Raw genomic sequence first — 104941 nt, 5'->3', positions numbered from 1 at the left:
TTTCGAATAGCAAGGTGGGGTTGCTCTCGAGGATCCAGTCCTCCTCGCTCGAAGCAGAGAGTGCGGTCTGCTTCATGACGCGAATAACCTCGCTATCTTTGAGGATGTCCGTCTCATCCACCATTCCGACGAGGTTGCCCTCGTCGTCTATAACTGGAATGGCCATGGCGTTGCACAGGAGGAGAGCCTTGAGCGCGGCCTTGAGCGGTGTTCCCTGCCACACGACGCTGACGTTTCTCTGGTAGTAAGGTTCAATCGTTATGTCCTTGAGCTTCTCGTTTTTGGCCAGATACCTTCGCACGATGTCCCCAACGGTAAGTATACCCACAACTTTGCCGTCATCGTCAACCACAACAACGCGGCGATAGTCCATCTCAAGCATCTTCCTGACGGCCTTCTTCAGATCGTCATTGGGCTTAACAATCGGTACTTCCCTCCTTATGAGCATGGCAAGCTGATCCTCATCCGGATGGAGAAGAACGCGTTTTATGCTTATTATCCCGGCCAGCTGGCCGGTTTTCTTGCTCACGACGGGAAAAGACCTTACCTTGTACTTTTTAAACAGTTCAAGTGCATAACCCCGCGTCGCCGGAAGCTCGATAACCACAGGGTCCTTGGTCATTATTGTCTTTACCCTCATGTTCTACCACCGCTTAACCTAAGACGGTGTTCCCCTATTTAAGGTTTTAGAAAAGAAAACAGAAAAAACGTCAGCCGAGAAGGGCAAGAAAGACTCCGGCGACGACAGCCGTTCCAATAACTCCAGCGACGTTCGGCCCCATCGCGTGCATGAGGATAAAGTTGCCCGGATCTTCTTCGCTGGCTATCCTCTGAACAACCCTGGCACTCATTGGAACCGCTGAAACTCCAGCCGCTCCAATCATTGGGTTTATCTTTCCTCCTGAGATTTTCATCATGAGCTTTCCGAAGAGCACTCCTCCAGCGGTAGCGCTGGCGAAGGCAACGACGCCAAGGCCAAGAATCATGAGGGTCTGCGCCGTGAGGAAGCTCTCCGCTCTCATGGTTGAGCCGACGCCGAGGCCGAGGAATATCGTGACGATGTTCATGAGCTCCTCCTGCGCTGCCTTGGTGAGCCTTGGAACCACGCCGCTCTCGCGGAAGAGGTTACCTATCATGAGCATTCCGATAAGCGGAGCCGCACTGGGGACGAGGAGACCGATGACGATCATGCTGATTATCGGGAAGAGGATCTTCTCCCTCTTGGATACGGGCCTGAGCTGTTCCATCCTTATGCGTCTCTCCTCTGGCGTTGTGAGGGCCTTTATGATGGGTGGCTGGATCAGCGGGACGAGGCTCATGTAGCTGTAAGCGGCGACGGCGGTGGCGGCGAGGATTTCAGGGGCCAGCTTGGTGGTCAGATATATCGTCGTCGGTCCGTCCGCACCGCCTATGATTCCTATCGAAGCCGCTTGGTGGAGGTTGAAGCCCAGGGCCAAGGCAGTTAGCATCGCCACGAAGACACCTATCTGTGCCGCGGCGCCCATAAGGGCGGTCTTAGGATCTGCAATCATCGGCCCGAAGTCCGTCATTGCTCCAAGGCCGAAGAAGATGAGCAGGGGCACTATCTCGGTCTTGATGAGGTAGTGGTAGACTATGTCGAGCAGGCCCGGGTGACTGCAGAGGGGCCCAACGGTCGGGCAGTTGGCTATGCCGTTGAGGGGGAGGTTAACGAGAACCGCCGTGATGCCTATGGGCAAAAGCAACAGCGGTTCCATCTCGTAGCGTATCGCAAGGTAAACCAGCGTCAGGCCCACTGCAATCATGATGATGTTCCCTACCGTGAGGTGGAGCAGACCCATTGTGCTCAGGAAGTCCACGAAGCTCGTCATGCCCCATCACCCGAGTTCTACTAGTGGGTCGCCGGTGTTTACGGCGTCGCCTTCTTTCACGTAGATTTTCTTAACAACACCGTCTTTCGGAGCGGGAATTTCGTTCTCCATCTTCATGGCCTCAAGCACAAGCAAACCCTGACCAGCCTTAACCTCCTGCCCCTCACTAACAAGAACCCTGAGAATCTTACCCGGCATTGGAGCCGTAACAGTATTCGGCGAAGCACTCGCAGGAGCGGGCGAGGGCGCAGGAGCACTCACAGGGGCGGGAGCAGGAACCGACACAGAAGCTGGAGCAGAAACCGGAGCGCTGGTAGTTTCGGGAACGCTCGGAAGCGCTATTCCCAGTCCTTCAGCCTTGACCTCGTAGCTCTTGCCCTCGAAGCTGACCCTGAACTTTCCACCACCGAGCTCCTCAACCTCGACCTCGTACTCCCTTCCATCGATGATGACCTTAACCTTCATCTTCACCACTTCCTCATCTCGTAGTTGAAGTTCTCAACCTCATCCATACCGCTCTGCAAACCGTAGAGGCGCCAGGCGTCGGAAACCTTCCTCCTGAAGGGTAAAGGACGAACCACCTCGGCCTTCTTCGCGAGGTAGGCGAGGATTGAGGCGGTTATGACCGCCAAATCCCTTGGGGGAATTTCCTCCTCCGGGGTCTCAACCTCCTCCTTCGTCTCCTCGACGGCTTTCTCTTCCTTCTCGACCTTCTTCGTCATCCCGCGCTCGAAGGCGCCTATGGCGTACATCACTATCGCGAGTATCGCGAGTATGGCGAAGACGACGGTGATTCCTATGATTGTAATCCATCCGCCCTCGGCAAACTGGCTCATGCTTTCACCTCACAGGGGTATGTTGCCGTGCTTCTTCGGCGGGAGTTTGACGCGCTTGCTCTCGAGGGCCTCAAGCGCCATTATGACCTTGCCCCTCGTCTCTGCCGGGTCGATGACGTCGTCGATGTAGCCGCGCGAGGCGGCGACGTACGGGTTGGCGAACTTCTCGCGGTACTCGGCTATCTTCTGCTGCCTCACTTCCTCCGGGTTCTCAGCCGCTGCGATTTCCTTCCTGAATATGATGTTCGCCGCTCCCTCCGGACCCATGACTGCTATTTCCGCGGTGGGCCAGGCGAAGACGAAGTCCGCTCCAAGGTGCTTGCTTCCCATCGCGAGGTAGGCTCCACCGTAGGCCTTCCTCAGAATCACTGTTACCATCGGGACGGTTGCTTCGGCGTAGGCGTAGAGAACCTTCGCGCCGTGCCTGATTATTCCCCGGCTTTCTTGGTCAACGCCAGGTAAATAGCCGGGAACGTCCACGAGCGTGACTATCGGAATGTTAAAGGCGTCGCAGGTTCTAACAAACCTAGCAATCTTATCTGAGCTGTCTATGTCGAGAACGCCTGCGAAATACTTGGGGTTGTTGGCGACTATACCGACGGTCTGGCCGTTCATCCTTCCGAAGCCCACAACCGCGTTCGGAGCGAAGTAGGGGAGGATTTCCAGAAAGTCCGGGTTGCCGTTCTCGTCTCTGTCCACTATCTCGTAGATGACGTCCCTGACGTCGTAGGGCTTGTTTGGGTCGTCCGGGACAATCTCATAGAGCCTCTCGCTCTTCCTGAAGGGCAAGTCGCTCGTCTTAACCCTCGGAGGCTTCTCCATGTTGTTGGACGGCAGGTAGCTCACGAGGCGCCTTATCAAAGTCAAAACTTCCTCGTCGCTCTTGCCTATGAGGTGCGCCTGACCGGCCTTCTGGGCGTGGACCATCGCTCCGCCGAGCTGAACCGGAGTTACTTCAACGCCTGTAACGGCCTTGACGACCTGCGGGCCCGTGATGAACATGAAGCTCGCGGGGTTGTCCACCATGAGAATGAAGTCACCTATTGCCGGGCTGTAAACGGCTCCACCGGCACACGGCCCCATTATCGCGGTAATCTGCGGAACAACACCGCTGAGAATCGTGTTCATCTTGAAGATTTCACCGTAACCCTTGAGCGAGTCAACACCCTCCTGAATCCTCGCTCCACCGGAGTCGTTGAGGCCTATGACCGGGGCGCCCGCCTCCAAAGCCAGCTCCATGACGCGTTTAATCTTCGCCGCGTGCATCTCGCCGAGAGAACCGCCCATAACGGTGAAGTCCTGCGCGTAGACGAAGACGAGGCGACCATCAATGGTTCCGTAGCCAGTGATAACGCCATCCGCCGGAAGTTCCCTCTTGTCCATTCCGAACTCGGTTCCGCGGTGCCTGACGAACATGCCGATTTCCACGAAGCTTCCGGGGTCGAGGAGCTTCTCAATCCTCTCTCGGGCGGTGAGCTTGCCCTTGGCGTGCTGTTTCTCGACGGCCTTCTCGCCGCCCATTGCGAGAATTTTTTTCCTCCTTTCGTAAAGCTCGTTGAGCTTCTCCTCCATGCTCATAAGAGTAACCCCCTCGGTTTCTTGGGGGTTGTAGTTTGTAAAGTTTAAAAGGGTTTTTGAGGAGCGGAATTTCATCCAATAGTGGATAATTTGTCCACAAAGGAGCAAAAAAGAAAGGAGGCCTCAGAGGTGCTGGATTGGTGTCTCGGCACCACAGGCCTCACACTTGAGGAAGTAGAACCTGTCCCTCTTGATTATCTTTGTGTCCGGGCTTCCACAGACCGGACAGATGACGTACTCCTTGAGGTACTTCTTCAACTTGTTGGCTATTAAGTAGGGAGTGAAGCGTCCCTGCAGGATTACGCGCCTGCCCTCGAGCGTTCCTGCCGTTGCCACCTCGCGCAGTATAAACTTGAGCAGGTGGCTTGGGTCGCGGTTCATGGCCTCAGCTATGTCAACGAAGTTCTCGATGATCGTCCTGTTACCGGCTATCGTAACGACCGCCGGCGGAACCTCGAAACGGGACTTGTGGGACTTCACGTTCTCGGGCAACTCCTCGTAAGCCTTATCTAGGAGCCTCTCGAAGTCGTAAAAGTCAATGCTCTCGCTCATCTTCTCACCCCCCTCATAGGTTTCCCCTTCGCTTTATAACCTTTGGCGTTATCAGAGCACCCTGTAAAATCCTGCCCTCGGCTCGTAGATTCTGCCGTCTGCTTTTAACTCCTCGATGAGCTTCTCGACTTCGCGTTTGCTTCCAACTCCAGCCTGTTTCGCTGCTTCTATCACCCTGTCGGCCGGCGCTCCGTATTCACCCTCCGGCTCGAGGTTCTTGATTATATCAACCAGCTTCTCTATCTTGTTGAGCTTCTTCGAGCTCTTTCCTATTTCCAGTATCGAGACGTCTATGTTGCCCTCCTCGTCAACGGCTATGGTTTTCATCATGGCTTCAATGAGCTCTATCGCCGCTCTGGCGTCTTCGCGCGTTACCGTCTCGCTCAGCCTCATTCTCGCGTGGGCCTCGCTGAGACGTATTAGGGCTTCAAGCTGTCTAGCGGTTATTGGAATTGGCTGGACACCGTCATCACTGCTCCTTCTCAGCCCCTTCCTCATCTTAACGTAGTAACGCTTGATCTCCTCCATAGCTTCTCTGCTCAGGACGGGATGGACGTTTTTCCTCGCGTAGGCTATGTACTTCTTGAGCAGGTCGTAGGGAATCTTTGGAGTGACCACTTCGGCCTCACCGCGCCTGACGCGCAGTATGTGCTCCGCTATGCTCGCGTCAATTTTTTCGTCTGGTTCATCGAGCAGGAGGAATATCAGGTCAAACCTGCTGAGGAGCGTTGGTGGGAGGTCGAGCTGTTCTGGAAGGGACTTCATGCGGTTGAAGCGGCCGAACTTCGGATTGGCGGCGGCTATAACGGTAGTTCTCGCGTTCAGAGTTGCGGTTATGCCCGCTTTGGAGATGCTTATTGTGTTGTGGAGAACCAGCCCGTGAGAGACGAAGAGGTGATACGGCTCGACGGTTACGTCGTAGACCCACTCCCAGCGGTCGTTAGGAAGTTTTTCGACTTTTGTGACCCTCAGGAAATTAACGTTGCCGTTTAGGAGCTCCTCGACCTCCTCTATTACGCGCTCTATTCTCTCGGCTTCCCTCTCGACCTCTGTTCTGAGTATGGACAGGGCGGTTGGATCGCCTCTCTCTATCCTGTTCCGAAGGGTTATTGCATTAAGGCCATATTTGAAGGATATCCTCGACTTGTTGAGGTACTTGAGTGCCTTCGGGGGCTCTTTGCTGGCCAGTTCTCTCACCCTTTCAAGGTGCTCTATCAGCCGCCTTATTTCCTTCCTCAGAATAGATTTGGAAACTAGGGGCCTCTTGGCATAGTACCTGCTTGAGAGCTTGAAGTGGATGTTTTTACCTGCCTCACCGAGCTTTTTCAAAAGCTCCCCCGGGAAGGTTCTCTCGGTGGGCTTCACCTCGTAGCGGCCTGGGGCATTCTTTATTTTTGACACTATTCCCAGGGAGTAGAGGTAGTCCTGCCTGTTCCAGGCCGCCCTCTCGTCCCTGAGCGGTTCGTCGAACTGCTCGATCTCAATGGGGTACCTTGCAACTCCGAGCACGACATCGTCCACAGTAACATTCTCGGCAGGTTTCTCCCTTATCTCGCCGTCTTCCCACACCATAATCGGGTGCTCGGGCGTGACAACTATCTCCCTGCCGTTTGAAAACCTCAGCCGTATGAACTTATCCGGCGCTTTGTGCCTGCTCACGCGGTCTGCCTTAACCTTCACGATTTCCTTCCGTTCGAGATCGTAGGCCAAAAGCTCAATATCATCAACAGGAAGTATTTCGGTGTCCTTGCCGATTATCACTTTATCCCGGTTGGCCTCTATGAGAGAATCCACCAGCTCGCCTATCTTCACCTTCCTGCCGTCCGCTAAGAGAAGCTCGAAGTCGTAGTGGTAGCTCTGCTGCTCCAACGCTTCGTGTATCGCGCTCCTGTCGCGGTCGCTCATCTTGTCGAACTCATCTATGCAGTTGTGAACTATGATTCCCTCGGCCAGGAAGTTGTGCTCACCCGGCACGTAGAGGTCGTAAACGTAGCCCTCGTATGGAACGCGCTCAATGGAGACGATTTCATCTGGGCGGGGGTTGAAGTTTTCATCAAGTCCGATGACACTCTCTCCAACCTTAAACCTCTCCGCCTCCTTCCACTCAAGGGTCTTACCATCTATGAGAAGGTGGTCGGGAGTTAGGGTTACCTCGTTGCCCGAGCGGAACTTGAGCTTTAACAGCTCTCCCTTCCAGGGCTTCCTGCGGATTATTGTGGCCTTAGAAGTCTTTGTCCTTATGCTTCCGAGGTCGAGGGCCGTAACTTCCATCTCCTTCTCCTGAATGTCCACGATTTGGCCGTCGGAGAGCGCCTTGTATGACTTCTCAAGCTCGAAGAGGTCTTCAATTCTCTGGTATTTCCCATCTACAAGAACCCGTGAATCCGGGTGCAGGCAGGCGAACCCACCATCCGCTAAGACGAGAACACCAGCCTCCAACACCCACGAGCCCGTGAACTCGTCCCTGACTGCTGCAGCGGTCAAACCGGCGGCGCTTGAACTCTTACCGCTCGTGTAAATCGCCCTCGGCGCCAGATTGGCCACGTAGCGGAGGAGCTGACTCTTCGCTACTCCAGGATCTCCAACCAACAAAACGTGGCTTTCTCCCCTCAGCTTCGTCCCGTCTGGCAAAACCCTCTGCACACCGCCGAAGAGCGCCAAAGCGATTCCCTTCTTGACTATCCTGTGCCCCCAGATGGCCGGAGCTATCGAGTCCACTATCGCGTCAACGATGTCCTTCCTCTTAGCCAGCTCGCGGATCTTCTGCTCGTCCTCCGGCGAAATCTCGAGCTCCTCTATCTCCTTGCTGAGCTGCTCTATGTGGTTCACCTCAAGAACCTTCTTGAAAATCGGCCTCTTGTCCCTCTGCTCGAGGATGACGCGCAGGATTCCGGTCACGAGAACCCTATCGCCCGGCAGAGCGGTATCGACGAGATCATCCAAAAGTATTGCGTCCACAAAGCGGGGCATCTGACCGCCTTTAAGGCTCTCCGGCCTGTCCTGGAGGCGGAAGCTCTGGAAGTTTATGAAGCGGCTCTTCTCGACGTCGAGCTCGACGTTTCTTGAGCCGCAGGCGTCGCACTTGGCCGGCTTGACAAGGTTCTCGTAGGGCCTCTGAAGCCTTACCATCTCGTTCCCGCAGTCCTTGCATACGAAAACCGCCCTCTGGACGAAGGGTTTGACCTCGCTGATGCGCGTGATGATCCCCTCGACCTGAATCAGCCTGTTTATGTGCTCGCTCCCCAGTTCCTTAACGAGTAGCGTGTGGGGGAGGTTGTAAAAGCGCGCGTGTATCTTGAGCTCTTCCGAGTACATGAGGTCCTCGCGGAGGACTATTTGTATGGCGTCTTCTCCGGCCATCAGAACCTCTTCGGGGTTCTCAAGAAGCTCCTGTGCTAGTTCGGGATCGAATGAGTTCAGATGGGCCCAGTCTATGGTCAGCGATCTCTTCGGGACGACCGTGAGCAGATCCTTCAACCTGTTTAAGTAGATGGGGTTTCCATCGTCGTCCTTGTACTCACGGAGGAACGTTGCGAAGCGGGATATCATGTCCTCCCTATCCATCATCCCTCACCCAGCCATTCGTTTCTGATTTTAGAAAGCTCCAGGTAGATCCTCCTCTCCTCCGGGGAAAGCCTGCCTAGAACTTCAAGGCTGTTGGGTCTCAGCCTTACCGCTTCAAGTATTTTCTTAAAGCGCATTTCCTTGAGATAGCGGTACTTCTTCTTTAGGTTGGCGAGTTTGGTCATTTTCACACTCAACACTTCAATGCTCTCGCCCGGGTTCTGTCTCACGTAGTTCTCGAGGTAATATATGTAAAACTCGGCCCTCTCATATAGCCCTGCCGGAATCGGAACGAGGGGTTGGCTCTCCCTCTCCTCTGCTATCATCTTGTCTATCTCACCGATTATCTTGTCCGTCTCGTCCACTATCTCCCCTATGCCCGTCTCCCAGAGTACCTTGGCCTTCCAGTCCTCAAGGAGCGCTATGTCACCGGTTTTCCAGTCCTCGAAGGGCTTGATGATCTTGACTGGTATGAGGGCCCTTCCGCTGAACATCCCACCACCTTTCACCAAGTACCCCCTCCCCCTAATAAACCTTGGCAGTACGACGGCTGTGTCCATTTGATCATTCTCCGGGATAATCCTAATAAACCGGCCCGACTATTTTCATCAAGGTGGTATCATGCTGATTGGAATAATGAGCGATACCCACGATAACCTCCCTGCTATAAGGAAGGCTGTGGAGTTCCTCAACGAGAGGAACGTTGATCTCGTGATCCACGCCGGCGACTACGTTGCCCCGTTCGTCGCGGGAGAGCTGAGGAAACTAAAGGCTCCCCTCAAGGGTGTTTTCGGTAACAACGACGGCGAGAGGAAAGGCCTCTACGAAGCCCTGGGTATATGCGATGAGATCTTAGAAATTGAGGCCGATGGAATGAAGATAGCCGTGACACACGGCACCGATGAGAGGATCGTTCGTGCCCTGGCCCGCAGCAGGCTCTACGACGTGGTTATCGTTGGTCACACCCACCACTACGAGATAAGGGAAGAGGGGAGGACGATACTCGTCAACCCCGGCGAGGTCTGCGGTTACCTTACCGGCGTTAAGAGCGTCGCCTTGCTCGACACGAGGAAGAGGGAAGTCACGATAATCAACATAGAGACTGGTGAGCTCCTTGGAGCAATGAGCCTCTGAGGTGGGGCGATGGACGAAGTACTCCTCCCGAGGGAGCGCCGTGACGCAGTCGTTTTCATAGGTGTGGACGCTGCCGACAATGTCGAGTTCGTTAAGGTATACGCGGTTAGCGAGGAGAAGGCGAAGGAAGCGCTCGAAAAGTTCTTCAACGCCAGGGGTCTCTTTCCAGCCGACTACCGACTTGTGAGCAGGGGGGTCGAGAACGTTAAGGGTAAGGGAGCAATAACGACCCGAACCGAGACCTCACTGAGCTCGGCTCTCGCGAGGCTCGGCCTCAAACTCCTCTCCAACGGTGTCCTTCATCTTGAGGGTGCAGAGACCGTTTACCAGCTCACCCTCGTCAGCGAGGAACTCTACTCAAAGCTGATGGAGGAGAGGGCCGGGCGTGCAAAACGCAGGGGTTTGGCCATCAGCATTGCGGCCGCATTCTCTCTGGGCTTCTCTGTTCTCGTGGTAAACCTGAGGGCAGTTAATCTGAGGCCCCTCATTCCACCCGGTGCAGTTTTGCTGACGGAACCGGAGCCTGATGAAGTCTTGAGGCTCATGATGGAGGGCAAACAGGTAATTGTAGAAACTGTGTGGCCCTCCAAATACATGGGACTTCCCTTTGGGGTGCGGGTAAAGATACCCCCAATGTCAAAAGAGGAATTCGCGGAAGAGCTCAAGCGAAGAACCGGAGTGTCTGTGGAGAGGGGCCTTCTGGAGGATTACCCCGAATGGCTCTTCAATTACCGGAACCTTGAGTTCATACTTCAAATCTTTGAAAAACTCGTGGAGAAAGGAGTTGAGAAGGAAGAGGCCCTTGAAATAGCCGTGATGGTGAACCTTGGCTTCATACCTTCAGAATTCGAGGGCCTGAGCTTGAAGTCTAAGAGATGAGTTTCATTTTGACGGCATTAACGTTTTTAGGCTATTGTGAAACTGCATTAGGGTGGGAGAATGGAGTGGGTTGAGATAGACGGCTCGTACGGCGAGGGAGGGGGACAGATACTCAGAACGGCCGTAGCCCTGTCTGTAATCACAGGGAAGCCGGTGAGGATTCACAGGATAAGGGCAAACCGCCCGAACCCCGGGCTAAGGCCCCAGCACCTGCACGGGATTTTAGCACTCAAAGAGCTGAGCAACGCGAGGGTTAAGGGGGCAAAAGTTGGCTCTACGGTCCTCGAGTTCGTTCCCGGAAGGGCCGAGCCGAAGCACGTCAAAGTCCCTATAAAGACGGCAGGTAGTATAACGCTCGTCCTCCAGGCGCTGCTTCCTGCGATGGCTTTCATCGGCGGAAGTTTCGAGATAACAGGCGGAACCGACGTGCCCTGGAGCCCGCCGGTTGACTACCTGAGGAACGTTACGCTCTTCGCGCTCGAAAAGATGGGCCTGAGGGCAGAGATTGAGCTCAAGAGGAGGGGGCACTACCCTAAGGGTGGTGGCCTTGTCACGGGAAGTGTTGAACCCTGGGAGAGTAAAAAGCCCCTCGTTGCCCTTGAGTGGAATAAAGTAGATAGCTTCGCCGGGATAAGCCACGCGACAAATTTACCGGCCCACGTCGCGGAGAGGCAGGCGAAATCGGCGGAGGAGAGATTGAGAGAGTTTTTCAATGCCCCTGTTGAGATAGAGACTGAAGTATCACGTTCTCTTGGGCCCGGAAGCGGAATAGTGGTTTGGGCCGAGACGGACTCGCTTAGGTTAGCTGGAGACGCCCTCGGAAAGCGCGGAAAGCCGGCAGAGGTAGTCGGCAGGGAAGCCGCTGAAGAGCTGATTGAGCAACTGACGCCGAGGAAGGCCGTTGACAGGTTCCTCGGCGACCAGCTGATACCGTTCCTGGCCTTCGCGGGCGGAGAGATAGGCGTTGCAGAAATCACGAACCACCTCGTCACCAATGTCTGGGTCGTGGAGCGGTTTTTGGGTAGAACTTTCGAAGTCGAGGGAGAAATCGGAGAGCCCGGGGTTGTGAGGGTGGTAAGGAAGGCGGAGGTCTGACGAAGGGGTTAAATATGCCACAGTTCTTAGTAATGATGGTGAGAGAATGGAAGGTGTTGAGTATATATACGATGAGCATGGACGAATTAAGGGTGTGATAATACCGCCAGAACTTTGGGAGAAAGTTAAGGGCGAGCTCTTTGATCCGTCAAGATATAGGGGTATTTATAAGGGCAAGAAGGACCTTGAGAAGAGCCTCAGGGAGCTGAGGGAGGAATGGGAGAGAGATTTTTGATTGACACCAACATTCTCATCTACTACCTTGCGGACGCCATTCCTAAAGAGGAACTTCCAACGATTGAGGAAATCCTTAGAGGAAGCTTCAACGTCTCCATAATCACAAAAATAGAGTTCCTTGGCTGGAAAGGACACACTCAAGAGGGTTTTGAAAAGTCAAAGGAGTTCATAAGCTTCGCAAACGTCATACCACTCACTGATGAGATAGGAGACGTTGCCATTGAACTCAGGCGAAGGGTTAGTATAAAGCTCCCGGATGCAGTTATAGCGGCGACGGCACTCGTTCACAATTTAACTCTCGTCACGAGGAACGTTAAAGACTTTAAGAGGATTGAAGGACTGAGAATATACAACCCCTTTGAAAAGGTAGATAAAAAGCAGTGACCTCCTGCCCTGCAGACATCTCCTAAGCTTTACTCCTCCATCTCCACCCCGTAGACCTTCCTCGGGTTCTCGACGTGGATTTTGTAGACGTCCTCCTCGGTGAACAGGCCGTTCTGGAGGAAGGCCTTCGTTCTTCTCGGAACTGTCTTCGGGCCGAGAACCGCTCCCGGCCGTCTTTTGTCGTCTATGTAGTCCGTCTCCATCATGAAGCGGTTGCCCTGCTTTATCGCCTCCTCAATGTTCTTCCTGCTCGCTATTATGCTCGGAAAGACGCCGACTTCTTCGGCCACTTTCACGAGCGGTGGGGAAAAATGCTTGACGACCTTGTAAGGCTTTATCTCTACTTCCCTTACATACCTTCCAAGCTCCCTGAACTTCTCCTCGTCGAAGCTCTCGGTGTGGAGCTGAACCGCGCAGTCGGCATCTTTGGCGAGGCTCATCCCGTACTTCATGAGCTCTATGCTGGCGTTCCATATCTCAGGCGGAACCTCGTAGTGTGGCCTGCCTATCTCTCCTATTGCAACGGCCTTGCCTTCGAGGCAGAGCTTCTGGGCATATTCGAGGGCCCTCATGACCTCGTTTTTGGCATATTCAAGGCCCTTCTGCTCTGCCAGATAGACGAACTCCGCTGGGTGGACGCCGACCACCGCGAAGGCCTTAACGGGCGTCTCACGATTTATCCTCTCGACGAGCTCGATGTGAAAGTCCATCGCCTTCATGAAGTCCTCTGCCTTCAGACCAGGAAAGCCGTAGTCGTGGGCCGTCTTGTAGACGACCATCAGGTGCGTTCCTCCAGCCCTGTGAAACTGCTTCACCGCCTCGAGGAAGAGGCCCTTGAAGGGGTCAACGTGGAAGTGGTCGTCGAGGATTATCATGCTCCCACCTCACGACTGGTAGACCGCGAGGACGTCGCCTTTTTTAGCGTTTGTCTTCCCCTCAAGAATTAGCGCGACCCTGTCGCCGTCAACCGCGAAGTCAACCTTTTTCCGCTCCTTCTGGATTTCTCGGATTAGGGCGATGCTCCGCCCTTTGACCTTGTAGCCGGGGTATATTATCCCCTCAACGGTTCCAATCAGCGTCTCCCTGCCGAGGACGTTAAGGATCTGTTCCACCCTGAACTTCGCGACCGGTTTCCTCGACGCTATGAACTCTCTGGATTCACCTTTCCTCGGCCTTCTCAGAAAATCGAACAACCCCATGTTCCCACCGAGAGAATTTGAGAAAACCACAATAAAAAGGATTCGAGAATCAGATGACCGCCGGAACACCCGGAATCCTCGGGAAGGGCTGGACTTCGGCTATGTGTTTCGCTCCGACGATGTAGCGGATTAGCCTCTCGACGCCGATTCCGGCTCCCGCGCTGGGCCTAAGGAGACCGGCCTTGGCCACCTCAAGGTACGGCCTGAAGGCCTCCTCGCTCAGACCGGCCGAGCGTATCTTGGCCAGTATCTTCTCGTACTCCCACTCCCGCTCGCCACCGCTCGAAACCTCGCCGTAGCCTTCAGGCAAATAGAGGTCGTAGTTTCTCCAGATTCCGTCAACTTCCCTGTCGTAGAACTCCCTCGGGATCCCCGTTATCCAGAAGGGCTCTCCCATTTCTCTGCTCGCCTCTTCCTCGCTCCCGAACTCTTCGAGGATTTCCTCAAGGGTGAAGCGTTTGAAGGGCCTCCTCGGCTTTGGAAGCTCCCTCTCGAAGGACTCCCAGACGAACGGTCTCAACTCGCGGAACAGGCCGACGATGAGCTCTTCTATCAGGCCCATAACGTCGTCCATGCTCGCGCGGGCAATTTCGAAGTCGAGCTGGGTGAACTCGTAGGCGTGCCTTCCGTCGTCAGCCAAACGGCTCTCAAGCCTCACGTTTGGAGAGAGGACGAAGAGCTTATCTATCCCCATCGCGACGGCCATCTGCTTGTGGAGTATCATACTATGCATCAGCCTGAGCTTTTCCCCGTAGACCTCGACCTCCGGCGGTCTCAGGGCCTCCTCGGAGGAAGGCTCGGGCCAGAGCGGGTCGGTTATCGAGCTGAGCATCACCGGTAGCAACCAGCGGAAGCCTTTCCTCGACAGCTCGCCGGTGAGATAAGTTATAGCCCTCGTCTGAACCTCGGCGATCGGGTCAATTTTCCTGCTTACAATTTGGAGAGCGTTCATATCAATCACCCAATTTTCGTCAGAGTGCCTTCGGGTTTATTGCCTTTGTGCAGAAAATTTTGAATTTTCGCCAAAAATGATGAAATTTCCAGGAAATTCACGAGAAGATGACAAGAAAATACAAAATATGATGTCATAACATCAAAGAAGAATTTCAAAGGCACAACCACTCGAACGGCAGAATTATAACCCCCGGCGAGAACTACCTACGGTGAAGCGAATGGGCGTCTACATCTTCAAGCCCGAGGATTTGATACGCTACGGCTCGGCAAGGCCCGAGCAGATGGAGCTCCTGAGGGAAGAGGTTCTCGGAAGGAAGGACATACTAATCGTCGGAACGAGCAGGAGCGGAAAGACGAAGCTCGTGGAAGCGCTACTCCACTACGTGCCCGACGACTGGAAGGTAGCGGTAGTAACTGCCTACGGCGAATTCAAGCCCTTCAAGCCGAACATCGAGGTCATTGATACTGCCTTCGACCGGCGCTCGACGGATGAAAGGACGGAAGAAGTCATTGAGAAGCTCAGAAAGCTCGGCCCTGACTACGTGGTAATAGACACCCTCCACACGGTCAGCGTCCCGAGGATTCTGGACGAGCTGATAGACGACTACGCCTTCATCGTCACCTCGCTGGCCATGACCGACGACCTCAAGGCCGAGGTTATGCACTGGCTCGGTATAGACGAGAAGACCTTCGACCGCTTCGACGTCCTCGTCGAGCTGAAGAGGGACTGGAGAACGGGAATGAAGAAGATAAACAGGATTTACAAAATAGAGAACGGGGAGCTCAAACCTCTCGTCTAAATAGCAAGCGGCTTCTCAGGTTTTTTCTTCCTCTTCTTAAGAGGAGCCACCGCCTCAAGAGGACAAAGAGAATAATGTTCAGGAGAACCGTGACTACAAGAGATGCTGTTAGCGAGTTGAAGGCTATACCCGCGATGCTGTACTTCGTTCGCTTGACCATGCCAAGCGCTACATAGTCCTCGGGAGTCATGTGTCTCATCTCTGGGAAAACCTGCACGGTGTCGTTCTCGGGAAGAAGTGAGAGCATATGATTCCACGTGACCACGTAGAGCTTCACATGGGTTCCGTTAACGGTGCAGTTGGGAATCGTCAGCCCGCGTTCAGACCACAGGCACGAGCCGTCTGGAAGTATCTTCCCGTGAACGGAGGAGTGGCCGTAGGTCTGAAAGTAAAACGAACTGTTCTCAGGAACCACCCCAAATACCTCGACGTCCTCGCTGGTGCCGTAGATTAGGCCCCTCATGAGGCGGTAAAGCTTGTCTATTAGGGAGTTGCTGAAGTACTCGTCGCGCCAGACGATGTAATAGTACAGCTCGCCGTTCCGCCCGACCATGTAGAGGATTTCAGTCGGCTTGTCGCCGGGCTTGGAGTGGAGAACCGGGGAGTAAGTAAAAACCTTGGAGCTCTCCCAGGGAAGGTACCCCTCTAAGGAGTAACCGCTCGCTGTTAAGGCAACTGCCCAGAAGACGAGGACGTTTCCGATAAGCCACAGGACTACCAGAACCGTTCTCCTCCGCATAGTTGAAAAGAAAGAGAAATCAGGCCTTAAGCTTTTCTATGACTTCCCTGAGGTTGTCGAGCATCTCGCGGATGTCATCGAAGGTCATGTAACCCATGTTTCCAATCCTGAAGGTCTTCTCAGCGACGCTTCCGTAGCCTTTAGCCAACTCGAAACCGCGCTCGCGCATGGCGTTGTAAACATCTATTCCCTTCATTCCCTCAGGGACGACAACGGCAGTTATCGTCGGGCTTTCGTAGCCCGGTTCAGCTAAAATTCCGAGACCCATCTCCTTGACTCCCTCGCGTATAATCTCGCTCCTCTTCCTGTACATGTCGAGCCAGGCCTCTTTGCCGCCCATCTTCTCGATTATCCTGAGAACGACGTTGAGGCCGAATATCTGCGGGAGCGGTGGCGTTGAAGGTGTTCCCTTCTTCTTCTCGTTGAACTTCCTGTAGAGCGGTAGGTCGAAGTACCAGCCGCGCTCGGGCATCTTCTCGGCTATCTCGAAGACGCGCTCGCTGACCGCCGCAACCGCGAGTCCCGGCGGGACGCCGAAGGCCTTCTGACTGCTCGCGAAGACGAGGTCGATGCCCCACTCGTCGAACTTTATGTCCGCTCCGCCCATTGCCGAGACGGCGTCAACGAAGAGTAGCTTGTCGTGCTCGTGAACCACTTTGGCCAGCTCGGGGAGCGGGTTGAGGACACCGGTCGAGGTCTCGTTGTAGGTTATCGTGACCGCGTGGACGTCGGGGTTCTTTCTCAAAGCCTCGTCGAGCTCCTCGGGCTTAACGGCCTGTCCTGGCTCCTTCTCAAATATTACCGCCTTCCTCCCGTTGGCCTCGACGACGTCTGCGAAGCGCTTTCCGAAGGCGCCGATGATTGTGACGAGGACCTTTCCACCGCGCGGGACGGCGTTCCTGACGGCCGACTCCATAAAGCCCGTTCCCGAGCTCGGGAAGAGAATTATTTCGCCACTGTCAGCCTCAAGGAACTTCTTGAGTCTCTCGAGGGTGTCAACGTGAACGGCCTTCGCCTCGGCCGAGCGGTGGCTGAACATCTGCACGCTCATTATCGCGAGAACCTCGGGGAAGCAGGCAACCGGGCCAGCGGTGAAGAGCTTGTACCTCGGCTTCACCATCTCGTAGACTTCCCTGTAAGCGTCCTCATACTGCATGTCGAAGCGGAGCTCCATTACAATCACCTCAAGCCGTGTTAACCTATCCCTGTAAAAAGCCTTCGTTCGGGTAGGACATCGTAAACCTGAAACTAAACGCACCAATCGGTTAGGTTTTCGAAAAACTTTCGGGGGCCAAATCTTTTAAGTCAAGCACATAACGCTCAGAAGGTGGTCTAATGGAACGGAGACGGCTCGCGGGAATACTGCTCCTCATATTCTCAGCCTTCACCGGAACGATAGCCTTCCGTCTGGCTACACCTGCGATAGCCTTCTACACGCGCGACATACTCAGGGCGAGCATGTTCGCCGTTTCCCTCGTCTCGATGTCGTTCGTCCTCGCGAGGGCCTTCTCCTCCGTCCTCGGTGGTCTCATCCTTGAGAGGGGCAAGAAACTCGTCTACCTCGGCGCTATTGCCATGATGGGGAACGCAATAGCTGTTCAGCTCTACCCGCTGACCTCAACCTGGCCCCAGGTCGTGGGGATAAAGCTCCTCAACGGCTTCCTCAACGGGATAAGCTGGCCGATGGCCCAGTTCGTTTTGGCAGTAACGACACCGAAGGAGATAAGGGCGCGCGTCACTGCGGTTTATTTCTTCTTCGGGAGCATCGCTTCGCTTCTCGGCAACTACGTCTACGCCTACACGGTTGGGCTCGGTTTAGCCGGCCAGATGTGGATTTCTTCGACGTTCTTCGTCCTGACGGGTTTTATAATGCTCCTCAGCTACTACCTCCTCTTCGACCTGATAACGCCGAGGAAGAAGAAAACACCTGAGAGCGAGAAGCCGAGCTTAAACCCGGGGAGGGTTTTAACAATCGCCTCTCTGATGGCGGTTATAGTGGCCTTCACCTCGGGCGAGATAACGTACGTCTACGTCTCAGAGGCTCTGAACCTCGACAAGCAGAGGACTGCCGTTTTACTCGGCTGGGTTAGCTTCCTCTCGGCGTTGCTCAGCTACTTCGTCTCGTGGGTTGCTGATGTTAGAAGCGAGGCGAGGATGGTAAAGCTCACCGCCCTTCTCGCGGGAATATCACCGATTTTGGCCTCGATAAAGACGGCCCCTACGGTCTTCCTCGGGATATTCTTTGCCCTCTTCGCCTTCCAGAGCTTCAGACCTATTTCGAGGAAAGTTCTGGCGAGCTACCACCGCTCATCGCTCGCGATAGGTGGGGTAAACGCCGTCCAGAACCTCTCGACTTTCATTGGAGGAATGCTCTTCGGCATAGCGTACTCGCTAGGAGAGGTGAACGTCGGGCTGACCCTGAACCTTGCGCTCCTGACGTTTCTACCCTTCTCGCTCGGGTTGATAATCGAAGGGACGAAGGTGAAAGATATATGAACGTCCAAAACTTTTATAAGGGTCTCAACTCGCCTAAGTTTAGGCTCTGGTTCACGCTCATTTGGAGGTGAGATTATGGGACTTAGACCGGCGAAGATCGATAGGGACGTTGACAAGCCCGCTTACACGAGGAGGGAATACATACGCGGTGCCCCGGGACCGAAGATAACGATATTCGACATGGGCAACCTCTCGGCCGAGTTTGAATACGAGGTCAGCCTCCACGCCGAGCAGGCCATGCAGATAAGGCAGAACGCCCTCGAGGCGATTCGTATTCAGGTCAACAGGTACCTCCAGAAGAACGTCGGCAGGAGCAACTACCACTTCAAGATTCGCGTTTACCCGTTCCAGGTGCTCCGTGAGAACCCGATGGCCACCGGAAGGAAGGCCGACCGTTACGGAAACGGTATGCGCAGGCCCTTCGGAAAGCCGATCGGGCTCGCCGCTCGCGTAAAGAAGGATCAGAAGATACTCACCGTCTGGGTGAACGAGCAGCACCTTAAGTTCGCCCTCGGTGCCATGCACAGGGCCAAGATGAAGCTGCCATACAGTGCTTACTACAGGATTTACGACAGGGAAGGAAACGACGTAACAACGAAAGTCCTCTCCACGATGAAGCGCTGAACGTTTCTCCACTTCTTTTTGCGTTTTCTGTCTTCTCCCTTGCCCTGTTTGGGTTTGACGATTTTTCTCAAACCAACGCCGTAAGTACTTTGATGCCCTATTCTGGACCGGTGATGCTATGAACCCCAGGGTTATAGGTTCGGTGGTTTTGGTGCTCCTCTTGATTTTTGGTTTGGCCGGCTACGTCGGCGCCTTTGGTGGGAAGGGAAAGGGAAGGCTTGAGTACAAGGTTTACAGCCTTGAGCAGATAATGTCGGGTGCCTACAAGGTATACGGCAATCCAAAACTCGGCTTCTGGGTTGCTAAAGTAGTTCTCCGGAACACAGGGGATGGACCGATAAGGAACATCCAGATCAGGTATTCGATAGACAACTACGCTTCAGAGTCCGTGAAGAGTTACCCAGTCCTCGTGCCGGGGGGAGCGGTCGTTGACTTCTACTATCCGATACTGTCGAGTGAGGTCACGAAGTTAACGGCCGCAACCCCTTCGAACCTGAGGATAACCATAACCTATGAGGTGAACGGGAGAACCCGGGAGGAGAGTGTAACCAAGCCCCTGACAATACTCGGCGTGAACGACTTCGTGTTCTCTTCCCTCGCTCCCGAGGAAAGCACAGGAAGCTTTTACGACACCTTCAGCAACGCTCCCCTCTTGGCCGCGTGGGTAACTCCCAGCGATCCGGTGGTAAGGGAGTTCGCAGACTTAGGAAACAAACTGGCGGGGGGTGCTGGAGCCAGCTTGAGCGATGAGGAGGCCATAAAGAGCCTCAGCGGCATGTGGGAGCTGGCGAGAGTGAACGGCTTTTCATACAAGACCGAGGCCGAGGGCTACTGGACCGGAAAGTTCTCCGAGCACATAATGTTTCCCAGGGACGTGATACGGGACAAGAGCGGGACGTGTATAGATCTCGCACTGTGGTTCGCTTCGCTGGCCATGTCGCAGGGGTTGAAGGCTTACATCGTTCTGATCCCGGGGCATGCCTTTCCTCTGATCAAGCTTCCCAGCGGAAGCATCGTGCCGGTGGAGGCGACTGCGATAAACGACGGTGCATCTTTCCAAGAGGCCGTCCAGGTTGGCGTTCAGAAGAGCTGGCAGACGGCGATGAGCGGGCCCCACTTCATAATAGACGTTGCATCCCTCCATTCCTCGGGTGTTGTTCCCCCCGAGCTCCCGGGGCTCCCTGCGGATGTGCTGACCAAGTGGGGGATAAGCCTCCATCAGAACAACGGTGGAAACGCTGGAAACCAGAACACCGGGGAGAACAACGGTAATACCGGAGGAAACGCTGGAGGCAACGGTGGAAACGGAGGTCAGGGGTGGGCAACCTATTCAGGTCAGTACTTCTCGTTCCAGTACCCCGCTGACTGGGGAGCACCGGATAAATATGAGGGCATGGTTTATCTCGTCAGCCAGGATGGGAACTTCGAGTTCATGGTACTCTACTTCCAGGGAGTTGGCGTGGAGGATATGGTGAACGCCTTTGAGGACAGTCTTGCCCAGGGGGGCATTGAGGTAAACGCCAGGCAGGAAACGCAGTCGACCATAGCGGGGATGGACGTTTACACGGTTCTTTACTCGCTGTCCTCTGATCAGGGGGATTATGCGGCCGTTGCCCGCTACTTCACCGCCAACGGTATTGGCTTTGCCGTCGTCTACTCCTTCCCGAGGAACAACGACCAGTACAATCGGCTTGGTGAGGAGATAGTTAGCACGTTCAGGCTGAGGTGATGGGGATGAGGTGGCTCCTTGTCTTTCTACTCCTGCTCCTGATCGTTCCTCTTGCAGTTGCCCAGGACGTTAAGATCGTTGAGTACAAGATAGACGGCACGATGAAGATGGTAGTGGATGAAGCCGGCAACGCTCGGGTTGAGGAAGCCTGGAAGTTCACTCCGAACCTCTACCTCCAGATGAAGCAGAGCTACCCCACAACCTACATGCTGAAAAGGGAGTTTGAAAACAAGAGGACGGACGCCCAGTACGAGGGGATGAAGATCGAATGGGACGACACGAACAACAGGATCACTTCCACGTACACGATGCTGGGGGCGGCGATCAACGGGGGATCCCACTGGGAGATAAGGATTGGGGACAAGGACACGACGCTCTCCGCCCAGAACGGGAACACCCTGGTACTGACGACCGTTGAGCCCATACTGGGCGGTCAGGGCAGACTCGTTGAAACTATAACCCTCGTCCTGCCGAAGGGGGCTAAGAACATCAAGTTCGAGGACGGGATCGTTAAGTACGAGCTTCCATCGGGAAGCGAAAGGAACCCGGTGTACCTCGGCCTTGTTGCCCTCTCTCTCGTTGGCCTTGCGATCCTCAACTTCCCCAAGAGGGGGTGAACATGCTGGCGAGGGTCAGGAGGGAGCTGGTCGATTACATAGTGAGGGAGACCAATCTCAGCAGGGAGGTCGTCGTGAAAGTGCTCCGGGCGGAAGAGACCTTCATAATGAAGCAGATCAGGGACGCGATGGAGGAGCGTCCCCGCTGATCTTCTTTTTCGATACCCATAAGTAGTTTGAACGCGTAAGGAGATCAAGGTGTCCTCGATGGACACAGTGAAGATGTTGAGGCTCATATCCAACGAAACAAACCTTCAGATACTCTCTATACTCAAGTCAGGTTCATTTAACCCGCGCGAGCTCGCCCGTATCCTTCAGAAGGACGAGACCGACGTGTCGAGGCGACTTAGACTGCTGGAGCGTCTCGGGCTGGTGGAAGGAAGGTGGATCAGGATAAGGGGACGGAACGTCAGGGTTTACTCTCTCAAAGTTAGCGAGCTCAGGATAAGTTTTGAACCCGGGGGTGTAGTGCTCCAGACGGCAGATCGCGTTCGCTACGAAGTCCCCCTGCTTGAGGGCAGGCTTCCCCGGATTGGCCTCTTCGTTGGCAGGCGATCGGAGATCTCCAAGCTTGCCTCCGCGGGGGAGAGCATCATCGTGATATATGGAATAGCAGGTATAGGAAAGACAAGTCTGGCGGCTAAGGTCTTTGGGGACGCTTTCTGGTATCAGCTGAGTGAGGTAGACAGCTTCGATTACTTGGCCTGGCAGCTCGGGCTGTTCCTCAACACGAGGGGTTATCATCTCCTCCTTGATTACCTTAGGAGCGGCAACAGGGAAGAGCGGGCGATCTTCGAGCTCGTCCTAGAAGGGGTTGAGGAGACAAGGGCAAAAATCGTCTTCGATGACTTCCACAAGTGCCGCGATGACGTGATTATGAGGCTCGTCTCGTTCCTCTCCTCAAGGTTAAGAAGCGGAAAGCTCGTGCTCCTCTCGCGAGAGAGGCCGAACCTCGGTCTCTGGGATGGCGTTCTTTATTTACACCTCAAGGGCCTTGAACCAGGGGATGCTTACGAGCTGTTGAGGAGCAAGGGCGTTGAAATGGAGCCCGAGGAGTTTGCAAGACTCTACGGCGTAACCAGAGGACACCCCCTTGCCCTCAACCTGTTCGCTGAGGCCAGAAAGGGAACTCCCGGGGACGTAACGAATTTCTTCGATATGATTTTCGCAGAGGCTTACGATTCGTTAACCGACGACGAAAGGGAAATGCTCTCGCTCATGGCTCTTTTTAATGAACCCCTTGAATATGAGGCCATCAAGAGGCTTTACGGAAAGAAAAACGCCTTTTCTGTCCTTTACTCTCTCCTGCGGAAGGGGCTGGTGGAGAGGAGCGGTGAGAGTTACTTCCTCCACGACCTGATACGCGGCCTCGCAATGAAGGGCATTCACGGGGATGAGGGTGGGTACTACCTCAAGTACGCGGAGTACCTACTTTCCAAAAACTCCCCGGACGACTTCATAAAAGCCTTCAGGTACACGATCCGGTCCGGAAGGCTTGAGCGGCTTAAGGATCTGACCGAGATGAGGATACGAAGGTTCAGACACCTCATAGTTGACTTCCCGATAGCTTACCTGAGGGTTCTGAGCGAGGCTGAGGGCAACCCTTACGTTGATTCCGAGATCGCCGAGGTGCATTTCCAGAGGGGCTTCTTTGATAGGGCGGAGGAGTTGTGGCTGAAGGTTCTCGATAGGTTGGGAGGAATTCATCTCGCCAACGTGCTGAGCTATCTCAGCGACCTCTACATCGAGAAGAATGAGTTCGAAAAGGCCAATGAGTACCTCAGACGAACCGAGGCCATAGCGGAAAGCCTGAACGATCCGCTCGTCTGGCTCTGGTACCACATGGAGAGGACGAAGTACGAGTACTACACCGGTGATCTGGACGAGGCCCTGAGGAGTGCCATGCGGGAGATGGAGGTCTCGAAGCTTTTGCCCCCCGATCCAGAGCGGGAAGTTAAAGTTCTCTTCCACGTTGGGGACGTGTACTGTGAGATGGAAGAGTATCAGAAAGGGGTTGAGCATTACCTGCAGGCCCTTGAGCTCGCCCTCGCCAACGGTCTGACATTTGGCGCTAACATGGCCCGCTTTGAGCTGTCCAAGGCGTACTACAACCTGAGCGCTTATGGAAAAGCCGCTGAGCTGGCCGGTGAAGCTTCTGAGTACTTCATCAGAATTAAGAACTACCGTAGGGCCGTTGATTCCCTCTCCTACATGACGGTTTCCCTGATAGGGCTCGGCGAGCTTGAAGAGGCAGAGCAAACGGCTGAGAAAATGATAGCACTGGCTCAGAGCACGAACTATCCCCTCGCGTGGGCTGGGTACATTTTCCTCGGTGCGGTGAAGGAACTGATGGGCGTTGATGGAGGGGAGTACTTCCGCAGGGGAAGGGAGCATCTGAGGAAGTATGAATGGCTGTACGATGCAGTCTTACATGAGCTGGGCAGGGTCTTTGACGTGGAAGTTATTCATAAGGATTATTAACGATGGTCTCCTATTCCATCCGGTGGGAGAATGGTCAGTTCGATCTTTCGAAACCTCCTCCTGAAGCTTGGCCTCCCGGAGGGGAGACTCGAAGTTCTCGAGGGAAAAGGCGGCCTTATGGAAGACGAGTTTGAGGGGATTGGATACGTTCGCTTCCGCGACTCCGCGAGGGGGTTTAGGAGGGGAACCGTTGTATTCGAAGACGGTACAGTTGTCGCCGGATTTCCTCACATAAAGAGAGTTGTTCAGCTTGAGAACGGGATTAGGCGGATCTTCAGGAGAAGGCCCTTCTATGTGGAGGAGAAGGTTGACGGCTACAACGTCCGCGTCGTCACAGTTAAGGGCAGGATTTTAGCGCTCACCCGGGGCGGTTTTGTGTGCCCCTTCACAACCGAGCGAATACTCGATTTCATCAACGAGGAGTTCTTCAGGGATTACCCCAACCTGGTCCTCGTTGGGGAGATGGCCGGGCCGGAGAGCCCTTACCTCGTTGAGGGGCCGCCCTACGTTGAGGAGGACATCCAGTTCTTCCTCTTCGACATCCAGGAAAAAGGAACTGGGAGGAGCATTCCTGCTGAAGAAAGGTATAAACTCGCCGAGGAGTACGGTATTCCACAGGTAGAGGTCTTCGGCCTCTACGACCGTTCAATGATTGAGGAGCTCTACGACCTTATCGAAAGGCTCAGCAGGGAGGGACGGGAGGGCATCGTGATGAAGACACCCGATATGAGGAAAATAGCGAAGTACGTGACGCCCTATGCCAACATTAACGATATCAAAATAGGGTCCCGCATCTTCTTTGACTTGCCACACGGGTACTTCATGCAGAGGATCAAGAGGCTGGCATTCTATCTGGCGGAGAAGCGCGTCAGGGGTGAAGAGTTCGACGAGTACGCGAGGGCCCTCGGCAAGGCCCTCCTCCGGCCGTTTGTCGAGAGCATCCATGAAGTTGCGAGCGGTGGGGAAGTGGAGGAGACCTTCAAGGTCAGGGTGAAAAATGTGAGCACCGCCCACAAAATGGTGACCCACTTCGAGAGACTCGGCGTGAAAATCCACATCGAGGACATAGAGGACATCGGAAACGGTTACTGGAGGATAACTTTCAAGCGCGTTTATCCCGATGCGACGCGTGAGATCAGAGAACTGTGGAACGGTTTGGCATTTGTGGACTGAGCAATGCTTTGAAAATTATCCCAGTAGAGATTATCTTGGGGAGGATAATCTTCATAGGTCGAAAGTTTGCCCGCGCCTTGATTTTTCATCTTGAGATTCAGTTGATGAAGTCTAGGTATTCCTCGGCTTGGTGTTGGTGGTGGTTGGTCAGCGTACATCAAAAATTGCAGGCGCTTACATTGATGATATAGACAATATGATCTTGCCGAACGGGAAGAAAAGGATCATGAGAGACAACAGAACACAGGGAGGATGAAAGTCCGTCCTATATCGATACCAAACGCAAGCTCGAACTCCTCTCAATTCTCAACGGCTTTGAGATAAACACTTAAAATCTGCACAACACTTTCCGCCAGCGCTTGCGCGGGAAGCTTTTGGAAAAAACTTCACCAAAAGTTGGTAGCTTCTCGTCCAAAGGCTCAAATAGAGCAGATTTTGGTTGTAAAATGGTGCGTTTCAACGGAGAACACTCTCAAAATCCTTCAAAAAAATGGGTTTGTTCTCCTCTGACGCCCTTCAGGTGTCGATTCCAAAGTTAAACCCCACTTAAGAAGCAACTAGGAGATTTCTCACACTCAAAATGGCCAGTTAACAAGAAAATCTTCCAAAATTTGACTCTCAAATAAGGAGCTACAACTTTGATGAAACTTTTGCAGAGCAAAAGTTTCCTTGCAAAAAAATTACACACATCCAATCACGAAAAAGGGTTGCAAGGTTCGAAAGCCTTTTAAATAGTCTCCATAAGCTCCCTTCAGCGCGTTGGGGTTAGGGAGGACAGTGGGGGCGAGATATGGCCTGGCACGTCTTCATTCCCGATTCCCTCCTTGAGGAAACCGACGACCCGAAAATCAGAACGTACAAGGTTGGGCAGGTTGCGAGGGCCTGCGCAATCTTCGGCGTCGAGCACATCTGGATTTACAGGGCAGGCGGGAGGGACGGGAAGTTCATAAAAACGGTCCTTGAGTACATGGAAACACCGCAGTACCTAAGGAAGAGGCTGTTTCCCCTGATGCCAGAGCTCCGCTATGTGGGCGTCGTCCCCCCGCTCAGGACGCCACATCACAAGCTCAAGGGAAAACCAAAGGTTGGGGAAATCCGCGAGGGCTACGCCTTCCGGAAGGGAAGGAAAATCTACGCGGACATCGGGCTCGACGAGCTGGCAATCGTTGAGGGGAACATTGAGGGCAGGGCAACGTTCAGAGTCGTCTCAACGAGGCCCCTCAAGGTCGTTCCGGCGAAGCCGGTTGAGTACTGGGGCTACAGGGTTCACCTGAGCGGGAAACCCCTGGCGAAAACACTTAAAAAGGCTCACCTGGATTTGGCAATCGCGACCTCGCGGAAGGGTCGCGACGTGAGAAAGGTCAACCTTCCCCCGCTCGAAGGGGAAGTTGGTATCGCCTTTGGCTCGCCGAGGAAGGGCGTTATGGAGCTCCTCGGCGGTGAGTACGAGTTTGACTTCGTGCTCAACACGATTCCAAATCAGAAAACTAAAACCGTCCGCACCGAGGAGGCGCTCCTCGCCACGCTGGCGATATTCAATCTCATAAGGAGGGATTGAGATGGGAAAGGTTCACAGACCAAGGAGAGGTTCACTCGCCTTCAGCCCGAGAAAAAGGGCTAGGAGTGTAGTCCCGAGAATCAAAAAGTGGCCAAAGGACAGTGAAGTCAGGATGCTGGGCTTTGCTGGTTACAAGGCCGGGATGACCCACATCCTTATGATAGACGACAGCCCCGGGCTCACCAAGGGCAAGGAGATATTCGTGCCCGTGACCATAGTGGAGGTTCCACCTCTCTTCGTTTACGGAATAAGGGCCTACAAACAGGGCTACCTCGGCCTTGAGACCGCCACCGAGGTCTGGTTCCACGAGCTCAACGACAACGTCAAGAGGCGCATAAAGACCCTGCCGAAGAACTACGGCGAAGAGGACTTCAAGGCCAAGCTCGGTCAGCTTGAGGACCTCGTCAACGACGGCGAGATCGTCGACGTCAGGCTTCTCGTCCACACCCAGCCCTGGCTCATCAAGCTCAAGAAGAAGCCCGAAGTCATGGAGTACGCCATCGGTGGCGACGACGTTAAGGCCAAGTTCGAGTACGCCAAGGAGAGGATAGGCAAGGAGATTAGAGCGAGCGAAGTTCTTCACGAGGGTGAGCTCCTCGACGTCATAGCGGTCACCAAGGGTAAAGGAACACAGGGCCCGGTCAAGCGCTGGGGTGTTAAGGTCCAGTTCCACAAGGCCCAGCGCGCTGGCAAGGGCAGGCACATCGGTAACCTAGGTCCCTGGCATCCCGCAAGGGTCATGTGGACCGTTCCGCAGGCCGGTCAGATGGGCTTCCACCACAGGACCGAGTTCAACAAGAGACTCATCGCCATAGGCGAGAATGGAAAGCTCGTGCTCAATGGTAACGAGATTGACATAACCCCGAAGGGTGGCTTCCCGCACTACGGAATCATTAGGAGCGACTTCCTCATGATTGAGGGCAGCGTTCCGGGTTCGTTCAAGAGGATAATCCGCGTTAGGCCCGCCATAAAGCCGCCCAAGAAGAAGCCGCCCGTTGAGAGGCCCCAGATAACCTACGTCAGTAGGGAGTCCAAGCAGTGAGGTGAGATAAATGAAGGTTAAGGTCTTCAACCTCGAAGGCGAGCCCGTTGAGGAGATAGAGCTCCCGAAGGTGTTCAGCACTCCCTTCAGGCCCGACCTCATCAGGAGAGCTGTCATTGCTTCCTGGACCCACAGGATACAGCCCCAGGGAAGGGACCCGCTCGCTGGAAAGAGACGCGTTACCGAAAACATCGGTAAGGGTCACGGCATGGCGAGGGTCGAGAGGATAAAGACCCCGCCGAGGTTTGCCGCCTTCGTCCCGTTCGCGAGGGGTGGAAGGAGAACCCACCCGCCGAAGGTCGAGAAGATAATCTGGGAAGACATCAACAAGAAGGAGCGCAGATTGGCTATAATGAGCGCCATCGCTGCCACCGCCAACCCAGACCTCGTCAGGGCGAGGGGTCACGTGGTTGACAACGTTCCGGCCTTTCCGTTAGTGGTTGTTGACGACCTCCAGAAGGTCTTCAAGACCGCCCAGACCAGGGAGATATTCAAGAAGCTTGGAATATGGGACGACATTGAGAGGGCCAAGAGGAACACCAAGATAAGGGCAGGCAAGGGGAAGATGCGTGGGAGGCGCTACAAGAAGGCCAAGGGCCCGCTCATCGTCGTTGCCAAGAACGAGGGAATAGTCCAGGGGGCGAGAAACCACCCAGGAGTGGACGTCGTTACCGTTGACAACCTCGGCGTTGAACTCCTAGCGCCCGGAACCCACCCCGGAAGGCTCACGATCTGGACGAAGGGAGCTATAGAGAGGCTTAAGGAGATCTACGGGTGATGAGATATGGACCCCTATAAGGTTATCATAAGGCCGCTCGTTACCGAAAAGGCCGTTTCGCTCATCGAGAAGGAGAACAAGCTCACCTTCATAGTGGACAGGAAAGCCACCAAGCAGGACATCAAGAGGGCCGTGGAAGAGATGTTCAACGTCAAGGTCGAGAAGGTCAACACCCTCATAACTATGAAGGGGGAGAAGAAGGCCTACGTCAAGCTCAGGCCAGAATATAACGCGAGCGAAATAGCCGCAAGGTTGGGATTGTTCTGAGGTGATGTGAGATGGGAAAGAGTCTCATACAGCAGAGGAGGGGTAAGGGAACCACGACCTTCCGAGCTCCTTCCCACAGGTACAGGGGCGCCGTTAAGTACGTTCCTCTCAACATCGTGAAGGAGAAGACCCTCAGGGGAGTCGTTGAGGAGATACTTCACGACCCGGGAAGGACCGCCCCCGTCGCCCGCGTTAAGTTCGAGGACGGAACTAAGAAGCTCATCCTCGCTCCGGAGGGAGTCCTCGTCGGTCAGGAGATCTACATTGGGCCCGAGGCTCCTATAGCGATTGGCAACACCCTTCCGCTGGCAAAGATACCGGAGGGAACCTACGTCTACAACATCGAAGGCGTTCCGGGCGACGGTGGAAAGTACGTCCGCGCTGGAGGAACTTACGCCCTCGTCGTCAGCAGGGAGAGGGACAAGGTCATCGTCCAGCTTCCAAGCGGTGAACTCAAGCAGTTCAAGCCCGAGTGCAGGGCTACCATCGGTGTCGTCGCTGGCGGTGGAAGGCTTGAGAAGCCCATAGTCAAGGCGGGTAAGGCCTATTACATCGCCAAAGCTCGCAACAGGTTCTGGCCGAAGCCGAGGGGTGTCAAGATGAACGCGGTCAACCACCCGCACGGTGGTAAGGAGCACCACATCGGCAGGCCTTCGACCGTTTCGAGGCGCGCTCCGCCCGGAAGGAAGGTTGGCCACATAGCCGCGAGAAGAACTGGTAGGAGGAAGTGAAGATGGCGAGAAAGAAGGAGTTTAGGTACAGGGGTTATACTCTCGATGAACTGCTCAATATGTCCCTCGAGGAGTTTGCCAAGCTCCTCCCGGCTAGGCAGAGGAGGAGCCTCAAGCGCGGCCTTTCCCCGGAGCAGAAGAAGCTCCTCAGGAAGATTCGCTTGGCTAAGAAGGGCAAGTACAACAAGCCAATAAGGACTCACAGCAGGGACATGATAGTCCTCCCTGAGATGGTCGGTATTACTATTCATGTCCACAACGGAAAGGAGTTCGTTCCAATAGAGATAAAGCCCGAGATGATCGGCCACTACCTCGGTGAGTTCGCCCTCACGAGGAAGATCGTCCAGCACGGCTCACCTGGTGTCGGTGCGACAAGGTCTTCGATGTTCGTGGCCGTCAAGTGAGGTGGTTTAGATGAGCAGGGGCAGGTTTTCCTACTCATTCCAAAATTTTGACCCCGAGAGAATGGCTCGCGCGAGCGGAAGGGACCTCAGGATTTCACCCAAGCACAGCGTCGAGCTCCTCAGGGAAATAAGGGGCATGATGCTCAACGACGCCCTCAAGTACCTCGACGATGTCATCGCCAAGAAGAGACCGGTTCCGATGAGGCGCTTCAACGACAGCCAGGGCCACAAGCCGGGTAAGGGCTTCGGTCCGGGCCGCTACCCCGTCAAGGTCGCCAAGGCCGTCAAGAAAATACTCCTCAACGCCAGGAACAACGCCGAGCAGAAGGGTCTTGACGTCGACAGACTCAAAATAATCCACGCCGCTGCCCACAGGGGGCCCGTCCTCAGGGGCTACATCCCGAGGGCCTTCGGAAGGGCCACCCCGTTCAACGAGCAGACCACCCACATTGAGATAGTCGTCGAGGAGATTAGGAGGTGAGACCTTTGGCCATCGAGAGGTACTTCATCAAGGAAGGCGTTAAAGAGATGCTCATCGACGAATACCTTGAGAAGGAGCTTCGCAGGGCGGGCTACGGTGGAATAGACATCAAGAAGACTCCCCTTGGAACCAAGGTCATAATTTTCGCCGCCAGCCCTGGCTACGTCATAGGCAGGGGCGGAAGAAGGATAAGGGAGCTCACCAGAATCCTTGAGAGGCAGTTCGGCCTTGAGAACCCGCAGATTGAGGTCGAGGAAATCAAGAACCCCTACCTCAACGCCAAGGTTCAGGCGGTAAGGCTCGCCCAGGCCCTTGAGAGAGGCATACACTTCAGGAGGGCCGCTTACTCCGCAATCAGGGCCATCATGAGGAACGGAGCGAGGGGCGTTGAGATTAGGCTCAGCGGAAAGCTCACCGGTGAAAGAGCTAAAAGCGTCAGGTTTTATCAGGGCTACCTCGCCAAGGTCGGAAACCCGGCCGAGACCCTTGTCAGCAAAGGCTATGCTCAGGCGTTGCTCAAGCTCGGCGTCATCGGCGTTAAGGTTGCCATCATGCCGCCCGACGCGAGGTTGCCCGATGAGATTGAGGTCAAGGAGATAGTCGAGGAAGAGGTGAGCGGCAATGAAGCCCAGTGAGATTAGGGAGATGAGCATCGAGGAGATAGACGAGAAGATAAGGCAGCTCCGCCTCGAGCTCGCCAAGGAGAGGGGTATGCTCACCATGGGGACCTCAACCGAGAACCCCATGGTAATAAGGAACCTCAGGCGCGACATCGCGCGCCTGCTTACCATAAAGAAGGAGAAGCTTAGGGAGAAAAGGTGAGGTTAGGTGCCGAGGATTGTGAACCCTCTGGATGAGATGCTCTTTAAGGAGGTCCTGAAGGAGCAGCAGAGGATTAGGGTCTACATCGAGAGGGCCCGCTACGGAAAGCTTAAGACCATAATCGAGGGCATAGACGAGAAGGAGTTCGACCTCGAAGACATAGCAAAGAAGCTGAAGGCGAAGCTGGCATGTGGCGGAACCGTAAAGAAGGGAAGGATAGAGCTCCAGGGCGACCACAGGGACCGTATCAAGAAGTTGCTCGCAGACCTTGGATTTTCAGAGGAGCTCATAGAGGTCGAGTGACGCGGAAAAACATAGTCTGGCACGAGCTCATAGGGCTAAAGGCAAGAATTATAAGGGCATCTCATCCAGAGCTGGTCGGCATCGAGGGCTACGTCCTTGATGAAACCCGTAACACTCTCACAATAGTTGGTGATAGGGTCTGGACCGTTCCTAAGGACGTGGTCGAGATCGAGTTTGAAACGGCCGCCGGCGAAAAGATTAGAGTCGATGGAAGGAACTTGGTGGGAAGACCTGAGATGAGGTTGAAGAAGAGGTGGCGGAAATGAGAGAGATTGGATTGAGGGTTCAGCCTCCCGCTGAGGTGTGTAACGATCCCAAGTGCCCCTGGCACGGGAACCTCAAGATACACGGGAGATACTTCGAGGGAATAGTCGTCAGCGACAAGGGTAAGAAGACGGTCGTCGTCGAGAGGAGACACTACAAGTACCTCAAGAAATACGAGCGTTACGAGCTCAGAAGGAGCAAAGTCCATGCCCACAACCCAGAGTGCATCAACGCAAAAACTGGCGACAAGGTCCTCATAGCCGAGACCAGGCCGATAAGCAAGACTAAGAGCTTCGTCGTCGTTGCAGTCCTTGAGAGGGCCGAGAGAATGGAGGAGGTGTGAAGTATGGCCAAGAAGGGTGCTGGTGCGACCAGGGGAGTTAGCCCCGTCAGGCCAACTCGCGCTCTTCCGGTTGGGGCTTACCTCAAGGTTGCCGACAACAGCGGTGCAAAGGTCATTCAGATAATCGGTGTCGTTGGCTACAAGGGAACCAGGAGGAGGCTTGCCAGCGCTGGAGTCGGCGACATGGTCGTTGCCACCGTCAAGAAAGGAAGGCCCGACATAAGGCACCAGGTCGTTAGGGCCGTCATCGTCAGGCAGAGGAAGGAGTACAGAAGGCTCGACGGCATGCGCGTCAAGTTCGAGGACAACGCGGCAGCTATAGTCACTCCCGAAGGCGTTCCGAGGGGAACCGAAATCAGGGGTGCAATAGCCAGGGAAGCCGCCGAGAGGTGGGTTAGGCTCGGCAGCATAGCGAGCATAGTTTTGTGAGGTGAGAGTTATGAAGCTTGACATGAAGCAGCCGAGAAAGCAGAGGAAGTTCCTCTACAACGCTCCCCTTCACCTTAGGCAGAAGATAATGGCGGCTCCACTCAGCAAGGAGCTCCGCGAGAAGTATGGTGTGAGAAACCTGCCGATTAGGGAAGGCGACAAAGTAAGGGTAATGCGCGGTGACTTCAAGGGTAAGGAGGGCAAAGTGCTCGAGGTTGACCTCAAGCGTTACAGGATTCACGTTGAAGGTGTCACCATGACCAAGACCGACGGGACCGAGGTCTTCTACCCGCTCCACCCGTCGAACGTTATGATAATCGAGCTCAACCTTGAGGACGAAGAGAGGAAGAAAATAATTGAGAGGAGGGCTGCCTGATGGCGAGAAAAGGCGCGAAGAGGCACCTTAAGAGACTTGCCGCTCCGACTTCATGGTATATCCACAGGAAGGAATACAAGTGGGCCGTTAGGCCGAGGCCGGGTCCCCACAGCATGCAGACCTCGATTCCCCTGATCTACATCGTTAGGGACTACCTCGGCTACGCTAAGACTGCGAGGGAGGCAAGGAAGATACTCAACGAGGGTAAGATCCTCGTTGATGGTCGCGTTAGGAAGGACTACAAGTTCCCGGTCGGAATCATGGACGTCGTCTCGATTCCCGAGACCGGCGAGCACTACAGGGTCCTACCAAACAGGATTGGCAAGCTCATCCTCCATCCGATAAGCGAGGAGGAGGCAAAGCTCAAGCCCTTCAGGATCAACAACAAGAGGATGGTTAAGGGCGCTAGGGTTCAGCTCAACCTTCACGACGGGAGCAACCACTTAGTCAGCCTTGCTGAGAAGGACAGCTTCAGGACATCGTACACGATAATCATGAAGGTTCCGGAGAGGGAGATCATTGAGGTCATACCGTTCGAGGTCGGCGCCTACGTCTTCGTCACCCAGGGTAAGAACGTTGCCAGGAAGGGTAGGATCGTGGAGGTCAGGCACTTCCCGATGGGCTGGCCCGACGTCGTCACGATTGAGGACGAGAGTGGAGAGAAATTCGACACCCTGAAGGAGTACGCCTTCGTCGTTGGTAAGGAAAAGCCGGAGATTTCCCTTCCGTGAGGTGAGATGAGATGCAGATCAACAGAGAGGCCATCCTTGCAGACTGGGAAGCTCACCCGATGAGGAGACCGAGGATAGCTAAGCTTACCATAAACATCGGTGTCGGTGAAAGCGGTGAGCGCTTGACCAAGGCCGAGAAGATGCTTGAACAGCTCGTCGGCCAGAAGCCGATAAGGAGGCGCGCGAAGCAGACCAACAGAGACTTCGGAATAAGGCGTGGTGAGCCGATAGCGGTTAAGGTCACCCTCCGTGGAAAGAAGGCCTACGAGATGCTTGACAGGCTCCTTGAGGCCGTTGACAGGAAGCTCAGCGTCGGCAACTTCGACGAGCACGGGAACTTCTGCTTTGGAATCCAGGAGCACATCAACATACCGGGCGTCGAGTACGACCCCGAGATAGGTATCTTCGGTATGGATGTCTGCGTCACCCTTGAGAGGCCCGGTTTTAGGGTCGCCAAGAGGAAGAGGCAGAGGAGGAAGATACCGACCAGGCACAAGCTGACGAAGGAAGAGGGTATAGTCTTCGCTATTGAGGAGTTCAAGGTCAACGTGGAGGGATTGTGAGATGGCGAAGGCTGATTACAACAAGAGGAAGCCGAGGAAGTTTGGTAAGGGAGCGAGAAGGTGCATGCGCTGCGGCCAGTACGGGCCGATAATCAGAATACACGGCCTTATGCTGTGCAGACACTGCTTCCGCGAGGTCGCCCCAAAACTCGGCTTCAAGAAGTATGAGTGAGGTGAGATGAAATGACTCTGCTTGACCCGCTTGCGAACGCTCTATCCCATATAACCAACAGCGAGAGGGTAGGGAAGAAGGAGGTCTACATAAAGCCCGCCTCGAAGCTCATCGGCGAAGTGCTGAGAGTTATGCAGGAGAACGGCTACATCGGCGAGTTCGAGTTCATAGACGACGGGAGGGCCGGCATCTACAGGGTTCAGCTCATCGGCAAGATAAACAAGGCCGGCGCGATTAAGCCCCGCTTCCCTGTTAAGGCAAAGAACTACGAGTACTGGGAGAAGAGGTTCCTTCCAGCGTTCGAGTTCGGAATCCTCATAGTGTCCACCTCCCAGGGCGTTATGACCCACAAGGAGGCCCGTGAGAAGGGCATCGGCGGAAGGCTGATAGCCTACGTCTACTGAGGTGAGAGCGATGCCGATAGACGCGTGGGTAAGGGAAGAGGTTGAGATTCCAGAGGGAGTCGAGGTCACCGTTGAGAACAACGTTGTCAAGGTCAAGGGCCCCAAGGGAGAACTTGAGAGGGAGCTCAAATACCCGGGCGTTAAGATATTCACAGAGGACGGAAAGGTCGTGGTATACAAGGAGTTCCCGAGGAAGAAGGACATCGCCATCGCGAGGACCTTCAAGGCCCACATAAACAACATGATTAAGGGCGTAACCGAGGGCTTCACCTACAAGCTCAAGGTCGTTTACAGCCACTTCCCGGTTACCGTCAAGGTCCAGGGCGACGAAGTCATAATTGAGAACTTCCTCGGTGAGAAGAACCCGAGGAGGGCCAAGATCCTTCCGGGCGTCACCGTCAAGGTTCGCGGTCAGGAGATAACCGTTGAGGGCATAGACAAGGAAAAAGTTGGCCAGACCGCGGCCAACATCGAGCAGGCCACGAGGATAACGAAATGGGACAGGCGTGTCTTCCAGGATGGTATTTACATAGTTGAGAAGGCTGGCAAGCCGATAAAGTTCTGAGGTGTGAGAAATGGACGAGAAGGCGAGACTCCTTAGGGTGAGGGCCAGGCTCAAGAGGAAGAAGCCCAAGTTCCTCCGTCAGGAGTGGTGGAGGTTCCCCAAGTTCAAGAACGACCCCAAGTGGAGAAGGCCGAAGGGAATTGACAGCAAGATGAGGCTCAAGAAGAAGGGCAAGCCCCGCTCACCCAGCATAGGCTGGAGCTCACCCAGAGCTGTTCGCGGGCTTCACCCGAGTGGCTACGAGGAAGTCCTCGTTCACAACGTGAAGGAGCTTGAGGCAATAGACCCGACCAGGCAGGCCGCGAGGATAGCCAGAACCGTCGGCGCGAGGAAGAGAGAGGCAATAATCGCGAGGGCAAAGGAGCTCGGGATTAAGGTCCTCAACGCGAGGTGATGCTCATGCTTAAGATGCAGAGAAGGATTGCCGCTGAGATTTTGAAGTGCGGTGAAAACAGGGTCTGGATTGACCCCGAGAGGATTGACGATGTTGCCGCCGCGATAACCCGTGAGGACATAAAGAGGCTCATCCACGACGGTGTCATAAAGAAGAAGCCCATCAAGGGCCAGAGCAGGGCCCGCGCGAGGGCCTTCCACGAGGCGAGGAAGAAGGGACGCCACAGGGGCCCCGGAAGCAGGAAGGGTAAGAAGACGGCAAGAATGGGCAAGAAGGAGCGCTGGATGATGACCATAAGGGCCCTCAGGAAAGAACTTAGGAAGCTCAAGGCCGAGGGCAAGCTCGACGCCCACACCTACAGGAGGCTCTACATCAGGGCCAAGGGCGGCCAGTTCAAGAACAAGAGGCAGCTCTACCTGTTCATGCAGGAGCACGGCATCTTGAAGGAGTGAGGTGAGATAAATGGCGAGAGGACCAAGGTATAGGGTTCCATTTAGGAGGAGGAGAGAGGGTAAGACCAACTATCACAAGAGGCTCAAGCTCCTCAAGAGCAAGAAGCCGAGGCTCGTCGTGAGGAAGAGCCTCAACCACCACATAGCTCAGATTATAGTCTACAACCCGAAGGGGGACAGGACTATAGTTTCCGCCCACACCAGGGAGCTCATCAGGGACTTCGGCTGGAAGGGCCACACCGGAAACACCCCGAGCGCCTACCTCCTCGGACTGCTCATCGGTTACAAGGCGAAGAAAGCCGGCATTGAGGAGGCAATCCTTGACATAGGCCTTCACCCGCCGACCAGGGGAAGCTCGGTCTTCGCCGTCCTCAAGGGAGCCGTTGATGCAGGCTTGAACGTCCCGCACAGCGAGGAGATATTCCCAGAGGACTACAGGATAAGGGGCGAGCACGTTGCTGAGTACGCCAAGGCCCTCAAGCAGGAGGACGAGACCCTCTATAGGAAGCAGTTTGGTGGCTACCTCGTCAAGGGCCTTGAGCCCGAGAAGCTCCCCGAGCACTTTGAAGAGGTTAAGGCCAAGATAATCGAGAAGTTTGAGGGGGCGAGAGAATGAGCGACCCGAGAGAGATTGCCCAGAGGGTTCTTGAGGAGTGGGAGCCGAGGACCAAGCTCGGCAGGCTCGTTAAGGAGGGTCAGATAACTGACATTCACGAGATATTCAGGAAGGGCTACCAGATAAAGGAGCCCGAGATAGTTGACGTTCTCCTTCCCGAGGTCAACCTGAGAGAGAACCAGGAAGTGCTTGACATAGCTCTCACCGTCAGGATGACCGACAGCGGTAGGAGGATTCGCTTCCGCGTTTTGGCGGCTGTGGGCAACAGGGACGGCTACGTCGGCCTCGGAATCGGCCACGGAAGGGAAGTTGGCATAGCCATCAGGAAGGCCATCAGCTACGCCAAGATGAACATCATCGAAATCAAGCGCGGCTGTGGCTCTTGGGAGTGCAGGTGCAGGAGGCCCCACTCAATCCCGTTCGCCGTCGAGGGCAAGGAGGGAAGCGTCCGCGTCAAGCTCATGCCCGGACCGCGCGGTCTTGGACTGGTCATCGGTGACGTCGGCAAGAAGATACTCAGCCTCGCTGGTGTCCAGGACGTCTGGTCCCAGACCCTCGGTGAGACGAGAACCACCGTCAACTTCGCCAAGGCAGTTTTCAACGCCCTCTACAACACCAACCGCGTCGCCATACAGCCCGGTATGGAGGAGAAGTATGGTATCGTCGTTGGCAGGGCGATGCCCCAGAGCTTCGAGCTGTGAGGTGAGAGAAGATGGCAAAGCTTGCACTCATAAGGCTTAGGAGCGGGATTAGGGCGAGGGGCGAGGTTAGGGACACCCTCGCCATGCTTCGCCTTCACAGGATTAACCACCTCGTCATAGTGGACGACACCCCGAGCTACCGCGGAATGATACAGAAGGTCAAGGACTACATCACCTGGGGCGAGATTGACAAGGAGACCCTCGTTAAGCTCCTCAGGAAGAGGGGCAGGCTCGTCGGCAACAAGCCGATTACCGATGAGTACGTCAAGGAGAAGCTCGGAATGACTATTGAGGAGTTCGCCGAGAAGGTCATCAACGGCGAGATGAAGCTCAGGGATTTGCCAAACATCAAGCCCGTCTTCAGGCTCCACCCGCCGAGGGGGGGCCTCAAGGGAAGCAAGAAGCGCTCCTTCAAGGAGGGCGGTGCCCTCGGCTACAGGGGCGAGAAGATTAACGAGCTCATAGAGAGAATGCTCTGAGGTGGCGAGAGATGATTAGGAGGAGAAAGAAGGTTAGGAAGCTTCGCGGGAGTCACACTCACGGATGGGGGTGCAAGAAGAAGCACCGCGGCGGCGGAAGCAAGGGCGGCCGCGGTATGGCGGGCACAGGTAAGAGGAAGGACCAGAAGTTCACCTGGACCATCAAGTACGCCCCCGACCACCTCGGCAAGCGCGGCTTCCACAGGCCCAAGGCCGTTCAGTACATCCCCAAGGTCATCAACCTGAGCGACATCGACGAGAACTTCGAGCTCTTCAAGGACATGGGCGTCATCTACGAGGAGGAAGGAAAGCTCGTCTTCGACGCCACCCAGCTCGGCGTTGACAAGGTTCTCGGTACAGGAAAGCTCACCCGCGCCATCGTCGTCAAGGCCTACTACGTTACCCCCAAGGCCGAGGAGAAGATTAGGGAAGCAGGCGGCGAGGTTGTCCTCGCCTGATTTCTTTACTCATTGTACACAGCTACACCAAGGTGTTGAAAATGGGCGTCCGCGATGTGATCTACGCCATCGAAAGGTGGTTTCCCGAGGTAGAGCGTCCCAAGAGGAGAGTCCCCCTCAAGGAGAAGTTCATGTGGACTGGTGTTGCTCTGTTGCTCTATTACATCCTCGCTGAAATCCCCCTGTATGGCCTTCCCTCTCAAATAGTTGATTACTTCTCCACCCTTCGTTTTGTGCTCGCCGGTAGGAACGGTTCGCTCCTCACTCTCGGTATAGGTCCCATAGTCACCGCCGGTATCATACTCCAGCTTCTCGTCGGTTCCGAGATATTAAGGCTCGATCTCTCCGATCCCGAGGACAGGAGGTTTTACCAGGCCCTGCAAAGGTTGTTCTCAGTCTTCATGAGCTTCTTCGAGGCGGCGATCTACGTCTTGGCAGGTGCCTTCGGAAAGGTCGGCGTTGACATAACCGTAGCGATAGCGATACTGCTCATCCTTCAGCTCGGCCTCGGCTCAACGATACTCATAATGCTTGACGAGCTCGTCAGCAAGTGGGGAATAGGTAGCGGTATCAGCCTCTTCATAGCCGCGGGCGTCTCGCAGCAGGTTATGGTGAAGTCCCTCAATCCGATGCCCCTTCCGCAGAATCCCAATGAGCTCAGCGGTGCTATCCCTGCGTTCATACAGCACCTCATAAACGGGGACATAAGCGGGGCCATTTACAGGCCGGGATTGCCTGACATTACCAAACTGCTGGCCACCATAGTCGTCTTCCTGATCGTCGTCTACCTGGAGAGCATGCGCGTCGAGATTCCGCTCAGCTACGGCCGAGTTACGGTTCGCGGTAGGTATCCGATAAGGTTCATGTACGTCAGCAACATCCCGATAATTCTGACAATGGCGCTCTATTCCAACATCCAGCTCTGGGCCAGACTGCTTGCCTCCAGGGGTTACACCTTCCTCGGCACGTTCAACCAGAACGGCTATCCCGTCTCGGGCCTCGCCAAGTACACGGTTCCTCCGTACGATGTATTCCAGCTGGTTCACCATCCGGGCCACGCGCTCATCTACGCGATTCAGACGATATTCTGGTCAGTGCTCTTCGGATTCCTCTGGGTTGAGCTGACGGGACTCGACGCCAAGAGCATCGCAAGACAGCTCCAGCGCGCCGGCCTCCAGATCCCCGGGTTCAGGCGCGACCCAAGAATCCTTGAGAGAGTTCTCCAGCGCTACATCCCCTACGTTACGTTCTGGGGCTCATTCACCCTCGCAATAGTTGCGGTACTGGCCAGCTTCCTTGGTGCCCTGGGTACTGGAACCGGAATACTGCTGACGGTCGGCATACTCTACAGGTTCTACGAAGAGATAGCAAGGGAGCAGGCAACGGAGATGTTCCCGGCTTTGAGGAAGTTCTTCGCGAGCCGCTGAAGGTTTTTAATTTTTCCTTCCCAAATCTTTTAAAGTGACCTCCCAATTTTTACCGGGATTGTTTAAAGCGGGTGGTGCTGATGCCGTTTGTGGTCATGATAACCGGCATTCCCGGAGTGGGTAAGAGCACGATAACGCGGCTTGCCCTCAAGAGAACGGCCATCAACTTCAGACTAGTAAACTTCGGTGACTTAATGTTCGAGGAGGCCGTCAAGCAGGGTTTAGTCAAGCACAGGGACGAGATGAGGAAACTCGATCCCATGGTGCAGAAACAGCTCCAGCTTCGCGCCGCGCAGAGGATCGTTGAGATAGCCCGGGATGAGCCGGTTCTCCTCGACACCCACGCCACGATCAGAACGCCTATGGGCTATCTTCTCGGCTTCCCTAAGGAGGTTATAGAGACCATCAGACCCAATTTCATAGTCATAATTGAAGCCACACCGAGCGAGATCCTCGGAAGGCGGCTTCGTGACCTCAAGAGGGACAGGGACGTCGAGACGGAGGAGCAGATACAGAGGCATCAGGATCTCAACAGGGCCGCGGCGATAAGTTACGCCATGCATTCCGATGCCCTTATAAAGATAATCGAGAACCACGAGGACAAGGGTCTTGAAGAGGCCGTGAACGAACTCGTTCAAGTCCTTAACCTGGCGGTGAGGGAGTATGATTGAGGGTATATACCAGCTCCTCGACAATATCTTTGGCGGTTACATCGTTCAGCACCCCCTGCTGGCGATAACGGTAGCGGGATTCGTTATAGGTGGCTCGTACACCTTGATCTATTACTTTTTCACGGACATTGAGAAGACGAGAAAGATACAGAAGATGGCCAAAGAGATCCAGAAGGAGATGAAGGAGGCCCAAAAGTCCGGGGATGAGAAAAAACTGAGGAAGGTTCAGCAGAAGCAGATGGAACTCATGAAGATGCAGAGCGAGATGATGCGACAGCAGATGGTGCCCATGTTGCTTACTTTACCAATATTCTGGATATTCTTCGGCTGGCTGAGGAGGTGGTACGCCGAGGTTGCGATAGTCAAGGCGCCCTTCAACTTTTTCATCTTCGACTGGTTCCATAAAATGTATCACTCGGCCCTCGGGCCAGATGAACTCGGCTACTTTGGCTGGTACATTCTTTCAAGCTACATAATCGGTATGGTGCTCAGAAAGTTCCTCGACATGGGTTAAATTTAAAAACGCTCCACTGATAGGGGTTGCGAGGTGAGAATTATGAAGCCGATGTACCGCTCAAGGTCATGGAGGAGGAAGTACGTTAGGACTCCCGGAGGAAGGACAGTGATCCACTTCGAGAGGAGGAAGCCCAAGGTTGCCCACTGTGCCATGTGCGGAAGACCCCTCAACGGCGTTCCGCGCGGAAGGCCGAGCGAGCTCAGGAAGCTCCCGAAGACCGCGAAGAGGCCCGAGAGACCCTACCCGAATCTCTGCCCGAGCTGTATGAGGAAGGTCATAAAGGCCCAGGTCAGGGCCTCCCTCAGCTGAGGTGCGCCTATGCCCAAGGGCTGCCTCGTCATCACCGTCAGCGGTCTTGCAGGTTCCGGGACGACTACCCTCTGCCGGAACCTCGCCAAGCACTACGGCTTCAAGCACATCTACGCCGGGTTGATATTCCGGCAGATGGCGAAGGAAAGGGGGATGACCCTTGAGGAGTTCCAGAAGTACGTTGAGCTTCATCCCGAGATAGACAGGGAGGTTGACAGGAGACAGGTCGAGGCAGCCAAGGAGTGTAACGTCGTCATTGAGGGCCGCCTCGCTGGGTGGATGGTGAAGAACGCGGACCTTAAGATATGGCTCGACGCTCCGATTATGGAGCGCGCCAAGAGGGTTGCGCGCAGGGAAGGGGTCTCCGTTGAGGAGGCCTTCGTCCAGATCGCCGAGAGGGAGAAGCAGAACAGGAAAAGGTATTTAAACCTCTACGGTATCGACATCGAGGACAAGTCGATTTACGATTTAATCATAAACACCGCCAAATGGGGTCCCGATGGGGTCTTCGCGATTGTGAAGGCCGCCATCGACCACCTTTACCCCGACGGCGACGCGGGGTCGGGTGTAAACCCGAAAAAAGAAAAGAAGGAGGTGGGATGAATGCCAGCTATTGAGGTCGGAAGGATTGCCGTCGTTATTGCCGGAAGGAGGGCCGGACAGAAGGTCGTCGTTGCCGACATAATCGACAAGAACTTTGTCCTCGTCACCGGCGCTGGCCTCAACAAGGTCAAGCGCAGGAGGATGAACGTCAAGCACCTCGAGCCCCTTCCGGAGAGGGTCAACATCGAGCGCGGTGCCTCCGACGAGGAGATAAAGAAGGCCCTCGAGGAAGCAGGCATAAGCCTTGAGTGAGGGCTTTCCCTCACTCTTCTTCCAATAAGCTTCTTACCGTCCCGGTCCCTGTTCGTTTCGTCATTCTGTGGGTAGATACCTTCCCAACTGGTCGGTTTTCACGTGCCGCTTCAGGTATTAGGTGGATTTATTAAGTCTAGACTCGAACTCTATGGGGGTGAATGAGATGCAACTCCACGCCGTCATCTGGGAGGAAGAGGGCGTTTACGTCATTCGGGAGGTCTTCACGGGGGTTACCACTCAGGGGAGAGACAATAGAGGAGGCAATTGAGAACCTCAAAGAGGCCGTTGAGCTGTACCTTGAGGAGTTTCCAGAGCTGAGCTTCACAAAGAGTTAAAAGCCGGTACGTTGATGGGAGTCCTGAGACTTGCTCAAATAAGCAAGGAGGACTTTATCAAAGCGCTGGAAGACCCGTAGGTGATGCTCATGGCGAGGGATGAAGTGAGGAGAATCCTTCCCGCTGACATAAAGAGAGAGGTTCTGATTAAGGACGAGAAGGCCGAGACGAACCCGAAGTGGGGCTTTCCGCCCGAGAGGAGGCCGATGGAGATGCACATGCAGTTCGGCATAATTAACCTCGACAAACCACCCGGGCCAACTAGCCATGAGGTTGTCGCGTGGATTAAGAAGCTCTTCAACCTGAGCAAGGCCGGTCACGGCGGAACCCTCGATCCCAAGGTCAGCGGCGTTCTACCGGTTGCCCTTGAGAGGGCCACGAGGGTGGTTCAGGCACTTTTGCCGGCGGGAAAGGAGTACGTAGCTTTAATGCACCTTCACGGCGACATTCCCGAGGACAAAATCCTCGCCGTTATGAAGGAGTTCCAGGGCGAGATAATCCAGAGGCCGCCGCTGAGGAGCGCTGTGAAAAGGCGCTTGAGGACGAGGAAGGTCTATTACATAGAGGTGCTCGAGATAGAGGGCAGGGACGTGCTCTTTCGCGTTGGTGTCGAGGCGGGAACGTACATACGTTCGCTTATCCACCACATAGGCCTGGCTTTGGGCGTTGGAGCGCACATGGCAGAGCTTCGTCGTACCAGAAGCGGTCCCTTCAAGGAGGACGAGACGCTGGTGACGCTTCACGATTTGGTTGACTACTATCACTTCTGGAAGGAGGACGGCATCGAGGAGTACTTCAGGAAGGCGATACAGCCGATGGAAAAGGCGGTTGAACATCTGCCCAAGGTGTGGATAAGGGACTCTGCCGTTGCGGCGGTGACGCACGGCGCTGACCTGGCCGTTCCCGGAATAGTCAAGCTCCACAAGGGTATAAAGAAGGGTGACCTCGTTGCGATAATGACCCTCAAGGACGAGCTGGTGGCACTTGGAAAGGCCATGATGACGAGCGGTGAGATGCTCCAGCGGAGCAAGGGCATAGCGGTTGACGTTGACAAGGTCTTCATGCCGAGGGACTGGTATCCGAGAATGTGGTGAGAGACTTGTCCCGGTTTCTCCACTTTCTCGATGCCTTTTCTTCTTCGGTTGAGACTCGAGGGGTACTGCTTTTCATGAGGTTTGTCCTCCTCTGGTTCTGGCTTGATGTTCTGCTCTTTCTGCTCCTCGGCCTTTTTGAGTACTCCATCAGAAACATCTTCAGTTCTGGGATACTCCTCCTCGTATGGCTCGTGGCGTTAACTTTACCCAGGGTTTTTAGAAAATTGGAGGGGTTTGGGAGCCATCCGGGTTTCACGTACCTTCTTGCCGTTCTTTTGATGGCGCTGTTTGAAGAAACGCTGGTGACCCTGAACGGGGGTGGGCTTGGGGGCAGGGCGACGGGCTTAGCACACGATCTGACGATAGCCGTTCCGGTCTTCGTGGGGGTTGGAACGGGGTTTTATCTGGCTCATCGAATGGCACCGATGTCGCGCGGTGCGTTCTTCCTCTTCGGAGCGCTCTTTGGATTCTTCATTGAGATAGTTCTGAACGGTGCTTGGAGCGGTTTAGTGTTGCTCGGCGGGGGTGCGATGGGTCTCTACGGCATGATACTATCCGCCCACACGCCAGTGGTTGAAAGGCCGTCACCTCTGGGGGTTAAGAAGGTTCTAATCGTTACGTTCCTCGGAACGATGTTCATGCTCGTTGGGGCTGTAGCTGGGGACACCCTCTGGCGTTTGGCTGGAGGTTCACCTTTATAAACCCCTCAACGAAGCACCCCCACATGAGCCACTACTACTCCGAAGAGCCAAACGTTCCGCTGAAGACGAAAACCATTGATGTCTGCGTTAGGGGTTACTGCTTCAAGTTCATCACGGCGAGCGGTGTCTTCTCCTTCGGGAAGCTCGATAGGGGGACGGAGCTGCTCATAGAGAACATGGTGCTCGACAGGGGCTGGCGCGTCCTTGACCTGGGCTGTGGTTACGGGGCAATTGGGATAGTTGCATCGCGCTTCGTTGACTACGTCGTCATGACCGACGTGAACAAACGTGCAGTTAGCATAGCGAGGAAAAACTTAAAAATCAACGGCGTTAGAAACGCCGAGGTCAGGTGGGGAAGCCTCTACGAGCCCGTTAAGGGCGAGAAATTTGACTCAATCATCACTAATCCCCCCGTGCACGCGGGAAAGGAAGTCCTGAGGGAAATAGTTATAAACGCTCCCCGGCATCTCAACGATGGTGGCCTCCTGCAACTGGTGATTAAGACGAAGCAGGGGGCAAAGTATATTAAGGCCCTCATGGAGGAGACCTTCACCGAAGTGAGAGAGCTCGCGAAGGGGAGTGGTTACCGCGTGTACGCCGGGATTGCCTAGCCTGGGAAGGCGCGGGCCTTGAGAGCCCGTGGGCGTTTGCCCGCCGGGGTTCAAATCCCCGTCCCGGCGCCAAAATCCCTTTGATTCCCAAGAGGGATGGGAGGTGTATTCGTAATGACCGAGAACTTCAGGCACATAGTCCGCGTTGCGGGCGTTGATTTGGATGGACACAAGCAGTTGAGATGGGCACTGACAGGGATTAAGGGAATAGGAATAAACTTCGCCACGATGGTGCTCAGGGTTGCAGGACTCGACCCATACATGAAGGCCGGTTACCTCACCGACGAGCAGGTTAAGCTGATAGAGAAAATCCTTGAGGATCCAGTCGCCCACGGAATCCCGGCCTGGGCCGTCAACAGGCCGAAGGACTACGAGACCGGCAAGGACATGCACCTCATCACCGCCAAGCTCGTTATGGCCTGGCGCGAGGACATCAACAGGCTCAGGAGAATACGCGCTTACCGCGGTATAAGGCACGAGCTCGGCCTGCCGCTCCGCGGTCAGAGGACCAGGTCGAACTTCAGGCACGGAACTACGGTCGGCGTTAGCAGGAGAAAGAAGTGAGGTGGTGTAAATGGGAGACCCGAAGAGGCAGAGGAAGAAGTACGAGACTCCATCTCACCCCTGGATTAAGGAGAGACTCGACCGCGAGAGGGTTCTGAAGAGGAAGTACGCCCTCAAGAACAAGAAGGAGCTCTGGCGCCACGAGACCCAGCTCAAGGAGTTCAGGCGTAGGGCAAGAAGACTTCTCGCAGCTCGCGGCAAGCAGGCCGAGATCGAGAGGCAGCAGCTTCTCCAGAGGCTCCACAGGCTCGGCCTCCTTCCGGCCGACGCGGCTCTCGATGACGTTCTCTCTCTCACCGTTGAGGACGTTCTTGAGAGGCGCCTCCAGACCCTCGTGTACAAGAAGGGACTCGCCAGGACAATAAGACAGGCCAGACAGCTAATAGTTCACGGCCACATCGAGGTCAACGGCCAGATAATCCGCTCACCTGGTTATCTCGTCCTCCGCGAGGAAGAGGACACAATCACTTACGCCAAGAACTCACCTTTTGCCAAGGAGTCCCACCCCGAGAGAATGGTTATTGAACAGGCCAAGCAGGGTGGTGAAGCATGAGCGAGGAGGGACAGGTTAACCTTAAGAAGAAGGAGAAGTGGGGAGTTGCCCACATTTACTCCTCCTACAACAACACCATCATTCACATCACCGACATAACCGGCGCGGAAACCGTCTCCCGCTGGAGCGGTGGTATGGTCGTTAAGGCCGACAGGGATGAGCCCTCACCCTACGCGGCAATGATTGCAGCGAGAAGGGCTGCCGAGGAAGCTATGGAGAAGGGCTTCGTCGGCGTTCACATAAAGGTTCGTGCCCCTGGGGGAAGCAAGAGCAAGAGCCCGGGACCGGGTGCACAGGCGGCCATCAGGGCCCTCGCCAGGGCGGGCCTTAGGATAGGCAGGGTGGAGGACGTCACTCCAATACCGCACGACGGAACCAGGCCCAAGGGCGGAAGGCGCGGAAGGCGCGTCTGACCTTTACAACTTCTTTTTTGGTGATGCCAATGGAGCCGAAGTTTGAAATTTTTGAAAGGCGTGAGGATGCCATCAAGTTCATCCTAAGGGGAGTTGACGTTCCCTTCGCCAACGCTCTGAGGAGAACGATTCTCGCGGAGGTTCCCACCTTCGCCGTCGATGAGGTTGAGTTCTTTGAAAACGACTCCGCTTTATTCGACGAGATAATCGCCCACAGATTGGCCATGATTCCTCTCACAACCCCTGTTGAGAGGTTCTCGCTCGACGCACTTGAACTCGACGACTACACCGTTACCCTATCCCTTCAGGCGGAAGGGCCCGGTATGGTCTACTCCGGTGATCTTAAAAGCGATGATGAAGGGGTCAAACCTGCCAACCCGAACATTCCAATAGTCAAGCTCGCCGAGGGGCAGAAGCTTACCTTTAACGCTTACGCCAAGCTCGGTCGCGGCAAGGATCACGCCAAGTGGCAGCCGGGTTTCGTGTATTACAAGTACCTTACCGAGATACATGTAAGCAAAGAAGTCCCCGACTGGGAGGAGCTTAAGGAACTCGCCGAGAGGCGCGGATTACCCGTTGAGGAAAAAAAAGACGAGATAATCATAAAGACCATCAAGGCCTTCTACCTCCCGAGGAAGTTCGAGGCCTACGAGGGCGACAAGATCCGTGAAGAGATAATACCCGGGGCGTTCGTCTTTACCGTGGAAACGAACGGAGAGCTCCCCGTTGAGGAAATCGTGAGCATAGCGCTCAAGATACTCATGAGGAAGAGCGATAGATTTATAAACGAACTCCATAAATTAGCCGACTGACGCGGGGGTTGCCGAGCCTGGTCAAAGGCGGTGGACTCAAGATCCACTCCCGCAGGGGTTCCGGGGTTCAAATCCCCGCCCCCGCATCAGTTTCACGCTCACCCCGTCCGCTGTCGGTTTCCCTGCGAGAGCGTTGAGGAGGTATGTTCATGGTCAAGAGAACTGGTCCGACCGATATCAACCTGAGGAGGCTAATCCGGTACCTCAGAAAGAAGTCGAATGAAGAGGGAGTTAGGATATGGAAGGACATCGCCTGGCGCCTTGAAAGGCCGAGGAGGCAGAGGGCTGAAGTGAACGTTAGCAAGATAAACCGCTATACCAAAGAGGGCGACGTGGTCATCGTTCCGGGAAGCGTCCTCGGTGCAGGAAAGCTTGAGCACAGGGTCACCGTTGCCGCTTGGAAGTTCAGCGAGACCGCTAAGAGGAAAATCCTCGAGGCCGGTGGCGAGGCCATCACCATTGAGGAGCTTATGGAGAGAAATCCGAAGGGTAGTGGAGTAATCATAATGGAGTGATGGGCCATGAGGATTATTAACGCTGAAGGACTCATACTCGGAAGGCTCGCCTCGAAGGTTGCCAAGATGCTCCTCGAGGGCGAAGAGGTCGTTATCGTCAACGCCGAGAAGGCCATAATCACCGGAAACCGCGAGGACATCTTCGCCAAGTACAAGCAGAGGACCGAGCTCAGAACCAGGACCAACCCGAGGAGGGGTCCCTTCTACCCGAAGAGGAGCGACGAGATAGTCAGGAGAACCGTCAGGGGCATGCTCCCCTGGAAGACTGACCGCGGAAGGAAGGCCTTCAAGAGGCTCAAGGTCTACGTCGGCGTTCCCAAGGAGTTCGAGGGCAAGGAGCTCGAGACCATAAGCGAGGCCCACATGTCGAGGCTTGCCACGCCGAAGTACGTCACCGTTGGTGAAGTTGCCAAGTTCCTCGGTGGAAAGTTCTGAGGTGAGAAAGATGAGGGTTATCCAGACTGCTGGTAAGAGAAAGACGGCCATTGCGAGGGCCACCATTAGGGAAGGGAAGGGTCGCGTTAGGATCAACCACAAGCCCGTCGAGATAATCGAGCCCGAGATAGCGCGCTTCACCATCATGGAACCGCTCATCCTCGCTGGAGAGGAGATAGTCAGCAAGGTTGACATCGACGTCAAGGTCGAGGGCGGAGGCTTCATGGGTCAGGCCGAGGCCGCGCGCGTTGCCATCGCCAGGGCTCTCGTTGAGTGGACCAACGACATGAACCTGAAGGAAAAGTTTATGAAGTACGACAGGACTATGCTCGTTGGCGACAGCAGGAGGACCGAGCCCCACAAGCCCAACCGCTCGACCAAGGGTCCGAGGGCTAAGAGGCAGAAGTCCTACCGCTGATGGCTTTCCTTTAACAATTTGAGGTGTGAGAAAATGATAGTCCCCGTCAGGTGCTTCACCTGCGGAAAAGTGCTGGCGGACAAGTACTACGAGTTCAGGAAGAGAGTTGAGGCCGGGGAAGACCCTGGCAAGGTCCTCGATGACCTCGGCGTTGAGAGGTACTGCTGCAGGAGAACTCTCCTCAGCCACGTGGAGCTCATCGACCAGGTAATGGTTTATAAAGTCTACTAAAAACCGCAATTCTTGGGGGGCCGTGGGGTAGCTTGGTCTATCCTCCCGGCTTGGGGTGCCGGAGACCCGGGTTCAAATCCCGGCGGCCCCACCAAAATTTGCAGAGGATGCTTGGAGGGAGGGCAATGTTTAGGTACACCCGCTTTGAAAAGGCCCGTATCATCGGGGCGAGAGCTCTCCAGATTGCGCTCGGTGCTCCGGTCCTAGTGGACGTGCCGGAAGGCTCAACTCCACTTCAGGCCGCGATAATCGAGTTCGAGAAAGGAATAATCCCGATCACAGTAATCAGGCCGAGCTGATGAAAAATGACCATCATAGAGAACGTTATCGGCAGGGTGGCCGTACTCAGGGGCGGCAAGTATTCGGTTGAGGTGGACGTCATAACCAGTTCGGGCTTTGGTCGATTCGCCGCCCCCATCGATGAGGATCCCCACCTTTACATAGCCGAAGCACATAGAGCCGTGAGTGAAGTCGACGAGATAATAGGGCCCGAGCTTATAGGCTTCGATGCCAGTGAGCAGGAGCTCATAGACAGTTACCTGTGGGAAATTGACGGGACTGATGATTTCAGTCACATCGGGGCCAACACTGCCCTGGCCGTTTCAATTGCCGTTGCCAAAGCGGCCGCGAGCGTTAAGAGGCTTCCCCTCTACAGTTATATTGGAGGAACCTTTACAACGGAACTCCCCGTTCCGATCCTCGAGTTTGCGGAGGATGAGCTGTTTGAGTACTACGTGCTTGTTCGCGACATTATGGAGATCACCGATGTTGTGGATGCCGTGAACAAGGTTCTTGGTACAACGGAGGCGATATCCCTAAGAGCGCTATCGGAGGCAACTGAGGAGGCAGGGAAGGAGCTGGGTCTTGAGGTCTCTCTGGGCATAGCTCTGAAATCTGAGATCGAGACTGAAGAGCTATTGAACCTCGTTGAGGATAACAACATTGCCTACGTTAAGCCCGTTGGAAGTGAAGAGCTGTTCCTTGAGCTCATAGCCGGGACACATGGGGTGTTCATCGATGGCGAGCACTTGTTCCGCGAGAGGGGAATCATAGATAGACGTTATTACAACGCCCTCTCCATAAAGCCTATAAACCTCGGCACTCTCACAGACCTCTACAACCTTGTGAACGATGTTAAATCAGAGCGCATAACTCCCATTCTGGCGGAGGCCAGATATGAATCGGCCGACGAGGCCCTTCCCCATCTAGCAGTGGGTCTGAAGTGCCCCGCCATGATCCTGGGGAAGGACTCGGTGGCCAAGATGAACGAACTCAACCGTATTGCCGAAGATCTCGGCGAAAGGGGTAGGTTGATAACGTTTGAGGAATAACCGGAGGTGTGAAGGATGGAGGAATATCTCGTCCCACTTGATCAATACCTCGCGGCTGGTGTCCACATAGGAACCCAGCAGAAGACCCAGGACATGAAGAAGTTCATCTACCGCGTTAGGCAGGACGGCCTCTACGTCCTCGACGTCAGGAAGACTGACGAGAGACTCAGGATAGCGGGCAAGTTCCTGGCTAAGTTCGACCCTGAGAGCATTCTCGCGGTCAGCGTCAGGCTCTACGGGCAAAAACCCGTCAAGAAGTTTGGTGAGGTTACCGGAGCCAGGACTATTCCAGGCCGCTTCCTTCCGGGAACCATGACCAACCCTCAGGTCAAGAACTTCTTTGAGCCGGACGTTATAATAGTCACGGATCCAAGGGCTGACCACCAGGCAATGAAGGAAGCAATTGAAGTTGGCATACCAATAGTTGCCCTGGTTGATACCGAGAATTTCCTCAGCTACGTGGATCTTGCAATTCCGACGAACAACAAGGGCAGAAAAGCTCTCGCGCTTATCTACTGGATCCTTGCCAGGGAGATACTCTACAACCGGAAGGAAATAGAGAGCAGGGAGGACTTCAAGGTTCCCGTTGAGGACTTCGAGATGAGGATTATCAGAACCTGAGGGGAAGGTTTTTAACCCTCCTCCCTTTATTCCCCCTCGCGCGGGGGTGCCCGAGCCTGGCCAAAGGGGCCGGACTTAAGATCCGGTGCCGTAGGGCTTCGCGGGTTCAAATCCCGTCCCCCGCACCAAAGGTTTAAAAATTCCGTGCTGGATGAAAAGTTCGGTTCAGGATCATTGAGGTGGTCGAGATGGCGAGATTCCCAGAGGCTGAGGCAAGAATCTTTAGGAAGCTTATCTGTATGCGTTGCGGCGCCACCAACCCTTGGGGCGCCAAGAAGTGCAGAAAGTGCGGATACAAGGGTCTTAGGCCGAAAGCAAGGGAGCCACGCGGTGGCGGACGCTGACGCTCCGTTTTAAAGTTTTTTGTCCCGGTTTACCCTTTCTTTGGGTTTCCCTTGAGCTTTGAGAGGGTCTCTTCAAGGAAAGCCAATCCCTCTTCGAGAAGCTTTTCACCCTGGGGTGTTAGCTCGTAATATTTCCTTGAGGGTTTGCCACTCAATCCTTCCTGCCATTTCGCCTTTACGTAGCCATCCTTTTCGAGTTTGTACAGAACAACGTACGAACTCACGGTGGCGGGTTCAAATCCAAAGGCCTTTTTTATCTCCTGTTTTAACTCGTACGCGTACATTGGTCTCTCCTTAAGAAGCTTGAGTATGTAGAGCCAGAGGACTTCCTTGGTGACCTTATCCTGTAGCCTTTCCATTGGGCTGGCCATGATCTCACCCAGTTAGTTCATCTTTGATAAATATTTCAAACCGATATAATTTAAAGTTTTGGGCCAGAAAACTATTTTAATCCCGATTCCCTACTTTTGGGTGGTGGTGAGCATGCAGTTCGACATAAACGGAATGATCGGCGACTTGGGGGTTGGGGGGATAACGGGCTTCATAACTGGATACGCCCTCAAAAAGTTCATGAAGATCGTAATGACTATCATCGGGGCCTACATCCTGAGCCTGTTCTGGCTTCAGCAGAAGGGTGTTATAACGATAAACACGGAGAAACTCTTCAACTTGACCGGAAGCGTCACGTCACAGGTGGTTAGTCTCGGGCAGAAGGCTCTCGGGCTCCTTCCAGGAACCGGGGCCTTTGTCGCCGGGTTCTACCTGGGATTTCAGAAGGGATGAAGGGGAAATCAAACCTTTCCCCTGTAGAGGATTTTAATTAGCTCCTCTGGCAGACCTTCTTTCTTGATTTTTTCCTCGATAAGTTTCTTCTCGTTTTCATAGTCAACCTCGATGAACTTGGCGTGGAGCGTGTCAACGTCAACCAGCGCGAAGGTTGCCTTGTGGTTCTTGCCCGGCGGATAGCCTATGCTCCCCGGGCAGATGACCCTTCCGTACCTCGTCATTGCGTTGACCGGGTACTTCGGCGATGCAACGAAGAGTATCTCGTAGTCCTTGACGGGCCTCATTATCGCTTCGTAGTAGCTGGTCGGCTGGTCCGGAAGAACCTGCCCCTCAAAGGGGTTGAGCGGGCTTCCGTAGACGCCGAAGATGTCGTTCTTGCCTATCTTGTCCACGAGGTAAATCGGCAGGTCCCTGATGAACTCCCTGCCCTCGTGACCGAGCTTCTCCCACGTGTACTTGAGGGCCTTCTTGATGTAGTCCGGGTAGTTGAGCCTGTCAATGTAGTCCGGTCCCTCAGCGTGCGGGTCGCTTGCCGCTATGACCTGGTCGAACTCGCCGCGAATGACCTTGACGACGTTATGCCTGATAAGATCGTCGAGCGTGTCGAGAACTTCACCCGGATACGGGAAGAGGCCGATGATGTTTCCAAGGACGTAGTACTTTTCAATCTCATAGCCTTCTTCCTTGAGGGCCTCAATCTTCTCGAGGGCCTTCGCCAGAGCGGGAAGGTTTCCGTTTATGTTTGCCAGAACCGCCACGTACACCATGTTATCACCTCCATTTTTTCTTACCTAAAGAAACTAAAAGCCCCAAGGTATTTAAACGTTTCGGAGTGTGGAAGCGTCCTCTATCGTCTCTATCACCTCCTTTGTTTTTGATGAATTCGGATGGGGCATCGTCCCTAGCGTCGAGCAAAGCTCAACGTCGCACAGGCGAGCAAGCTTTGTAACAGCCTTTGGGAAAGGCTGCGAAAATGCCATTTCTCACAAACGGGCAAAAAGTCAGTTGTGTATTAACCAAGTTCAACTTTGAAATGGTTTAACCGCTAAATGAAGTTCTTCTGAGTAGTTTCAACTCATTTTTGGCGCCCAAAGGGCGCTTTTGAGTGAAACAATGATTAAAGGAGCAAATCGAGAGGAAACCTACTTGAAACAAGGATACGCCCAAGAAAGGCACATCATCTCCCGCCAGCACTTGCGAAGGAAGCTTTTGGAAAAAGCTTCACCAAAAGCTCGTAGCTCTAGCCAAAAGGCTCAAAGGAAATAGATTTTACTTATAACCTCGTGGTTTCTAAATGAGAACACACTCAAATGGCACTCTTAGGGGAGTTTACTCTCTCTTGACGCCCTTCAGGCGTCGATTCTAAAAGTAAACCTCTGCAAAAAGGAGCAATTGGAGAAGTTCTCACACTCAAAATGACAAGTCAATGAGAAAAATTCACTCAAAATTTAGCCTTTCAGAAAAAGCTACCAACTTTGATGAAACTTTGCGAAGGCAAAGTTTCGATGGCGCCCCGGCGGGGATTTGAACCCCGGACCTCGAGGTCCGCAGCCTCGCGCCCTATCCAGACTAGGCCACCGGGGCACTTGCCCGCTAACCCTTCTCGGAAACGCTTTATAAATTTAATCCTCACCTCATGTAGGCCATCACGTAGAGTTCGCACGGAAAATCCTCCTCCGTTAGTTGGGCTCCCTTAATTTTTATCTTACCTTTGTCCTCCGGAAAGTGCCAAGTGGCGGATTTTCCGTTGCACAGCCGAACGTGAACCTCCCGTATTTTGTCTCCGTCTCCGTTGGCATAGACATATACTCTGTATTTGTTGCTATCTGGATAATAATGTAAGTTTACAGAGACATAGAAGTCGCAGTTTTTTGTGGCTTTGCACCCCTCAGGGTATCTGTACACAATCCACGTTACTGGGTGCGTATAGCCGGGCTTTTCAGGAGAAAGCTCGGGATCTATATACGCGATCCCTGTTATGGGAGTTCCCTTGGATGCCGGCAGGGTGTATTTAACGGCAACCGCGATAACGATAAGTGCAACAACCGCTATCAGCAGATATTCTAAGGAGCTCTGGGCCCTCTTCACGGGTTCCACCGGGGTAAATAGGTCCTTAGCACTGAAAAAACTTTACCGAAAGATTTATAAAGCCGCCAAGATTGAGTATTAACGGGCCTGTGCGGTGGTAGTCTAGCCTGGCTAGGACAGCGGCCTGCCACGCCGCTGGCCCGGGTTCAAATCCCGGCCACCGCACCACAAACTTTGGCCTTATGAGTGCTGGTAGAAAGGAGCACTTTTCTGAGAACTGTGAGTTCTAAAGCAGGTTTCTCGTTCACGTGCTCATTGTTCAAGGTTTCCTCCTGAAGGGGCCAATACAAAGTTGTAAATGGCCAAAAAGGACGTCTGGGAGCCCTTCGAACTGGCATTTCACCGCCTCCCATTAAAGCCGTTTGAGAATCTTGGCTAAAATTCATGATTCCTTCGGAGGTGCTTTTGGAAGAAATTGAGAAAAAAAGACATCACTCACCAGTAGCGCCCTTGAGGGCATCCTTGCACGGACAGCGGCGCTCCTTCGGAATGTGCTCGACGGCCTTCATTAGGAGGAGCTTTATCTCCTCACCTTTCTTTGCCATGAGCTCGACGACCTCGGTGTGGGTAAGCTTTTCCCTGCTTATCCCAGCGGCGTAGTTGGTAACTATGGCAACGCTCGCGTAGCACATCTCAAGCTCCCTCGCGAGAACCGCCTCGGGGCACTGAGTCATACCAACGACGTCTGCGCCGAGTATCTTGAGCGCCCTTATCTCGGCCCTCGTCTCGAAGCGCGGTCCCTCCATGCAGGAGTAGGTTCCCGTTGGGTGGTAGGTGAAGCCGAGCTCCTTGGCGGCCGTAATGAGGGCCTTCCTGAGCTCCGGGCAGTAGGGGTCGGTGAAGTCCACGTGGGCGACGAACTTCCTGTCGTGAGGGCTGTCCTCGCCGTCATAAAAAGTGTAATGCCTCGTCTTCGTGAAGTCCATGAGCTGGTCGAGGACGACGAAGTCGCCGGGCTTCATGTCGAGGTTGAGAGAGCCAACGGCTGAAGTTGCCAAAATCCTCTCGACGCCGAGCTCGTGAAGCGCCCAGATGTTGGCGTGGTAGTTTATCTTGTGAGGTGGAACGCTGTGTTTTTCTCCGTGTCTTGGCAGGAAGGCTATCTCCTCTCCTCTGTAGGTTCCTATCTTAACCCGGACCGTTCCGTAGGGTGTCTCAACGATTTCTTCCCTAACGTTCTCAAGCAGTTTCGGGTCGTAGACACCGGAGCCTCCAATGATGGCTATCCTGACCATATCTCACTCCCCCTGAATAGCTGTAGAAAATAGAACGGCGTGGGGGTTTAAAACTTTAGACCCTTCCTAGGATCCTTCTATGCTTCTCCGGTGAAGCTCGGCTTTCCTCTCCAGCTCTCGCTCTGGGTATTCTCCAAGGGATCCCTCCACGATTTTAACGAGTATCTCACCCATCAGCCAGGACCCCCATTCGGCGTCGGGAACGTTTTTAACGGCGTCTATTGCCCCGTCAATGTCTTCTCTCCTGAGCTTTTCAAGAGCTATTGCCCCAAAGGCGAGAGATCTCAGGTAAGGATCGTCTATCATCCTCCCGAATTCTTCTGCAGTCTCGAAGTTCCCTATCTTTGCCAAGTACGTCGCGACCTTAACCAGAACCCTCTCATTCTCGGTGTTTCTCCCTAGGAACTCCACGACACCCCTGTACTCTGGAGAGGGGTTTTTCTCGAGCAGAGCATCGAGGGTGGCCTTGGCAACCCCATCGAATTCCTCAGGGCTTAGTCGTAGGGATTTCACAAAAGACTCCAGATCTTTCGGTCTGCCGATAAGTAATCTCGAGAGATAAGACGCTATGCTCTCCCTGTTGCGTGTTACGGAGTTCAGTATCTCCGCAGCCCCCAATACATCGCCTCCCTCCACGAGACCCGTCAGAAAAGCTCTCAAGAGGTCCTTCCCCAGTCTCTCCGAGAGCTCTTTGGCGGCCTCCACAAATTTTTCGTATGTTGCCTTTGGCACTCCAGAACCTCTCAGGCTCTTTGCAGTTTCTTCGAGAGCCGTTTCAAGCCAGTACTCGTTCTCTATTGTCGGGAGCAGTGAGAGCACGCTCGCGAATTCTTCCCTGGTCAGGTGGCCCCTTATTATCTCAACGATAGCCTGAGACCTTTCGGGTTCACCGGTGAAGACGTTTAGAACCTTTCTAGCTATCTGGAGATCCCCTTCTTGAACGAGGTTCTTCACAATCTCGAGGAGCAATCTGTTCCTCAGCTTTTCATCCTCAATGTCAGTGGCGTAGAGTATGGCGTCCCTTTTCTTTCCCGCTCGTAGGGACTCCCGTATTATCTCCACAAGCAGGGAATCCTTGACCCTGCCCCTGAGCAGGAGGGCCCCTTCGTAGGCTCTGTGCAGCATGCCCTCCGATAGTTCCTTTACCCCCGCCATTCGAAGGTATCTTGAGGTAGAGACCATCGCCCTGAGTATGAGCACTGGATCCTCGATGTAGTCGAGGGAAGAAACGGCAAGCTTAAACGCCTTCACGGACGTCTGGGGTTCGCTTTTACTCAGGAGATAACCGAGTCTGGCGAGTGTAATTGTCCTAACGTATGGATCGGGGATCGTTTCGGCTATCCTCAGAACTTCCTCACCAATCCCCGTTTGTGTCTTTTTTTGCATAAAACCCACCAATACTATAAAAGAGTGTTCTGATATTTAATCCTTGCGAATTCAAATGGGCTTATTGGAAAGGGCTCAAACAACGAAAGTTTAACTCATTTCGTCGTACACGACGCTGACGGTTTCGCCATCTTCGAGAACCACGAAGCTGACCTTGGCTTTTTTGCCGGTTTTCTGGTCCACGACAAGGAAGTCCGGGTCCTTGAGGTACTCGCTTCCGGGCATTTTCCAGACGTCGTCGTAGTACTCCTTTAGCTCTCTTAGGAAGAGGGCAGGGTTCCTTCTTATCACGGTTGCCATAGCGCATCACCGGTATTATATACAACCTCAAAGTATAAAAAGATTTCGGAAAGACGATCGTTAAACATGATTTCGACAATCGACGTTATAAAGTCGCCGGGATGGGCACAAGGGTTATTAACTCCCGGGTGTCTTTGATTCAGGAGGGGTGAAGATGGCACTTGAAAAGCTCGGCAAGGCTCTAAACAGTGCCCTGAGAAAGCTGGCGAGATCGAGTACAGTTGATGAGGCGCTCATCAGAGAGGTAGTTAGAGACATCCAGAGGGCCCTCATTCAGTCCGACGTTAACGTAAGGCTTGTTCTGCAACTGACGAAAAGGATACAGGAAAGGGCCCTCAACGAGAAACCCCCGGCGGGTGTTAGTCCAAGGGAGCACGTCATTAAGATAGTTTATGAAGAGCTGACGAAGCTCCTGGGAAAGGAAGCGGTTCCCCTTGAGATACGGGAGAAGCCAACGATATTGCTCACCGTTGGGATTCAGGGATCTGGTAAGACGACGACGATAGCCAAACTCGCCAGGCACCTTCAGAAGAGGGGCTACAAGGTGGGCCTCGTGTGCACTGACACCTGGCGTCCCGGTGCGTACTACCAGCTCAAGCAGCTTGTTGAGCCCTACAACATAGAGGTCTTCGGCGATCCCGGCGAAAAAGACGCCATAAAACTTGCAAGGGAGGGCGTTGAGTACTTCAAGGATAAGGGAGTGGACGTTATAATCGTCGATACAGCGGGGAGGCACAAGGAGGAGTCAGGCCTTATAGAGGAGATGAAGCAGATAAGCGAGGCCATAAAACCTCACGAGGTCATCCTCGTCATTGATGGAACTATAGGCCAGCAGGCCTATCATCAGGCCCTCGCCTTTAAGGAGGCCACACCGATAGGCTCGATAATCGTCACGAAGCTTGATGGTTCTGCCAAAGGCGGTGGGGCGCTCTCGGCTGTGGCGGCGACTGGGGCACCAATAAAGTTCATAGGTGTTGGTGAGAAAATAGACGATCTCGAGCCCTTCGATCCGAAGAGGTTCGTTTCAAGGTTGCTGGGTCTGGGTGACATTCAGGGTCTGCTCGAGAAGATCGAAGAGCTGCAGAAGGAGCAGGAGTTCAAGGAGGAGGACGTTGAGAAGTTCTTGAGGGGTAAGTTCAACCTCAAGGACATGTACGCCCAGCTTGAGGCAATGCAGAAAATGGGCCCGCTCAAGCAGATACTCCAAATGATACCCGGCCTCGGCTACTCCCTTCCGGACGAGGCCGTAAGAGTAGGCGAAGAAAAGCTCAGGCGATACCGCATTATAATGGACTCCATGACGGAAGAGGAGCTGGAGAACCCGGACATAATAAACTACTCCAGGATAAAGAGGATAGCCAGGGGTTCTGGAACATCAACGCGCGAGGTCAGGGAGCTTTTGGCCCAGTACAACCAGATGCGAAAAATGTTTAAGAACTTAGACAAAAGAAAATTGGCAAAGATGGCCAAGAAGTTCAACTTTGGAGGGCTGGGGATATGAAGAAGATTGAGGCAATAATTCTCGTGGTTGCCAGGCCCGGTACTGAGGAAAAGGTCTACGAGAAGCTGAAGAAGCACCCCAACGTCAAGGAGATATACAGGGTCTACGGTGAGTACGACCTGATCCTAAGGGTTGAGGTCGACACGATAGAGGATCTTGACAGATTTCACGATGAAGTCCTGAGGAGGATCAGGGAGATAGAGCTAACTGAGACGCTTATAGCCAGCACCTACGGCCTAAAGGAGGGCTGAGGTGAGAGAGTGGCCACCGAACCTAAGAGAACGCTGGTGGCCATAGTCGATCTTTTAACTTTGAAGGTCGAGGTGGTCACACCCGTAAAGTTCAAATGCGTTGAAGACTGCGGACGCTGCTGCTATGAGCTTGAAATCCCGCTGCGCGACGAGGACATTGAGGCGATCGAGGAGCTCGGATACAGTGCATGGGAATTCGTGGACTATGAGAAGATGTTCTATCGTGGCGACAGGTTCCTCGGTTATGCTCTCAAAAAGCGACCCTTCGATGATGGTTGCGTTTTTCTCGATCCAGAGACGAAGAGGTGCAGGATATACCCTAAGAGGCCAATGGCGTGCAGGCTGTACCCCTTTGTCTTCGTTAAACACGGAAGCAAGATGGAGGTTTACATTAAAGAGGACTCCTTCTGCCCTGGAATAAACCATCCCGATGGCGAACTCGTCGATAGCAGTTTTCTCCTTCGCGAGTACGGGTGGCTCTTTGAGGAGTACCGGCGAAAGCTCGGAGAGAGATGAGCAACCGAAACCTATTTATACATTTTTTTGTTAATCAGTGGGCACCGGGGGTGAGTGCATGACACAGTTGAAGTCAGTGCAGGAAAAGATCAGGCTCGTTAACATGCTCAGGCTCCTCAAGAAGAGCTACACATACGAGGAGCTCTCAAAGATAACGGGACTGCCGATAACGGTGCTGAACAGGTACGTTCGCGGAAAGGTGCTCCCGAGCACCGAGCGAACGAAGGCCCTCATCGAGCTCCTAAGTCCCTACATTGATCTCAGGGCGGAGGTCAGGAAGAGGCTCAAGTTTGACAGCAGGGGCTTCTTTGACACTATGGCGGTTTTGAGTGACACATCGCTCATGACCCTTCTCTCTGAGGAGCTTGCCGGCAGGCTCTCGGAGCTGAACCCCGACAAGATACTGACGGCGGCGACCGATGGCATACCCTTTGCCGTCCACATCGGCAGGCAGCTTGGGGTTGACGTTGTCTACGCCAAGAAGAAGAAGGAAGTTGGAGTTGAGAAGTTCTACGAGGTTAGCTACGTCCCAAGTGCCTCTGGAAGCGTTACGACACTTTACCTGCCCTCATGGGCCCTTAGCAAAGGGGACAGGGTTCTCATCGTGGACGACGTGGTGAGGAGTGGGGAGACCCAACGGGCACTGCTTGAGCTCGCCCTTCAGGCGGGTGCAAAGCCGGTGGGCATGGTCTTTCTGGTCAGTGTTGGTGAAACAGCGAAGAGGTTTGGCGAGGAGCACGGCATACCCGTCGAGAGCGTCATAACCCTTGAGAGGTAAGACTATGAAGTTTATGCTGTACAACGTTGAGGGCCTAAGCATACCGGTTGAGGCCGAACCCGGCCGGCCCTTTAAATTTAATTGTTCCGAGGAGGAGTGCGGAAAGTCCGTGACGATAGAGGGCGTAATTCTACCAGTCTCAGAGGACGAGTTCGCGGTCGTTCTAAACGCCGCGATAGATGAAAACCCGGACTTCAAGGCCATAGAAGAGATAAAGGCGAGAAAGTACATCTTCAAAGGAAAGGTCAACGGCGTTGAGACCGTCCTTCCGGCAGAGACCTTTGAGGACTTTGCCAAAAGGTTCATTGAGGCCGTTGATTCGGTCTTACTTCTCAGATAGAGCCTCAAGGCTTATGGTGAAGTCTTCCTTGGCAATGTCCATAACGACGCTGGTGTTCGTTTTTTCAACTCCCTCAAGGGAGAGCAACCATTTTACGAACCTGTTCATATCCGCCCTGTCCCGGAACTTTGCTATGGCTATTATGTCGTACTCCCCTGTCACGTCGTAGACCTGCATAACCCTCGGGTTTTTCGCGATTTCACGCTCTATCCTCATTATCTCCCGCCCCTTGGCCTTTATGCCTATCACCGCCGTCAGCCCGAAACCAACTTTCTCGTAGTCAATGGCGACGCAGAAGCCCCTAATGACCCCGTTTTCCTCCATCTTCTTTATTCTGTTGTAAACAGTCCCGACGGCGACGTTTAGTTCCCTCGCTATCTCTCGATAGGAGAGTCTGGCGTTCTTCTGGAGGAGTTGAAGTATCCTGAGATCAAGCTCGTCCATACCCATCCCCCTGCTTAGTGCACCGTAAACTTTAAATACCCACCGCTAAAGGAGATAGCGGGTACTGGACCGGTAGCCTAGCCAGGATAGGGCGGCGGCCTCCTAAGCCGCAGGTCCGGGGTTCGAAGCCCCGCCGGTCCGCCAGTTTTAACGTTCCCGTTTAACAAAACCCATTTATACGCCTTCTCCAATTCTCTCCGGTGGTGGCATGGCGTTCCTTAAAGTCGTTTCACTGGAGGAGGCTTTGAAAGTTATCAATTCCTTCCGGCTTGAACCGAAAGTGGAAACGGTTCCCCTCAGTGATGCCCTTGGGAGGGTTCTTGCAAAGGACGTTCTCTCCCCCATAGACGTCCCGCCCTTCGATCGCGCCACCGTCGACGGGTACGCGGTTAGGGCTGAAGACACGTTCATGGCGAGCGAAAGCGAACCGGTGAAACTAAGGGTCGTCGGTGAGGTTCACGCCGGTGAGAACCCGGGGTTCAGGATCGAGAAGGGCCTTGCGGCATACATATCTACCGGGGCTCCCCTGCCCGAGGGGGCCGATGCCGTGATACAGTTCGAGGACGTCGATCGCGTTGGAGACGAGGTTCTCATCTACAAGCCCGCCTACCCCGGGCTGGGTGTCATGAAACGGGGCACTGACATCCCCTCCGGGAAACTGCTTCTGAAACGGGGCACCAAGCTGGGCTTCAAGGAGACCGCCCTGCTCTCGGCGGTTGGTCTGGAGGAAGTCCCTGTTTTCAGAAAGCCCAAGGTTGCGGTGATAAGCACTGGAAACGAGGTAACCCTTCCCGGAAACGAACTCAGACCGGGTCAGATCTACGATATCAACGGCAGGGCAATAACCGATGCCGTAAGGGAACTCGGCGGTGAAGCCTGCTTCCTCGGCGTTTCCGGAGACGACCCCAAGACCCTCGCGGAGATGATACTCGACGGGGTCGCGAGCTGTGATATCGTCGTTCTCAGCGGCGGCGCGAGCGGGGGAATGAGGGATCTGACAAGCTCCACGATAGAAAGGCTTGGCCGGGTCTACGTGCACGGCATAGCGATCCAGCCCGGAAAACCCACTATAATAGGTGAGATCGACGGAAAACCTGTCTTCGGCCTCCCGGGCTATCCAACGAGCTGTCTGACGAACTTTACCCTCCTCGTGGCCCCTCTCCTAAGGAAACTCATTGGAAGGGAGAACGAGGTCAGAAGAGTCAAAAAGAGGCTCGCCCACAAGGTCTTCTCGGTGAAGGGCAGGAGGCAGTTCCTCCCGGTTAGAATAGAGGGTGATAAGGCAGTCCCGATACTCAAGGGAAGCGGTGCCGTCACGAGCTTCGTTGATGCGGATGGTTTTATTGAAGTGCCCGAGAACGTGGAGATACTGGAGGCAGGGGAGGAGGTAGAGGTTACGTTCTTCGGCTGACTTCGTCGTTTTTTCAAGCGATCCATCAAAACCTTTTTTAAATTCCCCTCCCTCTTCCCAAAAGGTGTTGACTATGCTCGACATAAAGCTCATCCGCGAAAAGCCCGAGCTCGTTAAGAAAGACCTCATCAAGAGGGGCGAAACCGAGAAGGTCAAGTGGATTGATGAGATCCTCGAACTCGACAGGAAGTGGCGCGAGAACCTGAAGAAAATCAACCAGCTCAGGAAGGAGCGCAACCAGCTGGCAGTACAGATAGGCAAGCGCAAGAAGGCCGGAGAGCCGATAGAGGACCTCCTCGCGAGGAGCAACGAGATAGTGAAGCAGATTGAGGAGCTTGAGAAAGAAGTTGAGGCCCTGAAGAAGAAAATCGACTACTACCTCTGGCGCCTGCCCAACATCACCCACGAGAGCGTTCCGGTCGGCAAGGACGACACCGAGAACGTTCCAATAAGGTTCTGGGGCAAGGCCAAGGTCTGGGAGGGCTTCCTCGAAAGCTTTAAGGAGCAGAGCCTCGGGAAGATGGACTACGAGGTTTTGAGCTGGAGGCCGAGGCTTCACGTTGACATGCTCGAGCTTTTACGCGGTGCCGACCTTGAGAGGGCCGCGAAGGTCAGCGGTTCGCGCTTCTATTACCTCCTCAACGAACTGGTCATACTGGATTTAGCTTTAATTCGCTTCGCCCTAGACAGGCTCATCGAGAAGGGCTTCACGCCGGTGATCCCACCCTACATGGTGCGCCGCTTCGTCGAGGAAGGCGCTACCACCTTTGAAGACTTCGAGGACGTCATATACAAGGTCGAAGGTGAGGACCTCTACCTGATTCCGACGGCAGAGCACCCGCTCGCCGGAATGCACGCCAACGAAATCCTCGACGGGAAAGATTTGCCCCTCCTCTACGTCGGCGTTAGTCCATGCTTCAGGAAAGAGGCCGGAACGGCTGGAAAAGATACGAAGGGAATATTCCGCGTTCACCAGTTCCACAAGGTAGAGCAGTTCGTCTATTCGAGGCCTGAAGAGAGCTGGGAGTGGCACGAGAAGATCATAGCGAACGCCGAGGAGCTCTTCCAGGAGCTTGAGATCCCCTACCGCGTCGTCAACATCTGCACCGGCGACTTGGGCTACGTAGCCGCAAAGAAGTACGACATAGAGGCCTGGATGGCAGGCCAGGGCAAGTTCAGGGAGGTCGTCTCCGCCAGCAACTGTACCGACTGGCAGGCGAGGCGCTTAAACATCCGCTTCCGCGACAAGACCCATGAGAAACCGAAGTTCGTCCACACGCTCAACTCAACTGCTATCGCGACGTCGAGGGCCATTGTAGCGATACTCGAGAACCACCAGACGGAGGAGGGCGTTGTAAAGCTCCCGAAGGCCCTCTGGAAGTACACGGGCTTCAAGGAGATCCTGCCCGCGAGCATGAAGGAGAAGTGCTGTCAGGACTGAGCTCCTTTCTCCCTTTTGCCCCTTTTGCTTATAATCCACGCTTCTTGGACTGTGTGTAGTACAAGGGTTTATAAGGGGTTGTACTGTATGTAGTCCGCGACTATTACCTGGCTATTCCCAGGTGTCTTCTCTGTTAATTAACTCGAAAACCCTATAAAACTCTTCATACGGCTCCACCTTGAGCTCCTTGGCTGGCTTTTCAGTTTTCAGAATCCCTGCGGTCTTTTTCAGGATCTCCCGCCTCTTTTCAAGCTCTTGGTTTCTCGATGAGAAATATAAGGGTTGCTAAACCCCTCCCCGCTCCCGCACCTTCCTCCTGACGTTCGGGTCGCGGTCGGCGATGATTTTCAGGGCCTCCTCGAAGGTCATCCAGTCTGGAACCTCTTCGTTGAGGTAAATGCCAGTCCTCCCAATCGCGTCCCTCCTCGTGAGGACGTGGACGCGCTCGGTAACGACCTCAACGCTCACGCCGAGGATTCTGGCGACCTCGCTCTCCCTTCCAACCACCTCGCGCTCGATGTGGCCCCTCTCGGTGGGAATTATCAGAATCAGCTTCTTATTGACGCCCGGAACGCGCTCCTTGGTTTTGACGCCCCATAAATCAACGGCCCCTCCCCAGCGGTAGAAGTCCAGCTCCCTGTCGGTCGGCTCGATGAGGGGAAACGTCACGGTCGTTTCTTCGTCAATCTCAATCACGCCCTTTATCAGGTGCCAGGGAGTTGCCATGACTATCTTCCTTCTCCTCACGAGGCCCTCAAGGGCAAGCTCGATGAGATAGCTCGGAACCTTAATCGGGATGAATATGTCTATGTCGCTGTCCCTTCTCACGTCTCCCCTCGCAACGCTCCCGTAGAGCAGGGGGTCGAACTGGGCTAAACGCTCCATAATCTTAAGCGCCTTCTCCCTTTTCTCCCAGAGGTAGCGCCACCTCTTGGGAGTGTAGATTACCTCGCGCTCGTCCCATATCTTCACTACCTTTTCCCTCGGCATCGCATCCACTTCACCGCTCACCTTTTTAAGGGGATCGTCAAGAGCGAGCTTTGGTGGAGAAGATGCCGGTAATAGGGATCAATCTGACAAAGATAGAGTTCGAAAAGAAGGGAGTACCACCGATTGGGGGCAGGATTGAGGTCAACCTGACGCCCAAGGTCAGGGATATGAGGCTTGGCGAGATTAGAAGTCCCACGGGGAGGATGAACGGGGTTGAAATACTCTTCAAGTACGAGATAACCTACAGGCCCGAGATAGCCGAGGGGCTCATAGAGGGGGCCGTTATGTACCTGCCGCAGAGGAGGGAGGACGTGGATAGAATCCTCGACACGTGGGAGGTTGAGAGGAAGGTTCCCCCCGAGGTGTTTGCGGAGGTTATAAACTTCCTCACCGCCGAGATAAGCCCGCTCCTCTTCGTGATCGCCAAGGAGATGCGCCTCCCTTACCATATTCCCCTGCCGAGAGTTGAGATAAAGCCGCAGGGGTGAGGCTTTGGTGACCATTGTAATCCCCATGAGGGCCGGCCCGGATGAGCGATTGAAGGTCGCAGCAAGGCTCATAGTAGAGGGAAAGCTCGTTGCATTCCCCACCGAGACTGTTTACGGTCTTGGCGCCGATGCCCTGAATGAGAGGGCGGTCAGGAGGATCTTCGAGGCCAAGGGCAGACCCGCTGATAATCCCCTCATAATCCACATAGCCGAGAGTGAATGGCTCTTTGAGCTTGCGAGGGAAGTTCCTGAGGTTGCCCTCAGGCTTGCCGAACGTTTTTGGCCCGGTCCGCTTACCCTAGTTCTGCCCAAGGGGGAGAAAGTTCCCTCGGTAACGACGGGCGGCTTGGACACTGTGGCGGTGAGGATGCCGGCCCATCCGATAGCGCTTGAACTCATAAGGCTCAGTGGAAGGCCGATAGCGGCTCCTTCAGCCAACATAAGCGGGAAACCCAGCCCAACGGAAGCGGATCACGTCGTGGACGATTTCTACGGAAGGATTGAGTGTATAATCGACGGGGGTCCCACGCCGATAGGTGTTGAGTCAACGGTTCTTGATCTCACGGGGGAGGTTCCAGTTCTTCTGAGGCCGGGCGGCCTTCCCCTCGAGGATATTGAAAGGGTCATAGGCAGAGTTGATGTGCATCCTGCGGTAAAGGGGATTGAGGTGAACCTTGCGAAGGCCCCGGGTATGAAATATAAGCACTACTCCCCCAACGCCCAGGTTATACTTGTTGAGGGGCCAAGGGAAGCTGTTAGAAGAAAGATGGAGGAGATTGTCGAGGAGTTCAGGAGTAGGGGCCTTAAGGTCGGTGTTATGGCAACGGAGAAGTACGATGCGGATGCCTTCTTCCATCTTGGGGAAAGTATGGAAGAGGTCGCCAGAAACGTTTTCCGCGCGCTCAGAGAGCTGGACAAAGCGGGGGTTGACGTGATACTCGCGGAAGGGATAGAGGAGAGGGGACTCGGTCTGGCGGTGATGAACCGTCTCAGGAAGGCCGCCGGCTACAAGGTGATCCGGGCGGATAAACTTAAATAGAAAAATCTCCAAGGAATTGCATAGGTGCGACCCTCAAATCACGGGGTGAGAACGTTGGCTCTGATTCCTGATATGGCTTCACCCGAAGAACTCGAACACCTGGGCTTTGAACACCTCCGAAAAGGTGAGCTCAAGGAGGGCCTTAAGCTGATCCTCCGTGCGGCAAAGAAGTATGAGGACGAGAAAAAGCTTGAGGACGCCGCGAGGCTGTACTATTACTTCGGCTACTTCTTTCTCGACAGGCTGAAGAAGCCCGACAAGGCCAGGCCTCCCCTCCTAAAGAGCGCGGCCCTTTACATAGACCTCATAGAGAGGGAACTCAGCCGCTTCGACATCGACACGGAACGGCTTAATGAGTACTGTACCAAAACGCTCTCTGTTTTCGCGACCGTTGGGGACGAGAAGAACCTGAGAAAATACGCCAAGTACTTCGCCGAGATATACGAGGACATGGCGAGGAGCTACATGGAGAACGGCGAGGTAGAGCTTGCTGTCAAGGCGTATGAAGATGCATTCCGCTACTACAAAATAGTGGGTGATGAGGAAGCGATAAAGCGCATAGCCGATGAGCTCATCACTGCATACGGGCGCATAACCGAGGAGAAAGTGGCCGAGGGTGACGCAGCTGGCGCAGCGGAGGCCTTTTACAGGCTCGCCGGTTACGTCCTGGAGATATTTGGCTACGATGCCCACTACATCGAGATGATGGACACAGCCGCAAGGAACTATGAGAAGGCCAGCAAGCTGTCTTATTCCGAGGGAAACCTCGACGGAACGACAACGTACCTCCTCAAGGCCCAGTACGCGTATCTGCTTGCGGGCAATACAAACAGGGCCAAGCTCATAGGCCTCAACAACGTGAGGATTACGTATCAGGTCATAGGCTCATTCCAGAGCGCAGGAAGGGACAGGGACGTCGCAAGAAAGTTGCTTGAACTCGCCCAGTCCCTCCTCGCGGTGGGCAAAACGAAGGAAGCCTTTAAGGCATATAAGGAGTCCCTGAACCTTGAGAGCTCCCTTCGGAGCCGCACCCTCATGAGAATAGCGATCCTCAAGATCTACGGGGCTCAGAGAAAGGACACCCGTGTTCTCTCTGCTGTCTGTGACGCCGAGTACTACCTCGACAGAAACAACGAGGTCAGGGCTATAGAGATAGCGAACGATACCCTGCAGGGGATTCCCGAGCTTGAGCCCCTCGTTAAAATGCTCCACGAGGCCGAGGGGATAAGTCAGGAGGAGTGAAAGACTTCCCTGAAGAGGGTCTCCGCAAGCTCCCTCGGGGTGAGCCCCCTCCTCTTCCCAATCCTTTTTATGATCCTCTGGGCGCCGCTGCCGTACTGTGCGGCCTTCTTTTCCCTCTCCACAACCTCCCCTGGCAGTCCCAGCTTCTCAGCGGCCTTCCTCAGGATGAACTTTCTGTGACCGTCGCGTATCTTGAGTTTAACAGGAATGCCCAGTGCCGTCGTGACGACCGGAAGGGCCAGATAGGGAAAACGACCCTCGACACCGTTGAGCATCGCTATCTTGTCATCCCTCGCGAGGTTCCTCTCGGCCATCGCTTTGATGTCCTCCTCCATGAGCTCGGGCCTTTCGAGGTACTTCGCGTAGCCCCCGAAGAGCTCGTCCGCGCCCTGACCGCTCAGGAGCACCTTAACCCCGTCCCTTCCCGCCAGCAGGGTCGCGAAGTAGAGGGGAACCCCAATGGCGAGGTTCATGGCATTGGGTTCCTCAATGGCGAAGACGATCCTTTTCAGGGCTTCCTCGACCTCTTCCTCAGTAAAGATGTACTCCCTGAGCTCCAGACCGAGAATGTCGCTCACCTTTCTGGCCCACTCAAGATCTTGGCTGCCCTCGGCTCCTGCCGTGTAAAGTACAACGTCAGAGTGCTTAGAAGCCAAGAGTGCTATGAGCGAGCTGTCGAGACCTCCGGAAAAAAGTACCCCCGTTCTCCTTCCGCACCTGAGCCTCACGGAGTGGGGGATCGTTTTCACGAGCGAGCTCAGGGCTCTCTCGGCCGCGAAGGTCCCGGGCTTCAGATCCTCAACGCTCAAGAGGCGACGCACCTCGACGCTCCCCCGCGAGATCGTCACAAGGTTGCCCGGCTCAATGGGAACGGCCTCTTCACCGATCGCCCACAGTACCTTCTTCTCACTGGCAAAGAAGCCGTTGGGGGAGAAGTACAGGGGTCTTATTCCGATGGGATCGCGAAACAGGTAAATCTTCTCGTCGTCTGAGAAGGCAACGGCGTAGTCACCCTCCAACCAGCGCATTGCTTCCCTGACGGCCCGGAGAAGGCTGAGACCCCTCCCCCTCAGAAACTCGATGAGCCTGAGGATTACCTCACTGTCCACGTCACTCTCGAAGGAAACTCCCCTCCCCTCGAGGAACGCCCTGATCTGGAGGTGGTTGTAAATCTCACCGTTGTGGACGAGGGCAAGTTCGTTTACAAACGGCTGGATGAACTCCTTGGAGCCCGTCATGGCTAACCTGCACTGGAGGAGGCCTATCCTACCCTCGGGGATCTCGTCCAGCTTCGCGAAATCGTCTGATTTCAACACCCCTCCGTCAGTCCAGACTCCGAAGCCATCCGGTCCCCTGTGTTTTCCAGCCAGGGCCATTTTTATGAGCCTCTCTCTGACGTCTCCAATTCCACCTGCAATCAGACACACGCTCTCTCACCCAAATCAGTTGGGTTGGGAGGAGAAAAGGCTTAGCACTTCCCACTTGGGAGAGTTTGCAGGGATGGGAAGGGATTTTGAACGCTCGTTCACGTCAGGTCTCCACAGGTGCAGTAGTGCTCGTAGGATAGCGTCTCCAGCTCATCAAATCCCCTCCCATCCTTGGCTGATGCATACACAACCCTAACTGGCGGGGAAACCTCGGGCAAAAAGGAGCACATCCTGTAGGCCAAAAGTCCCTGCATCGTTGGATCGAATTTAAGCCTTGCCGTGAGGTACTCTATGTCCTCGAGGTACTTCTTGTGTCTATTTAGCTCCTCCTCGCTCAGGAGGTCGATCTTGTTTAGAACCGGAACAGTCGTTGTACCGAGCCGGAGGTCTATCATCAGGGCGAAGAACCTCACGAAACAGTAGTCGTGGGGCCTTTTCAGGATCTCGGGATCGAAAAGGTAGGCGAGGAGGGGGTCGCTGAGGCTCTCCATGAGCTTAACCCCAAACTCGTGGAAGAGGAAGCTCTCCATCTGGCCGGGTGTATCTATTAGGGTGTACTCCCTTTCCCCGTCAAGTTTGAGTATCTCCCGTGCTATCCTGCCGACCTCCGAGAGGAGCCTGTCGTAGCTTTCCACTATAGCGCCGTTGGGCCCGTATCCCTCGGCCATGAGCTCCTCAACGGTTACTATCTCCCTCACGTCGAGATCTGGCTCATAGGGGAGCTTTCTTACCCCTGTATCAAGGTTCACGTAGGCGACGCTATGCCCCTGCTCCTCGAGGTACCTTCCGAAGGAGCCGGCCATTGTAGTTTTTCCGCTTCCTGCAGTTCCGAGAAAGGCAACTATCATGGCATCACCTCAGTACATAACCCTCGCCTTGAAGCCGGCTATCTTCAGCACCTCTTCGGCCAGCTTCATGAAGGCCTTGGCTCCCTCAGAATCGGGATCGTACTCAACAACGGGAACGCCCTCCAGCGTTGCCTCCCTGACCTTCGGATCCTCGGGAACCACAACGAGTAGTGGAACCTCCATGACCTCTTCAGCGGCCTCCGGGGGTATGTCGTTCTCGCTCCTGCCGTAGCGGTTGAGCACGAAGCCAAGAACAGCTAGACCTGCCTTCTTAAGGACGATTCCAACTTTCATTGTGTCGGTTATACACGAGATTTCGGGGTTCGTTATCAGGATAACCTCCTCGCCGCTCAGCATCGCGTTCATCGCATCCATCTGAAGCCCGGCGGGGCAGTCGATTATCAAGAAGTCGTAGTATCCTTTGAGGGGTTTTATAGTTCCTGGCAACTTCCTGGGGTCCGCTTTTTTGACGTGCTCCCAGTCTATCGCGGCCGGTATCAGATCGACGTTCTCGAAGCTTGTCTGATATATTGCGTCGGAGATGGAAGCCTCCCCCGCAAGAACGTCATGGATCGTTGTTTCCGCGTCATCTATGCCCATGACAAGGCTCAGATTGGCCATAGTCAGGTCGGCGTCAATCGCGAGAACCTTCTTACCCAGCTTCCCAAGGGCAATGGAGAGGTTAGCGGTGGTCGTGGTCTTGCCGGTTCCTCCCTTACCGCTCGCTATCGATATCAAATGCCCCATGATCCCACCCATAGGACTTATTCCTAAACCTTTATGAAGCTTTAGGGGAGGCTAAAACCTTATGAACCGTTCCATCAAGTTAGGCCAGGTGAGAGAGATGAAAGTGTTCGTTCCTGACACGAGCGTGATAGTTGATGGCAGGTTAACGCAGTTCCTCTCAACCCTCGACGAGAAGGTCAAGGTCGTCGTTCCGGAAGCGGTCATAGCCGAGATAGAGCATCAGGCGAACGAGGGGAAGGCGATAGGACATACGGGCCTTGAGGAGCTTAAAAAACTGCGCGACATGGCCGACAGGGGAGAGATACTCCTCGAGTTCTACGGCGAGAGGCCGGAGCTCTGGCAGATTAGACGGGCCAAGGCCGGCGAGATAGACCACCTCGTGAGAGAGACGGCGAAGCAACTCAACGCAACGCTCATCACCGGCGACCAGGTGCAGAGGGATATAGCCATAGCGAAGGGTATCGACGTGATTTACCTGACGGCAAAGAGGGAGGTTCGCCACCGCCTCGAGGACTTCTTCGATGAAACGACGATGAGCGTCCACCTCAAGGCAGGGGTAAGGCCGCTCGCCAAGAAGGGGAAGCCCGGTGAGTGGAGGCTTGTTCCAATCCGCGACGAACCGCTGAGCGACGAGGAGCTGGAGGAGATAGCCGACGACATAGTGGAGAGGGCCAAGCGCGAGCCTGACAGCTTTATAGAACTTGACGAGCCCGGGGCTACCGTCGTTCAGCTCAGGAACTACCGTATCGTCATAGCCAAACCGCCCTTCGCCGATAGGATAGAGATTACCGCCGTCAGGCCGGTTAAAAAACTCAGCATAGAGGACTACGAGCTGAGCGAGAAGCTCCTTGAGAGGCTCAAGGACAAGGCGGAGGGAATACTCATAGCCGGAGCGCCCGGTGAAGGAAAGACGACCTTCGCCCAGGCTTTAGCGGAGTGGTACGCGAGCATGGGCAAGATAGTGAAGACTATGGAGAAGCCGAGGGACCTGCAGGTGAGCGAGGAGATAACTCAGTACACCGCCTTAAACGGTAAGATGGAGCTGACCGGTGACATACTCCTCCTCGTGAGGCCCGATTACACGATATTCGACGAGATGAGGAAGACGAGCGACTTCAAGATTTACTCCGACCTTCGCCTGGCTGGTGTTGGAATGGTTGGAGTGGTTCACGCGACGAAGCCTATCGATGCCATCCAGCGCTTTATCGGAAGGGTCGAGCTCGGAATGATACCGCAGATAGTCGACACGGTCCTCTTCATCAAGGCGGGCAGAGTTGCGAAGGTTCTAACCATTGAGTACCTCGTTAAGGTCCCGAGCGGAATGAAGGAGGAGGACCTCGCGAGGCCCGTCATAGAGGTTCGCGACTTTGAGACTGGAGAGCTTGAGTACGAAATCTACACCTACGGCGAGGAGATAAGCGTTGTCCCCGTCAAGAAGGAGGAGAAGGCCCCTGCCCTCAGGCTCGCCGAGAAGAGGCTCAAGCAGGAGATTAAGAAGTTCCTGCCCGATGTTTACACCGAGGTCGAGATAGTCAGCCCGCACAAGGCCGTGATTTACGCAGACGAGTTCGACATTCCTGCAATCATAGGCAAGAAGGGCAAGCGCATCACCGAGCTGGAGAAGAGGATAGGCATAAGCATAGACGTCAAGAGCTTCGCCGAGAGGGAAGCGCAGAAGCCCAAGGAGAAGATACCCGTCGAGGTCGAGGAGAAGAAGAAAACGATTGTCCTGAGGGTCTCGCCCGACTACGCGAAAAAACCGCTCAAGTTCTACGGTGGCGAGCAGTACGTCTTCACGGCAACGCCGAGCAAGAAGGGCCTCGTAAAGGTGAGCAAGAGCACGCCGATAGGCAAGGAGCTCAAGAGGCTCATCGATGCAGGAATTCCGATTTGGGCGAGCACCTGAGTCCAAAGCTTTTTAATTCCCCTTCCCATTCTTTTTCAGGTGGTGTCCATGAAGTACGACGTCGTCATCATCCCGGAGAGCTTCCACCGCTTCGACAAACACAACATGGAGCACATCTGCCCCCCGATGGTAATCGGGGACAGGAGCTACGACATAGCTATGGAGATAGTGAACGGAGTTGACAGGGTCATAAAGGCCAGCTTCAACGCGAGCGTTGAGGAACTTGAGGGCGAGGACTGCGACGTTCTCTACCGAAAGTACACGCTCGAAAAGGAGGGCAAGAAGGGCATCGTCCACGTCAAGCTGAGGAAAATAACGGAGAACTGCCCGCCGGTGGATGGAAACCGCTGTTCGGTCCTCGAGTTCGAGAGGGACATCGAGTGCATAGTCAAAGCCATTGAGGAGTGCCTCGCTTAGGCTCGGTTGCGAGGGTACTCATCACCGTTCAGCTAGCGAAATTGTCGTCATCGCCCGTCCAACTTGGGCGCTTTCCTTTTAACGTTTGGGGGTGAGGAAATGCTCGTTCTGGCGTCAGCTTCACCGAGGAGAAGGGAGATACTGTCGCGCTTTATCAGAGATTTCCACGTTGTTCCGAGCAACGCGGAGGAGAGGTGTTCGGGAACTCCCGAGGAGTGCGCCGTCGAGCTCGCGAGGCTGAAGGCGCGGGAAGTTTACTCGCGCGTCGGCGGAACAGTCATCGGGGCCGACACAGTCGTCAGCATCGATGGAAGAGTCCTTGGGAAGCCCAGTGACGAAGGGGAAGCCTACCGGATGCTGAAACTCCTCAGCGGTAGGGTTCATCGCGTCACGACCGGTTACTGCATAATCCACGAGGGAAAGGAGATAGCTGGCTCCGCCACGACCGAAGTCAAGTTTAGGGAGCTCGACGATGAGCTAATCTGGGCCTATATAAGGACGGGAGAGCCGATGGACAAGGCCGGTGCCTACGGGATTCAGGGAAAAGCGGGCCTCTTCGTCGAGTGGATTAGAGGGGATTACTACAACGTCGTCGGCTTCCCGATGGAGATTATCTGGAAGCTCAGGGAGCTCGGCTTTGAGGTGTTATCACGCTGAAGTGGCCGGTTTTTTGAATTTCAAGGTTATTTTGTCATGCTTTCATGTTTGTGGTCCAGAAACAACCCTGGAGACTGGTTTTGAAGTTTTCCAGAATGTAACATTATGTGACAATTTGTCGTGTTTGATGTAACGAATTTTTTCGAAACTCTGGACGGGGCTCCTTGAATCCGTGAATTTGGCTGGACCCTGCTGAAATCATATTTTTTCGAGGTTGAGCCCATGTAATGGGGTTGTTTGGGATTAGCTAACCGATCACGGCTTTGGAAATCCCAGTCATCCCGAGCGCACGTGGATTTCTGGTCGTCCATTACCCTCCGTTCTGGCCTATCTCTCTTTCAGAAGCTTTGATTCATGGGTTCTAGTGGGTTTTTTGTGGGTGATTTTCAGAAAGGCTTAAATATTGAAACGTTCTTCTCCTTTTGTTGGGCTAAAGGGCGAATTTCACGCCCTGTTGCAATAAGACTCTAGGAGAATTGAAAGTGGACGTCAACCGTCTTCGTAACGCTCCAGTAGCCGGTTGCAATAAGACTCTAGGAGAATTGAAAGTCGTCTCGCCCGAGTAACCTTCGGAATCGACGGCCCTGTTGCAATAAGACTCTAGGAGAATTGAAAGTAAGAGGCGCCGTCTACGTGGAGGGTGACCCCGGTTAGTTGCAATAAGACTCTAGGAGAATTGAAAGCAAGTACGCCCCAACAGAGCCCTCAGTCAGCGTCAGCACGTTGCAATAAGACTCTAGGAGAATTGAAAGGGCTTTGGCATCGAGGTAAACGTTTTGCACCCACCTGAAGTTGCAATAAGACTCTAGGAGAATTGAAAGAGTTCGGCCTCGTCGAGAACGTCGCTGATGAAGAGCAGGTTGCAATAAGACTCTAGGAGAATTGAAAGGTTTCTCCCTGTCAAGAACACTCATGTGCGGCTGGATCAAGGTTGCAATAAGACTCTAGGAGAATTGAAAGTCGCTTGAGCAGGGGTTAAGTCCTCCGCCACGATGACGGGCACGTTGCAATAAGACTCTAGGAGAATTGAAAGTAATGATATTTAGCAAGTCATTCACGTTTACAGTCGTCCCCGGTTGCAATAAGACTCTAGGAGAATTGAAAGGCCACGTAGGCGTCGTAGCTCTGGATGTATGTTCCGGGTTGCAATAAGACTCTAGGAGAATTGAAAGGGGGGCCGAGGGCGGGTGGTTGTCGAGGTTCACGTCGACGTAGAGTTGCAATAAGACTCTAGGAGAATTGAAAGAGGAGTTTATCTTGAGGCGCCCTCATGTGAATTCACTTAAGATCCAAGCGCTTACAGAAACTCTTCAAACAGCAGATCCTCAAGCTTTCCTCCAGCTTTTTTGAAAATGCTCACGCTCCAGCCGACGTTTCCAACTTTTTCCGGCCTGTGGGCATCGCTGGCGAAGGTCAGCTTAACGCCCCTCCTTATGCACTCCCTCACGAACTCCAGATCCGGAACGCGGTAGCGGGAGCTTATCTCGAAGGCCTTACCATTTTCCTCGGCGAGCGTTATGAGCTCCAAAAGGTCCTCCCAAGGAGGATAACCTATGTAGGGAAAGCTTGCCCCGAAATGGCCTATTACATCGACGTTCTCGTCGAGGAGTGCAACCCTGACGAGCTCAACGTACTGCTCCGGCCGGTCAACCCACTCGTGAACGCTTGCTATCACGAAGTCGAGCTTTTTGGCCATCCAGTCCGGCACGTCAACGCCGTTGGGGGTTATGTTGCCCTCGATTCCAGCTAAAACCGTTATCTCACTATCCTCGCCCCAGCGCCTTATCTCGCTAAGGTAGGCGTTGAAGTTACCACGCAGGAGATAGTGGCTGTGGTCTGTTATAGCTACGAGCGAAAGGCCCTTTCGCTCGGCCTCCGCGATGTTCTCGAAGACCTCACCGAGGCCATCTGAGTGGAGCGTGTGGGTGTGGGCGTCGTGAATCATGTTCAAGGCTATTCTGGGGCTTTAAAAAAGCTTGTGGACAAAAAATCCAACGTAAAGCTAAACCTTGAGTTTTGACAACCTTTAAATACGACAAGGGAGAAACCTACCCGGTGGTGTCAATGGTCGAGCGCTCAAAGGTTCGCGTCGTCATAGCGAAGCCCGGTCTTGACGGTCACGACAGGGGGGCCAAGGTCGTCGCGAGGGCCCTGAAGGAGGCAGGATACGAGGTTATCTACACGGGAATCAGGCAGACCCCCGAGCAGATAGTCGAGACGGTCATCCAAGAGGACGCCGCAGTCCTTGGGATAAGCATCCTCTCCGGCGCGCACATGGTTCTGATTCCGAAGATTATCAAGCTCCTCGAGGAGAGGGGCATAAAGCCGAACGAGGACATCGTAATCTTCGCGGGTGGGATAATCCCGCCCGACGACGCCGAGGAGCTGAAGAAGATGGGCGTCGCCGAGGTCTTCGGCCCGGGAACTCCTCTGAAGACCGTGATAGAGTTCGTTGACAGGGCCGTCGAGAACCTCAAGCGCTTCAAGGCTTAACTTTATATTCTCCCCTTGGATAATTTCTCCAGTGATGGAAATGACGCTCGAGTCCCTCATCCAGTCGGCCCTATCGGGTGATAAGAAGGCCATAGCAAGGCTGATAACCCTCGTTGAGAACGACGAGGAAAAAGCCAGAGAGATAATACGGAGGATTTACCCCCACACTGGCAAAGCTTACGTCGTCGGCATAACTGGCCCCCCCGGCTCCGGAAAGTCGACCCTTCTCGACAAGCTAATCAAACTCGCCAGGGACGAGGGGCATAAGGTTGGGGTCATAGCGATAGACCCTACCTCCCCATTCACAGGAGGTGCACTGCTCGGCGACAGGCTGAGGATGCAGAGGCACTCGACCGACCCCGGCGTCTTCATCAGGAGCATGGCGACGCGCGGTTCCCTCGGCGGTCTGGCGAAGGCCACCAACGACGCCGTGAAGGTTCTGGACGCTTCAGGCTACGACCTGATATTCGTCGAGACCGTTGGGGTCGGGCAGATTGAGGTTGACATCGTCAAAACAGCAGATACCGTCGTTCTCGTAACCGTTCCGGGCCTCGGAGATGAGGTTCAGGCCATTAAGGCCGGTTTAATGGAGGTTGCCGACATATTCGCCATCAACAAGGCCGACAGGGAAGGAACGGAGATGGTCTACCTTGAGCTCAAGATGGCCCTGGAGTTCGAGAGGGACAAGTGGAGACAAATCGGCTGGGAGCCCCCGATAGTCGAGACAACAGCTTTTACCCTCAAGGGCGTCAGGCCCCTCTGGGAGGCGATAAAGAGGCACAGGAAGCACATGGAGGAGAGCGGAAGGTTGAGGGAGAGGAGGGCCTTCCGCGCGAGGGAGGAAGTGAAGACGATTATCGCCTCAACCATAGCGAGAAAAGTCGAGGAGAGGCTCGCGAAGGGAGAAGCAAAAGATCTCATCGAGGAGGTTGTTGAGAGGAAGCTCGACCCATATTCGGCCTCTCAAATCGTGATGGAGACGCTTAAGGAGGATCTCTGGAGGTGATCCTATGTTCAAGAAGATAGACCACGTTGGTATAGCCGTTAAGAACCTGGAGGAGGCCATAAAGGTCTGGGAGGGCCTCGGCCTCAAGGTTGAGGAAATCGAGGAAGTGCCTGACCAGAAGGTTAGAACCGCGATAATCCACATCGGCGAGAGCAGGATTGAGCTTTTGGAACCCACGGCCGAGGACTCGCCGATAGCAAAGTTCATAGCCAAGCGCGGCGAGGGGATACATCACATCGCTTTGGGCGTTACGAACATCGAGGAGCACCTCAAGGAGCTGAAGGAGAAGGGTTACAGGCTCATAGATGAGGAGCCGAGGATAGGTGCTGGCGGGGCCAAGATAGCCTTCGTCCATCCGAAGGCCGTAACTGGTGTGCTTCTCGAACTCTGTGAGAGGAAGGAGTGATTTACTGCCCCCTTACCTTTTCTGTTTAGTTTTTGTTAACTAGCCGTTATGTAATTTACCTATTAGTTTCTGTTTTAGTCAGATTGTGTTCATTTGATCATACATTTTGTTATACATTTTCGCAACATTTATATATCTTGGTTGCAAACTGTGAGCCAGTGATGGCAAAATGGGCCCCCTGTTGTACCGAAGACACTCAGGTTTGAGATGGAAACCTCTAGACAACGGGGGGCGAAGTGATGTAGTTGTTCATCCTTCCCAGTTAAGGACTCTTGTGGTAAACAAACTGTCCTCTAACAGACCGGTTCTTCTCATAGGTCGTGACCCTCCTCAGTTAATTGTCCGGAAGCTGGGTGTAAACGACAGCAGGTTGAGGCTGCTTTGGCTGTCGACTGTTGAGCATCTCAACGCCGTAAGTCCGAGGGATCTGTACAAGCTGGAATTTTACGTAACTAAGGATGTGTCCACAAGAAAATCCGATGTAATCTTGGATGGGATCGAGTACCTCATACTGGAATCCGGTCTCGTTCCAACGCTAAAGTTTCTGGCAAAGGTGAACGATATAACTCTCCTCAACGGGTCGAGGCTCCACCTAGTTTTGGGTGATGCCCTGAATGATCGAGAAGTGGCCCTGCTGAGGAGAACCCTCGGTGTCTTTTGAGGTATAAGAATTGTGGTGCGGTGGCCGGGATTTGAACCCGGGTTACCGGCTTGGGAGGCCGGTGTCCTAGACCAGGCTAGACTACCACCGCGCGGGTGTTAGTATTCTTTGCACGTTTAAAAAGTTTACGTGTTCCTGCCCCTCGGCCCACTGAACATCCCTGTTCCTTGAAAGCCGCAATAGGACAGGGAAGGCTTCTTAAACTTTTCGTAAGTCCTATAAACCTCCCCCCGCAGTCTAATCACGAAAAGCTTATATAGGTGAACCGGAAGGCGATGGGTGTGGCGGTCATTCTTGTAAAAAACTGTAAGGGGGCATTTCTCGGTGGCGGGGAAAAAAGAATTTAGTGTGTTTATGCACGAGCTGGTTCCCGAGCACAGGGTTATCAGCGAGGAGGAAAAGGAAGAGCTCCTCAGAAGGTATCGCATTAGACTCTCCCAGCTTCCGCAGATTAAGGCATCTGACCCAGCGGTCGTTGAGCTTGGCGCGAAGCCTGGGGATGTTATAGAGATCAAAAGAAAAAGCCCGACGGCCGGGGTTTACCTATACTACCGGCTGGTCGTGGAAGACTGATTCTGAGGTGGGATCATGAGCGCGAGAGGAGTTACTGTTGTTGATGTCACTCCCGACGATCTCTGGATTGTTATGGAATCCTACTGGAAGGAAAAGGGTCTCGTCAGGCAGCACCTCGATTCTTACAACGCATTCATTGAGCACGGCCTCCAGGAAGTTATAAATGAGTTCGGTGGTGTCAAACCGGACATCCCCAACTTTGAGGTCAAGTTCGGAAAGATACGCCTCGGAGAGCCCATCTTTCAGGAGGCCCAGGGGCAGAGAAGACCCCTGTATCCAATGGACGCCCGCATAAGAAACCTCACCTACTCCGCCCCGCTGTTCCTTGAGCTGATACCCGTTGTAAACGGCATAGAGCAGGAACCAGTTGAAGTCCGCATCGGTGAACTTCCCCTCATGCTGAAGTCCAAGGCCTGCAGGCTCTACGGCCTCAGCGACGAGGAACTCATAGAGCTCGGCGAGGATCCGAAGGATCCGGGAGGATACTTCATAATCAACGGTTCTGAGAGGGTTATCGTCTCTATCGAAGATCTGGCCCCGAACAAAACTCTGGTCGAGAAGGATGAGAGGCAGAAAAAGGTCGTCGCCAAGGTCTTTTCATACAGACATGGGTACAGGGCCCTGATAACAGTTGAGAGCAGAAAAGATGGTATACTGTACGTTTCAATTCCGAACGTTCCCAAGCCGGTTAAGTTCGTCTACGTGATGAGGGCCCTCGGCCTGCTCAGCGATAAGGAGATCGTTGAGGCAATAAGCGAGGATCCGAGGATCCAGCAGGTTCTATTCAACAACCTTGAGGATGCAAGTGACATAAGAACCCAGGAAGAGGCTCTCGACTTCATAGGAAGGCTTTCCCTCCCCGGTCAGCCCAAAGAGTACAGACTCAGGAGGGCCGAGCACATAATAGACAACAACCTCCTCCCGCACATGGGCGTCGAGCCCGAGAACAGGAAGGCCAAGGCTTACTACCTCGGCATGATGGCCCTCAAGGTTCTTGAGCTTTCGCTCGGCCTCCGCGGTGAGGACGACAAGGACCACTACGCCAACAAGAGGCTCAAGCTCGCTGGAGACTTGCTCAAGGATCTCTTCCGCGTCGCCTTCGGCCAGCTCGTCAAGGATATGCAGTACCAGATGACCAAGACCTACCAGAGAAAGGGCGAGCGCTACACCTTCGAGAACATCCAGCGCTTTGTGAGGAACTCCGTTAGGCCGGACGTTCTGAGCGAGAGGATCGAGCACGCCCTCGCAACTGGTTCTTGGCCCGGCGGAAGAACCGGTGTGAGTCAGCTCCTCGACAGGACCAACTACATATCGACCCTCTCCCACCTAAGACGCGTTACCTCCCCGCTCAGCAGGGAGCAGCCTCACTTTGAGGCGAGAGATCTGCACGGAACCCACTGGGGCAGGATATGTCCGACGGAGACTCCGGAAGGTCCAAACTGTGGTCTGGTTAAGAACCTCGCCCTGATGTCCCAGATAACCACTGGGATCCCGGAGGAGGAGGTCAAGGAGTACATCCTCAAACTCGGCGTCGTTCCAATTGAAGAGAGAAGACCTTCACCCGGACTTTATCGTGTTTACCTCAACGGTGTTCTCATCGGAACCATAGAGGACGGAAAAGCCCTTGTTCAGACTATAAGGTCGGATAGAAGGGCGGGGAAGATAAGCGACGTGATCAACGTTGCCCTCTACGAGGAGGGGGACGTTAGGGAGATCTACATCAACAGCGACGACGGTAGAGTTAGGAGGCCCCTCATCATAGTGGAGAACGGCAGGCCAAAGCTCACCCGCGAGCACGTTGAGGCTATAAAGAACGGCACCCTTACCTGGAGCGACCTGATAAGGATGGGCGTCATCGAGTACCTCGATGCGGAGGAAGAGGAGAACGCCTACGTGGCAACCTGGCCCTGGGAGGTCACGGAGGAGCACACACACCTTGAGTTAATGCCTGCCGCAATACTCGGTATTCCCGCTTCGCTCGTTCCCTACCCGGAGCACAACGCGGCCCCGCGTAACACCTACGGCGCGGGTATGGCCAAGCAGAGCCTCGGTCTCGGCTGGGCAAACTTCAGGATTCGCGTTGATACAAGAGGTCACCTCATGCACTACCCGCAGGTTCCGCTCGTCAACTCGCGCATCATGAAGGCCGTTGGTTTCGAGGAGAGGCCTGCCGGTCAGAACTTCGTCGTCGCCGTACTGAGCTATGGCGGTTACAATATGGAGGATGCCATCGTAATAAACAAGGCATCGATCGAGCGCGGTCTCGCGAGATCAACCTTTTTCAGAACGTACGAGGCGGAAGAGAAGAGATACCTGGGCGGTCAGATGGATCGCTTTGAAAAGCCAGATCCGACCATCAAGGGCTACCTTGGCGATCGGTACTACCGCAACCTCGACGAGGACGGCATAATCTTCCCGGAGTCAAAGGTTGAAGGAAAGGACGTTCTCGTGGGCAGAACGTCACCACCGAGGTTCCTTGAGGAGCAGAGCGGCCTCGGGGGAATAGCCCTCCAGGAGAGGAGGGAGACTAGCGTTGCCGTCAGGCCGAGCGAGAAGGGTATAGTTGACAAGGTGATAATAACCGAGACCGGTGACGGTACGAAACTCGTAAAGGTCACCGTTAGAGACCTGCGCATCCCTGAGTTGGGTGACAAGTTCGCGAGCAGGCACGGGCAGAAGGGTGTTATCGGCCTCATAGTTCCACAGGAGGATATGCCCTGGACCGAGAATGGCATCGTTCCCGATCTCATAGTGAATCCTCACGGTATCCCGAGCCGTATGACCGTCGGACAGCTCATAGAGGCCATAGGCGGAAAGGTCGCCTCACTTAAGGGAAGGAGAGTTGACGGTACGGCCTTCATCGGGGAGCCGGAAGAGAAGCTCAGGAAGGAGCTCGAGGAGCTCGGCTTCAAGCACACGGGCAGGGAGGTCATGTACGACGGTATAACCGGCAGGAGGCTTGAGGCGGACATATTCATCGGCGTCATCTACTACCAGCGTCTGCACCACATGGTTGCCGACAAGATGCACGCGCGCTCAAGAGGCCCGGTTCAGGTTCTCACCAAGCAGCCGACCGAGGGAAGGGCGAGAGAGGGTGGATTGAGGTTCGGTGAGATGGAGCGTGACGTCCTCGTTGGACATGGCGCTGCGATGCTCTTGATCGAGAGGCTCCTGGAGGAGAGCGACAAGACGGAGGTATGGGTCTGTGAAAACTGCGGTCACATAGCCCTTGAGGACAAGCGCCGTGGCAAGGTCTACTGCCCCGTCTGCGGTGAGGAGGAGAGGATAAGCAAGGTCGAGATGAGCTACGCGTTTAAACTGCTCCTCGACGAGCTGAAGGCGATGGTGATTAGACCTTCCCTCAAGTTGAAGGATAGGGTGTGAGAGCCATGCAGTCGATGAAAAAGGTCATCGGGAGTATCGAGTTCGGAATACTCTCACCCCAGGAAATCAGAAAGATGAGCGCTGCCGAAATCACAGTTCCTGACACCTACGACGATGACGGTTACCCTATTGAAGGAGGCCTCATGGACAAGAGGCTCGGTGTCATTGACCCCGGTCTCAGGTGTGAGACCTGTGGAGCCAGAGCCGGGGAGTGCCCGGGACACTTTGGCCACATAGAGCTCGCGAGACCCGTTGTCCACGTTGGTTTTGCCAAGACTATTCAGCGGGTCCTCGAAAGTACCTGCCGCGAGTGCGGGAGGATAAAGCTCACCGACGAGGAGATAGAGGAGTACATGAAGAAGTTCGAGGTGATCGGCGACCGCAAGAAGGACAAAGACCGGCTCATCAAGGAGATCCACAAGAAGGCCAAGGAGAGAATGGTCTGCCCGCACTGTGGGGCACCGCAGTTCCCGATCAAGTTCGAGAGGCCGACGATATACTATGAGCTCAGGCGCGACGAGGAGGGCAACGAGTACAAACACAGAATGATGCCCAGCGAGATAAGGGACAGGCTTGAGAGGATCCCTGACAAAGACCTTCCTCTCCTCGGACTCCACCCCGAGAAGTCCCGTCCCGAGTGGATGATCTTAACCGTTCTCCCGGTTCCACCCGTTACAATGAGGCCATCGATTACACTCGAGAGCGGCATTCGTGCGGAGGACGACCTCACTCACAAGCTCGTTGACATAATCCGCATCAACAACCGCCTCAAGTCCAACATCGAGGCCGGTGCGCCGCAGCTCATCATCGAAGACCTCTGGGACCTCCTTCAGTACCACGTGACGACTTACATCAACAACGAGACCTCGGGAATTCCGCCGGCCAAGCACAAGAGCGGAAGACCCCTCAAAACCCTCGCCCAGAGGCTTAAGGGTAAAGAAGGTCGCTTCCGTGGAAACCTCAGCGGTAAGCGCGTTAACTTCTCTGCTCGTACGGTCATCAGCCCCGATCCTATGATAAGCATAAACGAGGTCGGCGTTCCCCTCGCGATAGCAATGGAACTTACCGTACCCGAGAAGGTCACGGAGTTTAACTTTGAAAAGCTCAAACAGCGCGTTTTGAACGGTCCTGAGAAGTATCCAGGGGCGAACTACGTGATTGATCCAGAGGGAAGGAGAATCCGCCTCATGGAGAACAACCTCGAGACAATAGCCGAGAGGCTTGACATAGGCTGGACCGTTGAGAGACACCTTGAGGACGGTGACATAGTCCTCTTCAACAGACAGCCGTCCCTTCACAGGATGAGCATAATGGCCCACCGCGTTAGAGTAATGCCATACAAGACCTTCCGCCTCAACCTGCCGGTGTGCCCGCCGTACAACGCGGACTTCGACGGTGACGAGATGAACCTCCACGTGCCCCAGACTGAGGAAGCTCAGGCTGAGGCGAAGATCCTCATGGAGGTTCAGAACCACATCATCTCACCCCGTTACGGCGGCCCCCTCATCGCTGGAATTCAGGACCACATCTCCGGCGGCTACCTCCTCACCCGTGAAGGAGCTTACTTCACCCGCTCAGAGGTCGAGCAGATGCTAACCTTTGCGGGCGTTGATGTGGACGAGCTTCCGAAACCGGATAAGGTCGAGAACGGCGTCGAGCTCTGGAGCGGGAAGACGATATTCTCCCTCCTCCTGCCTGACGACCTGACACTCTGGTACCGCAACAAGCTCTGCGACGAACCGGAGCGCTGCGAGGCCATTGAAAAGCTCATCGAGGAGAAGCTCGTTCCCGACCCAGAAGAGGTAAGAAAGATTGCCTATGATGGCTTCGTTTACATTCAGAACGGAAAGCTCCTCAGCGGTGCGATAGACAAGAAGGCTTACGGCAGGGAGGATGGAAAGCTCCTTGATATTATCGTGAGGGAGTACGGCGTTGAGAGGGCGAGGCAGTTCCTCGATCAGGTCACCAAGCTGACGATATGGGTTATAACCCACAAGGGCTTCACGACGGCCATAGACGACGAAGACCTTCCTCAGGAAGCTTTGGACAGAATCAAGGAGATCATCCGGGAGGCTGAGGAGAGAGTCAACAAGCTCATCGAGGCCTACAAGCGCGGCGAGCTTGAGCCACTCCCCGGTAAGACACTTGAGGAGACCCTTGAGAGCAAGATAATGGCCGTCTTAGCTGAAGCACGTGACAACGCCGGTAAGGTCGCCGAGAGGTACCTCGGTATGAACAACCACGCCGTTATAATGGCCAAGACCGGGGCTAGGGGTAAGATACTCAACATAACCCAGATGGCAGCGATGCTCGGCCAGCAGTCGATTCGTGGTAAGAGGCTCTACCGCGGTTACCGTGGAAGGGTTCTGACGCACTTCAAGCCGGGTGATCTGGGAGCGAGGGCAAGGGGCTTCGTCGTGAACTCCTACAAGAGTGGCTTGACTCCACAGGAGTACTTCTTCCACGCGATGGGCGGTAGAGAGGGACTCGTCGATACTGCCGTCAGGACTGCACAGAGCGGTTACATGCAGAGAAGGTTGATCAACGCGCTCCAGGATCTCAAAGTGGACTACGACGGAACGGTTAGAGACCCGACCGGAATCATCGTCCAGTTCCGCTATGGGGAGGACGGCGTTGATCCAATGAGGAGCTGGCAGGGCAGGACGCTCGATGTGGAGAGGATAATAGTTAGAAACCTGCTCAAATCGAGGGGCGGGAGGTGATTGACATGGTAGCCGCGAAGACCATTAAAACCCTTGTCTGGAAGTCCGAGCTTCCGGACAACATCAAAGAAGAGCTCTACAACAAGCTCATCGAGTACAACAAGAAGTACAAGCTCAAGAAGGCCGAGGTTGAGGCCATCATAGAAGATGCCGTGAACGAGTACAGGAAGGCTCTCGTCGAACCGGGCGAGCCGATAGGAACCGTTGCGGCCCAGTCGATAGGAGAGCCCTCAACCCAGATGACCCTCAACACCTTCCACTACGCAGGTGTCGCTGAAATCAACGTTACCCTCGGTCTCCCGAGGATCATCGAGATAGTCGACGCGAGGAAGAACCCCTCCACCCCGGTTATGACGGTCTTCCTCGATGAAGAGCACCGTTATGATCTTGAAAAGGCGAGGGAAGTCGCGAGGAGAATCGAGGGGACCACGATAGAGAACCTTGCGAGGGAGATGAGCATAGACATCCTCAACTTCGAGTTCATCGTTGAGATTGACCCCGAGAGGCTCGAGAAGAGCGGGCTCGACATGGAGAGGATTCTCAAGAAGCTGTCCGGTTCGTTCAAGAGCGCTGAGTTCGAGGCGGAGGGGTACTCACTCATAGTAAGGCCGAAGAAGGTAACGAAGCTCTCAGACCTCAGAAAGCTCGCCGAAAAGGTTAAAAAGCACCGCCTTAAAGGCCTGTCTGGCGTCGGAAAGACCATCATAAGGAAGGAAGGCGACGAGTACGTCATCTACACTGAAGGCTCGAACTTCAAGCAGGTGCTGAAAGTTCCGGGCGTCGATCCAACGAGAACGAGAACGAACAACATCTGGGAAATAGCGGACGTCCTTGGCATAGAAGCCGCTCGCAACGCCATCATCGAGGAAATCGTTAACACGATGCGCGAGCAGGGTCTCGAGGTTGATATCAGGCACATAATGCTCGTCGCCGACATGATGACGCTCGACGGTGTTATAAGGCCGATAGGAAGGCATGGAATAGTCGGTGAGAAGTCGAGCGTTTTAGCAAGGGCGGCCTTCGAGATCACAACGCAGCACCTGTTCGAGGCCGCCGAGAGGGGAGAAGTCGATCCGCTCAACGGAGTCGTTGAGAACGTCCTCATCGGCCAGCCCGTGCCCGTTGGTACGGGAATCGTTAAGCTGACAATGAATCTCCCCCTGAGACCGCAAAGGGAGTAGGGAGGTGTAGTTGATGGTTGATTTCGCCTTTGAGCTTAGGAAGGTTCAAGATACCGGAAAGCTGGTCATGGGAGCGAAGAAGAGCATCCACTACGCCAAGGTCGGCGGGGCAAAGATGATTATCGTCGCGAAGAACGCGAGGCCGGACATCAAGGAGGACATCTACTACTACGCCAAGCTCAGTGGAATCCCGGTTTACGAGTTCGAGGGAACCAGCGTCGAGCTTGGAACGCTCCTCGGAAGGCCCCACACCGTTTCGGCTCTCGCGGTGATAGACCCCGGTGAGAGCAGGATACTCGCGCTTGCTGGGGGTAAGGAGTAATGCCGCTCAAGCTGAACACGGACCAGATAAAGTACATAGCACTCTTCGAGAGCATGACAGGGGCAACTGTGCTCGACTGCCTGATAGATGCCAACAGGAACAGGCTCATCTTCGTCATCAAGAAGGGGGAAATGGGACTGGCACTCGGAAAGAAGGGAGCAAACGTCAAGCGCGTTCAGAACATGATCGGCAAGGATATCGAACTAATCGAGCACTCGGAGAATCCCGAGGAGTTCCTGAGGAACATTTATAAAAGCCTCGGGGTTAAGGTTAAAAAGATCCACATCACGGAGAAGAGAGACGGGAAAAAGGTCGCCCTCCTCGATATAAGCCCGCGCGAGAAACCTCGCGCGATCGGAAGGGGCGGCCAGAACATAAACCTCGTGAAACAGCTGATGGAGAGACACCACGGTATTAGCGATGTTGTGGTAATATGAGGTGATGATCATGGCTGGAAAGAAGGCCCCGTATGGTGAATTTGCCGGTAGGAAGCTCAAGCTCAAGAGGAAGAAGTTCCGCTGGAGCGACATAAGGTACAAGAGAAGGGTTCTCCGCCTCAAGGAGAGGAGCGACCCGCTGGAGGGAGCTCCTCAGGCGAGGGGGATCGTCCTTGAGAAGATAGCCGTCGAGGCAAAGCAGCCGAACTCGGCCATGCGTAAAGCGGTTAGGGTTCAGCTCATCAAGAACGGTAAGGTCGTTACGGCCTTCACCCCCGGTGACGGTGCCATAAACCACATCGACGAGCACGATGAAGTCATCATCGAGGGAATCGGCGGTCCCAAAGGCGGTTCGATGGGTGACATCCCGGGAATCAGGTACAAGGTCGTTAAGGTCAACAGGGTTTCCCTCAAGGAGCTCGTCAAGGGAAGAAAGGAGAAGCCGAGGAGGTGAAGCGAATGGCCAAACCCCTCACCGAGCGCTTTTTCATCCCGAAGGAGCTCAAGGTCTTTGGAAGGTGGAGCGTTGAGGATGTTACAGTCAACGACCCCTCGCTCAGGCCTTACATAGCCCTCGAGCCGAGGATCCTCCCGCACAGCCACGGCAGGCACGCGAAAAAGCCCTTTGGCAAGGCCCAGGTTCACATCGTTGAGCGTTTGATTAACAAGGTCATGAGGAGCGGTGCCAGCCACTACAAGGCCGGCGGTCACTTCATGAGAAGGGAACACCGCTCGATAATGAGCAAGAAGATGAAGGCCTACGAGGTCGTCAAGGAGGCCTTCATGATCATAGAGAGAAGAACCAAACAGAACCCGATTCAGGTTCTCATAAGGGCCATCGAGAACTCCGCCCCGAGGGAGGACACCACCACCATTGCCTTCGGTGGAATCCGCTACCACATGGCCGTCGACGTTTCCCCGCTCAGGAGGCTTGACGTGGCCTTGAAGAACATCGCCCTCGGTGCAAGCATAAAGTGCTACCGCAACAAGACCACCTACGCCCAGGCCCTCGCCGAGGAGATCATTGCCGCCGCCAACAGGGATCCGAAGAGCTTCGCCTACAGTAAGAAGGAAGAGATCGAGAGGATTGCCCAGTCCTCCCGCTGAGGGCTGTTTCCTGTTCTCATTCTCTCTTCAGTTTATATATTACTGCTTCCGTTGTTGCCAAAAATTATTTATTGTCCAAAATTCAACAACATAGCATGACAACTGAAATTGTCAAACTAGACAAGAATGGAAGGATATATCTTCCTGCATCCCTGCGGAAGAAATTTGGGACCAGCTCTTTCTACGTTGAGGAAAGGGGGGATGAGATAGTTCTTATCCCGGTTCGCAAAAAAATCAGGAAGTACTACGGAGTATTCAAAGGTGAGAATCTAAGTGCGGAAGAGATTGACCAGTTAATTGAAGAGGAAACAGAGCAACTTCTGAGGGATGAGCTGTGAATGTTTATGTTGACGTGAATGTTCTGTATTATTTCCTCACAGCCAACGAGGAGTTCGGAGAGCGTGCGAGAGACCTGCTTGAGAGATACAGCGGAAACGTGATGACCTCAGCCCTTACAGTATGGCAACTTTATATTCTGTTTAGGAGGCAAAAGACTAAGTTGAACATCACTGATATACTTCTGGATTTGGGAATTGAGGTAGTTCCCTTAACCATGGAAATCCTTAGGAATGCCGAAAGATGCAAAAAGCTCGATTTCGACGATGCCATTCATTATGCGACAATGAAAGCCCACGGAATAACAACAATCCTATCAAACGATAGGGATTTTGATAAAGTTGATGTGAAAAGAATCTTCTAAACTCATACCCGCACGAATAAGAACGTTGATGTCAATTAAAAATCCCTCCCCCATTCTTCCCTCAGCCCCCTGAGGCTCCTCTCAAGGTTTTTCTTTTCCCTGTAAATCCCGCGGTACTTCGATGGCTCAAAGAACTCGACCTTAATCTTCTCCCAGAGTTCAGGAGGAATTATGACGTCCTTAATCTCCCGTGCTCGTCGTAAATGTACTCAATACCTCTATACCACACCTGAAGGGGTTTTGTTCCGCGCCTATTTAACCCCTTCGCCCTGCATGCTTCGCAAGGTCAGAGATTTTTTCGGGCTTTCGCCTTCATCTCCAGTTATCGGGTGCAAAAGGGTAGCTGGAAAACTATTTAACTTCAAGGCTTATCCAAAATCGGTGAGAGAATGAGCGAAGTTATCAATCCTCATGTGCTCCTCCAGAAAATAGACCACATAGAGAAAGAACTGGAGGACTTAAAGATCATGCTGCTCAAGATGGTCGCCGAAAACCTCCCAGAGGATGATGAGGAAATAGACGAGGAAACATTGAAAGCCTTTGAGAAAACCTTAAAGACATGATAGAGGGAAAGGTTGAAGCTCTCAGCGCCGATGAGGCCATTAAAATCCTTTCGAAAAAGGTAGGGGGTTAACGCTTTTTGTACGCCCGCCGACCAGATAAAGCCTCCACAAGTTGAATCATGCCGATGCTTTATGCCGCATTCAGACTTCACTGAACCTCACCCTGAATGAGTCCCTATCTTTGTCGATTCTCGGTGAAAATCTGGCGTAATAGATGTCGTAGGCGAAGTCACCGAAGAACATTTGGCCGCCACCCCTCACCTGCAGGGGTTTTCCTTTCCCAGTAACCTCAACCCCCAGTACTCCACCGTTCCTAGGCAAAAGTCTGAATTCCTTGATAGTGCCCCTAAATGGTCTTACGGTGATGGCACCCTCCCAGAAGTCCAGAAACACGGGGGAGAGCCGGCCCGTTATTTTTATATACTCACCTCGTTTGAAGGTCATCTCCCCTGTGAGTTCCTCCTCGATGGGGACGTACATGAACGACTCACGTCCTATTCTGCAAAGCCGGCAGCGGACTGGAAAATTTATTACTGCCCTGGAGAGAACTCCAAAGTCCACAACCAGGTGCACTGTTCCCCAGTAGGTTTCCTCCCTTTCCTCCCTGCACGGAACTTTCTGCCCTGCTTCGGGTATTATGGTTCGCGCGTACCCACCGAGGATTTTGGCGACCACCCGATACGTCCCCTCATCGTCCAAGGGTTCAACTGAAGGTGTTGCCTCGTTTAGTACCTCCACTTTGTCTATAGTGCTCTCGATAACGGCTTCTACCTCAATTTCCTGCCTTATTCCGAATACTTCAAATGGGTCCTTCACGCCACCGGAGGTCATGTCCAAGAGCGTTGTATCGTCAATGTGGAGGTTCAGCTCCATAGCTACCCCCAATCCCTCTTAAACCAAACTCTTCCCCACCATGTTTCCCGGCTTCTCGACTCCGAAGAACTTCAGAACCGTCGGGGCGATGTCCATGAGGCTTGGCTCGTCGAGGTTCACTTTCTCGAATCCCCAGAGGATAAGCGGGACTTTCATTACCGGCTCGTTCATCGAGCCGTGCATTCCCCTAACCCAGTGGCTTACCCCCTTTATGCCCTTGCACATCCTGTGGGAGCAGAACCAGTAACCGGGCTTTGCCGAGACAATCAGCTCTCCGCTGTTCGGGCTGTTGAGATGCTCCAAATCCTCGCGGAAGAAGACAGCCTTAACGCCCGGCGCCTTCCTCAGAACTTCGAAAGCTTTCTCGGCCTCGTTTGGATTCCTCAGATAGACGTGAGCACCCCCACCCGATGAAACGCGAAGCGTTTCAATCCCGTGCTTTCTGAGATAGGTTTTCAGGTTCACCCACATGTGAACCTCCTCCTGTCCGTGGTCGGCGAAGATTATGAATGCATACTCGTCTTTAAGGCGCTCCCAGAGGGTTCTGACAGCAGTGTCAACCGTCTCAACGGCCTTAAGTGCCCCCTCGCTAAGCGGGCCGTAATCGTGGCTCATCCCGTCAATCGAGGCGAAGTGGACGAGGAGCAAGTCTGGCTTGCATTCCTCGTAGAGATATAGAGCGGAATTAAGAACCCACACGTCTTTCCTCCAGTCGCGCCCGTGCTGTCTGTACATCTTGTCGCTCGCGAAGAATGGGGGGAAAATCCTCACGTCCGTTCCGCTGAAGGGGGGCATCGTGTAGCCCGAAACGCTCGCCGTTCTAACTCCCCTCTGGCGAAGCAGGTCAACTATTGTCGGGGCCTTGATGACCCTGTGGGGATTGAAAGCCACTTCATAATCGTAGAAGTTTATTTTCCTGTCGGTCAGCCTGTCGTAGTAGCCGTTCTCGACGACACCATGACATTTTGGCCAGACCCCGGTCATTACGCTCGTGTGCACTAAATCGGTCAGTGTTGGAAAGATTGAATCCACTACCGCAAAGCCTCCAGTCTCAGCTAACTCGCCCAGAAACGGCATGTGCTTTAGGTTGTAAACGCCGTTTCCGTCGAGGCTTATCAAAGCCAGCTTTCTTCTCATTTCCATCACCGGTGTCAGCCTGACGTGCACTCGTCACCGCTCGGTGGGATGGAGTGGTCATCATTCACCGGGTTTTATTGGTCAATTCGGTATAAATTCCTTCCGAGCCATTCGTCCAAGGTTTTCTGCCTAGCGAGGCTTCCGAGGATGTAACTCCTCCTAAGGTACTCCTCGAAGGGGTGCTCAAGCCTTCTCCGTATCGCGTCGAGGGCCTCGTTGAGCGTCTCGAAGCGTCCGATCAAGTTGCCCATCGCCTTCTTCACCCCGAGGCGAATCTGCCAGACGCCGACGGGGGCGTAGTATTCCGGTGTAACTTCCCTGAAGACGACTGCCCGCGCCTGCCTCCTTCTCGCTCTGAGGGCTTCGAGGACACTTAAGCGGGCGGCGTGGTATGCACCGGCCGTTTCTTTGACGTACTCCTTCCTTCCGCGGAAGTCCTCATAGTCGTGAATCACGCTCGGCCTCTCGCTACCGAAGAGCGAGCCCTTGAGCCAGACCTCCAAAAGCTCGAAGGCGTAAGACTGGGGCATCAGCAGAACTACATAGTGGTTGCCGAGGAAGCGGTAGAAGTAGACCTCGTAGTCGTTTATCTCAGGGTAGTGAAGAATTTCTCTCCTGAGGTTTCTGCCAATCGTGTCCTGAACCGCTGTGATGCTCCACCGCGTCGGGACGAGCTTTTTCTCGACTCCGAGTAGCCCAGCGGAGAGGAGCCTTATGATGTAGTATTCGTCGAAGCCCCAGTTGTAGAGGCGCATTATTGCTTGCTCGGCCTTCAGCTCGTCGCTCACCACGTAGTCGGTTCTCCTTGGGATTTTCGGGTTCTCGGTCAGCTCGAAGTCGAGGAGCTCCGCTTTAGGCCCGATGGGTGGGGCGAACTCGCTCGGGAGAACCTTTAGGACGGGCTTCCTCTTGAGGATTACCTCGCTGTCCACCGGTTTTATTGACATCACCAATTCCTGGACCTCGCCCAGAATCCTCCCGCTCTTTCTGACATCAACGTCGGCTTTCGTCTCGCCCATGACCAAAAGCGAGCGGTAGTAGAGAATATCGCGAATCGTCTTATCCTCCCACTTGAGGGGACTGTCAAGGTGGCTGGTATTTCCTTCAATCGGGGGGACGAGGGGGCCAATTCGGACCTTGGGGTAGCCGTACTCGCCGACGAATATGCTTGGCGGGGAGGAACCAAAGATGTGGCGCTTGTTAAGCCTTTTTTCCACCGTGCGGGCTACCCTGAAGCGCTCTAAAATCGGGCAGGTTGGCCTTCCGCAGAGGAGCTTCCGACCCTTGCAGATAGCACAGAGCTTGGAGTTGAAGAGCTCGACCATCATGGTTGGTTTGTCTCCCCACGTTTTAGCCTTTTCCTTCGAAGCCGTTCCGGAAACAAGGGTTCGAAGTTCATGGTTTTTATATCCCGATTAGTACTACACTGGAGTTAAATTTATCTGCTTAATTTCTCATTTCCGTGTGCATTGTAGTGTTTTCCCAAACTTTTATATACGGCAATGTACTTAGTTGTCGTGAGGTGCTTCTATGTACGGGAACTGGGGTAAGTTTTTGCGCGTGAACCTCTCCACTGGGGAGGTCAAAGTTGAGGAGTACGACGAGGAGCTGGCCAAGAAGTGGGTTGGCAGCAGAGGACTGGCAATATACTTCCTTCTCAGGGACATGGATCCCAAGGTCGACCCGCTCAGCCCGGAGAATATGCTGATAATAACACCGGGTCCGCTCAGCGGAACGAGTGCTCCGACCGGCGGCAGGTACAACGTCGTAACAAAGAGCCCGGCAACGGGCTTCATAACCATGGCCAACTCCGGCGGTTACTTCGGTGCGGAACTCAAGTTCGCCGGATGGGACGGTATCATAATCGAAGGAAAGGCCGAGAGTCCGGTCTATATCTACATCAAGGACGACAACGTTGAGATCAGAGACGCTTCACACCTGTGGGGCAAAGTAGTGAGCGAGACCGAGGAGACGCTGAGGAAAGAAATCGGTAGCAAGAAGATCAGGATCCTGAGCATAGGCCCCGCCGGTGAGAACCTCGTCAAGTTCGCGGCCATAATGAACGACGGCCACAGGGCGGCCGGTAGAGGTGGCGTCGGTGCGGTTATGGGAAGCAAGAACCTCAAGGCCATAGTGGCAGAGGGAAGCAAGAGGGTTCCAATTGCCGACAAGCAGAAGTTTATGCTCACCGTTAGGGAGAAGATAAACAAGCTCAAGAACGATCCGGTCGCCGGTGGTGGACTTCCCAACTACGGAACCGCAGTCCTCGTTAACATCATCAACGAGAACGGTCTCTACCCGACGAGAAACTTCCAGACCGGCGTCTTTGAACACGCCTATGAGCAGAGCGGTGAGGCGATGGCCAAGAAGTACCTCATAAGGAACCAGCCGTGCTACGCCTGTCCAATCGGATGTGGAAGGGTCAACAAGTTGCCAACCGTTGGCGTTACTGAAGGCCCCGAGTACGAGAGCATATGGGCGCTCGGTGCCAACCTCGGAATAAACGACCTCGCGAGCATTATCGAGGCCAACCACCAGTGTGACGAGTTCGGTCTCGACACCATCTCAACCGGTGGAACTTTGGCAGCGGCAATGGAGCTCTACGAGAAGGGCTACCTTACAGACGATGACCTCGGCGACGCTCCGCCCTTCAGGTGGGGTAACACGGAAGTTCTGCACTACTACATCGAGAAGATAGCCAAGAGGGAAGGCCTCGGAGACAAGCTTGCCGAGGGAAGCTACCGCTTCGCCGAGATGTACGGCCACCCCGAGTTCTCAATGAGCGTCAAGAAGCTTGAACTCCCGGCTTACGACCCGAGGGGTGCGGAGGGTCACGGCCTTGGTTACGCAACCAACAACCGCGGTGGATGCCACATCAAGAACTATATGATAAGCCCAGAGATCCTCGGCTATCCGTACAAGATGGATCCGCACGACATAAGCGACGACAAGATCAAGATGCTCATACTCTTCCAGGATCTCAGCGCCCTCATAGACGCCGCCGGTTTGTGTCTGTTCACGACCTTTGGACTCGGCGCCGACGACTACCGCGACATGCTCAACGCGGCCCTTGGCTGGGACTTCTCAACTGAGGACTACCTCAAGGTCGGAGAGAGAATATGGAACGCCGAGAGGATCTTCAACCTCAAGGCCGGCCTCGATCCGCTTAAGGACGACACCCTGCCGAAGCGCTTCCTCGAGGAGCCGATGCCGGAGGGACCGAACAAGGGACACGTTGTCAGGCTCAAGGAGATGCTGCCGCGCTACTACCAGCTCCGCGGCTGGACCGAAGATGGAAGGGTTCCGCCGGAGAAGGCCGAGGAGCTCGGCATCAAGGAGTTCCTCTGATTTTCCCATTTTTGTCCAGCAATTTTTTAATAGCTTCACGCTGAGGAACTTGTTCAGGTGACGTTGTATGGTAAAAGTTAAGGTGTTCGCCACTCTCATCGACATCGTGGGAAAGCGAATGCTTGAAATCGGGGGCGTTAAAACCGTTGGGGAGTTGTTGGATGAACTCGATCGGCGGTTTCCGGGGGTCAAAAAGGAACTCGAAGACGGCTACCTGATTCTCGTTAACGGTAAGAACATCGAACACCTTCAGGGACTGGAAACTCCCATTTCAGATGACGATACGGTTAGCGTTTTTCCACCGGCGGGAGGCGGTTGAAGTGGTGAAGGAAGTCGGCAAAGAGTACACCTTCACTCTGTGGGACGGGAAGGTAATAGTCAGACCGAAGCTCGACATGAAGTACCTGTACATAGAAGTAACCAGCAGGTGCAACCTGAAGTGCGAGATGTGCTTCAAGCAGTACTGGGAAGATAAAGAGGGGGATATGGACTGGGACCTCTTCCTCAAGATACTCGACGACGCGGAGGAGTTTCCAGAGCTCAGAATGATCTACTTCGGAGGGATAGGTGAGCCTTCCGTCCACCCGCGCTTCATGGACATGGTCCGGGAAGTTAAGAGGAGGGGGTTTGCCCTCGGGATGAGCACGAACGGAACCCTGCTGACGGACAAAATGCTCCGAGAGATATCTGAGCTTGGGGTTGAGCTGGTATACTTTTCCATGGACACCGTGCCAACGGCCCAGAACGCGATAACACTCGGTCACATTGCCGCGGCGGTTACAGCGGACAAGATAAGGAAGCTCGTGAAATACCGGGAGGAGACGGGAACGCATAAACCGAGCATTGGAGTTGAAGTCGTCGTGACCAAGGAGAACTACATGGAACTGCCTGATCTCGCCCGTTATCTCCTAGATCTCGGCGTCGATTCAATGCTGGTTTCGAACCTCCTCCCATTGACTGAAGAGCAAACCAAGGACATAGTTTACGATGGGAGCGTTGATATGAAACCGATCCTCGATGAGCTGTACAAGATCGCCCACAGCGGCCTTTACATAAAGCTGCCGTACTTTGAGCTGAAGACCGAGAGGCAGTGCGATTTCGACGAGAACAACGTGGCGGTCGTTAGATGGGACGGAGAGGTTGCACCCTGCTACCGGTTCCTCCACACCTACTACGAGTACATCTTCGGCAGGAAGAAGAAAGTGAACGCCTACTCCTTTGGAAACGTCAGAGAAAAGAGCCTCGCGGAGATATGGACGAGCGAAAAGTACACGTGGTTCCGCTTCACCATGAAGAACTACATGTACCCGTCCTGCACCGACTGTCCCCTCGTCGATGCCTGCGACTTCGTGAAAACAACCGATATTGATTGCTGGGGCAACGAGCCGAGCTGTGCCGACTGTCTCTGGTCGAGGAGGATAGTCCAGTGTCCCATTCCCCAGTACAACTTCGGGAAGTTCTATTAGTAGCAAAAAGCTTAAAAACCCTCCCCCGCTCATATACCTCGGGCGTGCCGCGGTAGCCTAGCCTGGTAGGGCGCCGGCCTGCTAAGCCGGTGGGCGGTGCCCACCGGGGTTCAAATCCCCGCCGCGGCGCCAAATTTTCTCGGGTTCAATGCCGGGATAGCCTAGAGGCGAGGCGAGGGACTGCAGATCCCTTCCACCCGGGTTCAAATCCCGGTCCCGGCTCCACCTTTTTAGAACCTTTTCCTTCCCCATCTTCTCCTGTACTCCCTCTCGAGATCCTCTTCCCTGAAGCGCTTGGGAATTCTCTCACTCAGCTTGGATCTCTTCACCTCGACCTTGGCTTTCCTTGCTATGTCCCTGAACCTGCCAATCTCACCTGGTTTAAGAAAAGTAATGGCCTTTCCTCTCTTTCCCATTCTGCCAGTCCTGCCTATCCTGTGGATGTACTGTTCCGTGTTCATGGGGAGGGAGTAGTTTATCACGTGACTTATCTCCCTGACGTCTAGTCCTCTCGCGGCAACGTCTGTGGCAACGAGAACGTTGATCTTTCCCTCCTTAAAGCGACCGAAGGTTCTCTCCCTCGCGGCCTGGCTCATGTCCCCGTTGAGGGCATCGGCCCTGAAGCTGTCTCTCCTCAGCCTCTCGCTCAGTTCCCGGGTTTCCCTCTTGGTGTGGCAGAAGATTATGCCGTAAAACCCCTCCCCGAGAACCTCTTTCAGCTTTTCGTACTTTCTCGCAGGAAGGACCTCCACGTACTCCTGATCAACCATCTCGGGTACCACCTCATCCCTGCTAACGAGAATGACCTCGGGGTTCCGCATGTACTTCTTTGCCAGGAGGAGAATTCCCATTGGCATCGTCGCCGAGAACATCAGGATCCTCTTCTCCTGGGGCGCGCGCCTCATTATCTCCTCGATGTCATCGACGAAACCCATGTCGAGCATTCTATCGGCCTCGTCAAGTACGAAGAACCTTACCGAGCTGAGATCCAGGGTACCCCGGTTTAGATGATCGAGCACCCTGCCCGGAGTTCCAACGACCACATGAACTCCCCTTTCGAGGGCCCTTATCTGCGGCCCTATCGGCTGACCGCCGTAGATCGCGTAGACGTAGACCCTCTTCTTCCCCCGGAGGCTTTTGATCTCGTTCGCCACCTGAAGTGCCAGCTCTCTGGTGGGGGTGAGTATTATGGCCTGCACTGTTTTTTCGTTGGGGTCGATTGCCTCTATTATAGGAAGTGCAAACGCCGCAGTTTTCCCTGTTCCCGTTTGGGACTGGCCGATTATATCAACCTCCCCCTCAAGGAGGCGTGGGATGACTTCCCTTTGAATGTCCGTTGGGACTTCAAAACCCTTCCTTCTAACTGCCTCTAAACTTGATTCTGACAAGCCCAATCTTTCAAAACTCATCTTTACAAACTCCCTTACTTTGCTCAGACGCACTCCTTCTCAGGCGGAACGCGTCGAGAAGAAACGCGATCTGGCGGGCCGGGGGGGATTTGAACCCCCGACCTGCGGATTAAGAGTCCGCCGCTCTAACCAGGCTAAGCTACCGGCCCTCAACCCGAAACCATAGACGGGAGTTGATTTATAAATTTTTTGGTATCTCTCGAGGGAAAACTTTATAAATCCTCCTCGACCCTTATAATTGGCAACGCGGGGGTTGCCGAGCCTGGTCAAAGGCGCGGGATTGAGGGTCCCGTCCCGCAGGGGTTCCGGGGTTCAAATCCCCGCCCCCGCACCAGAAACGAAACTTTTGCCAAGCAAAAGTTTCATCAAAGTTCGTGATTCCTTTTTGAAGAGTAGTTTTTGAGTGGATTTCCCCCAAATTGCTCCTTTGACTGAACGAATTCATTTAAAAGCACCTTTTAGCTTGGGTTCAAGCTTTTTTGCGCTCTGGTGGGGCGCGGTTCTACCTGAACCGCGCATAAAAAGCCTTAACTTGGTGAATTCAAACTTTCAATAGCGGGCTTGATTTTGAAATCCTATTACAAAGGAGCCCAAAAGAGGAATCACGAACTTCTAGCCAAACTTTTCCCAAAAGCTTGCCTGCGAAAGCGATTTAAATCGCTGGATCATGAAGATAGCGGTGGTGGAATGAAGGTTCACTACGAGTGCTTCTCGTGCATTGCCAGTCAGTGTCAAAAGATTGTCGAAATGGGAACCGAAGACCTTGGTGTCAGGAAGAGAGGTATTTTGAGGGCCGCGAAGGGGATAGCTGAGATGAAAGAAGACTCCATACCCGCAGTGATCGGGAGCAGAGTATTCCTTGAGGTTTATGATGCCATTGGGAACGACGATCCGTTCAGGGAGTACAAGGAACTCTCGAACAGGCTGGCTGAGAAAGTCGTCTCTGATCTCGAACGGGAAAATATCGACCTTAAGACCGCACTAAAGCTCGCCATAATTGGCAACGTGATAGACTTCGCCGTCGGCTACTCCCCCGAGAGGATTGAGGAGGACGTTAGGGCAATGCTCGGGGAAGAGCTCTACATCGACAACTCCGATGAACTCTTCAATAGGCTGAGTAGGGCAAAGATCCTCCTCTACCTCACGGACAACTGCGGCGAGATATATTTCGACAGGCTGTTCCTCAGGAAGATTCGGGAAGAGTTTCCCCAATTGAAGATCTACATCGCCGGCAAGGAGGGACCGATAATAAACGACGCCACCGTTGAGGATCTCAGGCGAGCGGGCCTTGAGGAGATTGGCGAGGTAATCTCGACTGGGACGAGAATAGTCGGTGTGCCCTTTGGCCTTGTTTCTCGGGAGTTCATGGAGGTCTTCGAGAAGGCGGACGTAATAATAGCCAAGGGACAGGGGAACTTTGAGACCCTGAGCGAGAGGAAAGATGGGAGGATTTTCTACCTCCTGAAGGCCAAGTGCCGGCCGATAGCGAGGGAACTAAACGTGCCCCAGGGCTCGTTGCTTTGCGTTCGCTCTCCCTTCGGGCCTTAGGTGGGCCTTTTCTCTTCCTCTGGAAACTTCCAGTTTTTCGTGATCCTGGCAACGTTTCTGATCAGCGTTCTCTCATCTCGGTTCTTCTCGACCAACTTTTCAAGGAAGGAGACGAGCTCATCGTAGGTTCTCTTCTCAACTGGGAACGGCACGCGGTCCTTTCCGCCGACCGCGTAGGTGAACTTGAAAGGATCGACCGGATGGGTAACCCTGTCCCTCCAGCTGGGTGGCGTCTCGTAGACCAGCTCCACAACTAGCGATAGTGCCCTGAGCGTGCTCGGACCTAGGCCCTTGAGGAGTAGAAGCTCCTCATAGTTCCTAACCCCCAGTTCCCTCGCGAATTCAAGTGCCTTCCTGTTGAGCTCCAGTTTTCCAAGGCTTTCGTAACGCCTCAGAACGGTTACCTCATCGACGTTCCTCGGGCGATAGTAGACCAATGGACGGTAGCCCTTCGCTATGGCCTTTATGGTTTCAAATTCCCGTTCAATTTTCTCGGGCCTCTCACTCACGATATCGAGAAGGGTCTTTTGAAATTCCCTGGAGTCTTTTGAGACAGTATTGAGGGCAATTTTGGCCCTAATGCCCGCTATCGCCTTGTGGGGATCGATGGTAAAGGTCTCGGTGTTGAACCAGTGGTAGCGCCTTGCAAGCTTGGCCCTTTCGTTCATCCCCTGCTGTATCACCGCCCAATTGCCCTCCTCGTCGAGGAGGAAGGCGTGGTGGTAGAGCTGGTAACCTGTCTGGAAGGCGACGGTGTCGACCTTCGCGACGAGCCTGGACGTTCTGATGTAAGGTTCCGGGTCGAGTCCGTAGTGCTCCGCTATGGCTCTTAACTCCTCCGGTGTTTTCCTGCTTGCCCTCCCTTTACCGCCGGCTACCTTAACCCCGAGCTCCTCCTTGGAAAGGGCGTCCTTTATCATCCCAACCGTTACCGTTGTGCTACCGGAGGAGTCCCAGTCCATGCCGATGAGGTTGTTGAAGGCCTGGAACCAGATAGGGTCGGAGAGCCTCTCAAGGAGACCCTTCGTCCCGTACTCGTCAACGGCGAGTATTAGCACTAGTTTCGTTAGCTTCCTCATTCTTTGGGCAAGCCACGCGGGAACGTGGCCGCCGTGGAGGGGCAGTTCCGCAACGTTCCTCATCCTCCGGTAATACTCGCTCAGATGTTTTAACGGTTGTCCCGCATGATCTTCGCACATCCAATCAAAAAGTGCAGGTCTACCGGAAAAATGTAGTCAAATGGAAAGGAAAGCCTTTTTATCCCTCAATTCGATATCGGTCTGCAGGTTTTGATCTCACGGAGGGTTGGAAATGGGAGTTGAAAAGGTCCCGAAGTACGACATCCCGACTGTTAAAGTGGACTACGTTTTTATCGAGCTCGACAAGATGAAGCCTCACGAGCAGCTCGTTCAGAAGGAGCTTGAGGATTTCATCGAGAGTGTCACGGGAAGTGGCATCTTCTGGAAGCCGATGCTCCTCGCGAAGATCCCGGGGACGGACGAGTACCTCATCGTTGACGGCCACCACCGCTGGGCCGGCCTCCAGAAGCTCGGCGCCAAGCGCGCTCCCTCGGTTATACTCGACTACTTCAGCGACGACGTCAAGGTTTACACGTGGTACCCGGCCTTCAAGGGCGACCTCAACGAGGTTATCGAGAGGCTCAAGAAGGAGGGCCTTGAGGTCGTTGAGGATCCCGAAGCCGAGGAGAAGGCCGAACGCGGTGAGATTGCCTTCGCCATCGTCGGCGAGAAAGCTTTCGCGATTCCAGGAGGTCTTGAGGAGCAGAAGAAGGTCAGCAGGGTCCTCGACGAGATGAACCAGGAAGGGAGAATAGAGCTCATCTACTACGGCCTCAAGGAGGACGCGAGGGAGGATATGGCAAAGGGTGAGATTGACTACGTCTTCATCAGGAAGGCCCCGACGAAAGAGGACGTTATGGAACTCGTCAAGCGCGGGGAGGTCTTCTCGCCGAAGACGACCAGGCACGTCCTGCCTTTCAACCCGGACAAGATTGACGTCAAGCTTGAAGAGCTGTTCTGATGTTCCTTTTTTCATTAACTTTTACGGAAATGTTTTAATGTCGTTAGTATTTTAGATTATGTGAGGGGTGTTAATGGGAAGAATAAAAAGGGCAGTAAAGATCGCGCTTTTGGCACTTATTCTGATCTCTTCGGGAAAAGCAGTGTACTTGAAGTACCAGATAGAATCCCCGCTGAAGGCGTTTGAAACCGCTGGAGTGGCCGTCAACGAGAGCCTCATAGCTGTGTATCACAACGGGAACACCTGGCAGTTTGCAACTTATCGAGAGGAGGATAACAGGATAATTGTCCGCACTGTCTCGTGGGATTTCATCCACGCTTTTTTTACGTGGAGCCTTTCAAAGAACACCGAGAGCTCAAAGGCCGCTTTTAACTACTCACCCCTCGCTCTGGATAAAACACTCCTCAAAAAGTACCGTCCACATCACAGGGCTCTTCTCTTCAAGACCCTTGGCTGGGTCTACGACGAGGACATTGCCCTTCATCTGCCTGCCCTCAGTGAGGTTATGAGTAGGGGAGAGAAATACAGTTCAATAACGGGACTCGGTTCAAACCGGGGATTATGGATCAATATGAAAATAATCTGCGACCCTCCGAGTCTCTTTGCCCATGATTATGTTTGCAGAGGCTTCATAGGGTATGATGGGCTTCTCGTGATCCCCGGGTACAGGCTCAAAACTGGGCGGATGGTATGGGTAATTGAGAGACCACAGGGGGACTTTGTGAACGTTACAGTGTTCTATCCAGGAATTTCCCTATCAAAGCTTGTCAAACCTGAGAGGAAGATTAATGGAACCCTCACGTTCACCGGAAGAAGTGTTCAGTTGCTCCGAGAAGCTGTTCCGGACTACGTTGAGCGGGATATCCTCTACATCGAACTTGAAGTGATGGATGACAGAAACCACTCGTCCGTTGGAGGGATATTTGTACTCCCCAAAGACAGGTACGGGACTTTCGATGAATCCTGGGAGGGGGAGGAAGAATGAAGGACAAGTACATCATAGTTCCTCTCTTGATTACCCTTCTCATTCTATATGCGGGCGTCGTTTACTTCGGCTCAATCCCAAGGGATAAACATCCAAAGATCCCCCAGTTGAACTCCACCTATGTGTATGACAGGTACTTGAGCCCATACGCGAAGAGGGGATTTCACCTCTTGGCAGCCCAATTCAGGGAATGGCATCCTCATTCCGGACTAGAATTTGAGTGGAGAATTTATCTGTACCACCCCAATGGAACGTTGGCTTACATAACAATTGGAAGTTATGGAGTCAGCAAAAGAGAATACCCCACATTCCTTGATTATTCGCCCATCGCGATGCCCATAGAGGCTCTGAGGGAGTTCTCACCGGCCTCCAGCAATCGTGGGTATGTGGACAAAATTTACTTCTTGAACAACACTAACTACAGGATCATGAAAGACGAATATCATGGCATCTCCAGATGCAGGAACATAACCTCGTTCCTCCTTGGGAAGGAGTTTAAACTCGTTAAAGGGCTCAGGAGTGGAAGTGAGACGGCCCTGCTAAATGTAAGCCCAGTTGGTGGAGTCTTCGTTCTCACAGGTTCCTACAGTTACAACCCCCTCTGCAGGGAGACGTGGCTGGTCGTTCAGCCGTACAACAAAACCCACGATAGAGTGGGTGTAATTTATGCAGACGTGGACGTCTGGGGATTCTCACCCAGACAGGATCTACAAGTCTTCAATGGGAGCCGCTACTCATGGCTTATAAAGAAGCATTCAAACAAGCTTGGCTGGGGAGATGTGGAGGGCCTTTTAATGAATGCAACGGGGATCTATCTCAACCCACACGCCCGGCTGATTTTTGAGAGATCCTACAAAAGAGGGGGTCTCCCGGGTATCTCAAGTGTGATTATTCTCAACAACGGAACCGTTAAAACCTGGGGCATGTGGATAGAAAGGGGAAGAGCCAGAAATGCATCCTAACCTGGCCCGATGACGATGGATTAACCGACTGATACATGATGACATCGGCCTTGACCGAGGGCCTGCATGTGCACCTACATAACCACTTACAAAAAAGGTACTTATATTCCAGAGGTCTACTTATCCCGGGGAAAGGCATGGTTGTGAAGGCACTCACCTCGATGCTCATTCAGGCATGGGCCGGAAACTCCTACTCTTCCCCCCTCCGGAGTCCCGGCTACTTCAACATAATCGGCTCCCGGGAGGCCGTTAGGGAGGGAAGCGTTCTTCTCGTGACCCGGCCGGGGAGGGAGGTACCTCCGGGATGGAAGGCTCTTTTTGTGAGCACGGTCCCCGGCTTCATAGGCCCCCGGGAGCTCCCAAAGCTCCTCCATAGCATCATAGACGAACTGAAAAAGAATCCCGGAACGGCGGTTGTTCTCGAGTGCCCGGAGTATATGGTTCTCCACAACGGATTCAGAAGCTTTCTAAGGTTTTTAAACGCCCTGCGCGATCACGTGATGCTCACGGGGGGCAGGCTTTATCTGATCACTGACCCCTCAGTCTGGAAAGAGAGGGAGTTCGCGCTCCTCCGCCGGATGGAAGGTTGAGCCACCTGTCCAGCTTGATTGGGTTCCTCCTTATGTCCTTGAGGGTCGAGACGTAGAGCCTTCTCCCATCGATCGACCTCTTTATCTGAAGCTCTCCAATGCTTTCTAGGAATCTCATTACCTCCTTAATGGCATCAGGACTTATTCCGCTCGATTTTATGGTCTCCCAGAAGGGTTCACTATCCGAGTACTTGGCTGCCTTCCTCACGATGGCCCAGGCCACCTTTACCTTTCTCTCCCCCCTCGCTATCCTGTAGGCCTTCACCAGAGCCCTAAGCGTCTCCATCCGAGTCCCTCATAGGCTTATCGAAGACAACGTATAAAACCGTTTCCCGGATGCAATCTTTTTAAACTCCTAGAAGTATATAGATTGGGCGATGATAATGAAAACAAGAACCCTTAGCCGCTCGGCCTTCATCATCCTCGTCCTCATGCTCCTTCCAGCGGTGCTCGCGTCGCCCAATCAGAAGACCGTCTACGTTGCCAAGTTTGAGGGGGTTATCACGAGCTATTCCGTGGATCAGTTCTCGCGGTACATAGAAATAGCAGAGAAAAACAATGCTGAAGCTCTAATTATTGAGATTGACACGCCGGGCGGGAGTGGTCAGGCGATGCAGGAGATAATCCAGAGGATCAAGGAATCGAAGGTTCCGGTGATAATATACGTTTACCCGCCCGGTGCGATAGCGGCCTCAGCAGGAACCTACATAGCCCTCGGATCCCACCTCATAGCTATGGCCCCCTCCACGAGCATAGGAGCCTGCGAACCAATCATGGGCTACGCCTCCAACGGGAGCATAATCAAAGCCCCCGCGAAGGTAAGGAACTTCTACGTGGCTTACATCAAAAGCCTCGCCGAGGCGAGCGGAAGGAACGTAACCGCGGCGGAGAGGTTCATAACGGAGGATCTAAGCCTTACACCGGAGGAGGCCCTTAGGGCCCACGTTATCGAGGTTATAGCCAACGACGTCCCCGATCTGCTCAAAAAGGCCAATGGGATGAAAACCAAAATCCCGGTAAAAGGGAAGGGCTACGTAACGCTCAACTTCACCAACGCTAGGATAGTGAGTATAGAGCCCTCCTTCAAGGACGAGGTCGTGAGGTATATCTCGGATCCCACGATAGCCTACGTCCTCATAAACATTGGAATCCTCGGGCTTATCTTCGGTTTCCTGACACCGGGATGGCACGTTCCAGAAACCGTTGGGGCAATACTCCTCGTTCTCGGCATCATAGGGCTCGGCTACTTCGGCTACAACGCCGCCGGGCTGGTACTCATAATCCTCGCGGTGATATTCTTCATCGCCGAGGCGCTGACGCCGACCTTTGGCCTGTTTACGGTGGCAGGGGCGATAACCATGATACTCGGTGGAATCCTTCTGTTCGGGGGCGGAAACGAGTACCTCATACAGCGTTCAACGTTCTCCACCTTGAGGGCGGTTATAATTGCGATAGCCGTCATGCTGGCGCTGTTCTTTGCCTTCGGGGTTAGCGCTGTGATTAGGGACAGGAAGAGAAAGGCCCAGACGGGAAAAGAGGAGATGATCGGAGAAGTCGGCCGGGTCGTTCAGGAGCTCAACCCTGAGGGAATGGTAAAGATCCGGGGTGAACTCTGGAAGGCCGAGAGCAAGACGGGAGAAAGAATAGGGGTTGGAGAAAAGGTTAGGGTCGTTGAAGTCAGGGGGTTGACCCTAATCGTTGTCCCCGAGGGAGTGAGTCCCGATGAGAAAAAGGAGGTGTGAAGGATGGCAGGTTTGGGAACCATAATTTTGGGA

Annotated in this window: 130 protein-coding genes, 12 tRNA genes and 1 CRISPR repeat array (2 of these 143 cut by a window edge); of the genes, 108 read left to right on the top strand and 34 right to left on the bottom strand. The window is 54.1% G+C overall.

Annotated features, from left to right (window positions below; genetic code table 11):
* From TGAM_RS10300 to TGAM_RS10265, 8 genes are all read right to left on the bottom strand, one after another.
* Positions 1–640 carry the 5' portion of a CBS domain-containing protein gene (locus TGAM_RS10300; protein ID WP_015859635.1) on the bottom strand. It extends 206 nt beyond the left edge of the window, so only the first 640 of its 846 coding nucleotides appear in the window; its start codon is at positions 638–640; the stop codon falls past the left edge of the window.
* A 70-nt stretch (positions 641–710) separates the two neighbouring features.
* A complete protein-coding gene (locus TGAM_RS10295) occupies positions 711–1850 on the bottom strand; it encodes a sodium ion-translocating decarboxylase subunit beta (protein WP_015859634.1) in 1140 nt (379 codons plus the stop codon).
* Positions 1851–1856: 6 nt separating this feature from the next.
* Positions 1857–2315 (bottom strand): acetyl-CoA carboxylase biotin carboxyl carrier protein subunit, encoded by a 459-nt coding sequence (locus tag TGAM_RS10290; RefSeq protein WP_015859633.1) that lies wholly within the window; start codon positions 2313–2315, stop codon positions 1857–1859.
* A gap of 2 nt (positions 2316–2317) precedes the next feature.
* Complete coding sequence (locus tag TGAM_RS10285; RefSeq protein ID WP_015859632.1) at positions 2318–2686, bottom strand: OadG family protein; 369 nt, start codon at positions 2684–2686, stop codon at positions 2318–2320.
* 9 nt (positions 2687–2695) lie between these two features.
* A complete protein-coding gene (locus TGAM_RS10280; protein WP_015859631.1) occupies positions 2696–4264 on the bottom strand; it encodes a carboxyl transferase domain-containing protein in 1569 nt (522 codons plus the stop codon).
* Between the two features lie 123 nt (positions 4265–4387).
* The gene (locus TGAM_RS10275; RefSeq protein WP_015859630.1) at positions 4388–4816 is read right to left on the bottom strand and encodes a translation initiation factor IF-2 subunit beta; all 429 of its coding nucleotides are present in this window, start codon (positions 4814–4816) and stop codon (positions 4388–4390) included.
* Between the two features lie 51 nt (positions 4817–4867).
* Positions 4868–8380, bottom strand: coding sequence for a DNA replication licensing factor (locus tag TGAM_RS10270; RefSeq protein WP_048811351.1), 3513 nt, complete (start codon positions 8378–8380; stop codon positions 4868–4870).
* Positions 8380–8874 carry a Gins 23 protein gene (locus tag TGAM_RS10265; RefSeq protein WP_015859628.1) on the bottom strand — a complete coding sequence of 165 codons (495 nt, stop codon included), beginning with the start codon at positions 8872–8874 and terminating at the stop codon, positions 8380–8382. The genes TGAM_RS10270 and TGAM_RS10265 overlap by 1 nt, the downstream gene beginning before the upstream one ends.
* Positions 8875–9001: 127 nt before the next feature.
* Between TGAM_RS10265 and TGAM_RS10260 the strand changes: the two genes are divergently transcribed.
* The 5 genes from TGAM_RS10260 to TGAM_RS10240 are packed head-to-tail and all read left to right on the top strand — an operon-like array spanning position 9002 to position 12109.
* Positions 9002–9514: a metallophosphoesterase gene (locus tag TGAM_RS10260; RefSeq protein ID WP_015859627.1), complete on the top strand. Its 513-nt coding sequence runs from the start codon at positions 9002–9004 to the stop codon at positions 9512–9514.
* Between the two features lie 9 nt (positions 9515–9523).
* Positions 9524–10393, top strand: a complete 870-nt coding sequence (locus TGAM_RS10255) for a hypothetical protein (RefSeq protein WP_015859626.1) — start codon at positions 9524–9526, stop codon at positions 10391–10393.
* Between the two features lie 60 nt (positions 10394–10453).
* Complete coding sequence (rtcA, locus tag TGAM_RS10250) at positions 10454–11488, top strand: RNA 3'-terminal phosphate cyclase (RefSeq protein WP_015859625.1); 1035 nt, start codon at positions 10454–10456, stop codon at positions 11486–11488.
* Between the two features lie 46 nt (positions 11489–11534).
* Positions 11535–11723 (top strand): hypothetical protein, encoded by a 189-nt coding sequence (locus TGAM_RS10245; protein ID WP_015859624.1) that lies wholly within the window; start codon positions 11535–11537, stop codon positions 11721–11723.
* The gene (locus TGAM_RS10240) at positions 11705–12109 is read left to right on the top strand and encodes a type II toxin-antitoxin system VapC family toxin (protein ID WP_169302032.1); all 405 of its coding nucleotides are present in this window, start codon (positions 11705–11707) and stop codon (positions 12107–12109) included. The genes TGAM_RS10245 and TGAM_RS10240 overlap by 19 nt, the downstream gene beginning before the upstream one ends.
* A 29-nt stretch (positions 12110–12138) precedes the next feature.
* Here the strand turns inward: TGAM_RS10240 and TGAM_RS10235 are convergent, their stop codons facing one another.
* Genes TGAM_RS10235 through TGAM_RS10225 form a run of 3 tightly spaced genes read right to left on the bottom strand, consistent with a single transcriptional unit; the run spans position 12139 to position 14260 of the window.
* A complete protein-coding gene (locus TGAM_RS10235) occupies positions 12139–12984 on the bottom strand; it encodes a TatD family hydrolase (protein ID WP_015859622.1) in 846 nt (281 codons plus the stop codon).
* Positions 12985–12993: 9 nt separating this feature from the next.
* Positions 12994–13308, bottom strand: coding sequence for a tRNA-binding protein Pbp11 (pbp11, locus tag TGAM_RS10230; RefSeq protein WP_015859621.1), 315 nt, complete (start codon positions 13306–13308; stop codon positions 12994–12996).
* A gap of 49 nt (positions 13309–13357) precedes the next feature.
* Entirely contained in the window at positions 13358–14260 is a 903-nt protein-coding gene (locus TGAM_RS10225; RefSeq protein ID WP_015859620.1) for an asparagine synthetase A, read from the bottom strand.
* 220 nt (positions 14261–14480) lie between these two features.
* Between TGAM_RS10225 and TGAM_RS10220 the strand changes: the two genes are divergently transcribed.
* The gene (locus tag TGAM_RS10220; RefSeq protein WP_015859619.1) at positions 14481–15062 is read left to right on the top strand and encodes a P-loop NTPase family protein; all 582 of its coding nucleotides are present in this window, start codon (positions 14481–14483) and stop codon (positions 15060–15062) included.
* On the opposite strand, the gene TGAM_RS10215 is transcribed toward TGAM_RS10220, so the two are convergent.
* Complete coding sequence (locus TGAM_RS10215; protein WP_015859618.1) at positions 15046–15801, bottom strand: hypothetical protein; 756 nt, start codon at positions 15799–15801, stop codon at positions 15046–15048. The genes TGAM_RS10220 and TGAM_RS10215 overlap by 17 nt on opposite strands.
* A gap of 19 nt (positions 15802–15820) precedes the next feature.
* Entirely contained in the window at positions 15821–16975 is a 1155-nt protein-coding gene (locus TGAM_RS10210) for a pyridoxal-phosphate-dependent aminotransferase family protein (RefSeq protein WP_015859617.1), read from the bottom strand.
* Positions 16976–17136: 161 nt separating this feature from the next.
* On the opposite strand from TGAM_RS10210, the gene TGAM_RS10205 reads away from it, so the two are divergent.
* The 58 genes from TGAM_RS10205 to TGAM_RS09935 all read left to right on the top strand — a co-directional run bounded on the left by TGAM_RS10205 (position 17137) and on the right by TGAM_RS09935 (position 51014).
* The gene (locus TGAM_RS10205) at positions 17137–18297 is read left to right on the top strand and encodes an MFS transporter (protein ID WP_015859616.1); all 1161 of its coding nucleotides are present in this window, start codon (positions 17137–17139) and stop codon (positions 18295–18297) included.
* A 75-nt stretch (positions 18298–18372) separates the two neighbouring features.
* A complete protein-coding gene (locus TGAM_RS10200; RefSeq protein ID WP_015859615.1) occupies positions 18373–18921 on the top strand; it encodes a 50S ribosomal protein L16 in 549 nt (182 codons plus the stop codon).
* A 118-nt stretch (positions 18922–19039) separates the two neighbouring features.
* Complete coding sequence (locus tag TGAM_RS10195) at positions 19040–20650, top strand: hypothetical protein (protein ID WP_015859614.1); 1611 nt, start codon at positions 19040–19042, stop codon at positions 20648–20650.
* 5 nt (positions 20651–20655) lie between these two features.
* Complete coding sequence (locus tag TGAM_RS10190; protein WP_048811350.1) at positions 20656–21267, top strand: hypothetical protein; 612 nt, start codon at positions 20656–20658, stop codon at positions 21265–21267.
* On the top strand, positions 21264–21416 hold the full coding sequence (locus TGAM_RS11310) for a hypothetical protein (RefSeq protein ID WP_015859612.1): 153 nt from the start codon (positions 21264–21266) through the stop codon (positions 21414–21416). Before TGAM_RS10190 ends, TGAM_RS11310 begins: the two co-directional genes overlap by 4 nt.
* A gap of 58 nt (positions 21417–21474) precedes the next feature.
* Positions 21475–23748: an NB-ARC domain-containing protein gene (locus TGAM_RS10185; protein ID WP_048811448.1), complete on the top strand. Its 2274-nt coding sequence runs from the start codon at positions 21475–21477 to the stop codon at positions 23746–23748.
* A 30-nt stretch (positions 23749–23778) separates the two neighbouring features.
* Positions 23779–24921, top strand: a complete 1143-nt coding sequence (locus tag TGAM_RS10180; protein WP_015859610.1) for an RNA ligase — start codon at positions 23779–23781, stop codon at positions 24919–24921.
* Positions 24922–25711: 790 nt separating this feature from the next.
* On the top strand, positions 25712–26479 hold the full coding sequence (locus tag TGAM_RS10175) for a putative RNA uridine N3 methyltransferase (protein ID WP_015859609.1): 768 nt from the start codon (positions 25712–25714) through the stop codon (positions 26477–26479).
* A gap of 1 nt (position 26480) precedes the next feature.
* A complete protein-coding gene (locus TGAM_RS10170; RefSeq protein WP_015859608.1) occupies positions 26481–27521 on the top strand; it encodes a 50S ribosomal protein L3 in 1041 nt (346 codons plus the stop codon).
* Between the two features lie 10 nt (positions 27522–27531).
* Positions 27532–28299 carry a 50S ribosomal protein L4 gene (gene rpl4p, locus TGAM_RS10165; protein WP_015859607.1) on the top strand — a complete coding sequence of 256 codons (768 nt, stop codon included), beginning with the start codon at positions 27532–27534 and terminating at the stop codon, positions 28297–28299.
* Positions 28300–28305: 6 nt separating this feature from the next.
* A complete protein-coding gene (locus TGAM_RS10160) occupies positions 28306–28566 on the top strand; it encodes a 50S ribosomal protein L23 (protein ID WP_015859606.1) in 261 nt (86 codons plus the stop codon).
* An 11-nt stretch (positions 28567–28577) separates the two neighbouring features.
* Positions 28578–29297 (top strand): 50S ribosomal protein L2, encoded by a 720-nt coding sequence (locus TGAM_RS10155; protein ID WP_015859605.1) that lies wholly within the window; start codon positions 28578–28580, stop codon positions 29295–29297.
* 2 nt (positions 29298–29299) lie between these two features.
* On the top strand, positions 29300–29701 hold the full coding sequence (locus TGAM_RS10150) for a 30S ribosomal protein S19 (RefSeq protein WP_015859604.1): 402 nt from the start codon (positions 29300–29302) through the stop codon (positions 29699–29701).
* Positions 29702–29711: 10 nt separating this feature from the next.
* A complete protein-coding gene (gene rplV, locus TGAM_RS10145) occupies positions 29712–30182 on the top strand; it encodes a 50S ribosomal protein L22 (protein ID WP_015859603.1) in 471 nt (156 codons plus the stop codon).
* A gap of 5 nt (positions 30183–30187) precedes the next feature.
* A complete protein-coding gene (rpsC, locus tag TGAM_RS10140; protein ID WP_015859602.1) occupies positions 30188–30817 on the top strand; it encodes a 30S ribosomal protein S3 in 630 nt (209 codons plus the stop codon).
* Positions 30804–31004: a 50S ribosomal protein L29 gene (gene rpmC / locus TGAM_RS10135; RefSeq protein ID WP_015859601.1), complete on the top strand. Its 201-nt coding sequence runs from the start codon at positions 30804–30806 to the stop codon at positions 31002–31004. Before rpsC ends, rpmC begins: the two co-directional genes overlap by 14 nt.
* 36 nt (positions 31005–31040) lie before the next feature.
* Complete coding sequence (gene yciH, locus TGAM_RS10130; protein WP_206205113.1) at positions 31041–31307, top strand: stress response translation initiation inhibitor YciH; 267 nt, start codon at positions 31041–31043, stop codon at positions 31305–31307.
* Positions 31193–31573 carry a ribonuclease P protein component 1 gene (locus tag TGAM_RS10125; RefSeq protein WP_193777117.1) on the top strand — a complete coding sequence of 127 codons (381 nt, stop codon included), beginning with the start codon at positions 31193–31195 and terminating at the stop codon, positions 31571–31573. Before yciH ends, TGAM_RS10125 begins: the two co-directional genes overlap by 115 nt.
* Positions 31570–31914, top strand: a complete 345-nt coding sequence (locus tag TGAM_RS10120; RefSeq protein WP_015859598.1) for a 30S ribosomal protein S17 — start codon at positions 31570–31572, stop codon at positions 31912–31914. Before TGAM_RS10125 ends, TGAM_RS10120 begins: the two co-directional genes overlap by 4 nt.
* 3 nt (positions 31915–31917) lie before the next feature.
* Positions 31918–32343, top strand: a complete 426-nt coding sequence (locus TGAM_RS10115) for a 50S ribosomal protein L14 (RefSeq protein ID WP_015859597.1) — start codon at positions 31918–31920, stop codon at positions 32341–32343.
* Between the two features lie 10 nt (positions 32344–32353).
* Positions 32354–32719 carry a 50S ribosomal protein L24 gene (gene rplX, locus TGAM_RS10110; RefSeq protein WP_015859596.1) on the top strand — a complete coding sequence of 122 codons (366 nt, stop codon included), beginning with the start codon at positions 32354–32356 and terminating at the stop codon, positions 32717–32719.
* Positions 32719–33450, top strand: coding sequence for a 30S ribosomal protein S4e (locus TGAM_RS10105; protein ID WP_015859595.1), 732 nt, complete (start codon positions 32719–32721; stop codon positions 33448–33450). The genes rplX and TGAM_RS10105 overlap by 1 nt, the downstream gene beginning before the upstream one ends.
* 11 nt (positions 33451–33461) lie before the next feature.
* Positions 33462–34013 (top strand): 50S ribosomal protein L5, encoded by a 552-nt coding sequence (locus TGAM_RS10100; protein ID WP_015859594.1) that lies wholly within the window; start codon positions 33462–33464, stop codon positions 34011–34013.
* 1 nt (position 34014) lies between these two features.
* Positions 34015–34185, top strand: coding sequence for a 30S ribosomal protein S14 (locus tag TGAM_RS10095; protein ID WP_011250478.1), 171 nt, complete (start codon positions 34015–34017; stop codon positions 34183–34185).
* An 11-nt stretch (positions 34186–34196) separates the two neighbouring features.
* Positions 34197–34589, top strand: a complete 393-nt coding sequence (locus tag TGAM_RS10090; protein ID WP_015859593.1) for a 30S ribosomal protein S8 — start codon at positions 34197–34199, stop codon at positions 34587–34589.
* A 10-nt stretch (positions 34590–34599) separates the two neighbouring features.
* Positions 34600–35154, top strand: coding sequence for a 50S ribosomal protein L6 (locus tag TGAM_RS10085; protein ID WP_015859592.1), 555 nt, complete (start codon positions 34600–34602; stop codon positions 35152–35154).
* Between the two features lie 10 nt (positions 35155–35164).
* Entirely contained in the window at positions 35165–35548 is a 384-nt protein-coding gene (locus tag TGAM_RS10080) for a 50S ribosomal protein L32e (RefSeq protein WP_015859591.1), read from the top strand.
* Positions 35548–36000, top strand: a complete 453-nt coding sequence (locus tag TGAM_RS10075; RefSeq protein ID WP_015859590.1) for a 50S ribosomal protein L19e — start codon at positions 35548–35550, stop codon at positions 35998–36000. Before TGAM_RS10080 ends, TGAM_RS10075 begins: the two co-directional genes overlap by 1 nt.
* A gap of 10 nt (positions 36001–36010) precedes the next feature.
* Complete coding sequence (locus TGAM_RS10070) at positions 36011–36616, top strand: 50S ribosomal protein L18 (protein WP_015859589.1); 606 nt, start codon at positions 36011–36013, stop codon at positions 36614–36616.
* The gene (rpsE, locus tag TGAM_RS10065; protein WP_015859588.1) at positions 36613–37317 is read left to right on the top strand and encodes a 30S ribosomal protein S5; all 705 of its coding nucleotides are present in this window, start codon (positions 36613–36615) and stop codon (positions 37315–37317) included. The genes TGAM_RS10070 and rpsE overlap by 4 nt, the downstream gene beginning before the upstream one ends.
* A gap of 11 nt (positions 37318–37328) precedes the next feature.
* Entirely contained in the window at positions 37329–37796 is a 468-nt protein-coding gene (locus TGAM_RS10060) for a 50S ribosomal protein L30 (RefSeq protein ID WP_015859587.1), read from the top strand.
* An 11-nt stretch (positions 37797–37807) separates the two neighbouring features.
* Positions 37808–38254, top strand: a complete 447-nt coding sequence (locus TGAM_RS10055) for an uL15m family ribosomal protein (protein ID WP_015859586.1) — start codon at positions 37808–37810, stop codon at positions 38252–38254.
* 41 nt (positions 38255–38295) lie between these two features.
* Complete coding sequence (gene secY / locus TGAM_RS10050; RefSeq protein WP_015859585.1) at positions 38296–39681, top strand: preprotein translocase subunit SecY; 1386 nt, start codon at positions 38296–38298, stop codon at positions 39679–39681.
* An 80-nt stretch (positions 39682–39761) separates the two neighbouring features.
* Positions 39762–40352, top strand: coding sequence for an adenylate kinase (locus tag TGAM_RS10045; protein WP_015859584.1), 591 nt, complete (start codon positions 39762–39764; stop codon positions 40350–40352).
* Positions 40345–40866: an EMC3/TMCO1 family protein gene (locus TGAM_RS10040; RefSeq protein WP_015859583.1), complete on the top strand. Its 522-nt coding sequence runs from the start codon at positions 40345–40347 to the stop codon at positions 40864–40866. Before TGAM_RS10045 ends, TGAM_RS10040 begins: the two co-directional genes overlap by 8 nt.
* 42 nt (positions 40867–40908) lie before the next feature.
* On the top strand, positions 40909–41178 hold the full coding sequence (locus tag TGAM_RS10035; protein ID WP_015859582.1) for a 50S ribosomal protein L34e: 270 nt from the start codon (positions 40909–40911) through the stop codon (positions 41176–41178).
* Between the two features lie 9 nt (positions 41179–41187).
* The gene (cmk, locus tag TGAM_RS10030; RefSeq protein WP_015859581.1) at positions 41188–41781 is read left to right on the top strand and encodes a (d)CMP kinase; all 594 of its coding nucleotides are present in this window, start codon (positions 41188–41190) and stop codon (positions 41779–41781) included.
* On the top strand, positions 41782–42033 hold the full coding sequence (locus TGAM_RS10025) for a 50S ribosomal protein L14e (protein ID WP_015859580.1): 252 nt from the start codon (positions 41782–41784) through the stop codon (positions 42031–42033). It abuts the gene before it with no gap.
* Positions 42034–42194: 161 nt separating this feature from the next.
* On the top strand, positions 42195–42371 hold the full coding sequence (locus TGAM_RS11185; RefSeq protein ID WP_015859579.1) for a type II toxin-antitoxin system HicB family antitoxin: 177 nt from the start codon (positions 42195–42197) through the stop codon (positions 42369–42371).
* A gap of 89 nt (positions 42372–42460) precedes the next feature.
* On the top strand, positions 42461–43465 hold the full coding sequence (locus TGAM_RS10020; RefSeq protein ID WP_015859578.1) for an RNA-guided pseudouridylation complex pseudouridine synthase subunit Cbf5: 1005 nt from the start codon (positions 42461–42463) through the stop codon (positions 43463–43465).
* A 74-nt stretch (positions 43466–43539) separates the two neighbouring features.
* Positions 43540–44166 (top strand): hypothetical protein, encoded by a 627-nt coding sequence (locus tag TGAM_RS10015; protein WP_238516210.1) that lies wholly within the window; start codon positions 43540–43542, stop codon positions 44164–44166.
* A 23-nt stretch (positions 44167–44189) separates the two neighbouring features.
* Positions 44190–44777: a class I SAM-dependent methyltransferase gene (locus TGAM_RS11075; protein WP_015859576.1), complete on the top strand. Its 588-nt coding sequence runs from the start codon at positions 44190–44192 to the stop codon at positions 44775–44777.
* A tRNA-Ser gene (locus tag TGAM_RS10010) sits at positions 44763–44849 on the top strand. Before TGAM_RS11075 ends, TGAM_RS10010 begins: the two co-directional genes overlap by 15 nt.
* 42 nt (positions 44850–44891) lie before the next feature.
* Positions 44892–45341, top strand: a complete 450-nt coding sequence (locus tag TGAM_RS10005; protein WP_015859575.1) for a 30S ribosomal protein S13 — start codon at positions 44892–44894, stop codon at positions 45339–45341.
* Between the two features lie 10 nt (positions 45342–45351).
* Positions 45352–45894, top strand: coding sequence for a 30S ribosomal protein S4 (locus TGAM_RS10000; protein ID WP_015859574.1), 543 nt, complete (start codon positions 45352–45354; stop codon positions 45892–45894).
* Positions 45891–46307, top strand: a complete 417-nt coding sequence (locus tag TGAM_RS09995; protein ID WP_015859573.1) for a 30S ribosomal protein S11 — start codon at positions 45891–45893, stop codon at positions 46305–46307. The genes TGAM_RS10000 and TGAM_RS09995 overlap by 4 nt, the downstream gene beginning before the upstream one ends.
* A gap of 29 nt (positions 46308–46336) precedes the next feature.
* A complete protein-coding gene (locus TGAM_RS09990; RefSeq protein ID WP_015859572.1) occupies positions 46337–47119 on the top strand; it encodes a DNA-directed RNA polymerase subunit D in 783 nt (260 codons plus the stop codon).
* Position 47120: 1 nt separating this feature from the next.
* A tRNA-Leu gene (locus TGAM_RS09985) sits at positions 47121–47205 on the top strand.
* A 63-nt stretch (positions 47206–47268) separates the two neighbouring features.
* Positions 47269–47634, top strand: coding sequence for a 50S ribosomal protein L18e (locus tag TGAM_RS09980; RefSeq protein ID WP_015859571.1), 366 nt, complete (start codon positions 47269–47271; stop codon positions 47632–47634).
* 6 nt (positions 47635–47640) lie between these two features.
* The gene (gene rplM, locus TGAM_RS09975) at positions 47641–48069 is read left to right on the top strand and encodes a 50S ribosomal protein L13 (RefSeq protein WP_015859570.1); all 429 of its coding nucleotides are present in this window, start codon (positions 47641–47643) and stop codon (positions 48067–48069) included.
* A 10-nt stretch (positions 48070–48079) separates the two neighbouring features.
* On the top strand, positions 48080–48487 hold the full coding sequence (locus TGAM_RS09970; RefSeq protein ID WP_015859569.1) for a 30S ribosomal protein S9: 408 nt from the start codon (positions 48080–48082) through the stop codon (positions 48485–48487).
* Positions 48488–48520: 33 nt separating this feature from the next.
* Complete coding sequence (locus tag TGAM_RS09965) at positions 48521–48718, top strand: DNA-directed RNA polymerase subunit N (protein ID WP_048811348.1); 198 nt, start codon at positions 48521–48523, stop codon at positions 48716–48718.
* Positions 48719–48734: 16 nt separating this feature from the next.
* Positions 48735–48812 (top strand) — tRNA-Pro (locus TGAM_RS09960).
* A gap of 31 nt (positions 48813–48843) precedes the next feature.
* Entirely contained in the window at positions 48844–49017 is a 174-nt protein-coding gene (locus TGAM_RS09955; protein WP_014122447.1) for a DNA-directed RNA polymerase subunit K, read from the top strand.
* Between the two features lie 6 nt (positions 49018–49023).
* Positions 49024–50049 carry a hypothetical protein gene (locus TGAM_RS09950; RefSeq protein WP_015859567.1) on the top strand — a complete coding sequence of 342 codons (1026 nt, stop codon included), beginning with the start codon at positions 49024–49026 and terminating at the stop codon, positions 50047–50049.
* Between the two features lie 15 nt (positions 50050–50064).
* The gene (rpsB, locus tag TGAM_RS09945) at positions 50065–50670 is read left to right on the top strand and encodes a 30S ribosomal protein S2 (protein WP_015859566.1); all 606 of its coding nucleotides are present in this window, start codon (positions 50065–50067) and stop codon (positions 50668–50670) included.
* Positions 50671–50710: 40 nt separating this feature from the next.
* Positions 50711–50798: transfer RNA gene (locus tag TGAM_RS09940), tRNA-Leu, on the top strand.
* A gap of 60 nt (positions 50799–50858) precedes the next feature.
* Positions 50859–51014: a 50S ribosomal protein L40e gene (locus TGAM_RS09935; protein WP_014122450.1), complete on the top strand. Its 156-nt coding sequence runs from the start codon at positions 50859–50861 to the stop codon at positions 51012–51014.
* Between the two features lie 29 nt (positions 51015–51043).
* On the opposite strand, the gene TGAM_RS09930 is transcribed toward TGAM_RS09935, so the two are convergent.
* The gene (locus TGAM_RS09930; RefSeq protein ID WP_015859565.1) at positions 51044–51385 is read right to left on the bottom strand and encodes a PadR family transcriptional regulator; all 342 of its coding nucleotides are present in this window, start codon (positions 51383–51385) and stop codon (positions 51044–51046) included.
* Positions 51386–51497: 112 nt separating this feature from the next.
* Between TGAM_RS09930 and TGAM_RS09925 the strand changes: the two genes are divergently transcribed.
* On the top strand, positions 51498–51797 hold the full coding sequence (locus TGAM_RS09925) for an FUN14 domain-containing protein (protein ID WP_048811347.1): 300 nt from the start codon (positions 51498–51500) through the stop codon (positions 51795–51797).
* Positions 51798–51805: 8 nt separating this feature from the next.
* Here the strand turns inward: TGAM_RS09925 and TGAM_RS09920 are convergent, their stop codons facing one another.
* The 3 genes from TGAM_RS09920 to TGAM_RS09910 form a co-directional block, all read right to left on the bottom strand.
* The gene (locus TGAM_RS09920) at positions 51806–52567 is read right to left on the bottom strand and encodes a metallophosphoesterase family protein (RefSeq protein ID WP_015859563.1); all 762 of its coding nucleotides are present in this window, start codon (positions 52565–52567) and stop codon (positions 51806–51808) included.
* 739 nt (positions 52568–53306) lie between these two features.
* Positions 53307–53384: transfer RNA gene (locus tag TGAM_RS09915), tRNA-Arg, on the bottom strand.
* Between the two features lie 45 nt (positions 53385–53429).
* Positions 53430–53897, bottom strand: a complete 468-nt coding sequence (locus TGAM_RS09910) for a hypothetical protein (RefSeq protein WP_015859562.1) — start codon at positions 53895–53897, stop codon at positions 53430–53432.
* 82 nt (positions 53898–53979) lie between these two features.
* Here TGAM_RS09910 and TGAM_RS09905 point away from each other — a divergent pair.
* Positions 53980–54056, top strand: a tRNA-Gly gene (locus TGAM_RS09905).
* Between the two features lie 263 nt (positions 54057–54319).
* On the opposite strand, the gene mtnP is transcribed toward TGAM_RS09905, so the two are convergent.
* The 3 genes from mtnP to TGAM_RS09890 form a co-directional block, all read right to left on the bottom strand.
* The gene (gene mtnP / locus TGAM_RS09900; protein ID WP_015859561.1) at positions 54320–55123 is read right to left on the bottom strand and encodes an S-methyl-5'-thioadenosine phosphorylase; all 804 of its coding nucleotides are present in this window, start codon (positions 55121–55123) and stop codon (positions 54320–54322) included.
* A 66-nt stretch (positions 55124–55189) separates the two neighbouring features.
* Positions 55190–56509: a hypothetical protein gene (locus TGAM_RS09895; protein ID WP_015859560.1), complete on the bottom strand. Its 1320-nt coding sequence runs from the start codon at positions 56507–56509 to the stop codon at positions 55190–55192.
* A 90-nt stretch (positions 56510–56599) separates the two neighbouring features.
* On the bottom strand, positions 56600–56809 hold the full coding sequence (locus tag TGAM_RS09890; RefSeq protein WP_015859559.1) for a hypothetical protein: 210 nt from the start codon (positions 56807–56809) through the stop codon (positions 56600–56602).
* Positions 56810–56963: 154 nt separating this feature from the next.
* On the opposite strand from TGAM_RS09890, the gene TGAM_RS09885 reads away from it, so the two are divergent.
* Genes TGAM_RS09885 through TGAM_RS09865 form a run of 5 tightly spaced genes read left to right on the top strand, consistent with a single transcriptional unit; the run spans position 56964 to position 60195 of the window.
* Positions 56964–58310, top strand: a complete 1347-nt coding sequence (locus TGAM_RS09885) for a signal recognition particle protein Srp54 (RefSeq protein ID WP_015859558.1) — start codon at positions 56964–56966, stop codon at positions 58308–58310.
* Entirely contained in the window at positions 58307–58561 is a 255-nt protein-coding gene (locus tag TGAM_RS09880) for an Lrp/AsnC family transcriptional regulator (RefSeq protein WP_015859557.1), read from the top strand. Before TGAM_RS09885 ends, TGAM_RS09880 begins: the two co-directional genes overlap by 4 nt.
* 9 nt (positions 58562–58570) lie before the next feature.
* Positions 58571–59077 carry a YkgJ family cysteine cluster protein gene (locus tag TGAM_RS09875; RefSeq protein WP_015859556.1) on the top strand — a complete coding sequence of 169 codons (507 nt, stop codon included), beginning with the start codon at positions 58571–58573 and terminating at the stop codon, positions 59075–59077.
* A 58-nt stretch (positions 59078–59135) separates the two neighbouring features.
* Positions 59136–59855, top strand: a complete 720-nt coding sequence (locus tag TGAM_RS09870) for a phosphoribosyltransferase family protein (RefSeq protein WP_015859555.1) — start codon at positions 59136–59138, stop codon at positions 59853–59855.
* Between the two features lie 4 nt (positions 59856–59859).
* Positions 59860–60195, top strand: coding sequence for a hypothetical protein (locus TGAM_RS09865; protein ID WP_048811346.1), 336 nt, complete (start codon positions 59860–59862; stop codon positions 60193–60195).
* Here the strand turns inward: TGAM_RS09865 and TGAM_RS09860 are convergent.
* Positions 60181–60639, bottom strand: a complete 459-nt coding sequence (locus TGAM_RS09860; protein ID WP_048811345.1) for an Lrp/AsnC family transcriptional regulator — start codon at positions 60637–60639, stop codon at positions 60181–60183. The genes TGAM_RS09865 and TGAM_RS09860 overlap by 15 nt on opposite strands.
* A 66-nt stretch (positions 60640–60705) precedes the next feature.
* Here TGAM_RS09860 and TGAM_RS09855 point away from each other — a divergent pair.
* The 3 genes from TGAM_RS09855 (at position 60706) to serS (ending at position 63491) form a co-directional block, all read left to right on the top strand.
* Positions 60706–60783 (top strand) — tRNA-Arg (locus TGAM_RS09855).
* Between the two features lie 64 nt (positions 60784–60847).
* Positions 60848–62050 carry a molybdenum cofactor synthesis domain-containing protein gene (locus TGAM_RS09850; protein ID WP_015859552.1) on the top strand — a complete coding sequence of 401 codons (1203 nt, stop codon included), beginning with the start codon at positions 60848–60850 and terminating at the stop codon, positions 62048–62050.
* Between the two features lie 73 nt (positions 62051–62123).
* Positions 62124–63491, top strand: coding sequence for a serine--tRNA ligase (serS, locus tag TGAM_RS09845; protein ID WP_015859551.1), 1368 nt, complete (start codon positions 62124–62126; stop codon positions 63489–63491).
* A 285-nt stretch (positions 63492–63776) separates the two neighbouring features.
* On the opposite strand, the gene TGAM_RS09840 is transcribed toward serS, so the two are convergent.
* Complete coding sequence (locus TGAM_RS09840; protein ID WP_015859550.1) at positions 63777–64481, bottom strand: nucleotidyltransferase domain-containing protein; 705 nt, start codon at positions 64479–64481, stop codon at positions 63777–63779.
* Between the two features lie 62 nt (positions 64482–64543).
* Between TGAM_RS09840 and TGAM_RS09835 the strand changes: the two genes are divergently transcribed.
* Genes TGAM_RS09835 through TGAM_RS09825 form a run of 3 tightly spaced genes read left to right on the top strand, consistent with a single transcriptional unit; the run spans position 64544 to position 67250 of the window.
* Positions 64544–64969, top strand: a complete 426-nt coding sequence (locus TGAM_RS09835; protein WP_015859549.1) for a hypothetical protein — start codon at positions 64544–64546, stop codon at positions 64967–64969.
* A 7-nt stretch (positions 64970–64976) separates the two neighbouring features.
* Entirely contained in the window at positions 64977–66008 is a 1032-nt protein-coding gene (locus tag TGAM_RS09830; RefSeq protein WP_015859548.1) for an L-threonylcarbamoyladenylate synthase, read from the top strand.
* Positions 66009–66053: 45 nt separating this feature from the next.
* Positions 66054–67250, top strand: a complete 1197-nt coding sequence (locus tag TGAM_RS09825; RefSeq protein WP_394295134.1) for a hypothetical protein — start codon at positions 66054–66056, stop codon at positions 67248–67250.
* Here the strand turns inward: TGAM_RS09825 and asnB are convergent.
* The 3 genes from asnB to minD form a co-directional block, all read right to left on the bottom strand.
* Positions 67238–68677 carry an asparagine synthase (glutamine-hydrolyzing) gene (gene asnB / locus TGAM_RS09820; protein ID WP_015859546.1) on the bottom strand — a complete coding sequence of 480 codons (1440 nt, stop codon included), beginning with the start codon at positions 68675–68677 and terminating at the stop codon, positions 67238–67240. The two genes, TGAM_RS09825 and asnB, sit on opposite strands and share 13 nt — an antisense overlap.
* Positions 68678–68775: 98 nt before the next feature.
* Complete coding sequence (locus TGAM_RS09815; protein WP_015859545.1) at positions 68776–69525, bottom strand: ATP/GTP-binding protein; 750 nt, start codon at positions 69523–69525, stop codon at positions 68776–68778.
* 9 nt (positions 69526–69534) lie between these two features.
* The gene (minD, locus tag TGAM_RS09810) at positions 69535–70272 is read right to left on the bottom strand and encodes a cell division ATPase MinD (RefSeq protein ID WP_015859544.1); all 738 of its coding nucleotides are present in this window, start codon (positions 70270–70272) and stop codon (positions 69535–69537) included.
* 97 nt (positions 70273–70369) lie between these two features.
* Between minD and TGAM_RS09805 the strand changes: the two genes are divergently transcribed.
* From TGAM_RS09805 to TGAM_RS09795, 3 genes are all read left to right on the top strand, one after another.
* On the top strand, positions 70370–72178 hold the full coding sequence (locus TGAM_RS09805) for a PINc/VapC family ATPase (RefSeq protein WP_048811344.1): 1809 nt from the start codon (positions 70370–70372) through the stop codon (positions 72176–72178).
* A gap of 48 nt (positions 72179–72226) precedes the next feature.
* On the top strand, positions 72227–72595 hold the full coding sequence (locus TGAM_RS09800) for a hypothetical protein (RefSeq protein WP_015859542.1): 369 nt from the start codon (positions 72227–72229) through the stop codon (positions 72593–72595).
* Positions 72596–72694: 99 nt separating this feature from the next.
* Positions 72695–73252 (top strand): Maf-like protein, encoded by a 558-nt coding sequence (locus TGAM_RS09795; RefSeq protein WP_015859541.1) that lies wholly within the window; start codon positions 72695–72697, stop codon positions 73250–73252.
* Between the two features lie 453 nt (positions 73253–73705).
* A CRISPR array of direct repeats spans positions 73706–74498; the repeat unit is 30 nt; unit sequence GTTGCAATAAGACTCTAGGAGAATTGAAAG.
* A gap of 51 nt (positions 74499–74549) precedes the next feature.
* Here the strand turns inward: TGAM_RS09795 and TGAM_RS09790 are convergent.
* A complete protein-coding gene (locus tag TGAM_RS09790) occupies positions 74550–75197 on the bottom strand; it encodes a PHP domain-containing protein (protein ID WP_048811343.1) in 648 nt (215 codons plus the stop codon).
* Positions 75198–75316: 119 nt separating this feature from the next.
* Between TGAM_RS09790 and TGAM_RS09785 the strand changes: the two genes are divergently transcribed.
* From TGAM_RS09785 to TGAM_RS09770, 4 genes are all read left to right on the top strand, one after another.
* Entirely contained in the window at positions 75317–75745 is a 429-nt protein-coding gene (locus TGAM_RS09785; RefSeq protein WP_048811342.1) for a cobalamin B12-binding domain-containing protein, read from the top strand.
* Between the two features lie 40 nt (positions 75746–75785).
* A complete protein-coding gene (gene meaB / locus TGAM_RS09780; protein ID WP_015859538.1) occupies positions 75786–76751 on the top strand; it encodes a methylmalonyl Co-A mutase-associated GTPase MeaB in 966 nt (321 codons plus the stop codon).
* A gap of 4 nt (positions 76752–76755) precedes the next feature.
* Entirely contained in the window at positions 76756–77157 is a 402-nt protein-coding gene (gene mce / locus TGAM_RS09775) for a methylmalonyl-CoA epimerase (RefSeq protein WP_015859537.1), read from the top strand.
* A 169-nt stretch (positions 77158–77326) separates the two neighbouring features.
* Positions 77327–77818 (top strand): DUF835 domain-containing protein, encoded by a 492-nt coding sequence (locus TGAM_RS09770; RefSeq protein ID WP_015859536.1) that lies wholly within the window; start codon positions 77327–77329, stop codon positions 77816–77818.
* A 13-nt stretch (positions 77819–77831) separates the two neighbouring features.
* Here TGAM_RS09770 and TGAM_RS09765 read toward each other — a convergent pair.
* Positions 77832–77909: transfer RNA gene (locus TGAM_RS09765), tRNA-Gly, on the bottom strand.
* Between the two features lie 233 nt (positions 77910–78142).
* Between TGAM_RS09765 and TGAM_RS09760 the strand changes: the two genes are divergently transcribed.
* The 11 genes from TGAM_RS09760 (at position 78143) to TGAM_RS11305 (ending at position 88808) form a co-directional block, all read left to right on the top strand.
* Positions 78143–78391 (top strand): DNA-directed RNA polymerase subunit H, encoded by a 249-nt coding sequence (locus tag TGAM_RS09760; protein ID WP_015859535.1) that lies wholly within the window; start codon positions 78143–78145, stop codon positions 78389–78391.
* A gap of 15 nt (positions 78392–78406) precedes the next feature.
* Positions 78407–81775 (top strand): DNA-directed RNA polymerase subunit B, encoded by a 3369-nt coding sequence (locus tag TGAM_RS09755; RefSeq protein WP_015859534.1) that lies wholly within the window; start codon positions 78407–78409, stop codon positions 81773–81775.
* A 5-nt stretch (positions 81776–81780) separates the two neighbouring features.
* Entirely contained in the window at positions 81781–84498 is a 2718-nt protein-coding gene (locus TGAM_RS09750) for a DNA-directed RNA polymerase subunit A' (protein ID WP_015859533.1), read from the top strand.
* Positions 84499–84503: 5 nt separating this feature from the next.
* Positions 84504–85679 carry a DNA-directed RNA polymerase subunit A'' gene (gene rpoA2 / locus TGAM_RS09745; protein WP_015859532.1) on the top strand — a complete coding sequence of 392 codons (1176 nt, stop codon included), beginning with the start codon at positions 84504–84506 and terminating at the stop codon, positions 85677–85679.
* A gap of 13 nt (positions 85680–85692) precedes the next feature.
* Positions 85693–86001: a 50S ribosomal protein L30e gene (locus TGAM_RS09740; protein ID WP_015859531.1), complete on the top strand. Its 309-nt coding sequence runs from the start codon at positions 85693–85695 to the stop codon at positions 85999–86001.
* Entirely contained in the window at positions 86001–86438 is a 438-nt protein-coding gene (locus tag TGAM_RS09735) for a NusA-like transcription termination signal-binding factor (protein ID WP_015859530.1), read from the top strand. Before TGAM_RS09740 ends, TGAM_RS09735 begins: the two co-directional genes overlap by 1 nt.
* A gap of 10 nt (positions 86439–86448) precedes the next feature.
* A complete protein-coding gene (locus TGAM_RS09730) occupies positions 86449–86892 on the top strand; it encodes a 30S ribosomal protein S12 (RefSeq protein WP_015859529.1) in 444 nt (147 codons plus the stop codon).
* A 5-nt stretch (positions 86893–86897) separates the two neighbouring features.
* Positions 86898–87545, top strand: coding sequence for a 30S ribosomal protein S7 (locus tag TGAM_RS09725; RefSeq protein ID WP_015859528.1), 648 nt, complete (start codon positions 86898–86900; stop codon positions 87543–87545).
* Between the two features lie 95 nt (positions 87546–87640).
* A complete protein-coding gene (locus TGAM_RS09720; protein ID WP_148206304.1) occupies positions 87641–87883 on the top strand; it encodes an AbrB/MazE/SpoVT family DNA-binding domain-containing protein in 243 nt (80 codons plus the stop codon).
* Positions 87880–88245: a type II toxin-antitoxin system VapC family toxin gene (locus TGAM_RS09715; protein ID WP_015859526.1), complete on the top strand. Its 366-nt coding sequence runs from the start codon at positions 87880–87882 to the stop codon at positions 88243–88245. The genes TGAM_RS09720 and TGAM_RS09715 overlap by 4 nt, the downstream gene beginning before the upstream one ends.
* 389 nt (positions 88246–88634) lie before the next feature.
* Positions 88635–88808, top strand: a complete 174-nt coding sequence (locus tag TGAM_RS11305; protein ID WP_015859525.1) for a hypothetical protein — start codon at positions 88635–88637, stop codon at positions 88806–88808.
* A 141-nt stretch (positions 88809–88949) separates the two neighbouring features.
* Here TGAM_RS11305 and TGAM_RS09710 read toward each other — a convergent pair whose 3' ends face one another.
* The 3 genes from TGAM_RS09710 to TGAM_RS09700 all read right to left on the bottom strand — a co-directional run bounded on the left by TGAM_RS09710 (position 88950) and on the right by TGAM_RS09700 (position 92143).
* A complete protein-coding gene (locus TGAM_RS09710; RefSeq protein ID WP_048811341.1) occupies positions 88950–89681 on the bottom strand; it encodes a hypothetical protein in 732 nt (243 codons plus the stop codon).
* Between the two features lie 18 nt (positions 89682–89699).
* Positions 89700–90818, bottom strand: a complete 1119-nt coding sequence (locus TGAM_RS09705) for an alkaline phosphatase family protein (protein ID WP_015859523.1) — start codon at positions 90816–90818, stop codon at positions 89700–89702.
* A gap of 74 nt (positions 90819–90892) precedes the next feature.
* Positions 90893–92143, bottom strand: a complete 1251-nt coding sequence (locus TGAM_RS09700) for an Nre family DNA repair protein (RefSeq protein WP_015859522.1) — start codon at positions 92141–92143, stop codon at positions 90893–90895.
* 205 nt (positions 92144–92348) lie between these two features.
* Here TGAM_RS09700 and aor point away from each other — a divergent pair, with 205 nt between their 5' ends.
* The 5 genes from aor to TGAM_RS09675 all read left to right on the top strand — a co-directional run bounded on the left by aor (position 92349) and on the right by TGAM_RS09675 (position 95857).
* A complete protein-coding gene (gene aor, locus TGAM_RS09695) occupies positions 92349–94166 on the top strand; it encodes an aldehyde ferredoxin oxidoreductase (protein WP_015859521.1) in 1818 nt (605 codons plus the stop codon).
* Positions 94167–94233: 67 nt separating this feature from the next.
* Positions 94234–94485 carry a MoaD/ThiS family protein gene (locus TGAM_RS09690; protein ID WP_015859520.1) on the top strand — a complete coding sequence of 84 codons (252 nt, stop codon included), beginning with the start codon at positions 94234–94236 and terminating at the stop codon, positions 94483–94485.
* 1 nt (position 94486) lies between these two features.
* A complete protein-coding gene (locus TGAM_RS09685) occupies positions 94487–95632 on the top strand; it encodes a tungsten cofactor oxidoreductase radical SAM maturase (protein WP_015859519.1) in 1146 nt (381 codons plus the stop codon).
* 46 nt (positions 95633–95678) lie between these two features.
* Positions 95679–95764, top strand: a tRNA-Ser gene (locus TGAM_RS09680).
* 18 nt (positions 95765–95782) lie between these two features.
* Positions 95783–95857 (top strand) — tRNA-Cys (locus TGAM_RS09675).
* A 5-nt stretch (positions 95858–95862) separates the two neighbouring features.
* Here the strand turns inward: TGAM_RS09675 and TGAM_RS09670 are convergent.
* Positions 95863–97041 carry a DEAD/DEAH box helicase gene (locus TGAM_RS09670; protein ID WP_052291834.1) on the bottom strand — a complete coding sequence of 393 codons (1179 nt, stop codon included), beginning with the start codon at positions 97039–97041 and terminating at the stop codon, positions 95863–95865.
* A gap of 71 nt (positions 97042–97112) precedes the next feature.
* Positions 97113–97190 (bottom strand) — tRNA-Lys (locus tag TGAM_RS09665).
* A gap of 97 nt (positions 97191–97287) precedes the next feature.
* On the opposite strand from TGAM_RS09665, the gene TGAM_RS09660 reads away from it, so the two are divergent.
* Together TGAM_RS09660 and TGAM_RS09655 are read left to right on the top strand one after the other, a co-directional pair.
* A tRNA-Leu gene (locus TGAM_RS09660) sits at positions 97288–97375 on the top strand.
* Between the two features lie 353 nt (positions 97376–97728).
* Positions 97729–98589: a damage-control phosphatase gene (locus TGAM_RS09655; RefSeq protein WP_015859517.1), complete on the top strand. Its 861-nt coding sequence runs from the start codon at positions 97729–97731 to the stop codon at positions 98587–98589.
* On the opposite strand, the gene TGAM_RS09650 is transcribed toward TGAM_RS09655, so the two are convergent.
* Complete coding sequence (locus tag TGAM_RS09650; protein ID WP_015859516.1) at positions 98586–99731, bottom strand: DUF763 domain-containing protein; 1146 nt, start codon at positions 99729–99731, stop codon at positions 98586–98588. The two genes, TGAM_RS09655 and TGAM_RS09650, sit on opposite strands and share 4 nt — an antisense overlap.
* 169 nt (positions 99732–99900) lie before the next feature.
* Between TGAM_RS09650 and serK the strand changes: the two genes are divergently transcribed.
* The 4 genes from serK (at position 99901) to TGAM_RS09630 (ending at position 103166) form a co-directional block, all read left to right on the top strand.
* Positions 99901–100629 carry an L-serine kinase SerK gene (serK, locus tag TGAM_RS09645; protein WP_015859515.1) on the top strand — a complete coding sequence of 243 codons (729 nt, stop codon included), beginning with the start codon at positions 99901–99903 and terminating at the stop codon, positions 100627–100629.
* A 73-nt stretch (positions 100630–100702) separates the two neighbouring features.
* Positions 100703–101614 (top strand): hypothetical protein, encoded by a 912-nt coding sequence (locus tag TGAM_RS09640; RefSeq protein WP_048811339.1) that lies wholly within the window; start codon positions 100703–100705, stop codon positions 101612–101614.
* Positions 101611–102576 (top strand): hypothetical protein, encoded by a 966-nt coding sequence (locus tag TGAM_RS09635; protein WP_015859513.1) that lies wholly within the window; start codon positions 101611–101613, stop codon positions 102574–102576. The genes TGAM_RS09640 and TGAM_RS09635 overlap by 4 nt, the downstream gene beginning before the upstream one ends.
* A 137-nt stretch (positions 102577–102713) precedes the next feature.
* Complete coding sequence (locus tag TGAM_RS09630; RefSeq protein ID WP_148206303.1) at positions 102714–103166, top strand: DUF835 domain-containing protein; 453 nt, start codon at positions 102714–102716, stop codon at positions 103164–103166.
* Here the strand turns inward: TGAM_RS09630 and TGAM_RS09625 are convergent.
* The gene (locus TGAM_RS09625) at positions 103105–103452 is read right to left on the bottom strand and encodes a hypothetical protein (protein WP_015859511.1); all 348 of its coding nucleotides are present in this window, start codon (positions 103450–103452) and stop codon (positions 103105–103107) included. The two genes, TGAM_RS09630 and TGAM_RS09625, sit on opposite strands and share 62 nt — an antisense overlap.
* 91 nt (positions 103453–103543) lie before the next feature.
* On the opposite strand from TGAM_RS09625, the gene TGAM_RS09620 reads away from it, so the two are divergent.
* Together TGAM_RS09620 and TGAM_RS09615 are read left to right on the top strand one after the other, a co-directional pair.
* Positions 103544–104908, top strand: a complete 1365-nt coding sequence (locus TGAM_RS09620; RefSeq protein WP_015859510.1) for an NfeD family protein — start codon at positions 103544–103546, stop codon at positions 104906–104908.
* A gap of 3 nt (positions 104909–104911) precedes the next feature.
* On the top strand, positions 104912–104941 hold the beginning of the coding sequence (locus TGAM_RS09615) for a slipin family protein (protein ID WP_015859509.1). It continues 774 nt past the right edge of the window; 30 of the gene's 804 nt are visible here — the first part of the coding sequence; the start codon lies at positions 104912–104914; its stop codon lies beyond the right edge, outside the window.

It is taken from the genome of Thermococcus gammatolerans EJ3 (genome assembly GCF_000022365.1).
GTDB classification, from domain to species: Archaea; Methanobacteriota_B; Thermococci; order Thermococcales; family Thermococcaceae; genus Thermococcus; species Thermococcus gammatolerans.
Note: the sequence above shows the minus strand (reverse complement) of the source record. Positions and strands in the feature narration are given on the sequence as shown.

What these genes read in the sequence shown, in the direction of transcription:
- TGAM_RS10295 (WP_015859634.1), bottom strand. Translation starts at nt 1,850, where the DNA reads ATGACGAGCTTCGTGGACTTCCTGAGCACAATGGGTCTGCTCCACCTC.
- TGAM_RS10290 (WP_015859633.1), bottom strand. Translation starts at nt 2,315, where the DNA reads ATGAAGGTTAAGGTCATCATCGATGGAAGGGAGTACGAGGTCGAGGTT.
- TGAM_RS10285 (WP_015859632.1), bottom strand. Translation starts at nt 2,686, where the DNA reads ATGAGCCAGTTTGCCGAGGGCGGATGGATTACAATCATAGGAATCACC.
- TGAM_RS10280 (WP_015859631.1), bottom strand. Translation starts at nt 4,264, where the DNA reads ATGAGCATGGAGGAGAAGCTCAACGAGCTTTACGAAAGGAGGAAAAAA.
- TGAM_RS10275 (WP_015859630.1), bottom strand. Translation starts at nt 4,816, where the DNA reads ATGAGCGAGAGCATTGACTTTTACGACTTCGAGAGGCTCCTAGATAAG.
- TGAM_RS10270 (WP_048811351.1), bottom strand. Translation starts at nt 8,380, where the DNA reads ATGGATAGGGAGGACATGATATCCCGCTTCGCAACGTTCCTCCGTGAG.
- TGAM_RS10265 (WP_015859628.1), bottom strand. Translation starts at nt 8,874, where the DNA reads ATGTTCAGCGGAAGGGCCCTCATACCAGTCAAGATCATCAAGCCCTTC.
- TGAM_RS10260 (WP_015859627.1), top strand. Translation starts at nt 9,002, where the DNA reads ATGCTGATTGGAATAATGAGCGATACCCACGATAACCTCCCTGCTATA.
- TGAM_RS10255 (WP_015859626.1), top strand. Translation starts at nt 9,524, where the DNA reads ATGGACGAAGTACTCCTCCCGAGGGAGCGCCGTGACGCAGTCGTTTTC.
- rtcA (WP_015859625.1), top strand. Translation starts at nt 10,454, where the DNA reads ATGGAGTGGGTTGAGATAGACGGCTCGTACGGCGAGGGAGGGGGACAG.
- TGAM_RS10245 (WP_015859624.1), top strand. Translation starts at nt 11,535, where the DNA reads ATGGAAGGTGTTGAGTATATATACGATGAGCATGGACGAATTAAGGGT.
- TGAM_RS10240 (WP_169302032.1), top strand. Translation starts at nt 11,705, where the DNA reads ATGGGAGAGAGATTTTTGATTGACACCAACATTCTCATCTACTACCTT.
- TGAM_RS10235 (WP_015859622.1), bottom strand. Translation starts at nt 12,984, where the DNA reads ATGATAATCCTCGACGACCACTTCCACGTTGACCCCTTCAAGGGCCTC.
- pbp11 (WP_015859621.1), bottom strand. Translation starts at nt 13,308, where the DNA reads ATGGGGTTGTTCGATTTTCTGAGAAGGCCGAGGAAAGGTGAATCCAGA.
- TGAM_RS10225 (WP_015859620.1), bottom strand. Translation starts at nt 14,260, where the DNA reads ATGAACGCTCTCCAAATTGTAAGCAGGAAAATTGACCCGATCGCCGAG.
- TGAM_RS10220 (WP_015859619.1), top strand. Translation starts at nt 14,481, where the DNA reads ATGGGCGTCTACATCTTCAAGCCCGAGGATTTGATACGCTACGGCTCG.
- TGAM_RS10215 (WP_015859618.1), bottom strand. Translation starts at nt 15,801, where the DNA reads ATGCGGAGGAGAACGGTTCTGGTAGTCCTGTGGCTTATCGGAAACGTC.
- TGAM_RS10210 (WP_015859617.1), bottom strand. Translation starts at nt 16,975, where the DNA reads ATGGAGCTCCGCTTCGACATGCAGTATGAGGACGCTTACAGGGAAGTC.
- TGAM_RS10205 (WP_015859616.1), top strand. Translation starts at nt 17,137, where the DNA reads ATGGAACGGAGACGGCTCGCGGGAATACTGCTCCTCATATTCTCAGCC.
- TGAM_RS10200 (WP_015859615.1), top strand. Translation starts at nt 18,373, where the DNA reads ATGGGACTTAGACCGGCGAAGATCGATAGGGACGTTGACAAGCCCGCT.
- TGAM_RS10195 (WP_015859614.1), top strand. Translation starts at nt 19,040, where the DNA reads ATGAACCCCAGGGTTATAGGTTCGGTGGTTTTGGTGCTCCTCTTGATT.
- TGAM_RS10190 (WP_048811350.1), top strand. Translation starts at nt 20,656, where the DNA reads ATGAGGTGGCTCCTTGTCTTTCTACTCCTGCTCCTGATCGTTCCTCTT.
- TGAM_RS10185 (WP_048811448.1), top strand. Translation starts at nt 21,475, where the DNA reads ATGGACACAGTGAAGATGTTGAGGCTCATATCCAACGAAACAAACCTT.
- TGAM_RS10180 (WP_015859610.1), top strand. Translation starts at nt 23,779, where the DNA reads ATGGTCAGTTCGATCTTTCGAAACCTCCTCCTGAAGCTTGGCCTCCCG.
- TGAM_RS10175 (WP_015859609.1), top strand. Translation starts at nt 25,712, where the DNA reads ATGGCCTGGCACGTCTTCATTCCCGATTCCCTCCTTGAGGAAACCGAC.
- TGAM_RS10170 (WP_015859608.1), top strand. Translation starts at nt 26,481, where the DNA reads ATGGGAAAGGTTCACAGACCAAGGAGAGGTTCACTCGCCTTCAGCCCG.
- rpl4p (WP_015859607.1), top strand. Translation starts at nt 27,532, where the DNA reads ATGAAGGTTAAGGTCTTCAACCTCGAAGGCGAGCCCGTTGAGGAGATA.
- TGAM_RS10160 (WP_015859606.1), top strand. Translation starts at nt 28,306, where the DNA reads ATGGACCCCTATAAGGTTATCATAAGGCCGCTCGTTACCGAAAAGGCC.
- TGAM_RS10155 (WP_015859605.1), top strand. Translation starts at nt 28,578, where the DNA reads ATGGGAAAGAGTCTCATACAGCAGAGGAGGGGTAAGGGAACCACGACC.
- TGAM_RS10150 (WP_015859604.1), top strand. Translation starts at nt 29,300, where the DNA reads ATGGCGAGAAAGAAGGAGTTTAGGTACAGGGGTTATACTCTCGATGAA.
- rplV (WP_015859603.1), top strand. Translation starts at nt 29,712, where the DNA reads ATGAGCAGGGGCAGGTTTTCCTACTCATTCCAAAATTTTGACCCCGAG.
- rpmC (WP_015859601.1), top strand. Translation starts at nt 30,804, where the DNA reads ATGAAGCCCAGTGAGATTAGGGAGATGAGCATCGAGGAGATAGACGAG.
- yciH (WP_206205113.1), top strand. Translation starts at nt 31,041, where the DNA reads ATGCTCTTTAAGGAGGTCCTGAAGGAGCAGCAGAGGATTAGGGTCTAC.
- TGAM_RS10125 (WP_193777117.1), top strand. Translation starts at nt 31,193, where the DNA reads ATGTGGCGGAACCGTAAAGAAGGGAAGGATAGAGCTCCAGGGCGACCA.
- TGAM_RS10120 (WP_015859598.1), top strand. Translation starts at nt 31,570, where the DNA reads ATGAGAGAGATTGGATTGAGGGTTCAGCCTCCCGCTGAGGTGTGTAAC.
- TGAM_RS10115 (WP_015859597.1), top strand. Translation starts at nt 31,918, where the DNA reads ATGGCCAAGAAGGGTGCTGGTGCGACCAGGGGAGTTAGCCCCGTCAGG.
- rplX (WP_015859596.1), top strand. Translation starts at nt 32,354, where the DNA reads ATGAAGCTTGACATGAAGCAGCCGAGAAAGCAGAGGAAGTTCCTCTAC.
- TGAM_RS10105 (WP_015859595.1), top strand. Translation starts at nt 32,719, where the DNA reads ATGGCGAGAAAAGGCGCGAAGAGGCACCTTAAGAGACTTGCCGCTCCG.
- TGAM_RS10100 (WP_015859594.1), top strand. Translation starts at nt 33,462, where the DNA reads ATGCAGATCAACAGAGAGGCCATCCTTGCAGACTGGGAAGCTCACCCG.
- TGAM_RS10095 (WP_011250478.1), top strand. Translation starts at nt 34,015, where the DNA reads ATGGCGAAGGCTGATTACAACAAGAGGAAGCCGAGGAAGTTTGGTAAG.
- TGAM_RS10090 (WP_015859593.1), top strand. Translation starts at nt 34,197, where the DNA reads ATGACTCTGCTTGACCCGCTTGCGAACGCTCTATCCCATATAACCAAC.
- TGAM_RS10085 (WP_015859592.1), top strand. Translation starts at nt 34,600, where the DNA reads ATGCCGATAGACGCGTGGGTAAGGGAAGAGGTTGAGATTCCAGAGGGA.
- TGAM_RS10080 (WP_015859591.1), top strand. Translation starts at nt 35,165, where the DNA reads ATGGACGAGAAGGCGAGACTCCTTAGGGTGAGGGCCAGGCTCAAGAGG.
- TGAM_RS10075 (WP_015859590.1), top strand. Translation starts at nt 35,548, where the DNA reads ATGCTCATGCTTAAGATGCAGAGAAGGATTGCCGCTGAGATTTTGAAG.
- TGAM_RS10070 (WP_015859589.1), top strand. Translation starts at nt 36,011, where the DNA reads ATGGCGAGAGGACCAAGGTATAGGGTTCCATTTAGGAGGAGGAGAGAG.
- rpsE (WP_015859588.1), top strand. Translation starts at nt 36,613, where the DNA reads ATGAGCGACCCGAGAGAGATTGCCCAGAGGGTTCTTGAGGAGTGGGAG.
- TGAM_RS10060 (WP_015859587.1), top strand. Translation starts at nt 37,329, where the DNA reads ATGGCAAAGCTTGCACTCATAAGGCTTAGGAGCGGGATTAGGGCGAGG.
- TGAM_RS10055 (WP_015859586.1), top strand. Translation starts at nt 37,808, where the DNA reads ATGATTAGGAGGAGAAAGAAGGTTAGGAAGCTTCGCGGGAGTCACACT.
- secY (WP_015859585.1), top strand. Translation starts at nt 38,296, where the DNA reads ATGGGCGTCCGCGATGTGATCTACGCCATCGAAAGGTGGTTTCCCGAG.
- TGAM_RS10045 (WP_015859584.1), top strand. Translation starts at nt 39,762, where the DNA reads ATGCCGTTTGTGGTCATGATAACCGGCATTCCCGGAGTGGGTAAGAGC.
- TGAM_RS10040 (WP_015859583.1), top strand. Translation starts at nt 40,345, where the DNA reads ATGATTGAGGGTATATACCAGCTCCTCGACAATATCTTTGGCGGTTAC.
- TGAM_RS10035 (WP_015859582.1), top strand. Translation starts at nt 40,909, where the DNA reads ATGAAGCCGATGTACCGCTCAAGGTCATGGAGGAGGAAGTACGTTAGG.
- cmk (WP_015859581.1), top strand. Translation starts at nt 41,188, where the DNA reads ATGCCCAAGGGCTGCCTCGTCATCACCGTCAGCGGTCTTGCAGGTTCC.
- TGAM_RS10025 (WP_015859580.1), top strand. Translation starts at nt 41,782, where the DNA reads ATGCCAGCTATTGAGGTCGGAAGGATTGCCGTCGTTATTGCCGGAAGG.
- TGAM_RS11185 (WP_015859579.1), top strand. Translation starts at nt 42,195, where the DNA reads ATGAGATGCAACTCCACGCCGTCATCTGGGAGGAAGAGGGCGTTTACG.
- TGAM_RS10020 (WP_015859578.1), top strand. Translation starts at nt 42,461, where the DNA reads ATGGCGAGGGATGAAGTGAGGAGAATCCTTCCCGCTGACATAAAGAGA.
- TGAM_RS10015 (WP_238516210.1), top strand. Translation starts at nt 43,540, where the DNA reads ATGAGGTTTGTCCTCCTCTGGTTCTGGCTTGATGTTCTGCTCTTTCTG.
- TGAM_RS11075 (WP_015859576.1), top strand. Translation starts at nt 44,190, where the DNA reads ATGAGCCACTACTACTCCGAAGAGCCAAACGTTCCGCTGAAGACGAAA.
- TGAM_RS10005 (WP_015859575.1), top strand. Translation starts at nt 44,892, where the DNA reads ATGACCGAGAACTTCAGGCACATAGTCCGCGTTGCGGGCGTTGATTTG.
- TGAM_RS10000 (WP_015859574.1), top strand. Translation starts at nt 45,352, where the DNA reads ATGGGAGACCCGAAGAGGCAGAGGAAGAAGTACGAGACTCCATCTCAC.
- TGAM_RS09995 (WP_015859573.1), top strand. Translation starts at nt 45,891, where the DNA reads ATGAGCGAGGAGGGACAGGTTAACCTTAAGAAGAAGGAGAAGTGGGGA.
- TGAM_RS09990 (WP_015859572.1), top strand. Translation starts at nt 46,337, where the DNA reads ATGGAGCCGAAGTTTGAAATTTTTGAAAGGCGTGAGGATGCCATCAAG.
- TGAM_RS09980 (WP_015859571.1), top strand. Translation starts at nt 47,269, where the DNA reads ATGGTCAAGAGAACTGGTCCGACCGATATCAACCTGAGGAGGCTAATC.
- rplM (WP_015859570.1), top strand. Translation starts at nt 47,641, where the DNA reads ATGAGGATTATTAACGCTGAAGGACTCATACTCGGAAGGCTCGCCTCG.
- TGAM_RS09970 (WP_015859569.1), top strand. Translation starts at nt 48,080, where the DNA reads ATGAGGGTTATCCAGACTGCTGGTAAGAGAAAGACGGCCATTGCGAGG.
- TGAM_RS09965 (WP_048811348.1), top strand. Translation starts at nt 48,521, where the DNA reads ATGATAGTCCCCGTCAGGTGCTTCACCTGCGGAAAAGTGCTGGCGGAC.
- TGAM_RS09955 (WP_014122447.1), top strand. Translation starts at nt 48,844, where the DNA reads ATGTTTAGGTACACCCGCTTTGAAAAGGCCCGTATCATCGGGGCGAGA.
- TGAM_RS09950 (WP_015859567.1), top strand. Translation starts at nt 49,024, where the DNA reads ATGACCATCATAGAGAACGTTATCGGCAGGGTGGCCGTACTCAGGGGC.
- rpsB (WP_015859566.1), top strand. Translation starts at nt 50,065, where the DNA reads ATGGAGGAATATCTCGTCCCACTTGATCAATACCTCGCGGCTGGTGTC.
- TGAM_RS09935 (WP_014122450.1), top strand. Translation starts at nt 50,859, where the DNA reads ATGGCGAGATTCCCAGAGGCTGAGGCAAGAATCTTTAGGAAGCTTATC.
- TGAM_RS09930 (WP_015859565.1), bottom strand. Translation starts at nt 51,385, where the DNA reads ATGGCCAGCCCAATGGAAAGGCTACAGGATAAGGTCACCAAGGAAGTC.
- TGAM_RS09925 (WP_048811347.1), top strand. Translation starts at nt 51,498, where the DNA reads ATGCAGTTCGACATAAACGGAATGATCGGCGACTTGGGGGTTGGGGGG.
- TGAM_RS09920 (WP_015859563.1), bottom strand. Translation starts at nt 52,567, where the DNA reads ATGGTGTACGTGGCGGTTCTGGCAAACATAAACGGAAACCTTCCCGCT.
- mtnP (WP_015859561.1), bottom strand. Translation starts at nt 55,123, where the DNA reads ATGGTCAGGATAGCCATCATTGGAGGCTCCGGTGTCTACGACCCGAAA.
- TGAM_RS09895 (WP_015859560.1), bottom strand. Translation starts at nt 56,509, where the DNA reads ATGCAAAAAAAGACACAAACGGGGATTGGTGAGGAAGTTCTGAGGATA.
- TGAM_RS09890 (WP_015859559.1), bottom strand. Translation starts at nt 56,809, where the DNA reads ATGGCAACCGTGATAAGAAGGAACCCTGCCCTCTTCCTAAGAGAGCTA.
- TGAM_RS09885 (WP_015859558.1), top strand. Translation starts at nt 56,964, where the DNA reads ATGGCACTTGAAAAGCTCGGCAAGGCTCTAAACAGTGCCCTGAGAAAG.
- TGAM_RS09880 (WP_015859557.1), top strand. Translation starts at nt 58,307, where the DNA reads ATGAAGAAGATTGAGGCAATAATTCTCGTGGTTGCCAGGCCCGGTACT.
- TGAM_RS09870 (WP_015859555.1), top strand. Translation starts at nt 59,136, where the DNA reads ATGACACAGTTGAAGTCAGTGCAGGAAAAGATCAGGCTCGTTAACATG.
- TGAM_RS09865 (WP_048811346.1), top strand. Translation starts at nt 59,860, where the DNA reads ATGAAGTTTATGCTGTACAACGTTGAGGGCCTAAGCATACCGGTTGAG.
- TGAM_RS09860 (WP_048811345.1), bottom strand. Translation starts at nt 60,639, where the DNA reads ATGGACGAGCTTGATCTCAGGATACTTCAACTCCTCCAGAAGAACGCC.
- TGAM_RS09850 (WP_015859552.1), top strand. Translation starts at nt 60,848, where the DNA reads ATGGCGTTCCTTAAAGTCGTTTCACTGGAGGAGGCTTTGAAAGTTATC.
- serS (WP_015859551.1), top strand. Translation starts at nt 62,124, where the DNA reads ATGCTCGACATAAAGCTCATCCGCGAAAAGCCCGAGCTCGTTAAGAAA.
- TGAM_RS09840 (WP_015859550.1), bottom strand. Translation starts at nt 64,481, where the DNA reads ATGCCGAGGGAAAAGGTAGTGAAGATATGGGACGAGCGCGAGGTAATC.
- TGAM_RS09835 (WP_015859549.1), top strand. Translation starts at nt 64,544, where the DNA reads ATGCCGGTAATAGGGATCAATCTGACAAAGATAGAGTTCGAAAAGAAG.
- TGAM_RS09815 (WP_015859545.1), bottom strand. Translation starts at nt 69,525, where the DNA reads ATGATAGTTGCCTTTCTCGGAACTGCAGGAAGCGGAAAAACTACAATG.
- minD (WP_015859544.1), bottom strand. Translation starts at nt 70,272, where the DNA reads ATGGGGCATTTGATATCGATAGCGAGCGGTAAGGGAGGAACCGGCAAG.
- TGAM_RS09805 (WP_048811344.1), top strand. Translation starts at nt 70,370, where the DNA reads ATGAAAGTGTTCGTTCCTGACACGAGCGTGATAGTTGATGGCAGGTTA.
- TGAM_RS09800 (WP_015859542.1), top strand. Translation starts at nt 72,227, where the DNA reads ATGAAGTACGACGTCGTCATCATCCCGGAGAGCTTCCACCGCTTCGAC.
- TGAM_RS09795 (WP_015859541.1), top strand. Translation starts at nt 72,695, where the DNA reads ATGCTCGTTCTGGCGTCAGCTTCACCGAGGAGAAGGGAGATACTGTCG.
- TGAM_RS09790 (WP_048811343.1), bottom strand. Translation starts at nt 75,197, where the DNA reads ATGATTCACGACGCCCACACCCACACGCTCCACTCAGATGGCCTCGGT.
- TGAM_RS09785 (WP_048811342.1), top strand. Translation starts at nt 75,317, where the DNA reads ATGGTCGAGCGCTCAAAGGTTCGCGTCGTCATAGCGAAGCCCGGTCTT.
- meaB (WP_015859538.1), top strand. Translation starts at nt 75,786, where the DNA reads ATGACGCTCGAGTCCCTCATCCAGTCGGCCCTATCGGGTGATAAGAAG.
- mce (WP_015859537.1), top strand. Translation starts at nt 76,756, where the DNA reads ATGTTCAAGAAGATAGACCACGTTGGTATAGCCGTTAAGAACCTGGAG.
- TGAM_RS09770 (WP_015859536.1), top strand. Translation starts at nt 77,327, where the DNA reads ATGGGCCCCCTGTTGTACCGAAGACACTCAGGTTTGAGATGGAAACCT.
- TGAM_RS09755 (WP_015859534.1), top strand. Translation starts at nt 78,407, where the DNA reads ATGAGCGCGAGAGGAGTTACTGTTGTTGATGTCACTCCCGACGATCTC.
- TGAM_RS09750 (WP_015859533.1), top strand. Translation starts at nt 81,781, where the DNA reads ATGCAGTCGATGAAAAAGGTCATCGGGAGTATCGAGTTCGGAATACTC.
- rpoA2 (WP_015859532.1), top strand. Translation starts at nt 84,504, where the DNA reads ATGGTAGCCGCGAAGACCATTAAAACCCTTGTCTGGAAGTCCGAGCTT.
- TGAM_RS09740 (WP_015859531.1), top strand. Translation starts at nt 85,693, where the DNA reads ATGGTTGATTTCGCCTTTGAGCTTAGGAAGGTTCAAGATACCGGAAAG.
- TGAM_RS09735 (WP_015859530.1), top strand. Translation starts at nt 86,001, where the DNA reads ATGCCGCTCAAGCTGAACACGGACCAGATAAAGTACATAGCACTCTTC.
- TGAM_RS09730 (WP_015859529.1), top strand. Translation starts at nt 86,449, where the DNA reads ATGGCTGGAAAGAAGGCCCCGTATGGTGAATTTGCCGGTAGGAAGCTC.
- TGAM_RS09725 (WP_015859528.1), top strand. Translation starts at nt 86,898, where the DNA reads ATGGCCAAACCCCTCACCGAGCGCTTTTTCATCCCGAAGGAGCTCAAG.
- TGAM_RS09720 (WP_148206304.1), top strand. Translation starts at nt 87,641, where the DNA reads ATGACAACTGAAATTGTCAAACTAGACAAGAATGGAAGGATATATCTT.
- TGAM_RS11305 (WP_015859525.1), top strand. Translation starts at nt 88,635, where the DNA reads ATGAGCGAAGTTATCAATCCTCATGTGCTCCTCCAGAAAATAGACCAC.
- TGAM_RS09710 (WP_048811341.1), bottom strand. Translation starts at nt 89,681, where the DNA reads ATGGAGCTGAACCTCCACATTGACGATACAACGCTCTTGGACATGACC.
- TGAM_RS09705 (WP_015859523.1), bottom strand. Translation starts at nt 90,818, where the DNA reads ATGAGAAGAAAGCTGGCTTTGATAAGCCTCGACGGAAACGGCGTTTAC.
- TGAM_RS09700 (WP_015859522.1), bottom strand. Translation starts at nt 92,143, where the DNA reads ATGGTCGAGCTCTTCAACTCCAAGCTCTGTGCTATCTGCAAGGGTCGG.
- aor (WP_015859521.1), top strand. Translation starts at nt 92,349, where the DNA reads ATGTACGGGAACTGGGGTAAGTTTTTGCGCGTGAACCTCTCCACTGGG.
- TGAM_RS09690 (WP_015859520.1), top strand. Translation starts at nt 94,234, where the DNA reads ATGGTAAAAGTTAAGGTGTTCGCCACTCTCATCGACATCGTGGGAAAG.
- TGAM_RS09670 (WP_052291834.1), bottom strand. Translation starts at nt 97,041, where the DNA reads ATGAGTTTTGAAAGATTGGGCTTGTCAGAATCAAGTTTAGAGGCAGTT.
- TGAM_RS09655 (WP_015859517.1), top strand. Translation starts at nt 97,729, where the DNA reads ATGAAGGTTCACTACGAGTGCTTCTCGTGCATTGCCAGTCAGTGTCAA.
- TGAM_RS09650 (WP_015859516.1), bottom strand. Translation starts at nt 99,731, where the DNA reads ATGAGGAACGTTGCGGAACTGCCCCTCCACGGCGGCCACGTTCCCGCG.
- serK (WP_015859515.1), top strand. Translation starts at nt 99,901, where the DNA reads ATGGGAGTTGAAAAGGTCCCGAAGTACGACATCCCGACTGTTAAAGTG.
- TGAM_RS09640 (WP_048811339.1), top strand. Translation starts at nt 100,703, where the DNA reads ATGGGAAGAATAAAAAGGGCAGTAAAGATCGCGCTTTTGGCACTTATT.
- TGAM_RS09635 (WP_015859513.1), top strand. Translation starts at nt 101,611, where the DNA reads ATGAAGGACAAGTACATCATAGTTCCTCTCTTGATTACCCTTCTCATT.
- TGAM_RS09630 (WP_148206303.1), top strand. Translation starts at nt 102,714, where the DNA reads ATGGTTGTGAAGGCACTCACCTCGATGCTCATTCAGGCATGGGCCGGA.
- TGAM_RS09625 (WP_015859511.1), bottom strand. Translation starts at nt 103,452, where the DNA reads ATGGAGACGCTTAGGGCTCTGGTGAAGGCCTACAGGATAGCGAGGGGG.
- TGAM_RS09620 (WP_015859510.1), top strand. Translation starts at nt 103,544, where the DNA reads ATGATAATGAAAACAAGAACCCTTAGCCGCTCGGCCTTCATCATCCTC.